The organism is Pseudomonas sp. Leaf127 (genome assembly GCF_001423155.1).
GTDB classification, from domain to species: Bacteria; Pseudomonadota; Gammaproteobacteria; order Pseudomonadales; family Pseudomonadaceae; genus Aquipseudomonas; species Aquipseudomonas ovata.
The window spans coordinates 115,344-220,364 of sequence record NZ_LMOA01000026.1; the positions used below are offsets into that span (position 1 = coordinate 115,344).

Annotated in this window: 95 protein-coding genes, 2 tRNA genes and 1 pseudogene (1 of these 98 cut by a window edge); 50 read left to right on the forward strand and 48 right to left on the reverse strand. The window is 60.9% G+C overall.

Features of this window, described 5'->3' with window-relative positions; genetic code table 11:
• Together ASF84_RS27725 and ASF84_RS27730 are read left to right on the forward strand one after the other, a co-directional pair.
• Positions 1–567 carry the 3' portion of a DUF1963 domain-containing protein gene (locus ASF84_RS27725; RefSeq protein WP_056842108.1) on the forward strand. 987 nt of this gene lie to the left of the window's left edge, so the window shows 567 of its 1,554 coding nt (coding positions 988–1,554); its start codon lies beyond the left edge, outside the window; it ends in the stop codon at positions 565–567.
• A 154-nt stretch (positions 568–721) separates the two neighbouring features.
• Entirely contained in the window at positions 722–1,150 is a 429-nt protein-coding gene (locus ASF84_RS27730; RefSeq protein WP_056842109.1) for a hypothetical protein, read from the forward strand.
• 156 nt (positions 1,151–1,306) lie between these two features.
• Here ASF84_RS27730 and ASF84_RS27735 read toward each other — a convergent pair whose 3' ends face one another.
• A complete protein-coding gene (locus ASF84_RS27735; RefSeq protein ID WP_056842200.1) occupies positions 1,307–1,621 on the reverse strand; it encodes a hypothetical protein in 315 nt (104 codons plus the stop codon).
• Positions 1,622–2,028: 407 nt separating this feature from the next.
• Between ASF84_RS27735 and ASF84_RS27740 the strand changes: the two genes are divergently transcribed.
• Positions 2,029–2,256 (forward strand): hypothetical protein, encoded by a 228-nt coding sequence (locus tag ASF84_RS27740; protein WP_156684419.1) that lies wholly within the window; start codon positions 2,029–2,031, stop codon positions 2,254–2,256.
• Between the two features lie 11 nt (positions 2,257–2,267).
• Here ASF84_RS27740 and ASF84_RS27745 read toward each other — a convergent pair whose 3' ends face one another.
• Positions 2,268–3,305, reverse strand: a complete 1,038-nt coding sequence (locus tag ASF84_RS27745; RefSeq protein WP_056842111.1) for a DUF1963 domain-containing protein — start codon at positions 3,303–3,305, stop codon at positions 2,268–2,270.
• Positions 3,306–3,561: 256 nt separating this feature from the next.
• Here ASF84_RS27745 and ASF84_RS30025 point away from each other — a divergent pair, with 256 nt between their 5' ends.
• Positions 3,562–3,720 carry a helix-turn-helix domain-containing protein gene (locus tag ASF84_RS30025; protein ID WP_330219677.1) on the forward strand — a complete coding sequence of 53 codons (159 nt, stop codon included), beginning with the start codon at positions 3,562–3,564 and terminating at the stop codon, positions 3,718–3,720.
• 534 nt (positions 3,721–4,254) lie between these two features.
• Here ASF84_RS30025 and ASF84_RS27750 read toward each other — a convergent pair.
• The 4 genes and pseudogenes from ASF84_RS27750 to ASF84_RS27760 form a co-directional block, all read right to left on the reverse strand.
• Entirely contained in the window at positions 4,255–6,735 is a 2,481-nt protein-coding gene (locus tag ASF84_RS27750; protein ID WP_056842112.1) for a P-loop NTPase, read from the reverse strand.
• A gap of 469 nt (positions 6,736–7,204) precedes the next feature.
• Positions 7,205–7,579: pseudogene (locus ASF84_RS29880) on the reverse strand (hypothetical protein); the annotation flags it as partial.
• 908 nt (positions 7,580–8,487) lie between these two features.
• On the reverse strand, positions 8,488–9,810 hold the full coding sequence (locus tag ASF84_RS27755) for a tyrosine-type recombinase/integrase (RefSeq protein ID WP_056842113.1): 1,323 nt from the start codon (positions 9,808–9,810) through the stop codon (positions 8,488–8,490).
• Between the two features lie 172 nt (positions 9,811–9,982).
• Positions 9,983–10,058 (reverse strand) — tRNA-Thr (locus ASF84_RS27760).
• Positions 10,059–10,833: 775 nt separating this feature from the next.
• On the opposite strand from ASF84_RS27760, the gene ASF84_RS27765 reads away from it, so the two are divergent.
• Positions 10,834–11,829 (forward strand): J domain-containing protein, encoded by a 996-nt coding sequence (locus tag ASF84_RS27765; protein ID WP_056842114.1) that lies wholly within the window; start codon positions 10,834–10,836, stop codon positions 11,827–11,829.
• 261 nt (positions 11,830–12,090) lie between these two features.
• Here ASF84_RS27765 and ASF84_RS27770 read toward each other — a convergent pair whose 3' ends face one another.
• From ASF84_RS27770 to ASF84_RS27795, 6 genes are all read right to left on the reverse strand, one after another.
• Positions 12,091–13,311: a methyltransferase gene (locus ASF84_RS27770; RefSeq protein ID WP_056842115.1), complete on the reverse strand. Its 1,221-nt coding sequence runs from the start codon at positions 13,309–13,311 to the stop codon at positions 12,091–12,093.
• A gap of 181 nt (positions 13,312–13,492) precedes the next feature.
• On the reverse strand, positions 13,493–15,160 hold the full coding sequence (locus ASF84_RS27775) for an ATP-binding protein (RefSeq protein WP_056842116.1): 1,668 nt from the start codon (positions 15,158–15,160) through the stop codon (positions 13,493–13,495).
• Between the two features lie 76 nt (positions 15,161–15,236).
• Entirely contained in the window at positions 15,237–15,926 is a 690-nt protein-coding gene (locus tag ASF84_RS27780) for an ABC transporter permease (RefSeq protein ID WP_056842117.1), read from the reverse strand.
• Positions 15,923–16,618 (reverse strand): ABC transporter permease, encoded by a 696-nt coding sequence (locus tag ASF84_RS27785; protein WP_056842118.1) that lies wholly within the window; start codon positions 16,616–16,618, stop codon positions 15,923–15,925. The genes ASF84_RS27780 and ASF84_RS27785 overlap by 4 nt, the downstream gene beginning before the upstream one ends.
• Before the next feature lie 72 nt (positions 16,619–16,690).
• The gene (locus ASF84_RS27790) at positions 16,691–17,455 is read right to left on the reverse strand and encodes an ABC transporter substrate-binding protein (protein ID WP_056842119.1); all 765 of its coding nucleotides are present in this window, start codon (positions 17,453–17,455) and stop codon (positions 16,691–16,693) included.
• A gap of 13 nt (positions 17,456–17,468) precedes the next feature.
• Positions 17,469–18,242: an ABC transporter ATP-binding protein gene (locus tag ASF84_RS27795; protein ID WP_056842120.1), complete on the reverse strand. Its 774-nt coding sequence runs from the start codon at positions 18,240–18,242 to the stop codon at positions 17,469–17,471.
• Positions 18,243–18,753: 511 nt separating this feature from the next.
• On the opposite strand from ASF84_RS27795, the gene gabP reads away from it, so the two are divergent.
• Positions 18,754–20,148, forward strand: a complete 1,395-nt coding sequence (gene gabP / locus ASF84_RS27800; protein WP_056842121.1) for a GABA permease — start codon at positions 18,754–18,756, stop codon at positions 20,146–20,148.
• 63 nt (positions 20,149–20,211) lie between these two features.
• On the opposite strand, the gene ASF84_RS27805 is transcribed toward gabP, so the two are convergent.
• The 9 genes from ASF84_RS27805 to ASF84_RS27845 form a co-directional block, all read right to left on the reverse strand.
• On the reverse strand, positions 20,212–20,703 hold the full coding sequence (locus ASF84_RS27805) for a hypothetical protein (RefSeq protein WP_056842122.1): 492 nt from the start codon (positions 20,701–20,703) through the stop codon (positions 20,212–20,214).
• 75 nt (positions 20,704–20,778) lie between these two features.
• The gene (locus tag ASF84_RS27810) at positions 20,779–22,929 is read right to left on the reverse strand and encodes a hypothetical protein (protein ID WP_056842123.1); all 2,151 of its coding nucleotides are present in this window, start codon (positions 22,927–22,929) and stop codon (positions 20,779–20,781) included.
• Between the two features lie 12 nt (positions 22,930–22,941).
• Complete coding sequence (locus ASF84_RS27815) at positions 22,942–23,628, reverse strand: PilW family protein (RefSeq protein ID WP_056842124.1); 687 nt, start codon at positions 23,626–23,628, stop codon at positions 22,942–22,944.
• Positions 23,625–24,044 carry a type IV pilus modification PilV family protein gene (locus ASF84_RS27820; protein WP_056842125.1) on the reverse strand — a complete coding sequence of 140 codons (420 nt, stop codon included), beginning with the start codon at positions 24,042–24,044 and terminating at the stop codon, positions 23,625–23,627. Before ASF84_RS27820 ends, ASF84_RS27815 begins: the two co-directional genes overlap by 4 nt.
• The gene (locus ASF84_RS27825) at positions 24,028–24,498 is read right to left on the reverse strand and encodes a pilus assembly FimT family protein (RefSeq protein ID WP_056842126.1); all 471 of its coding nucleotides are present in this window, start codon (positions 24,496–24,498) and stop codon (positions 24,028–24,030) included. The genes ASF84_RS27820 and ASF84_RS27825 overlap by 17 nt, the downstream gene beginning before the upstream one ends.
• Positions 24,498–24,956: a type IV pilin protein gene (locus ASF84_RS27830; RefSeq protein WP_056842127.1), complete on the reverse strand. Its 459-nt coding sequence runs from the start codon at positions 24,954–24,956 to the stop codon at positions 24,498–24,500. The genes ASF84_RS27825 and ASF84_RS27830 overlap by 1 nt, the downstream gene beginning before the upstream one ends.
• A gap of 425 nt (positions 24,957–25,381) precedes the next feature.
• The gene (gene nhaA, locus ASF84_RS27835) at positions 25,382–26,581 is read right to left on the reverse strand and encodes a Na+/H+ antiporter NhaA (protein ID WP_056842128.1); all 1,200 of its coding nucleotides are present in this window, start codon (positions 26,579–26,581) and stop codon (positions 25,382–25,384) included.
• Between the two features lie 212 nt (positions 26,582–26,793).
• Complete coding sequence (locus ASF84_RS27840; protein ID WP_056842129.1) at positions 26,794–27,201, reverse strand: SMI1/KNR4 family protein; 408 nt, start codon at positions 27,199–27,201, stop codon at positions 26,794–26,796.
• Between the two features lie 35 nt (positions 27,202–27,236).
• Positions 27,237–27,647, reverse strand: coding sequence for an immunity 22 family protein (locus ASF84_RS27845; protein WP_056842130.1), 411 nt, complete (start codon positions 27,645–27,647; stop codon positions 27,237–27,239).
• Between the two features lie 244 nt (positions 27,648–27,891).
• Between ASF84_RS27845 and ASF84_RS27850 the strand changes: the two genes are divergently transcribed.
• From ASF84_RS27850 to ASF84_RS27860, 3 genes are all read left to right on the forward strand, one after another.
• Positions 27,892–28,392 carry a sigma-70 family RNA polymerase sigma factor gene (locus ASF84_RS27850; protein WP_056842201.1) on the forward strand — a complete coding sequence of 167 codons (501 nt, stop codon included), beginning with the start codon at positions 27,892–27,894 and terminating at the stop codon, positions 28,390–28,392.
• Positions 28,389–29,372, forward strand: coding sequence for a FecR family protein (locus ASF84_RS27855; RefSeq protein WP_236709488.1), 984 nt, complete (start codon positions 28,389–28,391; stop codon positions 29,370–29,372). Before ASF84_RS27850 ends, ASF84_RS27855 begins: the two co-directional genes overlap by 4 nt.
• Before the next feature lie 518 nt (positions 29,373–29,890).
• Positions 29,891–32,338, forward strand: a complete 2,448-nt coding sequence (locus ASF84_RS27860) for a TonB-dependent siderophore receptor (protein ID WP_236709489.1) — start codon at positions 29,891–29,893, stop codon at positions 32,336–32,338.
• Positions 32,339–32,386: 48 nt separating this feature from the next.
• Here ASF84_RS27860 and ASF84_RS27865 read toward each other — a convergent pair whose 3' ends face one another.
• The gene (locus tag ASF84_RS27865; protein WP_056842132.1) at positions 32,387–32,827 is read right to left on the reverse strand and encodes a rhodanese-like domain-containing protein; all 441 of its coding nucleotides are present in this window, start codon (positions 32,825–32,827) and stop codon (positions 32,387–32,389) included.
• Positions 32,828–32,925: 98 nt separating this feature from the next.
• Here ASF84_RS27865 and ftrA point away from each other — a divergent pair, with 98 nt between their 5' ends.
• On the forward strand, positions 32,926–33,894 hold the full coding sequence (gene ftrA / locus ASF84_RS27870; RefSeq protein ID WP_056842133.1) for a transcriptional regulator FtrA: 969 nt from the start codon (positions 32,926–32,928) through the stop codon (positions 33,892–33,894).
• Positions 33,895–33,904: 10 nt separating this feature from the next.
• Here ftrA and ASF84_RS27875 read toward each other — a convergent pair whose 3' ends face one another.
• Positions 33,905–34,858 (reverse strand): GGDEF domain-containing protein, encoded by a 954-nt coding sequence (locus ASF84_RS27875; protein ID WP_056842134.1) that lies wholly within the window; start codon positions 34,856–34,858, stop codon positions 33,905–33,907.
• Between the two features lie 272 nt (positions 34,859–35,130).
• On the opposite strand from ASF84_RS27875, the gene ASF84_RS27880 reads away from it, so the two are divergent.
• A complete protein-coding gene (locus tag ASF84_RS27880) occupies positions 35,131–35,970 on the forward strand; it encodes a suppressor of fused domain protein (RefSeq protein ID WP_056842135.1) in 840 nt (279 codons plus the stop codon).
• Positions 35,971–36,084: 114 nt separating this feature from the next.
• On the opposite strand, the gene ASF84_RS27885 is transcribed toward ASF84_RS27880, so the two are convergent.
• The 5 genes from ASF84_RS27885 to ASF84_RS27905 all read right to left on the reverse strand — a co-directional run bounded on the left by ASF84_RS27885 (position 36,085) and on the right by ASF84_RS27905 (position 41,620).
• On the reverse strand, positions 36,085–37,416 hold the full coding sequence (locus ASF84_RS27885) for an MFS transporter (RefSeq protein ID WP_056842136.1): 1,332 nt from the start codon (positions 37,414–37,416) through the stop codon (positions 36,085–36,087).
• 87 nt (positions 37,417–37,503) lie between these two features.
• Entirely contained in the window at positions 37,504–38,433 is a 930-nt protein-coding gene (locus ASF84_RS27890; protein ID WP_056842137.1) for a hydroxymethylglutaryl-CoA lyase, read from the reverse strand.
• Complete coding sequence (locus tag ASF84_RS27895; RefSeq protein WP_056842138.1) at positions 38,430–39,620, reverse strand: CaiB/BaiF CoA transferase family protein; 1,191 nt, start codon at positions 39,618–39,620, stop codon at positions 38,430–38,432. Before ASF84_RS27895 ends, ASF84_RS27890 begins: the two co-directional genes overlap by 4 nt.
• 107 nt (positions 39,621–39,727) lie before the next feature.
• Positions 39,728–40,639 (reverse strand): LysR substrate-binding domain-containing protein, encoded by a 912-nt coding sequence (locus ASF84_RS27900; protein WP_056842139.1) that lies wholly within the window; start codon positions 40,637–40,639, stop codon positions 39,728–39,730.
• 108 nt (positions 40,640–40,747) lie between these two features.
• Positions 40,748–41,620: a CPBP family intramembrane glutamic endopeptidase gene (locus tag ASF84_RS27905; protein WP_056842140.1), complete on the reverse strand. Its 873-nt coding sequence runs from the start codon at positions 41,618–41,620 to the stop codon at positions 40,748–40,750.
• Positions 41,621–41,783: 163 nt separating this feature from the next.
• Between ASF84_RS27905 and ASF84_RS27910 the strand changes: the two genes are divergently transcribed.
• Complete coding sequence (locus tag ASF84_RS27910; protein WP_056842141.1) at positions 41,784–42,089, forward strand: NIPSNAP family protein; 306 nt, start codon at positions 41,784–41,786, stop codon at positions 42,087–42,089.
• A 182-nt stretch (positions 42,090–42,271) separates the two neighbouring features.
• On the opposite strand, the gene ASF84_RS27915 is transcribed toward ASF84_RS27910, so the two are convergent.
• The gene (locus ASF84_RS27915; RefSeq protein WP_056842142.1) at positions 42,272–43,009 is read right to left on the reverse strand and encodes a GntR family transcriptional regulator; all 738 of its coding nucleotides are present in this window, start codon (positions 43,007–43,009) and stop codon (positions 42,272–42,274) included.
• Between the two features lie 191 nt (positions 43,010–43,200).
• On the opposite strand from ASF84_RS27915, the gene ASF84_RS27920 reads away from it, so the two are divergent.
• Both ASF84_RS27920 and ASF84_RS27925 read left to right on the forward strand, forming a co-directional pair.
• On the forward strand, positions 43,201–44,034 hold the full coding sequence (locus ASF84_RS27920; protein WP_056842143.1) for an amidohydrolase family protein: 834 nt from the start codon (positions 43,201–43,203) through the stop codon (positions 44,032–44,034).
• Between the two features lie 30 nt (positions 44,035–44,064).
• A complete protein-coding gene (locus ASF84_RS27925; RefSeq protein WP_056842144.1) occupies positions 44,065–45,369 on the forward strand; it encodes an SLC13 family permease in 1,305 nt (434 codons plus the stop codon).
• A 328-nt stretch (positions 45,370–45,697) separates the two neighbouring features.
• Here ASF84_RS27925 and ASF84_RS27930 read toward each other — a convergent pair whose 3' ends face one another.
• The 7 genes from ASF84_RS27930 to ASF84_RS27960 form a co-directional block, all read right to left on the reverse strand.
• Entirely contained in the window at positions 45,698–46,135 is a 438-nt protein-coding gene (locus ASF84_RS27930; protein WP_056842145.1) for a hypothetical protein, read from the reverse strand.
• Positions 46,132–46,416, reverse strand: coding sequence for a hypothetical protein (locus ASF84_RS27935; protein ID WP_056842146.1), 285 nt, complete (start codon positions 46,414–46,416; stop codon positions 46,132–46,134). The genes ASF84_RS27930 and ASF84_RS27935 overlap by 4 nt, the downstream gene beginning before the upstream one ends.
• A 513-nt stretch (positions 46,417–46,929) precedes the next feature.
• On the reverse strand, positions 46,930–47,229 hold the full coding sequence (locus ASF84_RS27940; protein WP_056842147.1) for a cupin domain-containing protein: 300 nt from the start codon (positions 47,227–47,229) through the stop codon (positions 46,930–46,932).
• A gap of 338 nt (positions 47,230–47,567) precedes the next feature.
• Positions 47,568–47,643: transfer RNA gene (locus ASF84_RS27945), tRNA-Phe, on the reverse strand.
• 101 nt (positions 47,644–47,744) lie between these two features.
• Entirely contained in the window at positions 47,745–48,017 is a 273-nt protein-coding gene (locus tag ASF84_RS27950) for an oxidative damage protection protein (protein WP_056842148.1), read from the reverse strand.
• Positions 48,014–49,081, reverse strand: a complete 1,068-nt coding sequence (gene mutY, locus ASF84_RS27955; RefSeq protein ID WP_056842203.1) for an A/G-specific adenine glycosylase — start codon at positions 49,079–49,081, stop codon at positions 48,014–48,016. The genes ASF84_RS27950 and mutY overlap by 4 nt, the downstream gene beginning before the upstream one ends.
• A gap of 14 nt (positions 49,082–49,095) precedes the next feature.
• Positions 49,096–51,327, reverse strand: coding sequence for an AsmA family protein (locus ASF84_RS27960; RefSeq protein ID WP_056842149.1), 2,232 nt, complete (start codon positions 51,325–51,327; stop codon positions 49,096–49,098).
• A 424-nt stretch (positions 51,328–51,751) separates the two neighbouring features.
• Between ASF84_RS27960 and ASF84_RS27965 the strand changes: the two genes are divergently transcribed.
• A complete protein-coding gene (locus ASF84_RS27965; protein ID WP_056842150.1) occupies positions 51,752–53,413 on the forward strand; it encodes an OFA family MFS transporter in 1,662 nt (553 codons plus the stop codon).
• 156 nt (positions 53,414–53,569) lie between these two features.
• Here the strand turns inward: ASF84_RS27965 and ASF84_RS27970 are convergent, their stop codons facing one another.
• Entirely contained in the window at positions 53,570–54,931 is a 1,362-nt protein-coding gene (locus ASF84_RS27970) for an amino acid permease (RefSeq protein ID WP_056842151.1), read from the reverse strand.
• A gap of 191 nt (positions 54,932–55,122) precedes the next feature.
• Here ASF84_RS27970 and ASF84_RS27975 point away from each other — a divergent pair, with 191 nt between their 5' ends.
• From ASF84_RS27975 to ASF84_RS28015, 9 genes are all read left to right on the forward strand, one after another.
• Entirely contained in the window at positions 55,123–55,614 is a 492-nt protein-coding gene (locus ASF84_RS27975; protein ID WP_236709490.1) for an Lrp/AsnC family transcriptional regulator, read from the forward strand.
• A gap of 192 nt (positions 55,615–55,806) precedes the next feature.
• Positions 55,807–56,430: a YitT family protein gene (locus ASF84_RS27980; protein WP_056842153.1), complete on the forward strand. Its 624-nt coding sequence runs from the start codon at positions 55,807–55,809 to the stop codon at positions 56,428–56,430.
• 27 nt (positions 56,431–56,457) lie between these two features.
• Positions 56,458–57,654: an amino acid aminotransferase gene (locus ASF84_RS27985; RefSeq protein ID WP_056842154.1), complete on the forward strand. Its 1,197-nt coding sequence runs from the start codon at positions 56,458–56,460 to the stop codon at positions 57,652–57,654.
• Between the two features lie 318 nt (positions 57,655–57,972).
• Positions 57,973–58,566, forward strand: coding sequence for an imidazoleglycerol-phosphate dehydratase HisB (gene hisB / locus ASF84_RS27990; protein WP_056842155.1), 594 nt, complete (start codon positions 57,973–57,975; stop codon positions 58,564–58,566).
• Complete coding sequence (hisH, locus tag ASF84_RS27995) at positions 58,566–59,204, forward strand: imidazole glycerol phosphate synthase subunit HisH (RefSeq protein ID WP_056842156.1); 639 nt, start codon at positions 58,566–58,568, stop codon at positions 59,202–59,204. Before hisB ends, hisH begins: the two co-directional genes overlap by 1 nt.
• Positions 59,205–59,209: 5 nt before the next feature.
• Positions 59,210–59,470, forward strand: a complete 261-nt coding sequence (locus ASF84_RS28000) for a DUF2164 domain-containing protein (RefSeq protein ID WP_056842157.1) — start codon at positions 59,210–59,212, stop codon at positions 59,468–59,470.
• Positions 59,471–59,563: 93 nt separating this feature from the next.
• Positions 59,564–60,301 (forward strand): 1-(5-phosphoribosyl)-5-[(5-phosphoribosylamino)methylideneamino]imidazole-4-carboxamide isomerase, encoded by a 738-nt coding sequence (gene hisA / locus ASF84_RS28005; RefSeq protein WP_056842158.1) that lies wholly within the window; start codon positions 59,564–59,566, stop codon positions 60,299–60,301.
• 249 nt (positions 60,302–60,550) lie between these two features.
• Entirely contained in the window at positions 60,551–61,321 is a 771-nt protein-coding gene (gene hisF, locus ASF84_RS28010; protein WP_056842159.1) for an imidazole glycerol phosphate synthase subunit HisF, read from the forward strand.
• Positions 61,322–61,418: 97 nt separating this feature from the next.
• Positions 61,419–62,177, forward strand: a complete 759-nt coding sequence (locus tag ASF84_RS28015; protein ID WP_056842160.1) for a substrate-binding periplasmic protein — start codon at positions 61,419–61,421, stop codon at positions 62,175–62,177.
• A 193-nt stretch (positions 62,178–62,370) separates the two neighbouring features.
• Here the strand turns inward: ASF84_RS28015 and ASF84_RS28020 are convergent, their stop codons facing one another.
• From ASF84_RS28020 to gpmI, 4 genes are all read right to left on the reverse strand, one after another.
• Positions 62,371–63,150 (reverse strand): divergent polysaccharide deacetylase family protein, encoded by a 780-nt coding sequence (locus ASF84_RS28020; protein ID WP_109513889.1) that lies wholly within the window; start codon positions 63,148–63,150, stop codon positions 62,371–62,373.
• Entirely contained in the window at positions 63,150–64,469 is a 1,320-nt protein-coding gene (locus ASF84_RS28025; protein WP_056842161.1) for a S41 family peptidase, read from the reverse strand. The genes ASF84_RS28020 and ASF84_RS28025 overlap by 1 nt, the downstream gene beginning before the upstream one ends.
• A gap of 31 nt (positions 64,470–64,500) precedes the next feature.
• Positions 64,501–65,850: a murein hydrolase activator EnvC family protein gene (locus ASF84_RS28030; RefSeq protein WP_056842162.1), complete on the reverse strand. Its 1,350-nt coding sequence runs from the start codon at positions 65,848–65,850 to the stop codon at positions 64,501–64,503.
• Positions 65,851–66,105: 255 nt separating this feature from the next.
• Positions 66,106–67,638: a 2,3-bisphosphoglycerate-independent phosphoglycerate mutase gene (gpmI, locus tag ASF84_RS28035; RefSeq protein WP_056842163.1), complete on the reverse strand. Its 1,533-nt coding sequence runs from the start codon at positions 67,636–67,638 to the stop codon at positions 66,106–66,108.
• 193 nt (positions 67,639–67,831) lie between these two features.
• On the opposite strand from gpmI, the gene ASF84_RS28040 reads away from it, so the two are divergent.
• The 3 genes from ASF84_RS28040 to secB are packed head-to-tail and all read left to right on the forward strand — an operon-like array spanning position 67,832 to position 69,030.
• Entirely contained in the window at positions 67,832–68,245 is a 414-nt protein-coding gene (locus tag ASF84_RS28040) for a rhodanese-like domain-containing protein (protein ID WP_056842164.1), read from the forward strand.
• A gap of 1 nt (position 68,246) precedes the next feature.
• The gene (gene grxC, locus ASF84_RS28045; protein WP_056842165.1) at positions 68,247–68,501 is read left to right on the forward strand and encodes a glutaredoxin 3; all 255 of its coding nucleotides are present in this window, start codon (positions 68,247–68,249) and stop codon (positions 68,499–68,501) included.
• A gap of 43 nt (positions 68,502–68,544) precedes the next feature.
• Positions 68,545–69,030 carry a protein-export chaperone SecB gene (secB, locus tag ASF84_RS28050; protein WP_056842166.1) on the forward strand — a complete coding sequence of 162 codons (486 nt, stop codon included), beginning with the start codon at positions 68,545–68,547 and terminating at the stop codon, positions 69,028–69,030.
• Between the two features lie 72 nt (positions 69,031–69,102).
• Here the strand turns inward: secB and trmL are convergent, their stop codons facing one another.
• Positions 69,103–69,558: a tRNA (uridine(34)/cytosine(34)/5-carboxymethylaminomethyluridine(34)-2'-O)-methyltransferase TrmL gene (trmL, locus tag ASF84_RS28055; protein ID WP_056842167.1), complete on the reverse strand. Its 456-nt coding sequence runs from the start codon at positions 69,556–69,558 to the stop codon at positions 69,103–69,105.
• On the opposite strand from trmL, the gene ASF84_RS28060 reads away from it, so the two are divergent.
• The 8 genes from ASF84_RS28060 to ASF84_RS28890 all read left to right on the forward strand — a co-directional run bounded on the left by ASF84_RS28060 (position 69,557) and on the right by ASF84_RS28890 (position 77,701).
• Complete coding sequence (locus ASF84_RS28060) at positions 69,557–69,997, forward strand: hypothetical protein (protein ID WP_056842168.1); 441 nt, start codon at positions 69,557–69,559, stop codon at positions 69,995–69,997. The two genes, trmL and ASF84_RS28060, sit on opposite strands and share 2 nt — an antisense overlap.
• A gap of 1,049 nt (positions 69,998–71,046) precedes the next feature.
• Positions 71,047–72,399: an OprD family porin gene (locus tag ASF84_RS28065; RefSeq protein WP_056842169.1), complete on the forward strand. Its 1,353-nt coding sequence runs from the start codon at positions 71,047–71,049 to the stop codon at positions 72,397–72,399.
• Between the two features lie 183 nt (positions 72,400–72,582).
• Complete coding sequence (locus ASF84_RS28070) at positions 72,583–73,221, forward strand: peroxiredoxin (RefSeq protein WP_056842170.1); 639 nt, start codon at positions 72,583–72,585, stop codon at positions 73,219–73,221.
• Positions 73,222–73,593: 372 nt separating this feature from the next.
• Positions 73,594–74,559: a sulfonate ABC transporter substrate-binding protein gene (locus tag ASF84_RS28075; RefSeq protein WP_056842171.1), complete on the forward strand. Its 966-nt coding sequence runs from the start codon at positions 73,594–73,596 to the stop codon at positions 74,557–74,559.
• Positions 74,560–74,602: 43 nt separating this feature from the next.
• Positions 74,603–75,400: an aliphatic sulfonate ABC transporter permease SsuC gene (ssuC, locus tag ASF84_RS28080; protein WP_056842172.1), complete on the forward strand. Its 798-nt coding sequence runs from the start codon at positions 74,603–74,605 to the stop codon at positions 75,398–75,400.
• Positions 75,397–76,212, forward strand: coding sequence for an aliphatic sulfonates ABC transporter ATP-binding protein (gene ssuB, locus ASF84_RS28085; RefSeq protein ID WP_056842173.1), 816 nt, complete (start codon positions 75,397–75,399; stop codon positions 76,210–76,212). The genes ssuC and ssuB overlap by 4 nt, the downstream gene beginning before the upstream one ends.
• A gap of 20 nt (positions 76,213–76,232) precedes the next feature.
• Positions 76,233–76,448, forward strand: a complete 216-nt coding sequence (locus ASF84_RS28090) for a TOBE domain-containing protein (protein ID WP_056842174.1) — start codon at positions 76,233–76,235, stop codon at positions 76,446–76,448.
• A gap of 245 nt (positions 76,449–76,693) precedes the next feature.
• Entirely contained in the window at positions 76,694–77,701 is a 1,008-nt protein-coding gene (locus ASF84_RS28890) for an RHS repeat-associated core domain-containing protein (protein ID WP_236709491.1), read from the forward strand.
• Between the two features lie 40 nt (positions 77,702–77,741).
• Here the strand turns inward: ASF84_RS28890 and ASF84_RS28100 are convergent, their stop codons facing one another.
• Complete coding sequence (locus tag ASF84_RS28100) at positions 77,742–78,374, reverse strand: TetR/AcrR family transcriptional regulator (RefSeq protein ID WP_056842175.1); 633 nt, start codon at positions 78,372–78,374, stop codon at positions 77,742–77,744.
• 528 nt (positions 78,375–78,902) lie between these two features.
• On the opposite strand from ASF84_RS28100, the gene ASF84_RS28895 reads away from it, so the two are divergent.
• Entirely contained in the window at positions 78,903–79,994 is a 1,092-nt protein-coding gene (locus tag ASF84_RS28895) for an RHS repeat-associated core domain-containing protein (protein ID WP_082481887.1), read from the forward strand.
• A gap of 122 nt (positions 79,995–80,116) precedes the next feature.
• Here the strand turns inward: ASF84_RS28895 and ASF84_RS28110 are convergent, their stop codons facing one another.
• A complete protein-coding gene (locus ASF84_RS28110) occupies positions 80,117–81,493 on the reverse strand; it encodes a glutamine synthetase family protein (RefSeq protein ID WP_056842176.1) in 1,377 nt (458 codons plus the stop codon).
• A gap of 601 nt (positions 81,494–82,094) precedes the next feature.
• On the opposite strand from ASF84_RS28110, the gene ASF84_RS28115 reads away from it, so the two are divergent.
• The 9 genes from ASF84_RS28115 (at position 82,095) to ASF84_RS28155 (ending at position 92,678) form a co-directional block, all read left to right on the forward strand.
• Positions 82,095–83,453: a glutamine synthetase family protein gene (locus ASF84_RS28115; protein ID WP_056842177.1), complete on the forward strand. Its 1,359-nt coding sequence runs from the start codon at positions 82,095–82,097 to the stop codon at positions 83,451–83,453.
• Between the two features lie 176 nt (positions 83,454–83,629).
• The gene (locus ASF84_RS28120; RefSeq protein ID WP_056842178.1) at positions 83,630–84,994 is read left to right on the forward strand and encodes an aspartate aminotransferase family protein; all 1,365 of its coding nucleotides are present in this window, start codon (positions 83,630–83,632) and stop codon (positions 84,992–84,994) included.
• A gap of 74 nt (positions 84,995–85,068) precedes the next feature.
• Positions 85,069–86,166 (forward strand): polyamine ABC transporter substrate-binding protein, encoded by a 1,098-nt coding sequence (locus tag ASF84_RS28125; RefSeq protein ID WP_056842179.1) that lies wholly within the window; start codon positions 85,069–85,071, stop codon positions 86,164–86,166.
• Positions 86,167–86,317: 151 nt separating this feature from the next.
• Entirely contained in the window at positions 86,318–87,412 is a 1,095-nt protein-coding gene (locus ASF84_RS28130; RefSeq protein WP_056842180.1) for a polyamine ABC transporter substrate-binding protein, read from the forward strand.
• 107 nt (positions 87,413–87,519) lie between these two features.
• The gene (gene potA, locus ASF84_RS28135; protein WP_056842181.1) at positions 87,520–88,662 is read left to right on the forward strand and encodes a polyamine ABC transporter ATP-binding protein; all 1,143 of its coding nucleotides are present in this window, start codon (positions 87,520–87,522) and stop codon (positions 88,660–88,662) included.
• Entirely contained in the window at positions 88,659–89,579 is a 921-nt protein-coding gene (locus ASF84_RS28140; RefSeq protein WP_056842182.1) for an ABC transporter permease subunit, read from the forward strand. Before potA ends, ASF84_RS28140 begins: the two co-directional genes overlap by 4 nt.
• Positions 89,576–90,436 (forward strand): ABC transporter permease subunit, encoded by an 861-nt coding sequence (locus ASF84_RS28145; RefSeq protein ID WP_056842183.1) that lies wholly within the window; start codon positions 89,576–89,578, stop codon positions 90,434–90,436. Before ASF84_RS28140 ends, ASF84_RS28145 begins: the two co-directional genes overlap by 4 nt.
• A gap of 541 nt (positions 90,437–90,977) precedes the next feature.
• Positions 90,978–91,505 carry a hypothetical protein gene (locus tag ASF84_RS28150; RefSeq protein WP_156684422.1) on the forward strand — a complete coding sequence of 176 codons (528 nt, stop codon included), beginning with the start codon at positions 90,978–90,980 and terminating at the stop codon, positions 91,503–91,505.
• 366 nt (positions 91,506–91,871) lie between these two features.
• Positions 91,872–92,678 (forward strand): hypothetical protein, encoded by an 807-nt coding sequence (locus ASF84_RS28155; protein WP_156684423.1) that lies wholly within the window; start codon positions 91,872–91,874, stop codon positions 92,676–92,678.
• 15 nt (positions 92,679–92,693) lie between these two features.
• On the opposite strand, the gene ASF84_RS28160 is transcribed toward ASF84_RS28155, so the two are convergent.
• Entirely contained in the window at positions 92,694–93,626 is a 933-nt protein-coding gene (locus ASF84_RS28160; protein ID WP_056842186.1) for a LysR family transcriptional regulator, read from the reverse strand.
• Positions 93,627–93,731: 105 nt separating this feature from the next.
• On the opposite strand from ASF84_RS28160, the gene araD1 reads away from it, so the two are divergent.
• Positions 93,732–94,727 carry an AraD1 family protein gene (gene araD1 / locus ASF84_RS28165; protein ID WP_056842205.1) on the forward strand — a complete coding sequence of 332 codons (996 nt, stop codon included), beginning with the start codon at positions 93,732–93,734 and terminating at the stop codon, positions 94,725–94,727.
• Positions 94,728–95,104: 377 nt separating this feature from the next.
• On the opposite strand, the gene ASF84_RS28170 is transcribed toward araD1, so the two are convergent.
• Positions 95,105–95,827, reverse strand: coding sequence for a FadR/GntR family transcriptional regulator (locus tag ASF84_RS28170; RefSeq protein ID WP_056842187.1), 723 nt, complete (start codon positions 95,825–95,827; stop codon positions 95,105–95,107).
• A 115-nt stretch (positions 95,828–95,942) separates the two neighbouring features.
• Positions 95,943–97,682, reverse strand: coding sequence for an IlvD/Edd family dehydratase (locus ASF84_RS28175; protein ID WP_056842188.1), 1,740 nt, complete (start codon positions 97,680–97,682; stop codon positions 95,943–95,945).
• Positions 97,683–97,890: 208 nt separating this feature from the next.
• Here ASF84_RS28175 and ASF84_RS28180 point away from each other — a divergent pair, with 208 nt between their 5' ends.
• From ASF84_RS28180 to dmpG, 3 genes are read left to right on the forward strand one after another with little or no spacing between them, the layout of a single operon-like run.
• Positions 97,891–99,195: an MFS transporter gene (locus ASF84_RS28180; RefSeq protein WP_056842189.1), complete on the forward strand. Its 1,305-nt coding sequence runs from the start codon at positions 97,891–97,893 to the stop codon at positions 99,193–99,195.
• Positions 99,196–99,238: 43 nt separating this feature from the next.
• Positions 99,239–100,189 (forward strand): acetaldehyde dehydrogenase (acetylating), encoded by a 951-nt coding sequence (locus ASF84_RS28185; protein ID WP_056842190.1) that lies wholly within the window; start codon positions 99,239–99,241, stop codon positions 100,187–100,189.
• Between the two features lie 10 nt (positions 100,190–100,199).
• Complete coding sequence (gene dmpG, locus ASF84_RS28190) at positions 100,200–101,243, forward strand: 4-hydroxy-2-oxovalerate aldolase (RefSeq protein WP_056842191.1); 1,044 nt, start codon at positions 100,200–100,202, stop codon at positions 101,241–101,243.
• 114 nt (positions 101,244–101,357) lie between these two features.
• On the opposite strand, the gene ASF84_RS28195 is transcribed toward dmpG, so the two are convergent.
• A complete protein-coding gene (locus tag ASF84_RS28195; RefSeq protein ID WP_056842192.1) occupies positions 101,358–103,751 on the reverse strand; it encodes a penicillin acylase family protein in 2,394 nt (797 codons plus the stop codon).
• Positions 103,752–103,905: 154 nt separating this feature from the next.
• Here ASF84_RS28195 and ASF84_RS28200 point away from each other — a divergent pair, with 154 nt between their 5' ends.
• Positions 103,906–104,865: an alpha/beta hydrolase gene (locus ASF84_RS28200; protein ID WP_056842193.1), complete on the forward strand. Its 960-nt coding sequence runs from the start codon at positions 103,906–103,908 to the stop codon at positions 104,863–104,865.
• Positions 104,866–105,021 lie beyond the last annotated feature (156 nt).

Sequence of the window (105,021 nt, forward strand, 5' to 3'; positions counted from 1 at the left end):
GGCCCGTTGCCGCATGACGAAGGCGACCACGTCGCGGCAACGCTGCGCGACGATGGCACCTTCGGTTTCTCGCACAGCCCTGACCCGGTGTGGGCCTACGGCACGCCCGGCGAAGCGTTTGATGCGCTGTCGGACGAGCGCTGGGCGTGCGTCGCCTCGGCGCGGCTGCGCCCGGTGCTGACACAATCAATCAACGTCGCCGAAGCCCAGAGCCGGATCGAAGACCTGGGCGTCGGGTCCGGGTCAGCACTCGAAGACATCAGCGATGACCTGCGAAGGGCTCCGCTCGGAACACGGTCGAACGCCAGACTGGCGCCGGTCCATCAAATGCTGGGTTACGCCACCTATGCCGGCGGCCAGGACTGCCGCCAGGAAGTGGCCGGCTCGGCGCAGCAGGATGGGCACGCGGACCTGACCGATCCAGAAAGCTGGGTGGTGCTCGTGCACATCAATGCCGATTCCACGACCGGTCGGGTGTTCTGGGACGCACTTGACCTGACCGTCATGGCACCCAGGTCGGACGTGGCTGCGGGGCGGTGGGAGAGGTGCGTTCTGTTGCCTGGTTAGAGTGGCCTCTTTGGCGCAGATCATCTCGGGACGCTTGCGGCATAAAGCAGGTTCTGCAACGCTCGACGGTGGCGATCATTGACGTCCCGAAACCCCAGGCGTGTGGTTCACCGGACAGTAATAGCCTTCGAGACGGCTTTACCAAGGAGAAGTAATGAACAGGTTTTTTCTAGCAGGCGTGTGTCTGGCCCTGAGCACCGGCATCGTGGCGGCCGAGGATCCTCTCGTCCGTGAAGGCACTTACTTCGGCTCGGGCGATGGCGGCGATGTAACGGTCAAACTGAAGGCGGTGGGCGGTGGGGACTACGATGCCTCGATCAGTACGATGATAGAAGGCGGGTGTTCGGGGGGCGTCGATGGGCGGATGACGTTCCACGGCGACACCGGCGTTCTCTCGGTGCCCAACCCTGACTATGACCTCGTGACAAACAACCCGTTGACGCGGCATAAGGCGTGCAAGGTCATTCTGACGTTCAACGATGAAGGATTTCTTCAGGTCGATGAAAAAGAAGGGTGCCTGACGTTCCATGGTAATGCCTGTACGTTTACCGGGGAGTTGGTGCATGAGAGTGCGGTGAACTAAGGGGGTAGGGGGGCTTTGGGATAGACGGTCTGGAGAGCGCGCTGGCCGTTCGAGAGCGTCCAGCGAGTGACCTCATGCCTGGCTGGTTTCGGCACGTCTGCTATCGACTGCACGGTGTTGGTTCTCTGAAGTACGGGCTCTGAAAGCGCCTCTGTTTTACCGCTTGTCTGTACTTAACAACCCAAGCAGTGTCAGCACCGTCGGCCAGAACAGCGTGTTGAGAACGTCATGAACGCTTGCCTGCCAGCGCCAGTATCCGAAGCTTGCTATGTCGTCTCGCCGATCGACCCACTCGCCAGCACACGCAATGATGAACACAACCAGCCAGCCAAGGCAGGGTCTGAATCGTCGAATGCAGATGCTCACTGTTAAATAGAGCGCCATGCCTATGTAGATATGCAAGGCGTCTTTCGATAACCCGGTTGCCGAGACGAGGGCAAGCTTGAGGCCTTGTGCGATTGAGGTATCCATCTCCATTGCTCCGCTGTGCGCCGGTGTCGGGTTTCGCCTTCATTCGAGTGGCGCGACATGCTTCTTTCCGATTCCCCGAGGCATCCGTCTGGACAACGTTACGATGCTCGTCCATCTGCCTGCATTGGAGAGTCTCAAGACGTTCTGGCGCGAGAATACTTATCGATTTTCTTAGGCCGTCCAAGGGATCGCATGGGTGAAGAACCGTTATTCCTGAATGCCTGCGAGTGGGGCTTCGGACCTACCAAGGCTTCTGTCATCAGGACCGTGTGAAAGGTATCGCGACAGGCTCATGGAGTGAACAGGACTAAGCCGAGCATCAGCAGGATTTGATTACTCGAACGCCTGGAATGTATTTAGGCTGCTGGAAACTAACAAACCTGCCTTGTGGGTATGCGGACTACGAGTTGTTTGGCCCGAACTGCAAAACAGGCCCGGAAGACCGCAACTGGCCTGAAGAAACAATTGCCCGGGTGATGCAGGAGAAGACGTTTAATGCCTGGAGTGCCATGGACGCTGATGAGGTCGAGTGCCTGACAGCGGATGAGATGGGTGCGGTCGTTGCCTACTCGAAGCACGAGCAAGCTATTGGTGCGCAGTATTATGGTTTGAAGAATGAGGGCTGGGGCAGGTGAGTAACACCACACTAGGTTTGCTGGTAGACGGCTACAACGCGTTCGAACGCCCGGTCTTGAAGATCCTTGTCACGGATCAGGAAATAGATCGTGCCTTCACCACTGTCCTGCATCCAGCCAGGCACATCGATCTGCAGCAGAAGCAGCCAGTCCTTTGCCTTTTCCATCACCGTGTCCCTGTTCTTAGCCCAGTCTGCACGCGAGAGAGACTGCGTCTTGTAGTCGTTAACAATGACAGCATCGTAACGGGGATCGTCCTGCTCAGGCACTGGCGCGCCGAGGAGTAGACTCACCGGCCCAGCTCCTTGGGAAACGCTGTCATAGGCTTGGCTGAACGCCTGGACGCCGCCGATCATCGTTTGATCATAGATCGTGACCAGCTGACCGGACGCTTGGAATTCGAGGCTGGAAAAGGAGGGCAGCTGCAGCACAGCCTTCAGCGCCATCGGCCGGGCCGGACCGCCATAGGGTGTGCCCGGCAATGGGGCACCGGCCGGACGAGTGTCCGGCTGTATGCCGTATTGCCTGTTCGTGTCGTCGATCATCGTGCGATAGGCAGAAGCGGCGGTGACAAGACTGTCCGGCGTGGAGGTATGCGCAATCGCCTCGGCCGGGCTGCGGTCCCAGATCACCTTGGCCGACTGCATCCCTGTGTCGAAGGGACCTGCAATCAAATCGTAGAAGAACAACAGCCGGCCTGCGTCAGGCAGGGGTTTTGCCACATCACCCAGCCCCGCCGCTTCCGCCAGGCTGATCTGCGCGATGAAGGCATAGGGCAGGCCCGCGGCAAGATGCCGGCCTAAATCCGCGTCGAAAGGCTCGCCCGCTCGTTTAGCAATCTCATCGATATGTTGGGGAACCGGTCGTCGCGGCCACTCGATCACCTTGGGCAAATCCGGCGTACCGCCGATCCGGCTGCCACCAAGCTTGTCGTCACGTTTCTCTGAAAACACGATGGCCGGTCGCAGCGCGGCCGCAACCATCTCGACCCTGTTGGGAGCAAACCGCTCCTCGATCACCTGATGCGCTTGCGGCGGCGTATCGAACATCTCTTACCCCTTTCCATAGGCATTACGGACTAAGGTAAAGATACGGAACAGTGACGGCAAGCGCCGACAAAAGCAGATCTCGATCTCGCAGTCCGCCGTCTGAAGAATCAGACAAAGGAGATCAGTTGATGAATCACTCTGACCCAGAATTTACGAGCGTTTGGGACGCTTTGGAAGATACCCCTGCAGAAGCTGAGAACATGCGCATCCGATCCAGCTTGATGATGGCTATTGCGATTGCATTGAGTCCAATGGGATGTCACAGGCTGAAGCTGCAAAAAATTTTGATGTGATGCAGCCCCGCATTTCTGAACTGCAACGCGGCAAAATCGATCTGTTCAGTGTTGATCGCTTGATCAACATGATGGCTCAGGCGGGTCTTCACGTTGAAGTGCGAGTGGGAAAAGCAGCGTGAATCAGGCGATCTGTTTTTAAGTGGGTCTGGCATCGAAACCCTTCGGCCGCAGCTTCTCCAGGCGTCCAGTGGATTCTCTGCTTAGGTATGCTTGTCTCCTTAAATCCCACCCATCCCCTAGCCCGATCAATCCCCGCCGCCACGAGGTGCAAACAGGAAAACAAAAAAGGCCCACCTTTCGGTGAGCCTTTTCTGGTGTTTCGTATGGTGCGGCACCAAGAGTCGAATGATATCGCAAGGTATTGTTAACTATCAATATTTTTCACAGACGCTCAGGTCTCTATCCCTAAAAATACCTTTATGCTCGGGAGAGACGGTGTGGAGTTAGCATTTGGCTTGTAGTGCCTGATTAAGTTTTGTCCGAAGCGGTCTCGACAGATTCAACGTGTGAGAACGCTTTTCCGCAGTTAAGTAAAATTGTGATATTCAATCAAGTGATATGTGCATCGGCTATATTTCGGCTGGGCTGCGGTGACAGCTATTAGTTGTGTGCAGGCTTATTTTGAAAAGGCCTGCACATATTTCTAGATGGCTTTAGAACTCGTAATCTTCGTACGTTTGCTCTGGCCAAGTCCCTGTAACATAAAATTTCGCAAGACTTTTAACTGTATGCATAACCCTAATATTTTTTGTCAGATTTCTATCTCGCGAAATCTGGTCGTGATACATTTTGGCAACAATCTTAGCCTGATTTTTTCCTTGGAATCGCTCAGCTACTTTCACGTGACCTTCCGATAACGTGATAATCGGGTATTTATCGAAAACTCGGATGTCCGAAGAGTCGAGCCTTTTTAGAATTGTTTCCGCTTCATTGAAGTGGGCCATGGCTATTACTTCGTCTTCTTCAAGGGTCGCGAGGATTATGCGTTGCTGCGCTAAAGCGTGTTCAATTTGTGGCGACTCTGGAAAAGCCTGATTAGCAATTCTTATTTTCTCAAAGGCTTCTTTATTTTTCTTGAAAGATCTAAGAGATAATCCGTACTGAAGTAAAAAAAGACCCTCGTTCTCAAGAAGTTTTTCAAAATGAGCGTAGATTGATAGTACTTTGTCTTCGTCATTTTTAAGTAGCTTTTTAAGTGACTTAGCATTGACGAGCTTTTTGTATATTGCAGCTTCGTTTCTAGATACTTTTGTCACAATAGGGAATTGATATACCGTAAACGCGTTTATGTATGCTTTGATTGTGTCGCGCAGGTATTCGGGGCTTATGTAAAGATTGAACAGCCGTTCGATGTATACACGATGGCGCGTTGTTACATTCCCGTTATGATATTTCAATGTGCCTGTCATATGCTGGCAAAGGCCAAATACATCCCCGGGATATCCCAAGGTAGAAAGCGCACGAGTGAGTGTCGCTTCATTAGCAGGACTTCCCTGAGTGGCAGCTAATCCAGAAAGTACCAGTAAAGCTTTCTCAGCATCAGATTCGATAGCTGCAAAGTCTTTTTTGATTATCTCGTTGTATCCTTCACCAGAAGTGGCCTCCATGAGACCAATTAGCAATTGTTTTTTTGATTTTTTAATTATTTCTATTCGTCGATTTTTAAGACTCATTTTCCCCAGTCGAGTCCAATTGCCATATTGTTGAATTTTATTTAAAATTAAGTCGGCGTCTAGATCTGCAAGGTGGGAGATGTCTACTTGTGCGGTTAGGTAGTCTGCTAAATGTTCTTTTGCGCGAGCATCCCAGATACTAGGGTTTTCAGCGCTGACAAAAATTGCTTTGTTCGATTTTGCTCCGCTAATTATTTCTGCTGTTTTGTGTGCGATATCACTAATGCGTTCGATAAAAAGATAGTATGGAGAATTATTTCGTTTGTCTAACTCTCGAACTAACTCCAGTATGTTATCTTTTTGTTCGTCGACGTAATATACGTTGTTGTCAGAGCCATCAGCAATTTTTAAAGCAATCTGCTTAAGGGCAGTAGTTTTGCCAGCGCCAGCCTGGCCCAATAAAAGGAAAAAACTTAGTGGCGCGGGAGTCTTTTCTTGAAAATATTCTTCAAACGTTTTACGTGTCTTAGTAAGATAAGCTGGGACTGCGTCTGAAATGTCACTCCATGTTGGTTTGAAACCTTTATAAAAGTCTCTTATTGGAGATGTAGCGGTCTGTTGGATCAGAAGTGAAAGGCTAGCCCTGTTGACAGGTACAACGCCAGATAACAAGGAGACATATGATGCGGGTTCATGTGCTCCAGTCCTAAGTTCAGGTCGTCTTGTAAAAAGGATATCTTGACTTGTTGGTGGTGTCTCGAATTCTTGTGCCAGCCAATCAATAAACGCTGTTAGTGTTCCTGGTATATGAGTAATGTTCGATGATTCTAAGCTCTTTGCTTCAAGTGGGCTAAGCTTTGGTACGACTAGGTAGCTTTTAAGTTCGGTGCCAACTGTCTTGAGTTTGTATTTTTGTATTTGATGATTAAAGAGTGGTTCTTTAAGTTTGGTGCCTATGAACAAAAAGGTGTATTTGAAAAAATCTCTCGCAAGCTCTTGGTACCAAAGTGGCTCTAGTGCGGACTCGGTGCCATACTCTTGTGGAGAGAAAATATAACCACCGGTTGGATAATTTATATCGCCATTGATTTTTATGTAGTCAAGAGTTTGGTAAAATTGATCCGTTTCGGTGATTCGATCAAATCGTTGTTTTACATTAAATTTACGATCTGGAAGGCGATTCGCTGCTTTTTCTATGGCGTCATCAATATTCAGGGTATAAATTCTGAAAAAAGGATATTTTACTAGTTCGATATATTCTCGAGAGGGGCGGCAGTGCTTGAAATTAGCCTCGAAAATGTCAATTAATTGAGACCCTAGGGTGCCTTTTGCAGCGCTATATACATCTGATAGGTCTTCATCCGCATAAGGCTCTCCCATAGCCCCGGCTAAGATTTTTGCTAAATCCCATCCCAACGGAACATCGTTGCCGGTACCACTTTTGCAGCCATAAGAAGCACCGGCGCCGAGCAGAAGTACCAGTCGGCCGTTTAGCAAAGCAGTTTTTATGTGGTTATTCATGAAATTCCTTCTCAACTATAGCCTTTTGATGGCGGCACTTTACCACTGGGCTGGATGCGAAACCAACTAATTTTGAAGCTTGGGCTATTCACTCCGATAGCTCTCAAATGCTCTTGAATATAGGCTTCTGCCTATCTGCGGCGGTGGTATAAGGGTTGTGATCCAATTTTTTGCTTAACCAAAGTTAAATTAACTTAATGGGAAAACAATAGTAGTCGAGTGTTGTCGGTGCGCGATCATTAATTTGTTGTTTTAGCAACAACTCCGTGTGTTTCTCTACCACGACCAGCGATGCTGTAAATCCCAGCGTTGCTATTGCAGATTGTATGGAGATAGCCTTATGTATATGCCTCCGTCGGCTAAAAAATGACCCGGATAGCACTCCGCTAAGGAGTAATTCTATGTCGAATGTATTTCTCGCGTGATTTATGGTTTGAGAAATAAAATCAATTTAGATTTTTTCTAAGTCGAGTAAGTTACGGCTGCCTCTTGGCGCGTGCTTCTGTGCGAAGGTTAGTGCTTCTTGAAGATGGCTATCTACCGTAATCCAGCGAGGTGCCGAGGCCCCAGTTCGACCACCTTTGGTGCCTTCATGGATGTTGATCACTCCGAGTTGCTTGCATTTCCGTTGCAGCCGAGAAAGGTCGGCCAAATGGCCTCACGGTAACCGCTGCCCATCCTCCGACGGACATCAGCGCTCAAACTCCTGTCAACGATCACTGTGTGCTTTGACGGTCTAGTAATGAACACCTCCAAACAGATTTTTCAATGCGTGTGGGCCGGCATAACTCAGTTGCCATCCATACCCAAGATTCCGCCCGTCCCGTCTACCTATTAATGTGATGATCAAACTCCTCTCGAAGCCGAAACCCTTAAATCTTCCCCCACGTCATCCCGCCATGGATGTTGAGTGTTGTCAGGGATCAAGGCCCCTGCGACCTGTGAGGGTTGTCCACTAACGCGGGACTTACGGCTCCTTACGACCGAGAGCTTGGGCATCTCATGATCTGGCCTCCTGAACACCGATACCGGTGGGCGGGTGGAGACTGCATTGGCTGACGAGGCCAATGCCGCGAGATCCTGAGTCAGGTGAAGGCAGGGATGCGATGACCGGGGCATGCCTGACTGTCAGTCAGGTGCAGTCCATTCCCTGGGCTGCGGCACCATCATCTGCATCGCTGTTGCTGGTGAATTCGGTGTTTGTCACGCCGATTGTCACGAGGGGGAATGCCGCAAAGCCTTGTACGAGTTGGGCTGCAGCAGCGGTAGGAGCGCCCGTCTCTTTCCGGGAGAAAGAGACGGGCGCAGGTTGGCGCACGGGAATGGCTAAGCGGATAGGTTGCTGCAGGGCAGCTATGAAAGGGGATGAGTTGCCGCAGTGGGCACACTGGTAAAAGTGGGCATCCATCACATCGCTGTGACCGTGCGAGCCGCCGGACGCTTATCGCACTTTGGGAGAACCACCACCGTGTGGCGTAGCCTTAAAGGTTCTGGCTACCTGGGTTGCTGTCGACGACAGCGCTTTGCCCGATCTTTTCTACGCCTGTGGATAATTTGGGTCAAGGCTCGAATTTTCGGGGACTCTGCGGCTGTGGATGAAATTATCCACCGGTGGAAATCGGTGGTTTTCCACAGACAGTTGCATGGGCTTTAGATTTTTAAGTGAGGTCCATCCAAACAGGGCGGCTTTGCAGCCCTGTTTGGATGGACCCGCGTGGACAAGCGGATCACTGAGATATGAAGACCGAGCGCTTACTCGGTTGCGCCACGTTTTGCTTTTAGGCGAGTGACGTTCGCTCCGGTCTGGTTCGCGAATTCGTGCGGAGTGACATGCTCCTGCCGGTTGGCCTCCAGATACCGACTCCACCAGTTCATGATTAGCCTGCGCTCCTCAATGAACTCGGCCTTGTGGATGTAAGCGGCGCGGACGTTGTTGCGCTCTTTGTGGCTCATCTGCCGTTCAATGGCTGTCTCCGACCACAGTCCTGACTCGATCAGTGCGCTGCAGGCCATCGAACGAAACCCATGCCCGCAGATATCGGTTTTGGTGTCGTATCCCATCGTCCGTAGCGCATTGTTCACGGTATTTTCGGACATGGGCTTCCAGGGTTTGGCATCACCTGCGAAGACCAATGCGAATTTACCTGTGAGCGTATGGATTTGTTCGAGTAGCGTCACCGCTTGCGGCGATAAGGGTACAAGATGGATATCCCCTGCCATCTTCGTACCCCTTGTGGAAAAGGGTACTCCCTCCAGCGCTGGCCGAGTGTCTGGGATTTCCCACGTACCGCGCTTGAGGTCGAACTCGCTCCAGCGTGCGAAACGCAGCTCGCTGGATCGTACAAACACATGCAGTGACAGCGTGACCGTCAGCCGTGTAAGTGTCCGGCCTTTGTAAGTGTCGATCCGTTCCTGTAGTTCAGGCAGTCGCGATAAGGGTAGAGCGGGGCGATGTATTACCCGCGGGGCTTTGATCAAGCCTTCGAGGTCGTAAGCGGGGTTGGCGGTGATAAGCCGGAGGCGTTTTGCCTCGCGCATGATGCTCTGCAGGTAGTTTTGTACCCTTAAAGCTACGTCTATCGTTCCGCGCTTCTTGATCGCTTCCAAGGGCTGCATGAGGTCATGGGTGTCGAGGTCGACAATGGCGCGGGCGCCGATCAGCGGGAACACGTGGGTTTTGAGGCGGCTCATCACAGTCTTGGAATGGCCTGGTGCCCACTTGGCCGACATTTCCGTATGCCAGTCGAGCGCAACGCTTTCAAAGGTTCTGCCTTTGATTACGGCTTCCGCCTTGGCTTGGTGCTTGGTCTCTATTGGATCAACGCCATCCGCTAGCATTCGCTTAACTTCCAAGCGCTTGCGGCGCGCATCGGCGAGGCCAATGACAGGGTAGTTGCCGAACGAGGTCAGTCCTTCCCGTCCATCAGGTTTGACGTAACGGAGCCGCCAGCCTTTGCGGCCATTGGGTTGGACTAGGAGATAGAGGCCATCGCCGTCGAAAAGCTTGTAGGCGCGGTCTGTAGGTTTTGCCAAGCGGCAAGCTGCGTCGGAGAGCGGAGCTGTGGTGCGCGACATAAGGGTACTCCCTTTTATCGAAGTGACCTGTATCCCAAACTCTACCCTTAAAACGGTTGGAATCCACCAGTTTCTGACGGAAACCGATGGAACGCCAAAACGAAGAAACCCGCCAAAAGGCGGGTTTTCCGGGGGTTCCAGAGATTTTGAAAGCCTTCTCTGGAACCTTGTATGGTGCCGGCACCAGGAGTCGAACCCGGGACCTACTGATTACAAGTCAGTTGCTCTACCAACTGAGCTATACCGGCAATGGGGGGCGATTATATAGACTCTGGCGCGCTTGTAAAGCCTAGCTTGCTGATTCGGTTGAAGAAAAATTTTCGATGGGCGGTGGGGTGGTTGGCACCCTGATCTGCTCGCGAATACGATGGCACAGACGAAGCCGATGTGCCGATTTGACTGGCCGCATTCGCCAGCAGAGCTGCCTCCCACAGTCCGGTGCCAGGCACACGATCCAAGGCCACATCATCTGTGGGAGGGGGCTCTACCCCGGGCGGCGATCCGACGATGAGGCCAGCAAGGCCGATATATCTGCTGCGCCTGTCCCATAGCCATCGCCGGCAAGCCGCCTCCCACAGTCCGATGCCAGGCCCGAATTCAGGGCGACCTCAATACCTGTGGGAGGCGGCTCTGCTCCGGGCGGCGATCCGACGATGAGGCCAGGACAGCCGACAGACAGGCAGCGCTTGTAAGCCCGTCATTGCTAGACAGTGGCTGCCTCCCACACGTCAGTGTCAGACACAAAATCGGGTGAAAACCGGCTTGACTGATCGGCATTATTCCTGCGGGGCGTGTGTGACGGCTCTGGTGCTATGTTGAGTCTGCAGGCCTCATCGTCGGATCGCTGCCTGGGGCAAAGCCCCTCCCACAAGCACGGTGTCAGGTCCTTGCCGATCGGCCTGAAAATCATTTGCGCCGTACCCTGGGATCCCATTCAGCATAAATCCGCCGGTTTCATTGAAGCTCTGGCGTTTCAGGCCGATACAGTTGCGAGCTGGCAAGTTGCCATGGACCACAGGCGCGATGCAGAAGACCCTGACCCACTACGAGCAGTTGAATGTCGCGCGGGATGCGACGCCCGAGCAGATCAAGCGGGCGTATCGCAAGCTGGCGCAGCAGCTGCATCCTGATCGTAATCCGGCGCCGAATGCGTCGGATTTGATGTGCGAGCTCAATGCCTGCCATGAGGTGCTGCGCAACCCGGCCAAGCGGATCCTGTATGACGCGCAACTGGCCGAGGATGAGCGGCGTGCGCGCGGGTTGGGGTCGCACAACGGTATCCGTCAGGGTGCGGCGATGTATGCGGCGGCGGCCCAGCCGGCGCGGCCTGCACCTTCGGCGGCTCGGCCGCACACGGCCGGCAGGGGCGCAGGGGCCGGCGCTGCTGCGGCCGCCATGCAGATGCCGGGCCGGCCGCGGCACCTGTGGCGTTGGGGCGTGGTGTTCGTGCTGTTTTGTGCAGGCGGTGCCTGGATGGGTTATGAACGCGGTGCGATGCATTCGTATGTGCCGACCGAGGCGCTGCCGGTGGTCGAGCCGGTGGCCGCGCCGAACGTTCCCCATCCCGACCTGACCAATGCGGTGCTGACGCCGACCATCGCCGCGCCTGAATGCGAAGTGCCGCTGCTCGACCCGACGGGGGCGCCGTGGCCGGTGCAGGCCGGTTATCTCAAGGGCTTGCCGATGCGCAAGGACACGGGGTGGTCGCAGATCGTGATCGACAACGTGGGCGGCAAGTCGGCGGTGTACGCCAAGGTCACCGATGCCGTGGGGCGCAATGCCTTTCGGTATGCCTACATTCCGGCCGGCGGGCAGTTCACTTTTGCGCGGATGGACGCCGGTTACTACTTGCTCAAGTACCAGATGCTCGACACCGGCTGCGTGTTTGCCTCAAGCCGGATTCTGCTGGAAGAGACGCCGATGGGCAGCCAGATCAAGTCCAGCGTCTACAAGCTGACCCTGAGCAAGCTGCATGAGCGTGGCGGTTCACCTGCCCGCCTGAAGGCCGATCAGTTCTGACCGCCACCCGTTAAAACGCCCCTGCGCATGCCGCAGGGTGTGGCTGCCCAACAGCCCCGACCAACCAGCACACTCAAAGTCTTATTCACAAGTTCATGCGCGCCCGATGGGTTTCTGACCGATGGCCGAAATCCGGACGGACGCCTGCTCGCCAGCCGGCGGATTACGCGGGGCTTGACTTTATGTGCAGGATTATTCCGCTTCGCGTGCAGGGTATTTTCGACGGTGTTTTCCCCAGGTTCAGGAATTTAATCAACAGAGTTATCCACAGGTTGTGGTGGCCGATTGTCGGGCAATCAGCAGCAGGTTGCGGGGTGTCAGGCTGGCGGGGCAGAAGGTGCCGAGCTGCACCTGATAGCCGCGTGCTTGCAAGTACAGCGCCCGGTCGAGTACCAGCCACAGTTCCAGTGGGCGGCGGAACAGGTTGCGCACCAGTTCCAGGTTGCGTACTTCAGCCAGGCGTTGCCAGCCGGCGGCCTCCAGCGCCGCCCAGTCTTGCTGGCTGGAGGCAGGCAGATTTTTCAGGGCGGCCAGTTCCTTGCAGTAGTCGGCGTAGGGCTTGGCCAGCCAGGCCACTGGCAGCGACGGGGTCGGCAAATAGTCGTCGAGGCCGCGCAGCCGGCGTTGCAGCAGGTCGAAGCCCAGGCGCCGGGCCATGGACTGGTCGCGCTGGCGGCGCACCCGCGCCGGGGCGGTGACGGTCTCGCTCAGCGGCAGGCCCAGGTCGTCGCGGGACAGTTTCAGGGGCGAGGCCTGGCCCTCGGGTGACAAGGCCTGGTAGTGAGCGTGGCGGGTACGGTTGTAGCAGCACGGCGCGATTGCCAGTTGCGGGCAGCCGGCGTCGCTGGCCAGTTGCATCAGTTGCACATGCAGGTCGCCGCAGGCGTGCAGGGCCACCGGGGTATGCCCGGCGTGCAGGCGATGGCGTGTGTCACCGGCCATCACGTCTTGTTGCAGGTGCTCGGCCTGGACCTTGTGCCGCACGCTCAGCGCCTGCCCGGCCTCGATCAGCGCCGGGTCGTATTCCAGGCAGGTCAGGCGCTGGTGAGCATGGGTCAGGCGCCGGCCCAAATGGCCCTTGCCGGCGCACCAGTCGAGCCAGTGGGTGGACGCCGGCGTGAGGTTCAAGTGGCTGGCGAAGGCTTCGATCTGCTGCCATTTGCGCCCCGGTACGTCGACGCTCAGGCGCGGCTCGACCGGTGCCAGCGGCTGGCTGGGCAGTACGTCGATGTGGGCCAGCGCGACGGCCTCGGCGGCCAGCTGTGGGAAAGGCGCGGGGGCTTGCAGGTGCTCGGGGTGATTGTGGGCGGCTTCGGCCTCTTCCAGGGTGCGGCTGCGCAGCCAGCGGGCCAGCTCGGGGTGCAGCGCTTCCCAGGCCAGGTGCCGTTCAGTGAAGGGCTTGGGCCGCCACAGCGCCTGGTGCTCGATCAGGAAGCGGTCGAGGGCGTGGAAGCGGGTGAGCAGGTCGCAAGGGTTGGGCATGGTGGTCAAGGATCTGGCACTGGGAGACTGTGTTTTATGATCGTGCTGAATCTTTATAGGGGCACGGGGCGTAGAGCGGTGTCGGTAGGCCCATAAAATTCCATAACGACCCCATAACTGCCCCATAACTGCCCCATAACACGTGTTTAGCGACCATAACTGACTGTGGTCGCCCCATAACTCAGGCAGGAAGATCAGGATTTACGGTGTAAAAGGCCGCACGTTTTTGCCCATGCTGGACCAGTTGGCAACTGTCTTTAAGGCGTGAGAGCAATTTTTTGGCCTGCTCGTCGCTTAGGCGGCAAAGTTCCTTCACCTCTACACGTTTGATCTTTCCGTGCTGACGCGCGTAGCTCAATACCATCTGTTCGTGTTGAAAGAGCGTGAAACCCGCTTGTCGGGTGTAGGCTGCCTTGTCACCGGACGCCTGGTACAGGCTGGCCGAGAGCATATAGCTACGACTACGAGTTGCACCATGCGCATCAACCAGGCCTGCTTCTGTCAGTGCTTCCAGTGTCCGTTTGGCAGAAGACGAATCACGTTGAATATGCCTGGCCAGTTCATCAGCCGTAACGCGTTTGGCGGATCGAAGTGCGCTTAGCGCGATCAGACTGTCGATCGGAAACGGCGACCCTGTACGACGTTCTTCTTCAAGTACTTTCTGACAAAATGCCAAGTCGGCTGCTGAGGTTGGTAAACGCAATACAACGCTTTGAGCTGTCGTATAGCCATAGTCCGGTGCCGGACGACCAAACTTGAGCAAGCCACGATAGATTTTGTCGACCCCGCGTCCTGAGCGTTCTACCACGCCGATGCGTTTCATTGCGTCGGCGAGGCTCGGATTGCGCGGGCGAGGCTCGGTGACCAATAGATTGTTCAGCGTAACACCGTCGACTAGACCACCTGGATTACTGACCACAAGAGCATCGTCTTCAAGGCGAACATGCACGGCACCGCGCCCATGGTAGTCACGGTGGACCACCGCGTTGGCTACGGCCTCGCGGAAGGCGCCCATATCGACTTTGGGCACCGGCACGCGAAACAGACCGACTTGCAATTCTTCTTCAGGGTTATAGGGACGGAAATTGGTTTCCAGCCAGTCCAGTGCCTTGAGTAGTGGAAAGCGCCGGAACTCATTGAAGTGCACAGCCTGTTGGGCGAGTACCTGAAAGGCAAACTCATGAGTGGGCACCCATTGGCGCAGCGAGGCTTCCCGTCCTACCAGCAGCAGTCCTGTAAGCGTCGGGATGCGAGAGCCGTCGGCTTGACGAGCGGTCAGCAGCAAGGCGCCGTCAAGTGCCTCATCATCCAGCTCAAGCAATACCCGGTCGCCGCCGTATTGCTGGACCGCCTGACGCAGTCGCTCGCGCTCCAGAGGGTCCAGATCGGCCAGTGTTGTACCTGCAACGGGTTTGGCAGAGACATCGAGCAAGCCAAAGCTGGATAGGCGTGTAGTGCGTTCGTGGGGCAGCATGGCCACGCACTCGGGAGTGCCGTCGTATTTGAGGCGACGCCGTAGATAGACACCATTGAGCGTGGCCACTTCTCCCGAAAATTTCGGGACATGTATGCGAGCTACCGACACGCCAGACACTTCAAGTGCCTCCACTCGGACATACAGCGACGGTGAAGTTCGCGCAGCCACCATCGCAGCAAGACCTTCAAGGAACAGATGCTCGTTGTGCAGGCCGGTCGGTGTACCGTTGTCTTCGATCCCCAGCCACAACTCTCCGCCTTCGGTGTTGGCAAGGCAGGTCAGGGCCTCGACGAGTTCGCGATCCGGCAGCTTGGCCCGGTCGCTTTTGAATTCGACGGTAAGAGACTCAGACAACGGCACAAGGTTACTCATGAGCTTGCAGTTCCTGGTAGCGGGGGCACGGGGATCGAAGCCGATTATGACAATACAGGCACGGGCGATATACCTCTTAGCGCCCCTGCGTCATGTCCACCCGCAGCACTTTCTCCAGCAGCTTGAACCCCTGCACCAGCAGAAACGACATCGCCAGGTAGAACATGCCGGCCGCGAAGAAGATCTCCACCGGCAGGTAAGTGCGGGCAATGATGGTGCGGGCCATGCCGGTCAGCTCCAGCAGGGTGATGGTGCTGGCCAGGGCGCTGGCCTTGAGCATCAGGATCACTTCGTTGCTGTAGGCCGGCAGGCCGATGCGCGCGGCACGCGGCAGGATGATGTAGAACAGCGCCTTGTATCTGGACATGCCCAGGGCGCGGGCGGCTTCGATTTCGCCCGGCGGCACGGCCTGGATGGCGCCGCGCAGGATTTCGGCGATGTAGGCGGCGGTGTGCAGGGTCATGGTGATGACCGCGCACCAGAACGGGTTGCGCAGGTAGGGCCACAACACGCTCTCGCGCACGGCTTCGAACTGCGCCATGCCGTAGTAGACCAGGAACAGTTGCACCAGCAGCGGCGTGCCGCGAAAGAAGAAGATGTAGGCGTAGGGCAGGGCGCGCACCGGCAGGTGTTTCGAGGTACGGGCAATGCCCAGCGGGATGGCCAGGATCAGCCCGGCGATGACCGCGATGGCCACCAGCTCCAGGGTCAGGGTCGCGCCCTGGGCCAGGCGGGGCAGCCACTTGATGATCACTTCCCAGTTCATTGGGCGCTCCTCGTGAAGCCGCGAGCGGCGCGCTTTTCCAGCAAGTGAATACCGGTCATGGCGATGATGGTCAGGCCCAGGTACATGAAGGCGGCCACCACGTAGAAGGTGAACGGCTCTTTGGTGACGGTCACGGCGATCTGCGCATGGCGCATGATTTCTTCCAGGCCGATCACCGACACCAGGGCGGTGTCTTTCATCATGACCATGAACAGGTTGCCCAGCCCCGGCAGCGCGATGCGCCACATCTGCGGCATGACCACGCGCACGAAGATGCGCGGGCGCGACAGGCCCAGCGCCAGGCCGGCTTCACGGTGGCCCTTGGGCACGGCGAGGATGGCGCCGCGAAACACTTCGGTGGCGTACGCGCCAAAGCACAGGCCCAGGGCGATGACGCCGGCGGCAAAGGCGCTCAGTTCCAGCTCCGGCATGCCCAGCCACTGGCCGAGGGCATGCATGGCGTTGATAGTGCCGAAGTAGATCAGCAGCACCCAGAGCAGCTCGGGGATGCCGCGCACCAGGGTCGAGTAGGTGCCGCCCAGCCATTGCAGGGCGCGGTTGGACGAGGTCTTGGCCAGTGCGCCGAGCAGACCCAGCACCAGGCCAAGGCTCAGGGCGCACACGGCCAACTGGACGGTCATCAGCGCACCCGCCGCAAGGGCCGGGCCGAATCCGTGGAGTTCGAAGTTCATGGGGCAGGCTTTTTCAGGTTCCCGTAAACGAGCACTGCGCCGACAGCGGCGCAGTGCTCACCCGGAAACAGATCAGAGAATGCTGAACGGGAAGTACTTGTCGTTGATCTTCTTGTAGGTGCCGTCAGCGATGATTTCTTTCAGGGCTACGTTGAGCTTCTCGCGCAGCGGGTCGCCCTTGCGCACGGCGATGCCGACCTTGTCGTTTTCTTCAACCGGATTGCCCTTGAACTCGAAGTCCTTGCCCGCGTCGCTCTTGAGCCACTCGTAGCTGACGTACTTGTCGGCCAGGATCGCATCGGTGCGGCCGGAGGACAGGTCGAGGTAGGCGTTTTCCTGGGTGTCGTAGAGGCTGACGGTGACGTCGTCGCCCAGCTTGTCTTCCATCCAGGTGCTGGCGATGGTCGCGCGCTGGGCGCCGACGGTCTTGCCCTTGATCGAGGCTTTCAGTTCATCAAGGGTATCGGCCTTGAGCTCGGTCTTTTTCGGCGCGATGAACTGCAGCTTGTTGGAGTAGTACGGGTCGGTGAAGTCGACGGCCTGCTTGCGCTCGTCGGTGATCGACAGCGACGACACCAGGAAGTCGAACTTCTTGGCGTTGAGTGCCGGAATGATGCCGTCCCAGTCAGACGTCACGGCCTGGCATTCGGCCTTGAGCCTGGCGCACAAGGCCATTGCGATTTCGTAGTCGAAGCCCACGACCTGGCCGCTGGCGTCCTTGTTGTTGAACGGCGGGTAGGCCGCCTCGATTCCGAATTTCAGGGTTTCAGCGAACGCGTTGCCGGTGATTGCCAAAGTGGCAGCGGCGGCCAGCAGTAACTTCTTGTACGTCTGCATGGGTGTTGCTCCGTTAGCGGTTGCTCGACATGAATTGTTGACACCTTACCGACCGAGGGGCCTCGAAGACTTGCTGTGGCGTGCCCTGTTCTTCGACCTGCCCCTGGTGCAGGAAGACTACTTCACTGGAGACCTGGCGGGCGAAATTCATTTCGTGGGTCACCAGCAGCATGGTGCGGCCTTCTTCGGCCAGGCCGCGGATGACGCTGAGCACTTCCTGGACCATTTCCGGGTCCAGGGCCGAGGTCGGTTCGTCGAACAGGATGACCTTGGGCTGCATGGCCAGTGTGCGGGCAATGGCCGCGCGCTGCTGCTGGCCGCCAGACAGCTGGGTCGGGTAGACGTGGCGCTTGTCGGCGATGCCGACCTTGGCCAGCAGCGCTTCGGCCACCTCGGTGGCTTCGGCCTTGCTCTGGCCGAGCACCCGGCGCGGGGCTTCGATGATGTTGTCGAGCACGCTCATGTGTGGCCAGAGGTTGAAGTTCTGGAACACAAAGCCGATCTCGCTGCGCATGCGGTTGATCTGCTTGTTGTCGGCTGCGACCAGCTCACCGTTCTTGGCAGCCTTCAGGCGCAGCTCTTCACCGCCCACCAGGATCTGGCCCTGATGAGGGTTCTCCAGCAGGTTGATGCAGCGCAGCAGGGTGGATTTGCCGGAGCCGGACGAGCCGAGGATCGAAATCACATCGCCGTCGCGGGCGGTCAGGGAAATGCCTTTGAGTACATCAAGCTTGCCGTAGCGCTTGTGCAGGTTGCGGATTTCCAGGGCGGGCGTGGCCTCAGCCATGTGGGGTCCTCATAGATTTTGTGCGCTCCTGCTTGTTGTTGGCAGCCTTCCTGGCGAGGCCAAGCATAGCGCCAAATGTGCCCGTTGCGACGGCGTGTCGCATCGATGCAGGAAGGTGTCGCGACAGCCAAAACAAGAAGCGGCGCAACAGGCGGCACCATGCACGAAAAAGGCGCGATGTTGCCAGTTTTGACCGGTACAGGGAAGCGCCTTTTGGCAGCAGTAACGTTTCAGCACGCACTGTGGCGGGGCGTTTGTTAGCAAGTGTTTCTTTATGGTGCGTTCGCGCAGAAAAATCCTGGGGTGTTCGGTAACAAATCCTGCACACCCCGTAAAAGATCCTCACCACCTGATCGTTCCAATCCTGCGTCCATGCCTGATGTTCTCTGAGCGACGTCGCATTCAGAACATTTCTGGCGTGGATCTTGCGTAAATAATAAAGAACATAGCCGTTGCATACTTTTTACGATGCGCGGCAGTGGGTACAGCTCGTCTCGCAAAGGTGCTTTAAATGAGCCATTCCGAAAATTTCTCAACGCTCGATCAGGGGCTCAAACCCCGGCACATCACCATGCTGTCGATTGCCGGCGTGATCGGTGCCGGTCTGTTCGTCGGCTCCGGCCACGCCATTGCCGCTGCTGGCCCTGCCGTGCTGCTGGCCTATGCCGCCGCCGGGACCCTGGTGGTGCTGGTGATGCGCATGCTGGCCGAGATGGCCGTGGCCTCGCCTGACACCGGTTCGTTCTCGACCTACGCCGACCGTGCCATCGGGCACTGGGCCGGGTTCACCATCGGTTGGCTGTACTGGTGGTTCTGGGTGCTGGTGATTCCGCTGGAGGCCAACGCCGCCGCCGCGATCCTGCATGCCTGGTGGCCGAACGTGTCGTTCTGGGTGTACTCGCTGGTCATCACGCTGCTGCTGACCGCCACCAACCTGTTCAGCGTCAAGAACTACGGCGAGTTCGAGTTCTGGTTTGCGCTGATCAAGGTCTTGTCCATCGTGGCGTTCGTGGGCCTGGGCCTGGCAGCGATCTTCGGCCTGCTGCCGACCAGCCAGGTCAGTGGCGTCGACCACCTGTTCGCCAACGGCGGCTTCATGCCCAACGGTCTGGGCGCGGTGCTGGCGGCCATTCTGACCACCATGTTCTCGTTCATGGGCACCGAAATCGTCACCATTGCGGCGGCCGAATCGAAAGACCCTGCCAAGCAGATTACCAAGGCCACCAACTCGGTGATCTGGCGCATCTGCCTGTTCTACCTGGTGTCGATCTTCATCGTCGTGGCGCTGGTGCCGTGGAACGACCCGACCCTGGCGGCCGTGGGCTCCTACCAGACCGTGCTGGAGCGCATGGGCATCCCCAACGCCAAGATGATCGTCGATGTCATCGTGCTGATCGCCGTGACCAGCTGCCTGAACTCGGCGCTGTACACCGCCTCGCGCATGCTTTATTCGCTGGGCAAGCGCGGTGACGCACCGGGCGTGGCCAAGCGCACCACCCAGGCCGGTACGCCGTACTGGGCAGTCATGCTGTCGACTGCCGCGGCCTTTCTGACCGTGATCGCCAACTACATTGCCCCTGAGGCGGTGTTCCAGTTCCTGCTGGCCAGCTCCGGCGCCATCGCCCTGCTGGTGTATCTGGTGATCGCCGTCTCGCAACTGCGCATGCGTCGCCAACTGGTGGCCAGCGGCAACCCGCTGACCTTCCGCATGTGGCTGTTCCCGTACCTGACCTGGGCGGTGATCATCTTCATCGTCGGTGTGCTGACCACCATGCTGTTCATGGAAAAACACCGCATGGAAATCGTCGCCACCGCGCTGCTGAGCCTGGGCGTGGTCGCCGCCGGCCTGCTGATTGCCCGTCGTCGCAAGGCGGCCGGCAAAGCCGGGGCACCGGTTCTCAATTGAGTCGCTGCATTCGCGGCCGGGCGGCGAACCGCTTCAGCCGCGAAGCCCCCTGAAAAGACGAACTCAGCGCCCGCGGCGCTGGCTTTCGTTGCGCATCACCAACAGGTCCGTCGCTTTCTGATAGTCGTTCTGGAAGGCATCGGTCTCGATCCATTCCAGCGCGGTGTCTTCGTCTTCGTTGTGGAACAGGGCGCGGTAGGTAATCAGCAGGCCCATCATGAAGTCGGTGGCTTGCTCGCCATCTTCCTCGGACAGCACCATTTCCAGTACCGGGTACTGGATGAACACCGCGCACAGCGCCAGCTGGCTGATGGCTTCGGCGGCGTGCATGGCTTCGAACAGGTCCTCGAAGTCGGCTGGATCAAAGCCGTTCTCGACCAGGTCCTTGAAGTCGAAAGTGCTGAGGTCGATCTTCACGTCATCGAACGGGTTGTCCACCAGCGGCGAGGCGAACAGCGAGTGCACCGGTGTCTGGGGCTTGCGACCGGAGCGGTTCTGCTTGGCCTTGATTTTTGCGCGCTGGGCACGCTTTTGCTGCTTGTCTTGCGAGGCCATGAGGGCTGTCCTTGGGCGGCGGTGGGGTGGGGCGGGTATTGAAACGCAGAGTGCGGAAAAACCCAAGCGCGCAGATCAGAGGGCGCGGACCCAGCTGACCTTGGTGGTGGATGAGCCGGTGCTGGTGCTGCTGCCAGAGGTTGGCGTAGTCGTTCCGACAACACCCTGATCGCGGGTCACTCCCGACACATCAACCACGATACCGCCTGCGCTGATAGTTGTGTTGCTGAATCCGTTGTTGCCGGTCGACAGGCTGCCCCTGATTGTCGTGGTCGCACCCGATGTACTGACCTGGCCGCCCAGTATTGTGTTGCCGTTGATCTCCCAGCCGCTGCTGGAGAGTCCGCCGTCGGCCATGATGCCAATATTACCGATCGGCAGGCCGGTGCGCAGTGCACCGCTGGAGTCTGTCCAGGTGGCCAGTGCCGTGGTGCTTTTGCACAGGTTGCCCGGGTAGAACGCACCGCCACAGGTCTCGCTGGCACCGGAGAAGTTAGGCGCGTACAGCGGCGGGTGGCCGTTACTGGTCAGCGTTACATTGCCAGTACTCAGGATTGTATTGGTGAGTCGAGAGAGTGGCGAGCCGTCGATGCTCATATTGCCTTCAAACCAGAGGACGCCACGCGGAAAGGCATTGATCCCGTTTAGCACCCAGCCCGTACTGGGCGTGGCACTGGCGCCGCAACTGTTGTTGCCATAGTTGCAGCTCATGAACGGGAGTCCGTCGAGTAGCCTCATGTCCGTATTTTTCAGGTTATACGGTCCAGGCGGCACGGCAGTGCCGTTGGCCTTCTTGACGTTCTGGATCCGCAGCATCGGCGTGTTGCCACTGAAATAGAACACATAGTTGGCCTGGTCTTGCAGGCTGGTGACATTCACCGGGCTCACGGTTACGTCGCAGTAAGGCACACCGGGAAGGCCGGGTGATGCGTTGGGTACACCAAAGGTCAGGTTATTGATGGCATTGCCGGTATAAACGCCACCGCTGTTATTGAGCAACACACCACTGATGCGGCTGGCGCTGCTGAAGGTCGGCGTGTTCCACTGCGTTACCGAAAGATTGCCGCCGCCCTGGAACTGGCCGATGTTGGCGGTCAGGATCGAGACATTGCCATGCGCCTTGAGCAGCGAGTAGGTCGCGTTCCAGCCGCCGAAGGTAATGTTGTTGGCCCAGAAGGTGGTGACCGTCGCGTTACTGAATGTCACATCGCCGCCGTACACCGCGCTGAAGGTCGTGCTGATCGTGTCCGGCAGGGTACCGGTGCCGGAAATGCGCTTGGCAGCCCCGGTAACCGTGGTAGTGATCACGTTATTGCTGACGGTGACCTTGGTCAGGTCCAGGGTGTAGACCGTGCCATCGGTCAAGGTGAGCAGCGCGGTGCCTTCGGCGACCGGCGTGATGGTTTTGGCCGTATCGGTATTGAGCACCCCGCCGATCAGCGCCGTGCCGATCTTGCTGCCGCCCGACAGCACGTTGGCGGTAAAGGCACCGGCCTTGATCGAGGCATAGCTGCCGCCACCCTGGGAAATTTCCACCGCCTTGGCGCCGACGGTCAGGTTGTTGGGTGCCGAGCTGGGGCCCATCTTGAAGGTGCCTTCAGTGCGAAGAATGGCGTTATCCGCAATGCCGCCGCCAGACAGGTCAATGCCCCCCTTGGCGCAGCCAGATACACTTGCCCGTGCACCGTTGGAGATTTTCAGGATGCCGGCCACCGCGATATAGGCAAGGTTCGAGCCGCTGACAATAGCCAGCGAGCCACCGGTGTAGTCGAGATTGCCGCTGAAACTCAGAGCGGGATTCAGGGTCGTTGGCGTGAGGGTGGCGGCGCTGCCCAGGGTGTAGACCGCTTGCAGGGTCGAGGTGGCCAGGGTGCTGCTGCCGGTGATGTTGACGGTCACTTGCGTGGTGCCGCTGACGGTTTCCTTGGCAATGACTTTGGCGCTGATACCCGAGCCACTGATGCTCAATGCTCCGACCGTAATACTGGATTCGCTCACGTTTTGCAGATATTGGCGCACCAGCTCCACTCCCTCCCATGCCCGCGACTCGGCCGGCACGCTGGCATGACTGGCCATCTGCTGTTCCTGTGCGCTGCGGATGCCATACATCATGCCCATGGTCGTCGCCGTCAAGGCTACGCCGGTCAGCATCATGAGCAGGGTCGTGGCCATGCCGCGCTGGCGGGTGCGCGAGGCTAAGGGACTGAGCAGGCGGGCGTCGAGCATGGTGAAATCCTGCTAGGTCTTCGGGGCCAGGTTGGTCAGACAGGTTTCGCTGGTGCTTTTCACATACGAGGGCGTGGACGACGTATTGGTCGAGTCCGGCACACTGGTCGCTGCCGTCATGGTCACTTTGACCGGCACGGTACTGAAGGGCGTCACTGCCTTGCCGAAAGGCCAGCAGGCAATCTGGATCGCTTTGAAAAAGTCGGCAGGCTGATTGCTTTCGATCAGCGTCGTCGTGGTCCAGGTCGTGCTGTTCCACTGCGACAGCGCCGTGCAGCTGCTGGCACCTTGCAGACGCATCAGCTTGCCGGCCTGTACCAGCAATCCGGCACAGGTGGCTGTGGCCGTGCTGCCGGTCTTGTAGATCCAGATCAGCGCATTGCCGCTGACCTCGGTGGTATACGGCCAGGCCCGCTCGCCGGTGCGTGAGAGCGTGCCGTTGGTCAGTGCCGCGCCGTACAGGAGCTTGATCGCGGTATCGGGCGTATCGGTGATCCAGAAGCCGGCATTGCGCAGCTCCTGCTGAGCCGTCAACAGGGCGGCCGCAATCTGCCCGTCCTGGCGAGCGTCCTGAATCGACTGCACCGAAATACCCACCATGTTCCTGTACAGCGACAGCATGGCCAGCACGCTGATCAGCGACAGGGTCATGCCTACCATCAAGCTGATCAGGTTAAAGCCGCGCTGGGCGCGTTTCACGTTTCGTCACCGACCCGGATCACTCCGCCGAACAGGCCGCTGTCGCTGCTGCGGGTGGTCAGCACCACTTTGCCCAGCGTGCTGGTCGGGGCGCTGATCGCTACGCCACCAATGGTGACGCTGGCGGCATCGGTGCAGCTGGCTTCCAGGGTGATGGCGGTGGTTTGCATGGGCAGGAGGATTTTGGCCTGGGCCGCATCGGTGGTGCACAACGTCTTGCCATACCGCGCAATCAGATCACGCATCTGGCTGACCGCCAGGTTCTGCACCTTCATGTCGCGCTGGCTGACCGCCGCGCGCGACGAGGCGTAGGTCATGCCCAGGCCGATGATCGACATCAGCACGATGCCGATCAGGGACTCAAGGAGGATATCGCCACGTTGACGCCGTGGGCCTGGCTTAAATGATCTCGACATCGACTGCGCTCTCACTGCCGACCGTCACACTGATAGTGCTCGTGGTACAGGAGGCGCTGCCGTTCACTGGCAGGCCCCGGCTATTGAAGGCAACGCAAGAGATGTCCGTACCGCCTGCCTGAAACGTGGCTGCGCCGGGCAGGGTGGTCTGCCACAGGATATTGCTGGTCGAGGCGCAGTTGATACTGGCCTGGTCCGCCACGCTGTACAGCTTGAGCACCTGCCCTGAACGGCACAGTGCTGCCGCCGGCCAGCTGTTCAGCGCGCCGCCCGGATTGCGCAGGGCCGTGGCCTTGGCGCGGCTGATGCCTTGCTTGAGCAGGCCGGCGGCGTCACGTTGCTGGGCGCTGTCGACCCACGACGCGGTCAGTTGCGCGCCCATCGTCACCAGGAAGCTGAAGATGGCAAGGGTGATCATCAGTTCGATCAGGGTAAAACCACGGTTGCGCTTCATCACAGCCAGCTCGATCCGTAGCCGGTGCAACTGCCCAGCGCCCGCACGTTGTCCTGGGTCAGCGTGATGCTGCAGCCATTGACCTTGCCGCTGGTGCCCAGTGCCTCGACCTTGTAGGTGGTGGCACTCGCGGTCACGATCTTGTACACGAACGAATCGCCCTGGCTGGGTTGCCAGCCGGCAGCGGTGCAGGTGGTGGTGCCGGTGGCGGCCACGCAGCGGGTTTCGGCGGTGGTCGTGGTGGTCGTGGTCGGGTACTTCAGTTGCTTCTGGTAGAAGTTTTCCATGACCAGGCTCAGCGCGACCAGGTCGGACTGCGCGCCCTTGAGCTTGCTCTTGGTCACGTAGCTTTCGTAGGAGGGGAAGGCGATCCCGGCCAGGATACCGACAATCGCAATGGTGACCAGCAATTCGACAAGGGTAAAACCACGAGTTTGGCTGCTGCGCGTAGCACACATATCGAAAACCGCAATGAACAAAAGTATTAATGCGATAGTACTATGCCATCAAACCGTTCGGAACCCGGCGATGAACTTTTAAAGGGTTTTCCGATCGTTGGCGGTTGCCGTGTCAGGGCTTGCTGCGCTTGCCGCCGAGCGTTGTGGGGCGCGGGCAGGGGCGACCGTTCGGTATCGTGATCGCAGCGTGTTGCAATACTATGAAGCCGTGAAAAACAAACTATTGATTCATATCAGTTTTATGCAAGCGTCATGATATACGCCTCATTGACACTCTGGATTGATCAATAAAGGTTTATTGAAACGTTTGATTGAGTGCGCAGCGGTGTAGAGGCGCTGCGTTATAGAGGTCGGCATTGGGCAAAAGACAGTGCGACCCTGGGCGGGTCGCACCTTGAACGGATCGGGCGGGCCGATCAGCCTGGTTATTTCTGACGGGCGGCCTTGAGCAGAACCAGCACGCCGAGAATGGCCGAAATCACAGAGCCCAGCAGCACGCCGACTTTCACTTCATCGACCAAGTGCGCCGAGTTCACGAAGGCCAGGGCACCGATGAACAGGCTCATGGTAAAGCCGATGCCGCACAACAGCGCCACGCCATACAACTGGCTCCAGTTGGCGCCTTCAGGCAGCCTGGCCATGCCGATGCGGATGGCCAGCGCCGAAAAGCCGAATACGCCCAGCTGTTTGCCCAGCACCAGCCCCAGCGCGACGCCCAGCGGTACCGGGTCGACCAGATTGTCAGGCGTGATGCCTGCCAGTGAGACGCCGGCGTTGGCAAAACCGAAGATCGGCACGATGGCAAACGCGACCCAGGGATGCAGCTTGCCTTCCATCTTGAGCAGCGGCGACTGACGCTCGTTTTCCGGGTTGCCCATCGGAATGCACAGGGCCAGGATCACACCGGCCAGCGTGGCATGGATGCCCGATTGCAGCATCAGGAACCACAGCAGCGCACCGGCCAGCAGGTAGGGAATCAGGCTTTTGACGCCAAAGCGGTTCAGCGCCACCAGGGCCACGATCACGCCCAGCGAGGCCAGCAGCATGTTGATCGACAAGTCGCTGGTGTAGAACAGGGCAATGATGATGACCGCGCCCAGGTCATCGAGAATGGCCAGGGCCGACAGAAAGACCTTCAACGACACAGGCACGCGCTTGCCCAGCAGCGACAGCACGCCCAGCGCAAAGGCGATGTCGGTGGCTGCCGGAATGGCCCAGCCGCCCAGCGTTTGTGCATTGCCCCAGTTGACGGCGATGTAGATCAGCGCCGGCATGATCATGCCGCCCAGCGCCGCCAGGCCCGGCAGGGCCCGGTCGCCCCAGCTGGCCAGTTGGCCGACCAGCATTTCACGCTTGATCTCCAGGCCCACCAACAGGAAAAAGATTGCCATCAGGCCGTCATTGATCCAGTGCGAGATCGACAGCCCCGCCACGTAGGTATGCAGGGTCGAGAAGTAGGCAGCCGATAACGGCGAGTTGGCCACGATCAGCGCCGCCAGGGCGGCCGCCATCAGAATCAGGCCGCCAGCCGACTCGGCTGCGAAAAACCGTGAAAGAAAAGCCATGGCAGAAGGCGAGGGGGTGGTGCTTGAGGTTTTGTCGAGGCGTACAGGGTCCAGACTCATAGGCACGAGGGCTCCGCACAAGCGGCCCGACCCGTGCTGAATTTAACCTGCCCTGCCGCATCATGCGGTGACACCCAAGGCCGCATTTTACACAGGCAAGGCCGGGTGGCTAGAGCAAAATGATGGCATTCGGATCAACGTTTGCCGGCTTGCTGCCAGCGCCTCGTTTTTGTGACGCTGCACGGCTGAATTTGTGCGCTGTGGAGGTCGAATCACCCCGCGAGCCGGTCGAGAAACGCTGAGAAGTCATGGGCGACCTCATGGTAGTGCTCGGTGTCCATGATCCATAAGCCGATCTTGCCGTGATCAGGACCGTCCAGCGATAACAGGAAATAATTGCCGCCTTCGTCAAAGGCAAAAGGCATTTTTCCGGCCAGCGCCGGGGCGTCTTCCACAAGTTCTCTGTAGGCCTGCTCCATCGGCACCCGTCCATGCTTGATGGGTACGAAACCGGCCAGCAACAGGTCGTTGCCGTTCAGGGCGTCGTCGATATAGCCGCCATTGGTGGCCAGATAGAAGTCACGGAAGGCCTGTGGAAAACCAACATCGAGGGCCTGCTCAAAACGGTTGATATCCGCCGCTGACAGGCTGGGTGCAGACTCGATCAAGTAGGGCAACATGATGTTTTCCTGTCGGGCTCATGGGGGTACGAGATCTAGTTACCTTCAAACAGACCGATATAAGCCAGGCCGTTATAGCGGGTCTTGAGGGGGCGCGAGATAACGGTGGCGCCATCGCAATACCAGAACAGGGCGTTGGCCTTGTCGATGCCCAGCTCCGTACATTTCGCTTTGACACGATCCTGCTCGCGGGAGTCGACAGGCGCCTGCCGGAGCAGGTCGTCCAGCGTCATCAACGTTTCAGCTCGGGGCACGATGCCGATGAAATCTTCGTCGTACCACCTTATGCCGATGTCCTTGCAGAACCCACACACCCGGTAGGCCGGCTCATCCAGTTCGGCGCTGTAGTCCAGTTCAAAGTAACGCTGGTACTCCGGTTCAGGGGCCAGGTTTGTGCCGATCCAGAGATGGACCTTGTCGTAGCGCGCTATATCGTAGGGGTCCATTGGCAAATCCTTGAGGTGCCGGTCAGTGGCGTGATCAGACAGTGTTTCGGGTGTGAAAATCAGGGCGGCTTTTCTTTTCAGGTAAACCCTGCACCTGGCGTGTCGCAGGCTTCATGACCTTCCCAAGATAAACGTCCTTGACCGTCCATGACCACCGGATTAGTCACACGCCCCGGTTGCAATTGATCCATCGCTTGAACACAATGCGACTTATTATCATTTGCGTACCGCCGGGGCGCGCCTCATGTCTTCTCATCATCAGGGCCTGCAAACGCTCTACATCGATCATCACCGCTGGCTGCACGCCTGGCTACGCAGCCGGTTGGGCAATGCCGCCGACGCGGCGGACCTGGTGCAAGACACCTTCATGCGCCTGCTCAGCCGGCACGAACGGCTGGAATTGAAAGCCCCGCGGGCCTTTCTGCGAACGGTCGCCAAGGGCTTGGTGATCGACCATTGGCGCCGTGAGGAAATCGAGCGCGCGTATCTGGAAGCCCTGGCGCTGCGCCCGGAGCTTGAGTCGCCGTCTCCGGAGTCACGCGAACTGGTGTTCGAACTGCTCGAACGCATTGCGCGCATGCTCGATGGCTTGAAACCCAGGGTCAGGCGCGCGTTTCTATTGGCTCAGTGCGAAGGCATGCCTCATCAGCAGATCGCCGCGCAGATGGGCATTTCGCTGCGCTCCGTAGAGCGTTACGTCGCCGATGGGCTTTATCACTGTTACCAGTTGCGATACGGCGCTTGAACCCGGTTTGCTCCCCGGATCAGCCTTCCCGGCAGATCGTCAGGCAGGCCATCGAGTGGTCATTGCGTTTGCAAGCGCATTCGTCCGATGCCTCTGTGCATGAGCAGTGCGCACGCTGGCGCGCGCAGAACCCCGAGCATGAGTGTGCATGGCAGCGCATCCAGGCGCTCAACAGCGAACTGAGCACCCAGTTCAAGGCGCTGCCTGTTTCGACGGCGGCCTTCGAGGCGCTGGAGCAGGGCACACAACGGCTCAGTCGCCGACGCGCCTTGACGCTGTTGTCCGGTACGGCGGTGCTCGGGGCCGGGGCGTGGCTCGCTCGCGACCTGGGACCGGTGCAGCAGTGGCGCGCCGATTACGCCACCGGGTTCGGGCAACTGGGCCGCTTTCAACTGGCCGATGGTACGCAGTTGCGGCTCAATACCGACAGCGCGGTGGATCAGGATTTCAGCGCCGGGCAGACGCTGATCCGCCTTGTACGCGGCGAGATGCTGGTGACCACGCCTTCGCCGCCTGCCGGGCAGCGGCCGCTGCAGGTGCGCAGCCGCCACGCGCTGTTTGAAACCCTGGGCGGCGGTTTTGTCGTGCGCCAGGATGACGACATGACCCGGCTCAGTGTCAGCACAGGCCAGGTGCTGATCCGGTTGCCCGGTGCCAGCCCGGTCGAGGTTCGCGCCGACCAACAGTATGTGGTCAGCGCCACCCGGGCGACCCTGGTGCCGCAGCCGGAAATGGACGCCGAGGCCTGGCTGGAGAGATTGATCGTGACGCGCGACATGCGCCTCAGGACGTTTCTGGCGGAGGTGGGGCGCTACCGGCGAGGCTTCCTGGGTTGCACGGACGACATCGCCGATTTGCGGTTGTCCGGGGTCTTTCGCCTCGAAGACACGGACAGACTGCTGGCGGTACTGGCGCAAACGCTGCCGGTGCAGGTGAACTACCGCACGCCCTGGTGGGTGACGCTGAGAGGCCAGGTGTGATTTGGAGGACGCGCTGCCCCGGGCGGTCCGGCGACGAGACCAGCAAGGCCCATACACCTGCTGCGCCTGTCCCATCGCCATCGCCGGCAAGCCGCCTCCCACAGTCTGGTGCCAGGCCCGAGATCATGGGCAACATCAATCCTGTGGGAGGCTGCTCTGCAGGCGATGAGGCCAGCAAGCCCAACACACCGGCTGCGCCTGTCACACAGTCATCGCTGCGCCTGACACATAGCCATCGCCAGCAGAGCTGCCTCCCACAGTCCCGGTGCCAGGCCCGATATTCTGGACGACATCAATCCGGTGGGAGGCGGCTTGCAGCGGGCGGCGATCCGACGATGAGGCCAGTAGGGTCATTGGTGTCAGGTCTGGCATTCAGAGGTGTCATCAGGCCTGTGCTGTTGCTGCAATAGGTGCCAGGCCTGATCCTGTTTTTTGGCGGGTTTTCCAGGTTCGGCCGGCTAGGAGAGACCACCTTCTTGATCAACCGCCTCACGGAACCTCCAATGATCCGGCAATTGATGTCTACCCCGATTCGCCTCGCCACGCTGACGACTGCCCTGGGCGTGGCTTTCATGCCTGTACAGGTCCAGGCCCAGGATCCATCGGCGGTAACTGCCAGCGCGCGCAGTTACTCGATCGCGCCGGCGCCGCTGGGCGAGGCGTTGAATCAATTTGCACGACAAGCAGGCATCACCTTGTCCGCCACCCCGGCGCAGACGGCCGGCCTGCAGTCGCCGGGGTTGCAGGGCAGCTATTCAGTCGAGCAGGCCCTGGCAATCCTGCTGGGCACCAGCGCGTTGCAGGCGGTCTCGCCGGATGGCAACAGTTACGTGCTCACCCGTGTGCAAAGCGAGGCCCTGGCCTTGCCGACGACGGACATCCGCGGCTTTGCACTGGGCAATGCACTGGGCAGCGTCGAAGGCTACAACGCCACCCATAGCCAGATCGCGACCAAGACCAGCACCGCCGTGCTGGAAACCTCCCAGTCGGTGTCCGTGGTGACGCGCCAGCAAATGGACGATCAAGGCGCCCAGACCGTCGCCCAGGCCATGCGCTATACCCCGGGCGTGCTGACCAACCCCTATGGCGCCACCCACCGTTACGACTATGTGGCCTTGCGCGGTTTCAACGACGGCTCTGTGGATAACATTTATCTCGATGGCCTCAAGTCCATGGGCGACAGCGGCACCTACAGCACGATGCAGGTGGACCCCTACTTTCTTGAGCGGGTCGATATCCTCAAAGGCCCCTCGTCAGTCCTTTACGGGCGCAGCTCGCCCGGCGGCCTGGTGGCGTTGACCAGCAAGAAACCGCTGTTCACGCCCTATCACCAGATCCAGGCCACCGTCGGCACCCAGGGCCAGCGCGGCCTGGGCTTCGATTTCAGCGGGCCGGTCGATGACGACAAGCGCGTGGCTTATCGCCTGACCGGCCTGGTCGACCGGTCCGACACGCAGTTCGATCATGTCGAAGAAAAACGCTACGCGCTGGCGCCGACCGTCAGCATCGACTTTACCGAAGACACATCGCTGACGTTGCAGGCTTATCTGCAGCGCGACCCCGAAGGCGGCTATCACAGCGGCGTGCCAGCGGATGGCAGCCTGCACAAGCGCAACGGCCGGCGTATTTCCGAGCACTTTTTCGATGGCGAGCCCGGTGTCGACAGTTTCAGTCGTGACCAGCAGGCTTTCAGTTATCAATTCGAACATCGCTTCAACGATGTCTTCACGGCCCGGCAGAATTTCCGCTATCAGGAATCGAGCGTCGAGCTTGATCAGGTCTACGGCTATGGCTGGACGACGCCCACCAGTAATGAGTTGAACCGTTATTACTCCTACGGCGATGAGCGTCTGCATGCGTTCATTATCGACAACATGCTGCAGGCCGACTTCTTCACCGGCACGGCCAGGCATACGTTGCTGTTCGGCGCGGACTATCAGCGGCGCAAGACCGTCGTGGACTGGACCAGCGGTGCAGTGACCCCATTGAACGGCTTCGACCCGGTGTATGGCAGTGCGGCGATCAGTTACTACGACCCCACCCGTTACCTGCGCCGCCTGGAGCAGACAGGCGTCTATGCTCAGGACCTGATCGAGTGGAACCAGTGGCGCTTCTCGCTGGGTGTGCGCCACGACTGGGTCGAGACCTCGGATGAAAACCGCCTGGCCGAGGCCGGCAGACCCGAAGGTACCGAACGCCAGGACAAACGCACCAAGACCACCGGCCGCGCCGGTGTGCTGTACCTGTTCGATAACGGCCTTGCGCCTTACCTGAGCTATTCGGAGTCCTTCAATCCGAACTCGTATTCCGACAGCGCGGGCAATCCGCTGGCGCCTACGGACGGCAAGCAGTGGGAAGCCGGCCTCAAATACCAGCCGCCCGGCACGGACGACCTGTTCACTGCCTCGGTGTTTCGTATCGACCAGGAAAACCTGGCGTCCAAGCTGCCCCAGGAAAACTTCTACCGCCCCATTGGTGCTGTGCGTTCGCAAGGGCTGGAACTTGAAGCGCACCTGCAGTTGAACGATAACTTCAAGCTTCTGGGCAGCTACACCCTGACCGACATCGAGTATTCGAAGTCCATGCCCAGCACCCTCAGCACCCCCGGCAATATCATCGAGAACAAAGGCCATTCGCCGACCCAGGCACCCAGGCACATGGCCTCGCTCTGGGGGGATTACGCGTTCAACAGCGGCGCGCTCGACGGCCTGCGCCTGGGTGCGGGGGTGCGCTACGTAGGGTCCAGCTGGGCCGATGCCGAGAACACCCTGAAAGTGCCGTCCTACACGCTGTATGACGCCTCGGTCGGTTACGACCTGGGCAAGGTGGGGCTCAAGGGCGTGGACGTACGGGTCAACGCCAACAACCTCACGAACGAATCCTACGTGGCCTCGTGCGCCAGCCTGAGCTACTGCTACGTGGGCGAAGAGCGCAACGTGAGTGCGACCCTCAGTTACCAGTTCTGAGCCTTGTAGCCGGTCAGCCAGCGCCCGGCAACGGGCGCTGCGCAGTGTTCAACAGGCGCAAGCGATCGCGGTGTGCGAAGCGGCCTGGGCACCGGTCTCGCTCGTCAGGGCCAGGCCCTCATCGAGCCAGCCGGTCACGCCGCCGATCATCTCCTTGACCGCATAGCCGAGGTGCGCCAGGCGTGCAGCGGCCCGGTGCACGCCATTGCAGTGGGGGCCGGCGCAGTAGACGACAAACAGGCTGTCGGCCGGAAACACCGCCAGGCGCTCAGGCGTGAGGGTGCGGGTCGGCAGGTTGATGGCGCCAGGCACGTGCCCGGCGGCAAAGGCCTCGGGGCTGCGCACATCCACCAGCACATAGTCGACCTGGCCGGCCTGCTGGCTGTAATGCACATCGGAACAATCGGTTTCAAAGCGTAGACGGTCACTGAAATGCGCCAGGGCTTGTGCGGCGGGGGCGGCGGGGGTCTGGCTGATCAGGCTGGGCATGCGGGCATTCCTGGCTGGGGGTGGGGTGGCCCTACTGTAAGCAGGGTGCGCACTGCGCTACAGTGGCGGATTCGACATCAACTGGTAGTTTTCCGCCAATGAGCGACGCCCCCGGTCTGGTGGCCATCCTGGCCTACGATGGTTTATGTACGTTCGAGTTCGGCATCGCCATCGAGATGTTCGCGCTGCCAAGGCCGGAGTTCGATTTTGCCTGGTACCGGCACTGCATCGTCGCCGTTGATCCCGGCGTGATGCGGGCGGTCGGTGGCTTTACCGTGACCGCCGACGCCGGTTACGAGGCGCTCGACCAGGCGCAGACGATCATCATTCCAGGCTGGCGAAACCGCGATGAAGCGCCACCCCAGGCGCTGCTGGACGCGCTGTGCCATGCACACGCCCGCGGAGCGCGGTTGCTGTCGATCTGCTCGGGGGCCTTTGTGCTGGCGGCCACCGGGCTGCTGGATGGCCAGCGCGCCACGACCCATTGGCGCCATGCCGATGAACTGGCGCTGCGCTTTGCAGCGATCGAGGTCGATGCGGCCGTGCTGTATGTCGACAGCGGCCAGTTGATCACGTCGGCGGGGAGTGCGGCCGGCATCGATGCCTGCCTGCACCTGATCGAGCGCGACTTTGGCGCACATATCTCCAACAGCGTCGCCCGGCGCCTGGTGATGGCCCCGCTGCGTTCCGGTGGCCAGGCACAATTCATTCCGGCACCGGTGGCCCGGACGCCGCGCCATGACCTCGCGGCTATCCTGGACTGGGCACGCGAGCACCTGGCCGAGCCGCTGACGGTCCCGCAACTGGCGGCCAGGGCACTGATGAGCGAGCGCACCTTCCTGCGGCGTTTCAGCGAGGCCACCGGCATGACCCCGAAAGGGTGGCTGCAACATGCGCGCCTGGCGCAGGCGCGTTTACTGCTGGAAAGTACGCGGCTGAACACCGAGCAAGTGGCCCAGCGCTGCGGCTTTACGTCCGTGGAGAGCTTTCGGGTGGCCTTTCGCAAGGGCGTCGGACTCGCGCCTTCCCTCTACCGGGACCGCTTCGGCAAGCGACCGCCGCCCTGACTCATGCGCTTTAACGCAGTGCTGCGAGCCCTTCGGGCCTGTAGACATTGACCTGCGCACGCCCCGCCGCCTTGGCCTGGTACAGCGCTTCATCCGCCCGGCGCTTGAGGGTGTGCACGTCCTGCCCGGCTTCGGGATAAAACGCCACGCCGATGGACGACGAGGTCTTGATCTGCAGGCCCTTGATGGCCCAGGGGTGCTGCAACGCTTCACAAAGGCGCTGGGCAATATCCGTGGCCTGATCGCGTCTGGCACAGGCCAGGAAGATGATGAATTCGTCGCCGCCGATACGTCCGAACAAGTCCGCGTCGCGCAAGGCATGCCGTGTCCGGCGGGCGAACGCGACCAGCAGCTCGTCACCCACGGCGTGGCCCAACTGGTCATTGATGCGCTTGAAATTGTCCAGGTCCAGATACAGCAGCGCCGCGCCGGCATCGCGATGGGCGGATGCGTTGAGCGCCGCCAGGCGTTGCGAAATCATGTCCATGATGCCGCGCCGGTTGGGGATGCCGGTCAGCGCATCCACGAAGGCGAGGTGCCGCAGGCGGTTTTCGCTGACCTTGAGCGCCTCTTCGGCCAGCTTGCGCTCGGTGATATTGCGGCTGACGATGACCAGCCGGTGGCGCTTGCCATCGCTGTCGAAACTCGGCGTCTTGATCACTTCCCAGGTGTTGATACGCCCGTCCAGGCCCATGAACGATTTCTCGACCATCGTCGCGTGCCCGTTCTGCCAGGCCAATGTGTCGGTTTCGATGTTGTAGCGAAAACCGTCGGCGTACACCGGCCGGACCATGATCAACTCTCCATCGGTGATGCCGATGTAGTCGAAGCCATCGAGTCCATAGGCTTTGAGCGCCGTCTCGTTGCAAAAGAGCCAGCGCCCCTCACCGTCCTTGACGACGATGAATTCCTGGATCGAGTCCAGCAGGGACTGCAGATCTACAGCATCGGATCGAGTGTTCATGGTCGTACTTCACGGCGAGGTAGTGAGCGGCAATTCGCTGTCGCCTTATCGGCCGGGCCCGGGCTTTGGATAGGCCGCCTGTCTGCGATGGGCGCGGCGAGTGGTAGACCGTTGCCGGTTGTGGAAATTCGAATACAGGTGCAGAGGCCGTCATCGCCCGCGGCTGCCGGCCGTGGCGTGCCTGTCAGCCACGGGTGGCTCAGGAACAAAACAGGCTTTTGCGTTTCATAACCCAGACCCGCAGACCATAGCCAACTCAGCCAGGAACGCCTGTGAATTTCCTCAAGAAGCTTCTCGGTTCATTCAAAAGCCCTTCCAGCCAGCAGGACGCCCAGCCCACAGCGCCACCCCCCGAACACCACGAGCCGGTGACGCCTGGCAATCCGGCGGATGAGGCTGAAGCGGCCAACCAGGCCGCCCGCCACGCCAGCGCCGCGTGTCTGGACCGCCACTGGAACGCGGTCGGCAGCGTCGAGCAGGATGTTCTTTCCTACCTCATCAGCCCGAGCCTTTCGGGTGGCCCTTACTGGCCTTCGACCCGCCAGGCCTACCGCGTGATTCGCCGTGGCAATAGCGTCATCATGGCCACCGACGGCTTGTCAGACCCCTTCGACGATACCGAAGGCATGGGCAATGGTTTCGAGATGGAGTTGTTCGTGGAAACCGCCGATATCCCCGAACATGCCCGTGGCGCCGTGGGCGAAGTCGATCCCTTGAAGCGCAGTTGGGTCTTTGAACTGGTGGAGAACGTGGCCGGGACCGTGGCCGGTGCTGGCGGCATCACCTCCCAGCTTGACCAGCACGGTGTGCTATCGCTGGAAATTCCAGGCTTCAGCCAGTCGCACCACCTGAGTGATCAACTGCCTGCACATTTCGTGACCGATGACGACGCCATCGGCGTCTTGCTGGGCGCGCCTGAACCGGATTTCCCCACGCGCCTTGATGACATGCCCTTATCCCCGGTCAGGTTGGTGCCGGTGGTACTGATCACCGCGTCGGAGCTTGAATACGTGCGCTCAGGCGGACGAGCGGCGCGTGAGGACCTGGTGAGCCGTCTGACGGCGGCGGGCATCGGGCACAGGAGCAGCCTGCATCGCGCCAGTGTTGTCTGATACAGCGTGTGCTCCATGAGTGGCGATGCAGGTCAGCACATGGCTTCAGCGCTTGCGCCTACTCGCCAGCAGGGTGGGGGGCGCGAGTGGCGGAAGTCGTGACAGCCGTGAAGGTCATTTTTTATCGCGTGTCCTCAGGCGTTCAGGCAGGCCCCACATCAAAAGTGCCGCGGCAAGCAGGCTGGTAAAGCCAATAAGGTAAAGCGCCGGCGTTGTGCTGCCCGTGATGTCTTTTATAAACCCCACCATGACGGGGCTGACAATGCCGCCCATTTGTCCAATCGTATTGATTAACGCGATGCCGCCGGCAGCCCCTGCCCCCGCGCCCGCCAGCAGCTTGGGGGGCAGCGCCCAGAATGCCGGTATCGAGGCGATGATGCCTGTGCCCATGAGCGCCAGCGAGACGATCAGAAAGACTGTGTGATTGGCGAAGATGCCGGCACTGACAAATCCGATGGCACCGACAATGACCAGCCCACATACAAACTTGCGCCGCTCGCCTGTTGCATCCGACAAACGCCCAATGACAAGCATGCTTATGGCCCCGCAGACATAGGGTACGGCGGTCAGCAGGCCAATGAGCGTCGGGCTTTCAGTACCTGCGCTTCGGATCAGTTGTGGCGCCCAGAAATTGAGCCCATAGGACGCCACCTGGATAAGGAAATAGATAAGCGCCAACATCGCGAAGCCGGGTAACTTCAAGGCCGACAGTAACGAGCCGTGTGGCTGGTTAGGCTCATGGCTGGCAATGCGAGAGGCCAGGTAGGTTCGCTCATCCGGGCTGAGCCAATGAGCATCTTTAATCTGATCTTTCAGGGTGAAAAAGACGACCAGGCCCAAGCCAACACAAGGAATACCGCCCAGCAGAAATAGCCAGTGCCAACCCCGCATCTCGAGCAGGCCATCCATATGCCCCAGCACTAAACCAGAGACGGGTGCCCCTATCAGCCCCGCGAACGCTGAGGCCAGAAACAACGTTGAGGTAATTCGACCACGGTAATTCTGCGGGAACCATAACGTCAGGTAGTACAGCACCCCAGGCGCAAAGCCGGCTTCCATTGCACCGATGAGAAAGCGCAGGACATAGAACTGCCAGTCTGCCGTAACGAACACCATCAACGCCGTCGCGACCCCCCACGACATCATGATGCGGGCAATCCAGCGACGTGCGCCCACTTTGTAAAGCATCATGTTGCTTGGGACTTCGAACAGCACATAGCCCACCACAAACAAGCCCGCCCCCAATCCATAGGCGGTATTGCTTAACCCCAGGTCAGCCTGAAGTTGAAATTTGGCGAAGCTGATATTGATGCGGTCAAAAAATGCGAAGAGATAACAGATCATGATCAATGGCATGAGGCGCCATGCCACTTTCGAGATCAGTTTTTTCTCATCGATTGATGTGGCAGCGATGCCGTCATCCGCAGTAGAAACAGAAACAGACATGGTCGTTCTCCAACTGAGCCCCTTCAGGAGCCGCTTTTGTTTTTGTTGTCTGGTTGGCGACAGAAATCGCCGGATAGAACACTGGATTCAGTGCGACGGTCGTGGATGCAGGTCGCAGTTTCGTCCTGCTTTTACAACTTGCCCGGGCATGTCATGCCCCAGCAATAGCGGCAAGGTGCGCGACAGGGCCAATAAATGCGGGAGGTCGATGCCTGTAGGGATTCCCATCTCGGTGCACAGATTTACCAGGTCTTCCGTGCATATGTTTCCGGATGCGCCCGGCGCAAAAGGGCACCCGCCCAGGCCGCCGAGCGACGCGTCGAAACGTCGAGCCCCGGCTTCATAGGCCGCCAATACATTGCTCAGGCCCAAGCCACGGGTGTTGTGAAAGTGCAGCGTAAGCGCTGTCGTCGGTACCCGATCCAGAATGCGCTGCACCAGGTCATAGACCTGACGTGGATTTGCCATGCCGGTTGTATCCGCCAACGTAACGCCCTGCACACCGAGTTCCAGGTAAGCGTCGACCAATCGCATGACGACGTCTTCTTCGATGCGGCCTTCGAATGGGCAGCCGAATGTTGTGGCTACAGTGCCGTTCAGAAGAACGGTGCTACCGCGAACCAGCGATACCACTTCACCAAAGGCGGTCAGCGATTGCTCTCGCGTCATGCGCATATTGGCCTGGTTGTGACTCTGGCTGGCCGACAACACCAGATTCAGCTCGTCCGCATTGGCCTGTATCGCGCGCTGGGCACCTTTCAGGTTGGGTATGAGCGCAACGTAAATCACTCCGGCATGGCGCTGGATTCCCTGGAAGACCTCTTCGCCGTCGCGCAAGGCTGGAATGGCCTTGGGCGACACAAATGACCCGGCTTCAATGCGGCTGAAACCGCATGACGACAACTGATTGATCAGGTTGATCTTATCGGCTGTTTCAACCCAGACAGGCTCAATTTGCAGACCGTCGCGAGGAGAGACTTCTTGAACGATGAGGCGCTGCGAATAGTCGGTAATCATTGCACCACGCCCTCGTCTTTCAAGCGCGCAATGGCATCTTCAGTCAGGCCCAGATCGGCCAGAACCGCCTGGGTATGTTGCCCCAGGCCTGGCCCTTGCCAGTTCACGCTGCCTGGTGTTTCTGACATTTTGGGAACAATGCCTGGCATCTTGACGCGGGCACCGCCTGGCAGATCGGCATCCAGAATCATGTCCCGGGCAAGATAGTGTGGGTCGGCAACGATATCGGCTACGGAATAGATGCGCCCGGCAGGCACTTCGGCCTTTTCCAGGGTGTCGAGGACGACATCGATCGTATGCCTTGCGCTCCAGTGGCTGATCGCTTCATCGAGTACGTTGCATTGCAGGGCCCGACCATCATTGTGCGCAAAAGCAGGATCCTCCCCCAAGTCCGCCCGGCCAATTGCAGCCATGAGACGTTTGAAAATAGGATCGCTGTTGCCAGCAATCACAACGTAACCGCCATCGGAGGTGGGGTAGGTATTGGAGGGCGCGATGCCCGGTAGCGCGCCGCCGCTACGCTCACGCACATGGCCAAGCATGTCGTACTCCGGCACGAGGCTTTCCATCACGTTGAAGACGCTTTCTGCCAGCGATACATCTACAACCTGCCCTTCACCTTGTCCCGTCTTGACCCGCAAGAGCGACATCAGTGCGCCGATGACCGCATGCATGGACGCCAGGGAGTCTCCGAGGCTTACTCCCACGCGTGCCGGTGGCGTGCCAGGCGTCCCCGTCGTGTACCGGATACCGCCCATCGCCTCGCCAATGGCGCCGAAACCAGGGCGGTCACGATAAGGGCCCGACTGGCCATAACCCGAGATCCGCACCAATGTCAGCTTTGGGTTCAGCGCGTGAAGAACATCCCAGCCAATACCCAGTTTCTCGAGTGCACCCGGCCGCAGGTTTTCAATCAGCACATCAGCGCTCTGCGCCAGTTGCTTGACGATGGCGATGCCTTCAGGCGACTTGAGGTTCAAGGCCAGGGATTTTTTGTTGCGCGATTGCAGGTACCACCAAAGAGAAGTGCCTTCGTGCAACTTTCGCCATTTACGAAGAGGATCTCCCTGCCCCAGCGTTTCGATCTTGATCACCTCGGCACCAAACTCCGCCAGTATGCGAGCCGCAAACGGGGCCGCGATAAGGGTGCCGATTTCGATTACGCGAATACCGCTCAGAGCCGTCATGGCACGTCCTCTTGTTTCTTGGAATTTGAGCCAAGACTAGAGGACGGGTGCTTGTGCAATCCAACGGTGATTTGGAAAGGGGCGTTCGCGTTTCGCGAACGAGTGATTCAAGGCCGGGGTTGCTGCAGATGGTCAAATAATAACCGGCTCACCGGCGACAAGGACTCGCGCTCGCGCACCAATAACATCAGGGTCCGCTCAGACCATTCATCGCTGAGGTGTACGGCCGTCAGCCCCAGACCTCGCCCAAACAACTCGAATGCCTTGAGCGGCAGAATACCGATGCCCATGTTGGCTTGAACCATACGGCACACGGCATCGAACCCCGGGACATGAATACGCAGCCGCAGGGGTTCGCCCAAGGCCTTGGCCGCTGTATGGATACGGTTATTGATGGAGCTGGCAGCGTGCAGGCCTATCTGGTCGTATGGCAATGTCTCGAGGAAAGCGACTTCACCGCAGTGTGCCAGCGGATGATCATTGCGCATGGCAACGATCAGCCGGTCGCAGCGATAGGGCACAGACAAGAGCCCATGCGCATCGCTATCCATCGAGCAGATACCCACGTCGGCCACACCGTCGATGATGCCCTGGACCACGCCGTCACTGGGTCGCTCTTCCAGATCAACCTTCACGTGTGAATGATTCAAGACGAAATCGTGCAGGTCTTCCGGTAAAAACTGGATGATCGCCGAGAGGTTGGCAAGCATGCGAACGTAGCCGCGCAGGCCCTGCAAATGCTCGCCAACCTCGATGCCCACCTTTTCGACCTCTGTCAGCATGCGACGGGCATGATGCAGGAGGGTTTCGCCCGCGGCTGTCAGCGTCATTCCCTTCGCCGTGCGCGAAAACAAGGGAATGCCCAAAACAGCCTCAAGCTCCACTAACCGCTTACTGGCAGCTGAAACCGCGATGGCTTCCCTTAACGCCGCACGCGTCAATGTGCCTTCTTCATGGACCGCCACGAACAACTGCAGAGTGACCAGATCCAGGCGCCGGATAAGCTGTTTGTGAAGCATGAGGCGTTTCCAGGGATGGAGAAAAAACCAGCTTAACCCAGCGCAACCGATGGGTGCGCGCGCCGGTTTGTTCAGCGCATTCAATGTTTCGCAAGACGTAGAAAAGGATCACTCTCTTTTCAGGTTCCTAGGGTCTGTTGCCGTTTCAGCACGAGCCGCGTTGCCGGGCCCAATCTCGCCAGGCGGTGTTGGGCACGCAACCCGAAGGGCCGGGCCTGTTTTGCCGCGAGACTGCGTTACTCGCCACTCATCTGGAATGACCAGACTTCGCGGCGCCTGCCTTGCCAACAGCAGCCCCCGCACCATGCCCAGGGCGAGCACCGAACTGTGCAGCAGCAAGGGCGCCAGCAGGCCTGCGCTGCGTATCCGGGCGTGCGCCAGGATGACCGCGATCAGGCTGAACAGCAGTAAGCCTGTCCAATGCGGCTGATGCTGGTACGCGAAAAGGTAAAGGACGCTGGTCGCCAGGATCGCCACATACCGCCAGACGCGTTGCTCAACGGGGAACAGGCGGATCAGAAAGTGCCGGTACAGCAACTCCTCGGTCAGAGGGAGAACGGTGAGCAACAGGGTAAGCACCAGCACCCTCTGCGCCATCGAAGCCTTCAAGCCAGGCGTCGCCACCAACGGTTCGGGCCCATACCCAAGCGCAAGGTCCAGGCCGGTGCAAACCAAGACACTGACCACCAGCCAGGGAAAACACCGCTTGAACGTTGCGGCCACGTCATGGCCCATGACGGCACGCACGCCACCGCTATGGCGACGCTCGAATACGGCTACGGCCAGCAGCACGGTGGCCTGGACACTGCCGATCATCAAGAGCTGTAGCCCGGTCCAGCCACTGGCCCCAACGATCCTCATCAGCACTGCTTGAGTCGCCAAGCCTGAAGCGATCGCCAGCAAGAGCATCGCAAGACGACGCCGCCAGGAATAGGCGTCTATGCAGGCGGCGGATTGCCCGCCAGGTGCTTCGTTCTTCACGCCCTGTTTCCTTGAACGATGGAGAGGGTGGGCATGTTACTGAACCGTGCCACAGGGTTCACTGACTTTGCAGCGCTTCAGGCCGGCCCTTGTCTCGCAACAGCCGGCTGGCGTATACAAGGCGGCACATTTTTACTGTGCCCCAACCCAAAGGACGGACCCCGTGATTACCTGCCACCTCAAATACGTCATCGACCCCTACCAACTGCCGGCCTTCGAACGCTACGCGCGTCAATGGATCGGCCTGGTGAGGCGCTTTGGCGGCCAGCACCACGGCTACCTCATGCCCTCGGAAGGCGCCAACAACATTTCCTATTGCTCGTTCAGCTTTGCCAGCCTGGCCGATTACGAACGCTATCGGCAGGACGCGGCGCAAGACCCTGAATGCATGCGGCTGATGGACGAGGCCAACGAGCTGAAGTTCATTGTGAGCTACGAGCGCAGCTTCATGCGGCCTGTGTTCGAGTGAAACCCGGTACGGCATCAAGCCTGTAGGCGCGCGGGGGCGGCCATCTGTCTTGCCGGCGACCGGCTGCGTCAGCAGTCGTAAATTTTCAGCGTTTCCGAAATTTTTCGAGCGCTAGCGCACTCGGTCGCCGGCAAGCGGGCTCCTACAGGTCTGGTTGCAGCCTGACATGACCCTTTTGAACCTCAGGAAATCTCGATCTGGTAACGGAACCCGCCGGCCGCGGCGCGGGACAGGCGGTATTCCAGGGGGGATCGGTCATAGCCCAACGCCGTGCGCTCGATGGTGACCACCGGTGCACCGACCTCGATCGACAGGGTCTCGGCCATGGCCTTGTCGGCCGCGCCGACGGTAAGGGTTTCTTTGGCTGAGGCGATGCATTGTCCGCACTGCTTTTCATAGAGTGGATAGAGCAATTCACCGAAGCTCGCCGAGTCGATTTCCATCAAGGCCCCGAAGCGGCTGGCGCAGAGCCAGATTTGCTCGTGAAACAACACGCGGCCTTCGACCATGCGCAGGCGTTCCATGTACACGACCTGCTCACCCTCGCTCAGCGCCAACGCATCGGCCACCGCCTTCGACGGGGCCTGCAAGGCTTTGCTGAGGATACGGCTGGTGGGGATTTCACGTCCGCCGCCGGCATTCACCTGGCGAAAGAAACGCGCCAGCGAAGTCTCGAAGTTCGGACGGCGCACAAAGGTGCCACGGCCCTGGCTGCGCAGCAGCAGCCCTTCATTGACCAGCGTATCCACGGCCTTGCGCACCGTGCCGATGGCCACGCCGTAATGCCGGGTCAGCTCCGCCTCCGTGGGAATAGGGGCGTCAGGGGTCCATTCGCGGGCCGCGATCTTGGCCAGCATTTCTTCTCTGAGGCGCTGATACAGCGGCAGCCGCTCGTCGTATCCCAAGGTTGATGTGTTCATTTCTTGATCAGTCCTTATCCGATGCCGATGCACTTTATCACTGCGGCATTGATTGACAGATATCGAGCACTAAAGATATGGTCATACATTCATCTATATGAATCTGCGCAACCCTACAATTTAGTTCGTTTCCCGGCCTGCTCGCTGTTGGCAAGCCTCGTCACGACCACAACAAATCACGGTTTCTGCTTATGACGCTTTCCCTGTCGCCCTGCCTGCAAGGCGTGGACACGCACGCGCACATCTTCCGCCAGGATTTGCCGATGGTGCCTGGCCGCCGCTATAGCCCTCACTACGATGCGTTGGTCGAGGACTACCTCAAGCACCTTGATCGCCATGGCCTGGCGTACGGCGTGCTGATCCAGCCGAGTTTCCTCGGCACCGATAACCACTACCTGCTTGCGGCGCTAAGGCGTTATCCACAGCGGCTGCGAGCCGTGGCCGTGGTCGAGGCCGACGTCAGCGAGGCGCAACTGGACGAGTTGGCCGAGGCCGGCGTGGTGGGCATTCGGCTCAACCTGATCGGCAAGGCCCTGGCCGACTACACGGGCCCTGCCTGGACCGGCCTGTTCGAGCGCCTGGCCCGGCGCGGCTGGCAGGTCGAGATTCAGCGCGGCATCGACGACGTGGCACTGATCGTGCCGGACATCCTCGCGTGTGGCGTCGAGGTGGTGATCGATCATTTTGGCCTGCCCACGGCGGGCATCGAGCCTGAAAAGCCCAACCACAAGGCCTTTCTCGGGTTACTGGCCGACGAGCGCGTCTGGCTCAAGCTCTCGGCGCCTTACCGCAGCCAGTCGAACCTTGAGCAGGCCCGGCAGGTTCTGGCGCAGGTGCGCGAGTCGAGCGGCGGCATCGCGCGATTGCTCTGGGGCAGCGACTGGCCCAACACCCAGTTCGAAGACCAGACCGACTACGAGCGTCAGGTCGCTTTCATCGAAGCGCTGCTACCGGACCCGAACGAACGCACCCGGATACTGCTGACTAACCCGGCGAAGCTGTTCGGCTTCGACGTTTCGCGCTAAACGACCCATAACAACAATAGGACATTCCTTATGATGAGCCTGCTCGTCGTGGCGGCAATCGTGGTTGCCGTCGCCCTTGGCTACAAGACCAGGATCAACATCGGTCTTTTCGCCATCGCCTTCGCTTACCTGATCGGCTGTTTCGGAATGGGGCTGAGCCCTTCCGAAATCATCGGCATGTGGCCGCTGAAGATCTTCTTCATCATCTTTGCGGTGTGCCTTTTCTATAGCTTCGCCACGGTCAATGGCACCCTGGAAAAGCTGGCCGAGCATTTGATCTACCGCTGCCGAAGCATGCCCCAGTTGCTTCCCTTCGCGGTGTTCTTTACCGCCACGCTGATTGCGGCAATGGGCGCTGGCTACTACACAGTGCTGGCCTTCATGGCGCCGATCACCCTGTTGCTGTGCCAGCGCACAGGCATGAGCCTGATCACCGGCAGCATGGCGGTGAACTATGGCGCCTTGAGCGGCGCCAACTTCGTCTCCAGCCAGAGCGGCATTATCTTTCGAGGCCTGATGGTCAACGCCGGCATCCCCGAGAACGACGCCTTCATCAATGCGACCGCCATCTTCCTCAGTACCCTGGTGATTCCACTGCTGGTGATTTCCGTGCTGGTGTTTCTGACCGGGCAGGGCAAGGCGCTGAAGGCGTCTGCCTACGTAGCCACCGAGGCGACACCGCTGAACCGCGAACAGAAAATCACGCTGTGGCTGACGCTGACGATGATGGTCATTGTCCTGGCGGCACCTATCGCCCAGATCGCTTTCCCGGATAACACGACGGTACGCTTTCTCAATTCCAAAATGGACATCGGCCTGATCGCCAGCGTGTTTTCCGTCATTGCGCTGCTGCTCAAGCTGGGTGACGAACGCAAGGTCATGGCCTCGGTGCCCTGGGCGACGTTGATCATGATCTGTGGCGTAGGCATGCTCATCTCGGTGGCCATCAAGGCCGGGACCATTAATCTGCTGGCCTCGTGGATGGGCAGCAGCATCTCGCCGGTCATGGTGCCGATTGTCTTTGGCATCGTGGCGGCGTGCATGTCGCTGTTCTCCAGCACCCTGGGCGTGGTCACGCCGGCACTGTTCCCGATGGTGCCGCCGATTGCCGCCGCCATCGGGCTGGACCCCATGGTGCTGTTCGTGGCCATCGTGGTCGGCGCGCAGTCGACGTCCATCTCGCCATTTTCATCGGGTGGCAGCCTGATACTGGGCTGCTGCCCGACCGATCAGAGCCGTGCCTCGTTGTTCCCGCAGTTGCTCTTGCGCGCCGCACCGCTGGGGTTTGCGGCGGCACTGATATTCAATGCGGCTTTTACCTTTGCCTTGTTTTAAAAAGGCCAGGCCGGCACGCAGCGTCTGTAAGTCCGCTGCTGCCGCAAGGCTGCCTCTCTCAGGCAAAGATTAAGTTACTGATTTTATTGAGTTTAAAAAACCTGTGGGAGGCGGCTTGCCGGCGATTGAGCGCGAAGCGCTCACAGACATCTGCGAAACGCTGCAAATCTACGACTGCTGCGCAGCCGGTCGCCGGCAAGCGGGCTCCCACAGTATCGTGCCAGGCCCGAAATCCAGGGCGACACCAAACCTGTGGGAGGCTGCTCGGCTGCGGGCGGCGATCCGATGGTGAGGCCGGTAGGGGCGACGCCTATGCCGTGTCTGTCAGTCAGCCCTCGCCAGCAGAGCACTGCATCTGTTCACGTATCTCCTGTGCCGTCCGCCCTCGGGTCTCTACCTTCGAGCCCTGCACCTGCAACCGGGTAATTTCCTCCTCGGTCAGTCCCAACTCACGCAAGCCCTCCAGCCATTGCTGAAAGCGCCTGGGCGCGGTCTGCCGGGCGTTGGGCCCCTTGGCCCGCAAACACGCCTCACACCTGTCCTCCGGGTGCGGCCTGGCGGCCCAGGTGCCCGGCCGCCGGTATTCATAGCGGCCACACTCGCAACGGCACAGCCACAGCGTGCCTTTGCCCGAGCGGCTGGCGCGATACCAGGCAATGGCCGTCATCTTGCCGCGTTGCCTGCCGGTGTAGTCCGTGGCCTGCGCCGGACGCGGTGAGAGGCTGGGCAGCGTGTCGAAACCCGGGTGCGCGTTGGAAGAATTCATACGCGCCTCCATTGGCGGGCAATGCCGATCAGCGCTCGACCGATCTGGCCGTTGTTGATCGTATGGCCATGCACGAAGTCGTCGGCCGAGGCGAGTGCGCGGGCCTGCACCGTGGCGTCGGCGCTGGCGATCAAGGCGCTTGCAAGCTCGGCCTCGGCGGCCGTCAGGAAGGGGCCGAGCAATGGCCCGGTTACCTTGGGGTGATGGACGAAGAACAGCTCGGTGGCTTTTTTCGGGCAAGCCGATCCCGTTGGCGCTGAAGCGCCGTTTTTATTGTTCATGAGGTTTTCCGCTGGCCCTGCGGCCTGGAATGCAGCACATCATCGCGGTCACCAGGAGGGTGAGGCGATCCCGTTGTGTCAGGGGGTGATCTGGCTACGCCGGGGCGGTATGGGCCAGGCGTGGGTTCAGGGTGCGGCTTATGGATGCGATTTGCTTGAGAAAGAACAGCATTGAGATTGCTCCTTGGGTAGTGGAGCTGCCACGGTTCGCCGTCAAACGAATGAGGGTGGCAGCTGTGCGCAGGTTGACGGACCGGTACCCAAGGACTCCGGCAGACCAAAAGGTCTCCCACGCACGGCCGCCATAAACATGCGGGCATAAAAAAACGCCAACAATCGATATGGTAGCGCTTGTGCGCCTCAGGTAGTTCGGGCCGTCAAACCCGGTCACTGGATTTACAGCGACAGTCGAACGATAGCTGCGAGAGGACATGTGTGCAACCGGAAGCGCGCTGATACAGCGCTTTCGTACAGCACGCATCGGACCGCCGTAGGAGCGGCTGGATGACGCTGTCATTGTGCGTCGACCAGAAACAGCGTCCCGTAGCTTCCCTTGAGCACTCTGTGCTGTTTTCCGGCGGGGACGACATGAAAATCCCCTGCGCGCATGACTATCACTTCTCCTTCGACTTCAAGGCTCATTTGCCCGTCGATGAGTAGAAGCGCCTCATCAAATTCATTGTGGGTTTCATAGGGAATGCCATTCGCATCCATTCGGATAACTTTAAGATTGGCGCCTCCGGTCGTGCCAAGAATGCGCGATCGCCATGCGTCTGGCAGCAAAGCCGCTTCCTCGACCAGATTCCTTGCCATATTTCCTGCTTATTGTTTATGAGGTGGCTTATAAGTTCGGCCTGAGTCTATACGGCCAGAACAGGCAGCTTAGAGGAAGCGCCTGAAGTCTGCATAAGATCCATAAGGCATAACCATAGGCGGACACGTGTGCCTGGGGAGTGGTCGGGTCGCGCCGCCGGGTCTCACTGAATGTGCAGCGACAGGCAAGCCATAGCGGCGAGCGGTGGTCCGGCATCCCGGCAAGCGCGCTCCAGCGGTCCGGAGCGGCTGGATAAAAATTCCAGGCAACAAAAAACCCGCACTGGGCGGGTTTTCTGTTTGTTCAGATGCTGCATGCACCATCTGAATCTTAATGATGGTGCCCAGAGACGGAATCGAACCGCCGACACGGGGATTTTCAATCCCCTGCTCTACCGACTGAGCTATCTGGGCAACGGGGCGCATTAAACGTCTTTTTCGGCAGGTCGTCAAACTTTTTTTTGAAAAAAATCTGAATCTTTACCGCAGCTTACGTCCGGCACCCCGAAAACCCTTTATTTCTCGGGGGCGACGTAGCCTTCGGCCTGGGCGTATTCCTCGCCGGAGAAGTACTTGTCCATCTCGGCCTGGAGGAATTTGCGGTCCTCGGCGTTCATCATGTTCAGGCGGCGTTCGTTGATCAGCAGGGTCTGGTGCTTCTGCCAGTCGGCCCAGGCTTTCTGCGAAACGTGGTGGTAGATGTCTTCGCCCTTGGCGCCGGGGTAGGGCGGGCGCTCCAGGGCGGGGAGTTCTTCTTTGTACTTGCGGCACATAACGGTACGGGTCATGACAACTCTCCTGCGTTCAATACGTCGGCTGCGTGTTTGAGCAGCTTCTTCACCGGGGCGGCAAGGCCCAGGCGCGGTGGGGTGGCGAGGTTATACCAAAGCCAGTCGGCCTCGGCCACGCAGGCGGCCTGGGGCTGCACCCGGACCAGCCAGGGCTCGATGCTGAGCTGGAAGTGGCTGAAGGTGTGCAGCACGCCCGGCAGCGCCTGGTGGCTGCCCAGCGCCAGCGCGTGCTGGTCGGCCAGGTGTTGCAGGTCGTCGAAGGCGTCCAGCTCCGGCAGGCTCCACAGGCCGCCCCACAATCCGGTGGACGGGCGGCGGTACAGCAGAATCTCGCCCTGGGCGTTGGCCAGCAGTGGCATCAGCGTGCGTTTCTGCGGAATGGTCTTGCGCGGCTTGGGGATCGGGTAGCGCGTCTCCAGGCCCAGCAAGTGCGCTTCACAGCTGCGCTCCAGCGGGCACAGCAGGCAGCTGGGCTTGCTGCGGGTGCACAGGGTGGCGCCCAGGTCCATCATCGCCTGGGTGTAGTGGTTGGCCCGTGCATGGGGGGTGAAGTGCTCGGCCACAGCCCACAGCTGGCGCGCCACGGCCGGCTCGCCGGGGTAGCCTTCCTGGGCCACGTAGCGGGCCAGCACGCGCTTGACGTTGCCGTCCAGGATCGGCGCCCGGATGCCCATGCTGATGCTGGCGATGGCGCCGGCGGTGGACAGGCCGATGCCGGGCAGTTCGGTCAGTTGCTCGACACTGCGCGGAAATTCCCCGCCGTGCTCGGCCATGACGATCTTCGCGGTCTTTTGCAGGTTGCGGGCGCGGGTGTAGTAGCCCAGGCCCGTCCACAAGTGCAGCACTTCGTCTTCGGGGGCTTCGGCCAGCGCCTGCACGTCGGGCAGGGCGGTCATGAAGCGGTCGAAATAGTTGAGCACTGTGCTGACCTGGGTCTGCTGCAGCATGATTTCCGAGACCCAGACCCGGTATGGGTTGATGTCTTGCTGCCAGGGCAGGTCGTGACGGCCATGCACGTCGAACCAATCCAGCACCGCCTGGGAAAACTGCTCAGGCGGCAGTGCGTGTACGGCATTCATCGATTGAACAGCCCTTTGAGTGCGTCTTTGAGTTCCGGGCTGACCTTGTCGCCCAGTTTTTCGTCGATCTTTTCACCGAGCTTGTCGCGGGCTTCGTCGCCCAGCAGCTTGGCGGCGATCTGCGTCAGGCCTTCTTTTTCGACGCGACAGGCCTTGGCGCCCAGTTCCAGCGGGCCACGGCAGCGCATCGGCCACTCCAGGCCCACGTAGCGTTCGTTGACCTGGCAGGCCGGGTCCGGCATCTCGCCCTTGTCGCCTTCGATGACGATGCCCACGCGGTAGTCCATGCCCAGCACGCGCAGGTCGACATCGCCGCGACCGTTGACCGTCAGGCCGGGAATGCGCGCCTTGAGGTCCGGGTTGCTGGCCACGCCGTTGCGGATCGCCAGGCTGCCGGTCAGTTGCTGGAAGGGGGTGTCCTTGCCGCGCGGCTCGCCGGTTAGCGGCTTGCGGTTGAGAAAGGCAATGCCCTGGCACAGTTGCTGTTCCAGGTTGGCGTTGACCAGCACGCCGTTGGCCAGAGAGAAGGTGGCCGTACCGTCGAGGCTGTCGATCAGGGCTTTCTGGCTGTTGCCCTGGCCGGCCAGGTCGGCGGTCAGGGTCAATTGGCCACGCACCGGCGGGGTCTGGCCCTGGCTTTCCAGCACGCGCTCGACCGGCACCTTGATCACGCGGGTCTGCACGCTCAGTGCCGGGGTGTCCTGGCGGGCGTCGAGGTTGCCCTGGGTTTCGAAGTGGCCGTTGTAGAGGTCGCCGCTCAGGCTGTCGAGGCGGATCACGCCATTGGCGGCCTGGGTCTTGAGCAGGGCGTTGTTGATCGGCAACTGGTTGATGGTCAGCTTGCCGAAGCTCAGGTCGGCTTGCACGTCCAGCTTGCGCAGGCGCTCCAGCGGCAGCAGTTTGTCGCTGCTCCAGGCGGCTTTGCTCGGCTGCTCGGGCAGTGGCGTGGTGCCGGCCCCGGCCACGGCGGCGGCTTCGCTGCCTTGCACTTCGGCCTGGCGCGCGGCCTTGGTGCCTTTGGTGGTTTCGCTTTCGGCCGGGCGATAACGATCGGCGTTGAAGGTGTCGGCCTTCAGTTGCAGGCGCAGGGCCTGGCGGGCGAAGTCGTCGACGGCGATGCGCCCGGTGAAGGTGCTGTCGTCGAGCTTGAGGTTGAGCTCATCGAGCACCAGGCTGTTGGGCGTGCCGCTCAGGCGGGTGGCCATCTCGATCTTGCCCAGGGCGCCTTCGCCCATGGCCGGCAGCGGCTGGCCGATACCGTCGAGGAAGGTGCGCAGGTCGAACTGGGCGATCGAAAGGCCGCCGCTGATCTGCGCGGTCTTGTCCAGGTCACGGGCGCGCAGTTCACCCAGGGCACGCAGCTGGTTGACCGACACCTTCAGGCTGTTCCATTCGGCGATGTTGGCGGTCAGGTCGGCCAGCAGTTGGCCCTGGGCCACGAAGGTGACGCTCTTGCCTTGCAGCGGTTCGCCGGCCAGTTCGCCGGACAGGCGCATGTCTTCGAACTGGTAGCGCTTGAGTACCCGGTCCAGGCGCAGGTTGCCGACCAGTTCGGTGCGGGCGCGCACCACTGGCTGGTTAGTGTTGAGAAAGGCGGTGAGCTTGAGGGCGATGTCGGCGCCTTCGCGCACCGGGCCGGTGCTCAGCTGGATGCTCTCGGCGGTGTAGGTCTTGCCGGTGGTCTCGTCGCTGTACTGCACCCGGGCGTTGTTCACCGTCAGGCTGTCAATGTCCAGCTTGAGCGGGCGCGAGGGTTTTTCCGGCTCGGTCGGCGCAGGTGCCGTGCCGTCAGCGGGCCGGGCGGGGGCTTGTGCGGTGCCGTTGGCCGGCTTGCCGATGTCTTCCCAGTTGCCGTGGCCGCTCTTGTCGCGCAGCAGGATCAGGTTCAGGCCTTCGACGCGGACATCGCTCATCTGCACTTCACGGCGCAGCAGCGGCAAGACGCGCACCGACAGGCCGAGCATGGTCAGGTCGGCGAATGGCTGGTCCGGCGCGGCCAGGGTCGCGACCTGGGCGTCATGCAGTTCCAGGCCCAGCCAGGGAAACAGACTCCAGCCGATATCGCCGTTGAGGGTCAGTTCGATATTGGCCTTGTCGCGGGCCAACTGGCGGATTTCGTCTTTGTAGTCGTTGGGATCAAACAGATGGGTCAAGGCAAAGCCGAGAGCCACGATGATCAGCAACAACCCGAGGACGAACAGCCCCAGAATTTTGCCGAACGCTTTCATGGGCGGGGTCCTTGTGGTCGATCAGTTGAAAGTAACGGGTGAGTATACCGATCTCACCGTGCTGGCGGGCGTGGTGGCCTTGCGGCCGTGCACGCGCCGACGAGCGCGGCCAGGGCGCAGCGATAACCTCTGGCCTGTTACTGCCTTGTTAGTGGACTAAGCGCATGACCATTCGCCAACTAAGGTTTATTGATCTTGTCTATTAAGCGATAGATGAAGTGTATTGATTGTCTATGAAAAATATGTAACAAGGCAATGTAATGGCGTCGGCAAGTGTTAATCTTGCGCACCGCCGAGTCAGGTGCGGCTTTTTGCCACATCGTTGTAAGCCCTTGAATAACAAGTAAAGTTTCCACCACAGGGAAGAACTAAGGGTTTTTCGGCGTCATCTCCTGCGAGCATTCCTTACATTGGGGTCATTACAATGAGTACAAGCACAGCGTCGGGCGCCAACAGCGCTCCACCTGCGTTCTTGTCCAAAGAGCGCATCATTGCCAAGCCCGGCTTCAATCGTTGGCTGGTTCCACCGGCCGCCCTGGCCATTCACTTGTGCATCGGCATGGCCTATGGCTTTTCGGTGTTCTGGCTGCCGCTGTCCAAGGCCATCGGCATCTCCTCACCGGTCGCCTGTTCGCCCGACATGGGCTTTTTCGCCCAGATGTTTGCCTCGACCTGCGACTGGCAGATTTCGATGCTGGGCTGGATCTACACCCTGTTCTTCATCTTCCTGGGCTGCTCGGCGGCCATCTGGGGTGGCTGGCTGGAGCATGCCGGCCCGCGCAAGGCCGGTGTTGTCTCGGCGCTGTGCTGGTGCGGTGGCCTGCTGATCTCCGCGTTGGGCATCCATACCCACCAGATCTGGCTGATGTGGCTGGGCTCCGGCGTAATCGGCGGTATCGGCCTGGGCCTGGGTTATATCTCGCCGGTGTCGACCCTGATCAAATGGTTTCCGGACAAGCGCGGCATGGCCACCGGCATGGCGATCATGGGCTTTGGCGGCGGTGCGATGGTCGGTGCGCCACTGGCCACCGCACTGATGAACCACTTCGCCACGGCCGAAAGCGTCGGCGTATGGCAGAGCTTCGCGGTGATGGCGGCGATCTACTTCGTGTTCATGATGGGCGGCGCCCTGGGCTACCGCGTGCCGCCGACCGGCTGGAAGCCGGAAGGCTGGACCGCGCCGGCCAAGAAAGCCGGCAACCAGATGATCACTGACCGCCATGTGCACGTCAGCGTGGCCTGGAAAACCCCGCAGTTCCGCCTGGTGTGGCTGGTGCTGTGCCTGAACGTGTCGGCCGGTATCGGCATCCTCGGCATGGCCTCGCCACTGCTGCAGGAAGTGTTCGCCGGCAAGCTGCTGGGCAACGGCCTGACGTTCAGCGAGCTGAACGCCGACCAGCTCAAGGCCATCGCGGCCATTGCCGCCGGCTTTACCGGCCTGTTGAGCCTGTTCAACATCGGCGGGCGGTTCTTCTGGGCGTCGTGCTCGGACTACATCGGGCGCAAGGCCACGTACTTTGTGTTCTTTGCCCTGGGCTTTGTGCTCTACGCTTCGGTGCCGACCCTGAGCCACATCGGCAGCATTGCCCTGTTCGTGGCGGCGTTCTGCGTGGTGCTGTCGATGTACGGCGGCGGTTTTGCCACCGTGCCAGCCTACCTGGCCGACCTGTTCGGCACCCAGATGGTCGGTGCGATCCATGGTCGCCTGCTGACTGCCTGGGCTGCCGCTGGCGTGCTGGGCCCGGTGCTGGTCAACTATTTGCGCGAATACCAGCTCAGCCACGGCGTGGCGCGGGCCGATGCCTATGACATCACCCTGTACATCCTGGCGGGCCTGCTGGTGCTGGGCTTTATCTGCAACCTGCTGATCCGCCCGGTGGCCGACAAGTACTTCATGACCGACGCGGAGCTGGCCGCCGAGCGCGCCATCAGCCACGACAAGAGCACCGGTACCACTGCCGTGCTGGAGTGGAAAGCCGCACCGGGCAGCGCGCCGCTGGTGATTGCCGCCTGGCTGGCAGTGGGTATCCCGCTGGCGTGGGGTGTGTGGGTGACCTTGCAGAAGACGGCGGTGTTGTTCAACTGAGCCAGCCCCTGCATCACCGTAGGAGCGACCATCGGTCGCGAAAGGGCCGGCATGAACAAAGCGTTGATGCCGGCCTGTCGACAGTCTTCGCGACCGCTGGTCGCTCCTGCGTTCGTATGGCGGTCCCTATGGGATCGCGGTACAGCCCCATGAAAATCAGAGAATCCTGTCGATATTGATCTTGATCCGGTAAGCCACGGTCAGTGCCGCCAGCCAGATCGGCATGGCGATCACCGAGCTGCTGATGCCCGGCGTCAGGTACATGATCACCAGGATCCCCAGCAGAAAGGCCAGGCAGAGGTAGTTGGTCAGCGGGTAGCCCCAGCTCGGAAAACGCGTCACCTGGCCGTCCCGGCGCTTGATGGCGCGGAATTTCAGGTGGGTGAGGGTGATCAGCACCCAGTTGATCACCAGCGAGGCCACCACCAGCGCCATCAGCAGCTTGAAGGCTTCACCTGGCATCAGGTAGTTGACCAGCACGCACAGGCCGGTGGCCGTGGCCGAGACCAGCAGGGCGTTGATCGGCACGCCGCGGGCGTTGACCTTGAGCATGGCCCTGGGCGCGTTGCCCTGGGCGGCCAGGCCGAACATCATGCGGCTGTTGCTGTACACGCAGCTGTTGTAGACCGACAGCGCGGCGGTCAGCACCACGACGTTGAGCAGGGTGGCGACGATGTTGCTGTCCAGGTCATGGAAGATCAGCACGAACGGGCTGCCGCCGCTGACCACGTTCTGCCACGGGTACAGGCTCAGCAGCACGGCCAGGGCGCCCACGTAGAAGATCAGGATGCGGTAGATCACCTGGTTGGTGGCCTTGGGGATGCTGCGCTCGGGGTCCTGGGCCTCGGCGGCGGTGATGCCGATCAGCTCCAGGCCGCCGAACGAGAACATGATGAAGGCCATGGCCATCAGCAGGCCCTTGATGCCGTTCGGGAAGAAGCCGCCATGCTGCCAGAGGTTGGCCACCGAGGCTTGCGGGCCGCCGGTGCCGCTGGCCAGCAACCAGCTACCGAAGGCGATCATGCTGATGATCGCCAGCACCTTGATGATCGAGAACCAGAACTCCATCTCGCCGAAGATCTTCACGCTGGTCAGGTTGATCAGGTTGATGATCACGAAGAACACCGCCGCCGACACCCAGGTCGGTACGTCCGGCCACCAGTACTGCACGTACAGGCCCACGGCGGTCAGTTCGGCCATGCCCACCAGCACGTACAGCACCCAGTAGTTCCAGCCGGACATGAAGCCGGCCTGTGGGCCCCAGTAGCGGTTGGCGAAGTGGCTGAAGGTGCCGGCCACCGGCTCCTCGACCGCCATTTCGCCCAGTTGGCGCATGATGAAAAAGGCGATCAGGCCGGCCACCGCATAGCCCAGGATCACCGAAGGACCGGCCATCATGACGGTGTGCGCGACGCCCAGAAACAGACCGGTGCCGATGGCGCCGCCCAGGGCGATCAACTGGATGTGCCTGTTCTTCAAGCCGCGCTTGAGCGGTTCAGGCTTTGCAAGTTGGGTCATTGGAGTCCCCGTAGGTAAAAGACGGATCGGCCCGGTAATCAAGGTCCGGGCTCTTTGATGAAGTGGATATAGCAAGGCAGGTGCCCGTTTTCAGGGGCGTGATTCTGCACGTTGCGCCGGCTCACGGATAGATCAATTAAGCTGATAGGCTTCGCGGCCTGGATCCCTATCAAGCGTGGGCGAACGTCTCAATGAAAATGAATGAAATCGACGACTTCGATCTGAAAATCCTGACGCTGTTGCAAGCCAATGGCCGGCTGACCAACCAGGAACTCAGTGACCTGGTCGGGCTGTCAGCCTCGCAATGTTCACGGCGGCGCATTGGCCTTGAGCACAATCACCTGATTCTCGGCTACCACGCCCGTATCGCGCCCCAGGCCATGGGCCGCGAGGTGCTGGCGATGATCGAGGTGCGCCTGATCAGCCATCGCACCGAGCACCGCGAGCGCTTCCAGTCGCTGGTGGCGACCCTGCATTCGATCATCGACGCCTACAAGACCACCGGTGATGCCGACTACACGCTCAAGGTGGCAGTGGCCAACCTGGACAGCCTGAACCGCTTGATGGAGCTGATCACTGCCAGCGACAGCGTGGCGCATATCAAGACGGCGGTGGTGCTGGAGCGCTTGAAAGAAAACAGCGTTGTGATCGTCGCTGAAGAGGCACCTGCTGCACTGTCTTGAGGCATAAGGCGGATTTGTGTACGTAAATAATGCATCTATATTCATCTTGTCGTTTATTTCGCGCATATATAAACATCTATTCGCGAGCAATGATCTTATTGAGTAATATCGACGCTCATTGTGTGAGTGTCGTGCGACTCAGGGATCGAAGACGCAAACGCCCACGGTTTTCGATCCCCTCCGAGCAGCACCATGACTTCGACCGTTACCTGCGATAAACGCCTGGCCACCCGGCACTCGACCCAGGAAGACATCTTTGCAGTGGTCATTGCCACGGCGATGATTTCCTTTGCTGTCCTGCTGCTGCGCCAGGCCGGCGTCATGACCGGCGGCACCGCCGGCATCGCGCTGTTTCTGCATTACAGCTACGCCGTGCCGTTTGGTGCGGCATTCTTTGCGCTCAACCTGCCGTTCTATTACCTGGCGCTGCGGCGCATGGGCGCGGCCTTCACGCTCAAGACCTTTTGCGCGGTAGGGTTGGTGGCGTTCTTCTCCGATTTCCATCCCCGTTTCATCCATATCGACCAGTTGCAGCCGCTGTATGCCGCCCTGGTGGGCAACGCGCTGCTGGGCGTGGGATTCCTGATGCTGTTCCGCCACAAGGCCAGTCTGGGTGGTGTTAACATCCTGGCCTTGTATATTCAGGACCGGTACGGCTTCAAGGCCGGCTGGTCGCAGATGGTGGTCGACCTGTGCGTGCTGGTCGCCTCGCTGAGCTTTATCAGCGCGCCGGTGCTGGCGTTCTCGGTGCTGGGTGCGGTATTGCTGAACTTCATCATTGCGCAAAACCACAGGGCCGACCGTTACTCGGCCTGATTCATCCAACTTCAGGAGTTTGTCCGCATGCTTGCCCACGTGGAGTCGTACGCCGGTGACCCGATCCTTTCGCTGATGGAAACCTTTGGCAAGGATCCGCGCACCGACAAGGTCAATCTGAGCATTGGTCTTTACTATGACGCCCAGGGCCGCATCCCGCGCCTGGACACCGCCGTGCAGGCCCAGCATGAGCTGGAGGCCGGCGAGCAGGGCGCCTGCGTGTACCTGCCGATGGAAGGCCTGGCGCCGTATCGCCTGGCGGTGCAAAACCTGCTGTTCGGCGCCGGGCACCCTTTGCTTGAAGCGCGCCGCGTGGCAACCATCCAGACCGTGGGCGGTTCCGGCGCACTGAAAGTGGGGGCGGACTTTCTCAAGTACGCCTTCCCGGACTCGCAGGTCTGGGTCAGTGACCCCACCTGGGAAAACCACATCGCGCTGTTCAGCGGCGCGGGCTTCAAGGTCAACACCTACCCGTACTTCGACAAGCGCACCGGTGGTGTGGACGTCGAGGCCATGCTCGCCACCCTGCAGGGCCTGCCGGCACGCAGCATCGTGCTGCTGCACCCGTGCTGCCACAACCCGACCGGTGCCGACCTGAGCACCCAGGAATGGGACCGGGTCATCGAGGTGGTCAAGCGCAACGAGCTGATCGCCTTCATGGACATCGCCTACCAGGGCTTTGGCTACGGCATGGAGCAGGACGCCTACGCGATTCGTGCCATGGCCGAGGCTGGCGTCACCACGCTGGTCAGCAACTCGTTCTCGAAAATCTTCTCGCTGTACGGCGAGCGCGTCGGCGGCCTGTCGATCGTGTGTGAAGACGCCGAACTGGCCGAGCGCGTGTTGGGCCAGCTCAAGGCCACGGTACGCCGCAACTACTCCAGCCCACCGGTGCACGGTGCGCAGATCGTGGCCCGGGTGCTCAATACGCCGGTGCTGCGCGAACAGTGGCTGGCTGAAGTCGAAGCCATGCGCACGCGCATCATCGAAATGCGCCAGCGCCTGGTGACGGTGCTGGCCGAGAAGGTGCCGCAGCACGATTTCAGCTTCATCACCCGCCAGCACGGCATGTTCAGCTACACCGGCCTGACCGCCGAGCAGGTCGAGGAACTCAAGGACACGCACGGCGTGTACCTGATCCGCAGCGGCCGCATGTGCCTGGCAGGCCTGAACGACAGCAACGTCGACCGCGTCGCCGACGCCATTGCCAGCCTGTTCAAGTAAGCGCTGCCCTGCGGGAGGCGTGCTCCCTCCGTAGGAGCGACCAACGGTCGCGAATGCAGGCCTTCAGGCGCTGAAGGGGCTGGATGTGCCGGCCCTTTCGCGACCGTTGGTCGCTCCCGCAAGATGTATGGCGGCGTGCTGAATACGGGTTCGGCCCACCCTCCGGCCCTCCCGCTAAGGTCATTGATCTTCTGTAAATCCCTCCGCTCGGCGGGCCGGTCGCCATCAAATCGCCTTCCTGTCGTCTCTTGGCTTCATGCCGGGCGCTTCTGGGCCTATAATGGCCGCCTTTTTCGCTACTGATTTGCGGAGCTGGTGATGGCCGAACGTAAGGCATCCGTCGAGCGCAATACTCTGGAAACCCAGATCAAGGTCTCGATCAACCTGGATGGCACCGGAAAGGCCCGATTCGATATCGGTGTTCCCTTCCTTGAGCACATGCTTGACCAGATCGCCCGGCACGGGCTGATCGACCTGGACATCGAGTGCAAGGGCGACCTGGCCATCGACGACCACCACACCGTGGAGGACGTCGGGATCACGCTGGGCCAGGCTTTCAGCCAGGCCATCGGCGACAAGAAAGGCATCCGTCGCTACGGCCATTCCTATGTGCCACTCGATGAAGCCCTGTCGCGCGTGGTCATCGACTTCTCGGGCCGTCCGGGCCTGCAGATGCATGTGCCGTACACCCGTGCGGTGGTCGGTCGTTTCGACGTCGACCTGTTCCAGGAATTCTTCCAGGGCTTCGTCAACCACGCCTTGGTCAGCCTGCACATCGACAACCTGCGCGGCACCAACACGCACCACCAGATCGAGACCGTCTTCAAGGCGTTCGGTCGCGCGCTGCGCATGGCCGTCGAGCTCGACGAGCGCATGGCCGGGCAGATGCCGTCGACCAAGGGTGTGCTCTGATGCAGACAGTAGCCGTCATCGACTACGGCATGGGCAACCTGCACTCGGTCGCCAAGGCACTTGAGCACGTCGGCGCCGGCAAGGTGATCATCACCAGCGACGCCAAGGTGATTCGCGAAGCCGACCGCGTGGTGTTCCCCGGTGTCGGCGCGATCCGCGACTGCATGGCCGAGATCCGCCGCCTGGGCTTTGACACGCTGGTGCACGAGGTGAGCAAGGACCGTCCGTTCCTGGGCATCTGCGTCGGCATGCAGGCCTTGCTCGAGCGCAGCGAAGAAAACGACGGTGTCGACTGCATCGACCTGTTCCCCGGCCAGGTGAAGTTCTTCGGCAAGGACCTGCATGAAGACGGCGAGCACCTCAAGGTGCCGCACATGGGCTGGAACCAGGTCACCCAGGCCGTCGACCACCCGCTGTGGCACGACATCCCGGACCAGGCGCGCTTCTACTTCGTGCACAGCTACTACATTGCCGCCGGCAACCCGCGCCAGGTCGTGGGTCGCGGGCACTATGGCGTCGACTTCGCCGCTGCGCTGGCCGAAGGTTCGCGCTTTGCCGTGCAGTTCCACCCCGAGAAAAGCCATACCCACGGCCTGCAACTGTTGCAGAACTTCGTGGCCTGGGACGGGCGCTGGTAAGCCGCATGAGCCGAGCCAAGTCCCGCGCGCCCACCCTGAAGCTGACCCCCGAACAGGAGCAGGACGCGATCCACACGCTCAAGCGCCTGTTCGCCGAGCGTTTCGAACTGGAGCTGGGCTCGTTCGAGGTGGCCGAGGTGCTGGAACTGTTCGGCCGCGAGATCGCACCGCATTACTACAATCGAGCCCTGTTCGATGCCCAGCAGTTGCTCAAGGAACGCTTCGAAATGATCGAAAGCGACCTGTGGGCGCTGGAAAAAGATTAAGAGAGCGCACGACGACCCGTAGGAGCGGCTTGGGCCGCGAGCGGTGGCGTCTGTTTCGCGGCTCAAGCCGCTCCTACGAATCAAGGAAAAACAATGCTGATCATTCCTGCAATCGACCTCAAAGACGGTGCGTGCGTGCGCTTGCGCCAGGGCCGCATGGAAGACTCCACGGTGTTTTCCGATGACCCGGTCAGCATGGCCGCCAAGTGGGTCGAGGGTGGCTGCCGCCGCCTGCACCTGGTCGACCTGAACGGCGCCTTTGAAGGCCAGCCGGTCAACGGTGAGGTGGTCACGGCCATTGCCAGGCGCTATCCGCACCTGCCGATCCAGATCGGCGGCGGCATTCGTTCGCTGGAAACCATCGAGCACTACGTCAAGGCCGGTGTCAGCTACGTCATCATCGGCACCAAGGCGGTCAAGGAACCCGAGTTCGTGGCCGAGGCCTGCCGGGCGTTTCCGGGCAAGGTGATTGTCGGCCTGGACGCCAAGGACGGTTTCGTCGCCACCGACGGCTGGGCCGAGATCAGCACAGTGCAGGTCATCGACCTGGCCAAGCGTTTCGAGGCCGATGGTGTCTCGGCGATCGTCTACACCGACATCGCCAAGGACGGCATGATGCAGGGTTGCAACGTGCCGTTCACCGCCGCGCTGGCGCAGGCCACGCGCATTCCGGTGATCGCCTCCGGTGGCATCCATAACCTGGGTGACATCAAGACCCTGCTGGACGCCAGGGCGCCAGGCATCATCGGCGCGATCACCGGCCGTGCGATCTACGAAGGCACCCTGGACGTCGCCGAGGCCCAGGCCTTTTGCGATAACTACACGCGCTAACAACGCTCGCTAACAGGTAGGAGCGCGCTTGCCCGCGACCGAGTGCGTAGCGCTCGCAAAAGTCTCGGAAACGCCACAATTTTACGACTGCTAACGCAGCCGGTCGCGGTGGTCCGGCATACCGGCAAGCGCGCTCCCACAACCGGAGGCTGCGTTAGCAGTCGTAAATTTTCAGCGGCCACACAAATTTTGCGAGCGCTGCGCACTCGGTCGCGGGCAAGCGCGCTCCTACAACCGGAGATTGACCCCATGGCTTTGGCCAAACGCATCATCCCTTGCCTGGACGTCGACAACGGCCGTGTGGTCAAGGGCGTCAAGTTCGAGAACATCCGCGATGCCGGCGACCCGGTGGAAATCGCCCGGCGCTATAACGAGCAGGGCGCGGACGAAATCACCTTCCTGGACATCACCGCCAGCGTCGATGGCCGCGACACCACGCTGCACACCGTCGAGCGCATGGCCAGCCAGGTGTTCATCCCGCTGACCGTGGGCGGTGGCGTGCGCACCGTGCAGGACATCCGCAACCTGCTCAATGCCGGCGCCGACAAGGTGTCGATCAACACCGCCGCGGTGTTCACGCCCGAGTTCGTTGGCGAGGCTGCCTCGCGTTTCGGCTCGCAGTGCATCGTGGTGGCCATCGACGCCAAGAAGGTCTCCGGCCCCGGTGAACCTCCGCGCTGGGAGATCTTCACCCACGGCGGTCGCAAGCCGACCGGGCTGGATGCCGTGGAGTGGGCGAAAAAGATGGAAGGCCTGGGCGCCGGTGAAATCCTGCTGACCAGCATGGACCAGGACGGCATGAAGAACGGCTTCGACCTGGGCGTGACCCGCGCCATCAGCGATGCGCTGGGCATTCCGGTGATCGCCTCGGGCGGCGTCGGCAACCTGGAACACCTGGCGGCCGGTGTGCTCGAAGGCCATGCCAGCGCCGTGCTGGCGGCCAGCATCTTCCACTTCGGCGAATACACCGTGCCCGAAGCCAAGGCCTACATGGCCCAGCGTGGCATCGTGGTGCGCTGAGCCGACTGGCTGCCGGGGCGGGCAAACGTTCGTCCCGGTAGACAGGGTCGTGGCTTCGCGGCACTCTGCATCGATCGTCATGTTCGAGTCCCGGAATATGCTCAAGGGTCTTTTGCTTGTCCTGCTGGGTCTGGTTCCTTTGCTCAGCGCCGTGGCGCGCGGCGGTGAGGGAGGCGTGCGCAAGATCGTCCTGCTGACCGAGAACTACCCGCCGTACAACATGGCGATCGACGGTCGCAACTTCGCCCAGGGCAGTAACCTCGATGGCATCTCGGTGCAGATCATGCGCGAGACGTTCAAGCGCGCCGGGGTCGAGTACAACCTGACGCTGCGCTTTCCGTGGGAGCGGGTCTACAAGCTGGCTCTGGAAAATCCGGGCTACGCGGTGTTCTCCACGGTGCGCACGCCCGAGCGCGAGCCGTTGTTCAAGTGGGTCGGGCCGATTGCTCCGGTGCAATGGGTGCTGCTGGCGCGGGCCGACAGCCCGATCGTGGCGCTTACCGACCTTGAGCAGGCCAAGAGCTACCGCGTAGGCGCCTACAAGGGCGACGCGGTGGCCGAGCACTTGCTGCGCCAGGGCTTTGATCCGGTGCTGATGCTGCGCGACCAGGACAATCCGCGCCGGCTGGTCAACGGTCAGCTCGACCTGTGGGCGACCGCCGACCCGGTCGGCCGCTGGCTGGCGCGCCAGGACGGCATCACCGGACTCAAGACCGTGCTGCGCTTCAACAAGGCCGAGCTGTACCTGGCGCTGAACAAGGACACCCCGCAACCCTTGGTGGACCGCTTGCAAAAAGCCCTGGACCAGATGCGCGCCGAAGGCCTGATCGAACAGATCATGGACAAGTACTTGTAGGGCGCGCGATACCGATCAATCCGGACTGACACGCGGTGGTGGGAGGGGGCTCTGCCGGAATGCCGGACCCCCTTGATTGAGCGTGAAGCGCTCGCAGAAATCCATGACGCGCTGCAAATTTACGACTGCTGGCGCAGCCGGTCGCCGCTGAAGCCGCTCCTAGGAGGTGGCTGCGTGACCGCGACAGGCTGTGTCAGCGGTACACGCCGTCCTTGCCGTGCCCGGCCATGGCCTTGTTGCCGCGCAGGCTGATCATGTGGCTCAGCTCGATCCATTCCACGCCCTGGGCCTTGAGCCTGGGCAACTCGCGTTCCAGCACCTCCAGGGTGACCGGATAGGGGTGGCCGATGACCACGGCACTGCCTTGTTCACGCGCCAGGCGGATGGCCGTGTGCAGTTGCCGGGTGATGGCCTCGGCGGTGCGCTCATCATCGAGAAATACATCCCGCGACAGGCTGGCCAGTCCGATCTTCTGTGCCTCGGCGGCAGCCACGGTACGGGCGCTGGTACGGCTGTCGACGAAAAACAGATGGCGACGCTGCAGCTCGGCCATCAGCCAGGCCATCGCGCCTGTCTCGGCGGTCATGCGACTGCCCATGTGGTTATTGACGCCGGCAGCGAACGGCACCTTGAGCAGCGCGGCGTCCAGGCGGCCTTGCAGCTCGGTGGTCGGCAGACCGGGGTGCCAGGCGTAGGGGCCGGTGGCCGGATCCATCGGCATGTGCAGGATCACCGTCTTGCCGGCCTTGTGCGCCTGCCGGGCAAACTCGGTGGCGTGCGGGGTGTCAGGCATGATTGCCAGGGTCACCGGCCCCGGCAGGGCCAGCGTGCGGCTGTCCCTGGCCGGGTTCTGCCCCAGGTCGTCGATGATCACGCTCAGGTAGGCGCGCGCCGGTGGCTGGCCGGCGGCGCTGAACGTCAGGCTGGCCAGCAGCAATGCCAGCGCCAGCCGCAGTCGAGGGAAACCGCGCATCAGTTGCCGCGGGTGATACTCAGGCCCTTGAGCAGGCTGAGGGCCTGATTGAGCTGGTAATCCTCATCCTGCGGCCGTGCCTTGCCAGGGGTGCTCTTGACCGTCGGCTTGTCGGCGCCGCCGTTGCCATTGCCCAGGTGACCGAGCAGGTCGGCTTCGCGGTAATTCTCGCCATCGGCCTCGCTGGTGAGCTTGGCGCGACGCACCACGATGTCCGGGTTGATGCCCTGCGCCTGGATCGAGCGGCCGTTGGGCGTGTAGTACAGCGCGGTGGTGATCTTCAGGGCGCGGTCGTTGTTCAGTGGCAATACGGTCTGCACCGAGCCTTTGCCGAACGTGTCGGTGCCCATGAGGATGCCGCGCTTCTGGTCTTGCAGGGCGCCGGCGACGATTTCCGAGGCCGAGGCGCTGCCGCCGTTGATCAGCACGGCCAGGGGCACGCCCTCGCTGGCGTCGGCCGGGTCGGCATAGAAGCGCAGCTCGGAGTTGGCGATGCGGCCCTTGGTGTAGACGATCATGCCCTTGGTCAGGAAGTGGTCGGCCACGGCCACCGCCGCCTGCAATACGCCGCCCGGGTTGTTGCGCAGGTCAAGGATGACACCGCTGAGCTTCTTGTTGCCGTTGTCCTTGCGCAGCTTGGCCAGCGCCTTGCCGACCTCGTCGCCGGTCTTGACCTGGAACTGGGTGATGCGGATATAGCCATAGCCGCTTTCAAGCAGCTGTGCCTTGACGCTCTTGACCTGGATGATGGCCCGCGCCAGGGTCACATCGAACGGAGTGCCGCCGTCGCGCACCAGGGTCAGGGTGATTTTCTCCCCGATCTTGCCGCGCATCTTGTCGACCGCTTCCTGCATGGTCTGGCCCTGGGTCGGCGCGCCGTTGATCTTGACGATCAGGTCACCGGCCTCGATGCCGGCCTTGGACGCCGGGGTGTCGTCGATGGGCGAGACCACCTTGACGAAACCGTCCTCGACGCCCACTTCGATGCCCAGGCCGCCGAATTCACCGCTGGTGCTTTCCTGCAGTTCCTGGAAGTCTTCCGGGCCCAGGTAGGCCGAGTGCGGGTCAAGGTTGCTGAGCATGCCCTTGATGGCATTCTCCAGCAGGGTCTTGTCGTCGACCGGCTCGACATAGGCGGCCTTGACCCGGTCCAGCACTTCGGCAAAGGTGCGCAGCTCGTCCAGTGGCAATGGCGCCTTGGCATTGGCGGGGGCGACTGCCGGGGCTGGCGCGATTTTCTCGGCGGCCAGGGCCAGCGGTGCGCCGACCACAAGGGCAACCGCCAGGGCCAGCGAGGTAAGGCGGGACAGATGCTGCATGCTGACAAGCTCCTGAAGAAGGTGGTGCCGCTTACCCTTGAGTGCGGCACCATTGGGCCGGGTCGCTGGGGCGACCCTGCTGACGTATGGCGAAATACAGCGCTGCTGCTTCCTGGCCGCCACTGTTGCCGGCCGTGGCAATGGGTTCACCGGCCTTGACGATGTCGCCGGCCTCCTTGAGCAGGCTCTGGTTGTGCCCGTACAGGGTCAGGTAACCGTTGCCATGATCGAGAATGACCAGAAGTCCGGAGCCGCGCAACCAGTCGGCGAACACCACCCGACCGCCATGCACGGCCCGCACCTGGCTGCCGGCAGAGGCACTGATCATCACCCCGTCCCAGCGTGAGCGCTCATCGTCGCCGCGAGCTTCGCCAAAGCGTGCCAGCAGTCGACCATTGATGGGCCACGGAAGTTTACCCCGGGCCTCTGCAAACGCGCCGCCATAGGTGGCACCGCTGTTGGATACGGCAGGGCCGAGGGGTTGGACCGGACGCGGCGGGACGGGTTCAGCGTCGCTTCGGCTGTTGCGTTCTTCGCGTTCGTTGCGCGCCAGGGCTTCGCGCTGGCGTTGCTGTTCACGTTCACGGGCGCGCTGGGCCTCGGCTTCAGCCTCACGGGCCGCGATCAGCGCTTTCTGCCGCGCCTCCTCGGCTTCACGGGCCTGGCGTGCGAGGGTTTCCTCGATGGTCTTGAGCACCGTGTTCAGCTCGGCCTGGTCCTGCTGGCGGGCCTGCAGTTTCTGATCGCCGGCCTTGTAGTCCTGATTGATCTTCGCCAGTACCTTCTGGCGCTCTTCGCGTACCTTGCCCAGTTCCTGGCCACGGCTTTCAAGGTCGCTTTTCTGCACCAGCAATTGCGCCTGCTGCAGGTCAATGTCCTTCTCGACCCCGGCCAGCTGGTGCAGGGTTTCGTTGAACCGCTGCAACTGCAGCAGGCGGGCCTTGCTCAGGTAATCGTAGTAGGCGAGGGTGCGGGCGAATTTTTCCGGATGCTGCTGGTTGAGCAGCAGCTTGATGTATTCCTGGCGCCCACCCTGGTAGGCGGCGCGGGCCTGGATGGCGATCAGGCGTTGCTGCTCGACCTTTGATTCACCCAGTTTTTTCTTTTCATGGTCGAGCCTCTGGAGCTCGACTTCGGTCTTTTTTAGTTCGTGTTGCAGGACCTCGACCTGCTTTTCCAGCTTGCCCATTTCGGTTTCGGTGGCACGCAGGTCCTTCTGGACACCGCTCTTTTCGGCCTGCAGCTTGTTGAGCACCTTTTGCAGCTCAGCAACGTCCTGACGGGCGGCGTCTATCTGTTTTTGGGTCTGGGCCCGTTCATCCTCGGCAAACGCCGGGTTGAGCAGGCAGACCAGAACAAGGGCGATCAAGGCGCGAAACATGGGGATAAGCAATACCGGGCAAGGTGAAAAAAGCGACGGGCCTAGTATGCCCGTCATATCAAGCAAAACAAATGTTCAGCGTCGCCTGACGCAGTAGGAGCGCGCTCTGCCCGCGACCGGCTGCGTTAGCAGTCGTAAATTTTCAGCGTTTCCGAGATCTTGCGAGCGCTACGCACTCGGTCGCGGGCAAGCGCGCTCCTACAAGGCGTGAATTTGATAGCCAATAAATCAGTAAGTTACTTGTGCTTGTGACCCTTACTCAGCCACCAGAATCGAGTGCCCGCTCATTTCCTCGGGCTTTTCCATGCCCAGCAGGTGCAGCAGGGTCGGGGCCACGTCGGCCAGCACGCCACCTTCACGCACTTTCAGCGGCTTGTTGCCGAAATAGACGAACGGCACCGGTTCCGAGGTGTGAGCGGTGTGGGCCTGCCCGGTGTGGTCGTCGGTCATCTGCTCGACGTTACCGTGGTCGGCAGTGATCAGCGCTTCGCCGCCGACCTTCTCCAGTGCAGCGGTAATGCGGCCCAGGCATTCGTCCAGGCATTCCACGGCCTTGACCGCCGCCGCCATTACGCCGCTGTGGCCGACCATGTCGCCGTTGGCGTAGTTGACCACGATCACGTCATAACGCTGGTGCTCAATGGCGTCGACGATCTTGTCGGTGACTTCCGGTGCGCTCATTTCCGGCTGCAGGTCGTAGGTGGCGACCTTTGGCGACGGGATCAGGATGCGTTCTTCGCCCGGGAACGGCTCTTCACGGCCACCGGAGAAGAAGAAGGTCACGTGGGCGTATTTTTCGGTCTCGGCAATGCGCAGCTGGGTCTTGCCGTTATCGGCCAGGTACTGGCCCAGCACGTTTTTCAGGCTGCCCGGCGCAAACGCCGAAGGCGCGTTGATGCTGGCCGCATACTGGGTCAGCATCACGTAGTTGACCTTCGGCTGGCGGGCGCGCGGGAATTCATTGAAATCGTTCTCGACGAACACCCGGCTCAGTTCACGGGCGCGGTCGGCGCGGAAGTTCATGAACACCACTGCGTCACCGTCTTCGACACGAACCGACTCGCCGATGGCGGTGGGTTTGACGAATTCGTCGCTCTCGTCGCGCGCATAGGCGGCCTGCAGGCCGGCCACGGCGCTGTCGACGTGATACTCGGCCTGGCCGTCGACGATCAGGTTGTAGGCGGCTGACACACGGTCCCAGCGGTTGTCGCGGTCCATGGCGAAGAAGCGCCCGATGATCGTGGCGGTGCGGCCCTTGCCCAGACGGGCGAAGGCGGCGTCGAGCAATTCCAGTGACGATTGCGCGCTGCGCGGTGGGGTGTCGCGGCCATCGAGGAAGGCATGCAGGTAGATCTTGTCGGCGCCCCGCTTGACCGCCAGTTCGGCCATGGCCACCAGGTGGTCCTGGTGGCTGTGCACGCCGCCGTCGGACAGCAGGCCCATGATGTGCACGGCCTTGCCGGCGCCGACTGCCTTGTCGACCGCGGCGCAGATAGTCGGGTTCTCGAAGAACTCGCCGTCGCGGATGGCCTTGGTCACGCGGGTGAAATCCTGATACACCACGCGGCCTGCGCCCAGGTTCATGTGGCCGACTTCCGAGTTGCCCATCTGCCCGTCCGGCAGGCCGACGTCCATCCCGGAGCCCGAGATCAGGCCGTGGGGTTTGGTGGCGTAGAGGCGCTCCATGACTGGCATGCGGGCCGCCATGATGGCGTTGCCTTCAGGGTTCTCGCTGTGGCCGAAGCCGTCGAGAATGATCAGAACCAGTGGTTTTGCAGTGGCAGTCATGGGAACCCTCGTTTGCGGGGCACATGAGCCGGATGACGTGACCCGGTTTCATGCGGCCTGCTTGGCAAAATGGGAAGTAGCAAAAGGATAGGCATTTTAGGTGTAAGTTCCCGGCGCGTCACGCCGGGTAGACTTTGGCCGACCTTGGGTGCTGTGTATACTGGCCGGCATTTTAACGCCCTGGAAACTGGACATGGTTGCTCACCTGCTTGAATTCGTCACCCACCACTACCTGATCACGGGCGCTTTCGTGATTCTGCTGGCCTTGCTGATCGCTTACGAGATGAGCAAGGGCGCCCGTGGCGTCAGCACCGGCGAGCTGACCGCGCTGGTCAACAGCGACCAGGGCGTGGTCATCGACCTGCGCTCGACCAAGGATTTCGCCGCCGGCCACATCGTTGGCGCACTCAATTATCCACAGGACAAGATCCTGACCCGCACCGCCGACCTGCAAAAGCACAAGGACAAGACCCTGATTCTGGTCGATGCCCACGGCCAGCATGCCGGCAGCACCGCCGGTGAACTGATCAAGGCCGGCTTCAAGGCGGCCAAGCTGTCGGGCGGCATTTCCAGCTGGCGCGGCGATAACCTCCCATTGGTGAAGTGATATGACCCACGTTCTCGTTTATTCCAGTGACTATTGCCCGTATTGCATTCGTGCCAAGCAGTTGCTCGAACGCAAGAACGTCGCCTTCGAAGAAGTCCGCGTCGACGGCAAGCCTCAACTGCGCGCCGAAATGGCCCAGAAGGCCGGGCGCACGTCGGTTCCGCAGATCTGGATCGGCGCCACTCATGTGGGCGGCTGTGACGACCTGTTCGCCCTGGAGCGCGCCGGCAAGCTCGATGCAATGCTTCTAGGCTGATTCACATTCCTGTTAAGTCCCTATTATCGAGAAGGATCCGAGCATGACCGAACAAACCACCAACGGCGCCGTTGCCAACGAAGAAAACGCACCGCAGTTCAGCCTGCAGCGTATCTATGTTCGCGACCTGTCGTTCGAAGCCCCGAAAAGCCCGGCCATCTTCCGCCAGGAGTGGACCCCTTCGGTCAGCCTGGACCTGAACACCCGCCAGAAAGAACTCGAAAACGATTTCTACGAAGTCGTGCTGACCCTGTCGGTGACCGTCAACAACGGCGACGAAGTGGCCTTCATCGTTGAGGTCCAGCAGGCCGGCATCTTCCTGATCAAGGGCCTGGACCCTTCGTCGATGAGCCACACCCTGGGCGCGTTCTGCCCGAACATCCTGTTCCCATATGCGCGCGAGACCATCGACAGCCTGGTGGTGCGTGGTTCGTTCCCGGCGCTGATGCTGGCCCCGGTGAACTTCGATGCCCTGTATGCGCAAGAGCTGCAGCGTCTGCAGCAGTCCGGCGACGCGCCATCGGCCTGAGTCGATTCGCTTGCCAGAAAAAGCGCCTCGACGGGCGCTTTTTTTGTGGGTGGTCGTCAACCGGCGCGGTGCTCAGGCAAAACCCTGCTGGCGCCAGGCTTCGTAGACGGCCACGGCCACTGTGTTGGACAGGTTCAGGCTGCGGCAGCCTTCGCGCATCGGCAGGCGCAGGCGGTGCCCGGTGGCAAAGGTGTCGAGCAGCTCGCCCGGCAGGCCACGGCTTTCCGGGCCGAAGATAAAGGCATCGCCGGGCTGGAAACTGACGTCGTGGAAGGGCTGCGAGCCCTTGGTGGTGAAGGCGAACAACCGCGGGTGGCCGATCTTTTCCAGACAGCTGGGCAAGTCGGCGTGAGTTTGCAGCGTGGCATACTCGTGGTAGTCGAGCCCGGCACGGCGCAGCCGCTTGTCATCCAGCTCGAAACCCAGCGGCTCGATCAAATGCAGGGTGCAGCCACTGTTGGCGCACAGCCTGATGACATTGCCGGTATTCGGCGGAATTTCTGGTTGAAAAAGGATGACGTGAAACATGCACGGCTCCGAACAAAAGGACGGGATGCATTCTACTCCCGAAGAAGACCCCAGGCCGAAGTTCTGGCCGCGTGTGCTGGGCTCGATCGCGATTGTCGGCTTTTCCGTGGGCATGATGATCGGCCGGGTGCAGCAATCGGACCCGGCCGAACTGCAACAGATCGAAGAACTGCCCACCGGCCTGGCACTGTGGTTCGACGAAGAACCCAAGGTAGAGGGTGAGACGGTCGAAGGTGCCATCGTGTTGCGCCTGGACGCCACCGGGCAACCGTGGAACGGTCAGTTGCGCGCCGACGGCAAGGTGACTCGCTGGACGTTGCAACGCGCTGAGAAAGGATTGGTGCTGACGCTGCTGGCGGCCCGTCCACTGCACGGCGACTGGAACGCTGCCGAGGTGGACGGGCGCTGGAGGCTGGAAGTCAGCCTCCGTGAGCAATAAAAGAGGGGAATCCCCGGCCTGCCTGTACCAAGGCCCCCAAAACTGGTAGGTGCAAGAGGTATTGCAGGTGGCGTGCCAGGTTTGGATTTTTTTGTAATCGGATGGCGAAAAATCCTGCAGGGCCTTTGAAACGGGGGCTTACCCCATCTGCCTGAATCGGGCTGGCGATATAAACGCTCAGGTTCGGCCAGGCTCACTCCGGTTTCTGCACCTCGATAGCGCACGGATCCCGTGCCTGCACCCAAGGTGAGGCACTGTGCTATTTGTAGGAGCGCGCTTGCCGGAATGCCGGACCACCGCGACCGGCTGCGTTAGCAGTCGTAAAATTGCGGCGTTTCGTAGATTTTGAATGTGTTCACAACTGTAAATTTGTTGCGTTTCGCAGATTTTTGCGAGCGCTGCGCACTCGGTCGCGGTGGTCCGGCATTCCGGCAAGCGCGCTCCTACCGGGCGAACGGCGACAGGGTCATGACCTGTTTGTTCAATCACACTCCAGTCGCACCCCTGCCTTGTAAGCCTCATAAACAGGCTCAGGAGACATCCGAAAGCCGATTCACTGTTTTTCTTGCGGGTCGACAACACCGCCTGTCCTCCAGGTGGTGGCAATTGTCACAATTGCTGCTAAGCACGCTGAACGTCACGTTTTACAAGGGTTTTCCGGTGTGTGAGGGTCAGCCACCAGACCATGTAATGTAGGAAAAAAGACGTGATCCTGCAGTCCGTTATCCCTGGACTAAACTATCTGACGAACGGTCCTGAAATATTTTTTAGGCATTAGCGTTTCAGGTGGATACACTCCTTGGCGATCCGATGCATACCCGGTTTTGTATATAGCCATTGAATCTAAAGAGCGTGAAAATCGTTGCTTTTTGATTCGTGCTTTTTCCACTACCGTGCAGCGGGCCGAAGCAACGCGGTCTAGTCAATTAGTCGTGAGACGTCCGGTACACGATTGACCTCAAGGTCAACACTGGCGTTAATCGCGCGACCATGCCTTCGAGGAGTCGGAGCCATGGCCTACAAAAATTAGATTCACGAGGAGCGAAGTAATGAAAAAGTCTACCCTGGCCCTGGCCGTAGCATTCGGCGTCATGGCTCAGCAGGCCGGCGCTGCCGGTTTCATCGAAGACAGCAAGGCGTCCGTGAGTTCCCGGACCCTGTTCTTCAACAACGATTTTCGTGAAGGCACCAACCACACTCACCGCGAGACGGCCACTGGCCTGAAGTTCGACTACACCTCGGGCTACACCCAGGGTACCGTCGGCTTCGGTCTGGACGCTCAAGCCCTGGTGGGCATCCACCTGGACGGCGGCCGTGGCTACCGTTCGGCTGCCACCAACGGCGGCGTGACGCCTAGCGACACCGACGGTTCGGCTGTCAACGAGTGGAGCCGTGCCGGCGCCAATGCCAAGGCCCGTATCTCCAAGACCGAGCTGAAAATCGGTAACGCCCTGGCCCCGAACCTGCCGATTCTGGTTTCCAACGACGGTCGCCTGCTGCCTCAGGCGTTCGAAGGCGGCATTGTGACCTCCAAGGAACTGGACGGCGTGACCTTCACTGCCGGTCAGCTGACCCAGAGCATCGGTCGTGCTTCGTCCAACTGGACTGACCTGTCCGTAGGCGGCGCCTCCAAAGGCAGCGACGAATTCCGTTTCGCCGGCGCTGACTGGAAAGTAACCAAAGACCTGACCCTGCAGTACTACTTCGCCAACCTGGAAGACTTCTACAAGCAGCACTTCCTGGGCCTGGTGCATGTGTACCCGATCGCCGAGAACCAGTCGTTCAAGACCGACCTGCGTTACTTCAACAGCAGCTCCGACGGCAAGAACAGCAGCGGCACTTCCGGCTACCTGTTCAACAACAACAACGGTTATGCCAAGACCCCGGGTGAAGTCGACAACAGCACCTGGTCGGCCATGTTCACCTACTCGCTGGGTGGCCATGCGGTCATGGTCGGTCACCAGCAAGTGGGCGACGACGGCGGTTTCGTTTCGCTGAACCAGGGCTCCATCGCCGACGGCCGTGGCCGTGCAGAAGGCAACGGTGGCGGCAGCTTCTACCTGTTCACCGACTCGATGATCAACCAGTTCACCCGCGCCGGCGAGAACACCACCTTCGGTCAGTACTCGTTCGACTTCGCCAAGGCTGGCGTTCCAGGCCTGAAAGCCGCGATCGCCTACCTGCATGCCGAAGACATCAAGGGCACTGGCGCCACTGCCGGTCGCGAATTCTCCGAGTGGGAACGTGACATGCGCGTTGACTACGTCATCCAGAGCGGTCCGCTCAAGGGCTTCGGCACCACCCTGCGTCACGGCACCTACCGTGGCGACGCGGCCCTGGCCAGCTCGACCAACACCGACCAGACCCGTCTGATCTTCAACTACACCTACAACTTCATGTAAGTGTGTTGAACGGTGCATAAAAGAACCCCGCCCTGGTGCGGGGTTCTTTTTGCCCATAATTTGATATTCATTAAAGCTATATATAAATCGATATTTATTCTTTTTAAGTTTCAACAGATCGGTGCACAGTGCACTCCTATCTGAACGCACCCGAACGCCCACCTGCTGACAAGGAGCTACACCATGACACTGCGACTTGGCGATATCGCCCCTGACTTCGAACAGGACTCCAGTGAAGGCCGTATTCGTTTTCACGAGTGGCTGGGCGACAGTTGGGGTGTACTGTTTTCTCACCCGGCAGACTTTACCCCGGTGTGCACCACCGAACTGGGTTTTACCGCCAGACTCAAGGATGAATTCGCCAGGCGCGGCGTCAAGGCCATCGCCTTGTCGGTGGACCCGGTCGACTCTCATGTGAAGTGGATCGACGACATCAACACCACCCAAAACACGATCGTGAATTTCCCGATCCTGGCCGACGCCGACCGCAAGGTCTCGGACCTGTACGACCTGATCCACCCCAATGCCAGCGACACCCTGACCGTGCGCTCGCTGTTCGTGATCGACCCGAACAAGAAGGTGCGCCTGACCATCACCTACCCGGCCAGCACGGGGCGCAACTTCAACGAAATCCTGCGGGTCATCGACTCGCTGCAACTGACCGACAACCACAAGGTGGCCACCCCGGCCAACTGGGTGGACGGTGACGACGTCGTCATCGTGCCGTCGATCAAGGACGAGGAAGAAATCAAGCAGCGCTTCCCCAAAGGCTACACGGCCGTCACGCCCTACCTGCGCCTGACGCCACAGCCGAATCGCTGATACCTGCACATCCCTGAGTGGGGTTTTTCGGGCCGATCTGATCGGCCCTTTTTTATGCGTGGCCGAAACACCCAGCCCTTGCTCCTGTAGCACCAGGGCTGCCATCTGTCTTGCCGGCTACCGGACATGGACCACCGCCATCGCGGGCAAGCCCCTCCCACAAGTGTGATCGGTACCAGCTCCACCACGGACCTGTGGGAGGCGGCTTGCCGGCGATCGGCTTCAGCACGAATGGCTTGAAACCACTTGTCTCCAGCCGGTTTTGTTTTATATGCATTTAAAGAATAACCAAATGAAAAAATAAGATTTATAGATATAAAAAAGCCCTGTTACTGTCTCTCCACTTTCACTTACTCAGCAACGGAGAGCGCCATGCGCACCACCCTTTTGCGTCGAAGCCTGGCCGCTCTTGTGGCGACCGCCCTGAGCCTCGGCGTTCTGACCCAGGCCCAGGCCGAAGACCTGCGCATCGGTTACCAGAAGTACGGCACCCTGGTGCTGCTCAAGGCCAAGGGCTCGCTGGAGAAGCGCCTGGCCGAGCAGGGCGTCAAGGTGCAGTGGACCGAATTTCCGGGTGGTCCGCAGTTGCTGGAAGGCCTCAACGTCGGCTCCATCGACTTTGGCGTGACCGGCGAGACCCCGCCGGTGTTTGCCCAGGCCGCCGGCGCCGACCTGCTGTACGTGGCCTACGAGCCGCCGGCACCGACCAGCGAAGCGATCCTGGTGCCCAAGGATTCACCGATCACCTCGGTCAAGGACCTCAAGGGCAAGAAGGTCGTGCTCAACAAGGGCTCCAACGTGCACTACCTGCTGGTCAAGGCCCTGGAAGATGCCGGCCTGAAATACAGCGACATCCAGACCGTATTCCTGCCACCGGCCGATGCCCGCGCTGCCTTCGAGCGCGGCAGCGTCGACGCCTGGGTCATCTGGGACCCGTACCAGGCCGCCGCCGAACAACAGTTGCAGGCCCGTACGCTGCGCAACGGCACCGGTATCGTCGACAACCACCAGTTCTACCTGGCCACCAAGCCTTATGCACAGAAGAACCCGAAGGTCATCGAAGCGCTGGTCGAGGAAGTGCGTGCGGTAGGGGAGTGGTCGCAGGCCAACCCTGACGAAGTCACCAAGCAGGTCGCCCCGCTGCTGGGCCTGCCAGCCGACATCACCCTGACCTCGGTCAAGCGCCAGGGCTACGGCGCGCACTTCATCACCCCACAGGTGGTCGAGGCGCAACAGAAAATCGCCGACACCTTCCACCAGCTCAAGCTGATCCCCAAGCCGTTGAGCATCAAGGATGTGATCTGGACCCCACCCGCTGCCGTGGCCACCGCCCAGTGACCTGCCCACACCTGATCAACAGGCCGTTCGAGGAGACAACTCCATGAGCCTCAGTGCTTCACAACGTATTCTGCACAGGCTGGCGCCGTGGGCGCTGCCGGTGCTGCTGCTGGCAGTCTGGCAGCTCTCGGTCAGCGCCGGCTGGCTGTCCACCCGTATCCTGCCAGCGCCCAGCGCCGTAATCGAAGCCGGTGTCAATCTGGTCAGCAGCGGTGAGATCTGGACCCACCTGGCCATCAGCGGCTGGCGTGCCGGGGTCGGCTTTGCCATCGGCGGCGGCATCGGCCTGGCGCTGGGCTTCATCACCGGCCTGACCCGCTGGGGCGAACGCCTGCTGGACAGCTCGGTGCAGATGATCCGCAACGTGCCGCACCTGGCGCTGATCCCGCTGGTGATCCTGTGGTTCGGCATCGACGAGACCGCCAAGGTGTTCCTGGTGGCGCTGGGCACGCTGTTCCCGATCTACCTCAACACTTATCACGGCATTCGCAACATCGATCCTGCGCTGGTCGAGATGTCACGCAGCTACGGCCTGTCGGGCTTCGGCCTGTTCCGCCATGTGATCCTGCCCGGCGCCATGCCGTCGATCCTGGTCGGGGTGCGCTTCGCCCTGGGCTTCATGTGGCTGACCCTGATCGTGGCCGAAACCATCTCGGCCAGCTCCGGCATCGGCTACCTGGCCATGAATGCCCGGGAATTCCTGCAAACCGATGTAGTAGTACTGGCCATCGTGTTGTACGCCGTGCTCGGCAAACTGGCCGATGTGGCCGCCCGGGGTCTGGAGCGTGTGTGCCTGCGCTGGCACCCGGCTTACCAGGTGCATAAAGGCGGTGCCGCATGAGCAGTCTGAAGCAGCCACAACCGGCCCACCTGTTGCGCGGCATTCCGCTGTCGGCGCACCGAATCAAAAAGGCCTTTGGCGAGCGCGAAGTGCTAAAGGACATCGACCTGCACATCCCGGCCGGCCAGTTCGTCGCCGTAGTGGGCCGCAGCGGTTGCGGCAAGAGCACCTTGCTGCGCCTGCTGGCCGGGCTCGACAAGCCCACCGCCGGCGACCTGCGCGCCGGCTCCGGGCAATTGTCTGACGCACGTGACGACACCCGCCTGATGTTCCAGGAGGCACGCCTGCTGCCCTGGAAGAAGATCATCGACAACGTCGGCCTCGGCCTGTCCGGCGACTGGCGCCCGCAAGCGCTTGAAGCCCTGGAAGCGGTCGGCCTGGCCGAGCGCGCCAATGAATGGCCGGCGGCCTTGTCCGGTGGCCAGAAGCAGCGCGTGGCCCTGGCCCGCGCCCTGATCCACAAGCCGCGCCTGCTGCTGCTCGACGAGCCGCTGGGTGCGCTGGACGCCCTGACCCGCATCGAGATGCAGCAACTGATCGAAAGCCTGTGGCGTAAGCATGGCTTCACCGTGCTGCTGGTCACCCATGATGTCAGCGAGGCCGTGGCCGTGGCTGACCGGGTGATCCTGATCGAAGAGGGCCGCATCGGCCTGGACCTGCTGGTCGACCTGCCGCGCCCACGCGCACGCGGTTCGCACCGCCTGGCGGCACTGGAAACCGAAGTCCTCAACCGCGTGCTGGCCCTGCCAGGCTCGCCCCCGGAACCCGAACCCGTTTCACCCTTGCCTACGCAACTGCGTTGGGCCAACTAATCGCACTGGAGAAAGACCCCATGACTATCAAGGCCATCAACGTTCGCAACCAGTTCAAAGGCACCATCAAGGAAATCGTCCTGGGCGACGTACTGTCGGAAATCGACGTGCAGACCGCCTCGGGCATCGTCACCTCCGTTATCACCACCCGCTCGGTCAAGGAGCTGGAACTGGGCGTGGGCAGCGAAGTGATTGCGTTCGTGAAATCCACCGAGGTTTCCATCGCCAAGCTGTAATTGCGCGCAATACCCGACCCCGGACGGTGCAAGCCCTCCGGGGTTTTTCGTTGTGTTGCGATCACGCAGCCGGCAACGAACCGCTACCAGGCCCGGCCCCGATCCCTGTGGGAGGCTGCTCTGCAGGCGATAAGGCCAGTACCGTCAATGCACCTTGAACAGCCTGAATAAAGCGCGCAGGCACCGCCACCCTGTCATTTCTGCTAGCTGCCCAACGCCCCTGCAATGCCTGACCATGACTGCAAATGCTTCTGGCAGATAAAGGCAAGGCCATGATCGCGCAACCCAGGCTCCTGTGCCGCTACCACTACGACCCGCTCGACCGCATCGCCGGCCTTGCCACCACAAGCGATGCCGAAACCCGGCTGTTCTACCAGAAGAGCCGCCTGGCCACGCAAATCCAGGCCGGGATGCAACATTCGATTCTGCAGGTCGATGATCATCTGCTGGCGCAGACCAGCCATTCCGGCAAGGCCGCCGAAATCGCCTTGCTGGCAGCTGATGGGTTGCGCTCGGTGGTGCATGTCGTTGGCAGCGGGCAGCATCAGGCGCAGGCGTACACCGCCTATGGCTATCAAGCGCCTACCAGTGGCCTGCACAGCCTGTTGGGGTTTGCAGGGGAGCGGCCGGATCCGGTGACCGGGCATTATCTGTTGGGCAATGGGTATCGGGCGTTCAATCCGGTGTTGATGCGGTTTAACAGCCCGGACAGGTTGAGTCCGTTTGGGGAGGGTGGGGTGAATGCGTATGTGTATTGTCAGGGGGATCCTGTGAGCTTCAAGGACCCGACAGGTCACATCCGTATCGCTTCGACCAGCTTTTTATTTCGAGGCGTTAAAGTAGGTCCGCTCACGGTTCGCTTGAAAAGATTGAAAAATACAATGCCTGTTTCACGGGATGTTGTATCTTCTGGAAATGCAACGGTGTCAATTATCAAGCCCTCTCAGCAGAGTCTGACTGCCTTGCCCTCCAGGTTGGTCAGGCCTGTTGATAAAAGGCTGAGTGTGCCGGCGTATAAAAAATATTTTTTAACGCGTGATGAAAGGAATGCTTATGAGCAATTAATCAGTGAGCGTGATGAATTGAGATCGTTTGGTGTGCAACATCGCGAGGCAGTGCCTACCGAACATTCTATTCGCTTGCCGGAGTTAGAACAGAAAGTGGACGCTATCTATTCTTCAGTAGGCTTTATACGCAGGAACAGTCTTTCTGACATAAATCCTGAGCAGGCGTTAAAGGCACTTAGGGACTAACGGGTGCTCGGTATGTATCCCCTTGTCTACATGGCAATCATCAAGGCATGCGCAGGGGAAGATAAGTTGGCAGATAAAGTCCTAGATACGCATCCACCACCCGCATCCCTTCCTCCGCCATGCGCGGCGTAATCTCGCCCTGCAAGTGCACCGAGCGCGCATACACCCGGTCACCCAGCTCCATCGCCAGGGCAAACACATCTACGTCCTCGGGTAACTGCGGCAAATGAAAGTGCCGGTCGAATACCGCCTGCATCAGCTGACCCAACTCCGTATCGTGCTGGCGGTCGGCCTGGTTGACCTCGGCCAGGCCATGTTGCGCCAGGATCAATTGGCGGGCGGCGGCGTCGTGGTTGTAGATGTCGAGCATGCGCTGTTCCAGTACCCGCGAAAGGTCGCGCCAGCTGTGCAGGCTTTCGTGGTCTACAGGCGCCTGCAACGTGGCGCGAAAGGCCGCATGCACATCGCCGGTCAACGCTTCGAGCAGCGCCGGGACGCTGGCGAAGAAGTGGTACACCGACGACGGCGGAATCTGCACGCGCTCGGCGACGCTGTAGATCGACAGGCTGTCCACACCCTCGGTGACCAGCAGGGTACGGGCGGCATCGAGAATCGCGTCGATGCGCGCCTGGCTGGTGGCACGGGGTTTACGGGGTGTGGCGGGGCGGGTCATGGCGCAGGGCTCTCGGGGCGGGCAGGGTGCCATTGTACAGCGCGGTCCGGGTGGGGTGGGCTTGATGTAGGAGCGCGCTTGCCCGCGACCGGCTGCGTTAGCAGTCGTAAAATTGTGGCGTTTCCGAGATTTTTGCGAGCGCTGCGCACTCGGTCGCGGGCAAGCGCGCTCCTACGCCGGTCGGGTTTCGGCCGGTGAGCGGGTCGCCCGCTTCATAAGCGGTGGCCATAGCGCATTCAACACAAGGAAATCGAAGCGAATTGACGGGCTGACACACTGCCGTAGATAACCGGGCTCTCACACCCTCACCACTGAATAGCCAGTGGCAGGACGCCGCCTGGTTATCCGATCCGGCAGGCGCAAGCGGTCGGGATTTTCTCGAAAATTTCACGCAAAGATAGGGAGTCCCCCGTCAGAAGGGTCACATTCCGTGTAGCCGGTCCATGATCCGAACTATCAGATTTGCTAACTAGGCAAGGGGGTTCATCGTCAGGAGGATAAGAACTTGACCTCTGTCAGGACCCTGCCATGAAACCCGCACCTTCAGCGTGGCTATGCCGCTATCACTACGACCCGCTTGACCGGCTGGCGGGCACCGTCACAAATAATCAGCAAGACGTGATGTGCTTTTACAAGAAGAGCCGCCTGGCCACGGAGATCAATGGCGCCCTTCAGCGCACGGTCGTGGAGGCCGGCGATCAGGCACTGGCCCAGCAACGTATGCTGGGCAAGGTAACCGAAACGGATTTGCTGGCAACCGATCAACAGCGCTCGATATTAAGGCGCGTGCAGCCCAGCGGCATCGAATCGCTGGGTTATGCCGCTTACGGCTCTCAGCCGGCGCAAAGCGGCCTGGACAGCGTGTTGGGCTTTACAGGTGAGCGACGTGATTCGGTGACGGGGCATTATTTGCTGGGCAATGGGTATCGCGCGTTCAACCCGGTGTTGATGCGGTTCAACAGTCCGGACAGCTTGAGTCCGTTCGGGGAGGGTGGGTTGAATGCGTATGTCTATTGTCAGGGAGACCCTGTGAGTTACCTCGACCCTACCGGGCATGTAAGACTTCGCGTGATACTGGGTGGACGCCGATTGTCGAATGTCGCCACATCGCCAGCTTCAGTACCGAGTCTTGCAGTGACAAGGCCCTCAGTCATCCAGTACGCAGGAAGAACGTCCTCGCGAGTTGAAGAGACAGTGGCTTCAGGGGGGGGCGCCTCTTCGACGGCAAGCAACTCCAGAGGTGCCATACCCGCAGGCTCTGTACCGATAGAGAGCTTTACGCCCGAAAAGATCAACGCTGGATTGGGGCAGGATATCAAGTTTTATAGAGGGCATGAGTTGGAGCGGGTGAGTGATGGTCAATACAAAGCGCACATGATGGAGAACACGAAGGCGATCATGTCTTTTGCGCGTCGTTACAATGCCGGACAGATAGATAGCCGTTTTTATCTAACCACCAGAATCAAGTATGCGACGTATGTGCTCAAGCGACTGGAGGGGCGATATAAGCGCTTTATAGGGGACGTTGGTTTAAGAACGAGGCGTAAGCATGTTAATAACGATTTGGCCGCATTTCGTGGTGACTTGCAGGCTTTAGAAAACAGTTCTGTGAGACGCTGATGATGAAACGTCAAGAGGGACGCCCGCCTGGGCGACCGGAGCGTATAAATTAACGGCGAGCAAGGCTTGAGCCCTACAGGCAGCATCGTCAGCCCTTAAAGACTGACGATGCCTTCCCAACCTTAAACCGTATGCAAATACCAGTTGTACTCAAGGTCCGAGATCGAGTGCTCGAATTCCTCCAGTTCACTTTCCTTGCACGCCACGAAGATATCGATGTACTTCGGGTCGATGTACTTCGCCATCACTTCACTGTCATCCAGCGTGCGCAGCGCGTCGCGCAGGTTGTTCGGCAGGCTCTGTTCGAATTGCTCGTACGAGTTGCCTTCTACCGGTGCCACCGGCTCGATCTTGTTGGTCAGGCCGTGGTGCACGCCGGCCAGGACCGAGGCCATGACCAGGTACGGGTTGGCGTCGGCGCCGGCCACGCGGTGTTCGATGCGCACCGAGTCGGCGGTGCCGGTCGGGACGCGCACGGCCACGGTGCGGTTGTCCAGGCCCCAGGTCGGTGAGTTGGGCACGTAGAACTGTGCGCCGAAGCGGCGGTACGAGTTGACGTTCGGGCACAGGAACGCCATCTGTGCCGGCAGGGTCTCGAGCACACCGCCGACTGCGTGACGCAATGCGGCGTTCTGCTCGGGATCCTCACTGGTGAAGATGTTCTTGCCATCGCGGTCCAGGATCGAGATGTGAACATGCAACCCGTTGCCGGCCTGGCCGGGGTAGGGCTTGGCCATGAAGGTGGTGTCCATCTCATGGTCGTAGGCGATGTTCTTGATCAGGCGCTTGAGCAGCACGGCGTAGTCGCAGGCCTTGAGCGGGTCGGCCACGTGATGCAGGTTGACTTCGAATTGCGCAGGGGCACTTTCCTTGACGATGGCGTCGGCCGGAATGCCTTGTTCCTTGGCGCCTTCGAGGATGTCCTGCAGGCAGTCGACGTATTCGTCCAGGTCGTCGATCAGGTAGACCTGGGTCGAGTGCGGACGCTTGCCCGAGATCGGCGAACGCGGCGGCTGCGGACGGCCGTTCACGTTTTCCTGGTCGATCAGGTAGAACTCGAGTTCGAAGGCTGCGCAGATGGTCAGGCCCATTTCGTCGAAACGGCTGACGACCTGGCGCAACACTTCACGCGGGTCGGCGAAGAACGGCTCGCCTTCGAGTTCGTGCATGGTCATCAGCAACTGCGCGGTGGGGCGCTTCTGCCAGGGCTCATTGCACAGGGTATTGGGGATGGGATAACAGATGCGGTCGGCGTCGCCGATATCCAGGCCAAGGCCGGTACTTTCGACGGTCGAGCCATTGATATCCAGGGCAAACAGGGAAGCCGGGAGGTTGATGCCTTTCTCGTAAACCTTATGCAGGCTGGTGCGTTCGATTCGCTTGCCACGCACCACGCCATTCATATCTGCAATCAGAAGGTCGACGTAGAGAACCTCAGGATGTTCCTTAAGGAACGCGTTCGCTTCGTTGAGCTGAACGGCACGCGGGGGTACCGACATGATGCAACACCTTTGTTGTTAAAAATATCAATCATCGAGCTTTGCGAAGATCAGTCAATCCGAAAGCCATGATGAAGTCAATAGAGCCATTTATTGCCCTGAAATGGCCCCTCTGTGCCGAACGTGCTGCTTAACGGCGCATCCGCGAGCCGTTAGTGTGACGGATTTCGCACGATGAAAGAGGACCGTGTTCAAGACTTTCTGCAAAGTTGTGAAATAAATTGAACAGCGCTAAGCTCCGACCCAACCCATCACAGCAAAAACAAAAGGGGGTCTGGATGTCATCGATCGACAGCGACGTGCGCTGCATACCGACGGCTTTTAATGGCGCATTCGTACCGGCGTCCATTGCACCCTATCACTATAGTGGCGCGTCCAGCACCTTGCCTTTGACGGCAACACGCTTGCAGCACCTGTGCCTGACGACACTTTTAACGTGTCGTGACCGGTTTATTTACCCTGCGTTCATCAAAACAGCACCTGCCAGGCGCATTCTGCGCGGCCGGGTGTTGCGATCTTTCTGCGCGCCTTGCACTGTGACAGCTCCCTGTCGCAAAAAAATGCCTGATGGCCATCAGGACACAGCAAACCTGAGGTATTTATGAGTAGCAACCTCGACCAGCTCACCGATTGGTTGAAAGAACACAAGATCACCGAAGTCGAATGCATGATGTCCGACCTGACCGGTATCACGCGCGGCAAGATCTCCCCCACCAACAAGTTCATCGCCGAAAAAGGCATGCGCCTGCCCGAGAGCGTGTTGCTGCAGACCGTGACCGGGGACTACGTCGAAGACGAGATCTACTACGAGCTGCTGGACCCGGCCGACATCGACATGATCTGCCGCCCGGACGCCAATGCCGTGTACCTGGTGCCGTGGGCCATCGAGCCGACCGCGCAGGTGATCCACGACACTTACGACAAGCAGGGCAACCCCATCGAGCTGTCGCCACGCAACGTGCTCAAGAAGGTGCTCAAGCTCTATGCCGACCAGGGCTGGCAGCCGATCGTGGCGCCGGAAATGGAGTTCTACCTGACCAAGCGCAGTGACGACCCTGACTACCCGCTGCAGCCGCCGGTCGGCCGCTCGGGGCGCCCGGAAACCGGCCGCCAGTCGTTTTCCATCGAGGCCGCCAACGAGTTCGACCCGCTGTTCGAAGACGTCTACGACTGGTGCGAACTGCAGAACCTGGACCTGGACACGCTGATCCACGAAGACGGTACGGCGCAGATGGAAATCAACTTCCGTCACGGCGATGCCTTGTCGCTGGCCGACCAGATCGTGGTGTTCAAGCGCACCATGCGCGAGGCGGCGCTCAAGCACAACGTGGCGGCGACCTTCATGGCCAAGCCCATGACCGGCGAGCCGGGCAGCGCCATGCACCTGCACCAGAGCATCGTCGACATCAACACCGGCAAGAACATCTTCTCCAATGAAGACGGGACCATGAGCCTGCTGTTCCTGCAGCACGTCGGTGGCTTGCAGAAGTTCATTCCCGAGCTGCTGCCGCTGTTCGCGCCCAACGTCAACTCGTTCCGCCGCTTCCTGCCGGACACCTCGGCCCCGGTCAACGTCGAATGGGGCGAAGAAAACCGCACCGTCGGCCTGCGCGTACCGGATGCCGGCCCGCAGAACCGCCGCGTCGAAAACCGCCTGCCGGGCGCCGATGCCAACCCGTACCTGGCCATTGCCGCCAGCCTGCTGTGTGGCTTCATCGGCATGGTCGAGGGCATCAACCCCAGCGCGCCGGTCCAGGGCCGCGCCTACGAGCGCCGTAACCTGCGCCTGCCGCTGACCATCGAGGATGCGCTGGAACGTCTGGAAAACAGCAAGACCATCGAGAAATACCTGGGCAAGAAATTCATCGTCGGCTACGTCGCGGTCAAGCGCGCCGAGCACGAGAATTTCAAGCGCGTGATCAGTTCGTGGGAGCGCGAGTTCCTGCTGTTCTCGGTCTGACGCTGCACCGGGCCTTGTAGGAGCGCGCTCTGCCCGCGACCGAGTGCGTAGCGCTCGCAAAATTGAGGAAACGCTGAAAATTTACGACTGCTAACGCAGCCGGTCGCGGGCAGAGCGCGCTCCTACAGCGCATCAATCCCGACTATGTATAAACAACCCGGCAATGGAGTGTCTTCATGACCGCCAAGAACCCGCAAACCCTTCACTGGCAGGGGCTGAGCGACCAGCACCACCTGGCGCCCTTCAGTGATTACAAGCAACTGAAGGAAAAAGGCCCGCGCATCATCACCCGTGCCGACGGTGTGTACCTGTGGGACAGCGAAGGCAAGCAGATTCTCGACGGCATGGCCGGGCTGTGGTGCGTGGCCGTCGGCTACGGCCGCGAAGAACTGGTCGAGGCCGCCAGCCGGCAGATGCGCGAGTTGCCGTATTACAACCTGTTCTTCCAGACCGCTCACCCGCCGGCGCTGGAGCTGGCCCAGGCCATCGGCCAGATCGCCCCTGAAGGCATGCATCACGTGTTCTTCACCGGCTCCGGCTCCGAGGGCAATGACACCATGCTGCGGATGGTGCGCCATTATTGGGCAATCAAGGGGCAGCCGAACAAGAAGACCATCATCAGTCGCCTCAACGGTTACCACGGCTCCACCGTGGCCGGTGCCAGCCTGGGCGGCATGACCTACATGCACGAGCAGGGCGACCTGCCGATCCCGGGCGTGGCGCACATTGCCCAGCCGTACTGGTTCGGCGAGGGCGGTGACATGACTCCCGATGAATTCGGGATCTGGGCCGCCGACCAGTTGGAAGCCAGGATCCAGGAACTGGGCGTCGAAAATGTTGGTGCGTTCATTGCCGAGCCGATCCAGGGCGCCGGCGGGGTGATCGTGCCACCCGACACTTACTGGCCGCGCATCAAGGAAATCCTCGCCCGCCACGACATCCTGTTCGTGGCCGACGAAGTGATCTGTGGCTTCGGCCGTACCGGGGAATGGTTCGGCAGCGACTACTACGGCTTGAAGCCGGACATGATGACCATCGCCAAGGGGCTGACCTCGGGCTATGTGCCCATGGGCGGGCTGGTGGTGCGTGACGAAGTGGTCGCCGTGCTCAACGAAGGTGGCGATTTCAACCACGGTTTCACCTATTCCGGGCACCCGGTGGCGGCTGCCGTGGGGCTGGAGAACATCCGTATCCTGCGCGAAGAAGGCATCGTCGAACGAGTCCGTACACAAACGGCACCGTATTTGCAGCAACGCCTGCGGGAACTGAGTGATCACCCGCTGGTGGGCGAGGTCCGCGGGGTCGGCCTGCTGGGCGCCATCGAACTGGTGCGCGACAAGGCCACCCGCGAGCGCTACACCGGCCAGTCGGCCGGCATGGTCTGCCGAACCTTCTGCTTCGACAATGGCCTGATCATGCGGGCCGTGGGTGACACCATGATCATTGCGCCGCCTTTGGTGATCAGTCTGGCGCAGATCGACGAGTTGATCGACAAGGCCCGCAAGTGCCTGGACCTGACGCTCGAGACGCTGAATCACTGAGCCGGCTTGAAAGCCGTGCCAGTAAATTGCCAGACTACCGACGCTGCCACTAACGACAATTCTGGAGCTGTAGCATGAAAACATTCGGCAAGACCCTTCTCGCGCTGTCCATGGCGGGCCTGATGACCGCTCACGCGCACGCCGCTGACAACGTGCTGCACGTCTACAACTGGTCCGATTACATTGCTCCGGACACCATTGCCAAGTTCGAGAAAGAGTCGGGCATCAAGGTCGTCTACGACGTCTTCGACAGCAACGAGACCCTTGAGGCCAAGCTGCTGGCGGGCAAGTCCGGCTATGACGTGGTCGTGCCGAGCAACAACTTCCTGGCCAAGCAGATCAAGGCCGGTGTCTATCAGGAGCTGGATCGCTCGAAGCTGCCGAACTGGAAAAACCTCGACCCCGACCTGCTCAAGGCCGTGGGCGATGCCAGCGACAAGGGCAACAAGTTCGCGTTCCCGTACATGTGGGGCACCATCGGCATCGGCTATAACCCCGAGAAGGTCAAAGCTGCGCTGGGCGTCGACAAGATCGATTCGTGGGACGTGGTGCTCAAGCCGGAGAACATCGCCAAGCTCAAGAGCTGCGGCGTGAGCTTCCTGGACTCGCCGACCGAGATGATTCCGGTGGCGCTGCACTACCTGGGCTACCCGACCGCCAGCGAGGACAAGAAGCAACTGGCCGAAGCCGAAGCACTGTGGCTGAAAATCCGCCCTTCGATTGCCTACTTCCACTCTTCCAAGTACATCTCGGACCTGGCCAACGGCAACATCTGCGTGGCCATCGGCTACTCGGGTGACCTGGAGCAGGCCAAGGAACGCGCCAAGGAAGCCGGTGACAAGGTCAAGCTGTCCTACGCCATCCCTAAAGAAGGCGCTGGCAGCTTCTATGACATGGTCGCCATTCCCAAGGATGCCGAAAACCTGGAGGCGGCCTATAAGTTCATGAACTTCCTGCTGCAGCCGGAAATCATGGCCGAGATCACCAACGAAGTGCGCTTCCCGAATGGCAACAAGGCCGCCACGCCGCTGGTCGACAAGGACATCTCGGGCGACCCGAGCATCTATCCACCGGCCGATGTGGTTGCCAAGCTGTATGCGATTTCCGATCTGCCGGCCGCGACCCAGCGCCTGCTGACCCGCAGCTGGACCAAGATCAAATCCGGTAAATAAACTGTCACAATTAGTGTAGAAGCTGCGTGGCCTGCCGGCCGCGCAGCGCTTTCAAGCTCAATGCACAAGAAGGTCAGTCGCGTACTGTTTCTTCTGATGCCGACCGGCATCCGTCTCAAGCGGCAGGACCATTTCAAAAAGGACTGATGCCTTGTCTATCTCCACGCTGTTCAAAGTCTTGCTGGCCGGTACCGGGCTGACCCTGGCGGTCAGTGCCCAGGCCGAGTCCACGGTGCACGTCTATAACTGGTCCGACTATATCGGCGAGACCACCCTGGCCGACTTCCAGACCAAGACCGGTATCAAGCCGGTCTACGATGTCTTCGATTCCAACGACACGCTCGAAGCCAAATTGCTGGCCGGGCGCAGCGGTTACGACGTGGTCGTACCCAGCAACCATTTCCTGGGCAAGCAGATCAAGGCTGGGGCGTTCCAGAAACTCGACAAGTCGCTGCTGACCCATTACCAGAACCTTGATCCGGCCCTGCTCAAGCGCCTGGAGAAGAACGATCCGGGCAACCAGTACGCCGTGCCGTACCTGTGGGGCACCAACGGCATCGGCTACAACGTCGACAAGGTCAAGGCCGTGCTCGGTGTCGACACCATCGACTCCTGGGCGGTGCTGTTCGAGCCCGAGAACATCAAGAAGCTCTCTGGCTGTGGCGTGGCCCTGCTCGACTCGGGCGACGAAATGATTCCGGCCATGCTCAATTACCTGGGGCTGGACCCCAACAGCACCAAGGAAGCTGATTACAAGAAGGCCGAGGCCAAGCTGCTGGAAATCCGTCCCTACGTGACCTATTTCCACTCCTCCAAGTACATCGGTGACCTGGCCAACGGCGACATTTGCGTGGCAGCAGGCTTCTCCGGTGACGTGTTCCAGGCGCGTGACCGTGCCGCCGAAGCCGGCAAGGGCGTCAAGATTGCCTACAGCATTCCCAAAGAGGGCGCGAACCTGTGGTTCGACATGCTCGCGGTGCCCGCCGATGCCAAGAACGTCAAGCAGGCCCATGCGTTCATCGACTACCTGCTGGACCCGGCGGTCATCGCCCAGGTCAGCGACCAGGTGGGCTATGCCAACCCGAACCCCAAGGCCGGCGAACTGATGCAGGCCTCGATCCGCGACAACCCTGAGGTCTACCCGCCGCAGGCCGTGCTGGACCGGTTGTTCGTCAACAGCGAGCTGCCGGCCAAGGTGCAACGCCTGATGACCCGCAGCTGGACCCGGGTCAAGTCGGGCAAGTAGAAAACCAATGTCATGGGGTGTCACCTGCTAAAGCGGCCTTGGCCGCCAGGCGTGGCGCTCCATTCCCGGCTAAAGCCGGTCTTACATAATTGTTGGGAGTTTCACCCATGGCAGTTGCCTCCGGCGCCTTCAAGAAATCCCTCGAAAGCGGCAAGAAGCCCAAAGAGGTTCTGCTCAAGGTCGACAGGGTCACCAAGAAGTTCGACGAGACCGTGGCGGTGGACGACGTGTCCCTGCAAATCAACAAGGGTGAAATCTTTGCCCTGCTGGGCGGTTCCGGCTCGGGCAAGTCCACGCTGCTGCGCATGCTGGCCGGCTTCGAACGGCCCACCGAGGGGCGTATCTACCTCGATGGTGTCGACATCACCGACCTGCCGCCCTACGAACGGCCGATCAACATGATGTTCCAGTCCTATGCGTTGTTCCCGCACATGACCGTGGCCGACAACATCGCCTTCGGCCTCAAGCAGGATAAGCTGGGCAAGGCCGAGATCGACGAGCGCGTGGCCGAGATGCTCAAGCTGGTGCACATGACCCAGTACGCCAAGCGCAAGCCGCACCAGCTTTCCGGCGGTCAGCGCCAGCGCGTGGCGCTGGCCCGTTCGCTGGCCAAGAAGCCCAAGCTGTTGCTGCTCGACGAGCCGATGGGCGCACTGGACAAGAAACTGCGCTCGCAGATGCAGCTGGAGCTGGTTGAGATCATCGAGCGGGTCGGCGTGACCTGCGTGATGGTGACCCACGACCAGGAAGAGGCCATGACCATGGCCGAGCGCATCGCCATCATGCACCTGGGCTGGATCGCGCAGATCGGCAGCCCGATCGACATCTACGAAACCCCCACCAGCCGCCTGGTGTGCGAGTTCATCGGCAACGTCAACCTGTTCGACGGCGAAGTGGTCGAGGACATGGAAGGCTATGCCCTGATCCAGAGCCCCGAGCTGGAGCGGCCGATCTACGTCGGTCACGGCGTCAGCACCTCGGTCGAAGACAAGAGCATCACCTACGCCCTGCGCCCGGAAAAGCTGCTGATCACCACCGAGCCGCCGACCGTGGAATACAACTGGTCGCGGGGCAAGGTGCACGACATCGCCTACCTGGGCGGCCACTCGGTGTTCCACATCGAACTGCCCGGCGGCAAGCGCGTGCAGTCGTTCGTGGCCAACGCCGAGCGCCAGGGCGCGCGTCCCACCTGGGGCGATGAAGTGTACGTGTGGTGGGAAGACGACAGCGGCGTGGTACTGCGCTCATGAAAATACGCAAGCTCAAGCGCACCCTGGGGCGCATCACCCCCAACGGGCGGCAACTGGTCATCGGTGCGCCGTTCCTGTGGCTGTTCCTGTTCTTCGCCTTGCCGTTCCTGATCGTGCTCAAGATCAGCTTCGCCGAAGCCGACGTGGCGATCCCGCCGTACACCGAAGTCTTCAGCTACGCCGAAGAAAAGCTGCAACTGATCTTCAACTTCGGCAACTACACGTTGCTGGCGGGCGACGAGCTGTACCTGGCGGCCTACCTGGGCTCGTTGAAGGTCGCGTTCTTCAGCACCCTGTTGTGCCTGGTGATCGGCTACCCGATGGCCTACGCCATCGCCAATGCCCGCAAGGACATCCAGACCGTCTTGCTGCTGCTGATCATGATGCCGACCTGGACCGCGATCCTGATCCGCGTCTATGCCTGGATGGGCATCCTGGGCAACAACGGCCTGCTCAATGAAGCACTGCTGTGGCTGGGGCTGATCGACACGCCGCTGCAGATTCTCAACACCAACGTGGCGGTCTACATCGGCGTGGTCTACTCGTACCTGCCGTTCATGATCCTGCCGCTGTACGCCAACCTGGTCAAACACGACCAGAGCCTGCTGGAAGCGGCGTCCGACCTGGGCTCGAGCACCTTCAACAGCTTCTGGAAAATCACCGTGCCCCTGTCGAAAAACGGCATCATCGCCGGCTGCATGCTGGTGTTCATCCCGGTGGTGGGCGAATTCGTCATCCCCGAACTGCTCGGCGGTCCGGAAACGCTGATGATCGGCAAGGTGCTGTGGCAGGAATTCTTCAATAACCGCGACTGGCCGGTGGCTTCGGCACTGGCGGTCATCATGCTGCTGGTGCTGATCGTGCCCATCATCCTGTTCAACCGCAGTCAGGCCAAAGAACTGGAGGGCAAGGCATGAGAGGGTTCAAGTTCTCCAACCTGATGCTGGTGGTGGGCCTGCTGTTCATCTACCTGCCGATGCTGATCCTGGTGATCTACTCGTTCAACGACTCGCGCCTGGTGACGGTGTGGGGCGGCTGGTCGATCAAGTGGTATGTGGGCCTGCTGGATAACACGCAATTGATGGGCTCGGTGATGCGCTCGCTGGAGGTGGCGTTCTACACCGCCATCGCCGCCGTGGCGCTGGGCACCATGGCCGCCTTCGTACTGACCCGCATCTCGCGTTTCAAGGGCCGTACCGCCTTTGGCGGGCTGGTCACCGCGCCGCTGGTCATGCCCGAGGTGATCACCGGCCTGTCGCTGTTGCTGCTGTTCGTGGCCATGGCGCAACTGATCGGCTGGCCGGCCGAACGCGGCCTGCTGACCATCTGGATCGCCCACACCACCTTCTGCACCGCCTACGTGGCGGTGGTGGTGTCGGCGCGCCTGCGCGAACTGGACCTGTCGATCGAAGAGGCCGCCATGGACCTGGGCGCCCGGCCCTGGAAAGTGTTCTTCCTGATCACCATCCCGATGATCGCACCGTCGCTGGCCGCCGGCGGCATGATGTCCTTCGCCCTGTCGCTGGACGACCTGGTGCTGGCCAGCTTTGTCTCCGGCCCCGGCTCGACCACCTTGCCGATGGAGGTGTTCTCCGCGGTGCGCCTGGGGGTCAAACCCGAGATCAACGCCGTGGCCAGCCTGATTCTGCTGGCGGTGTCGCTGGCCACTTTCCTGGTCTGGTACTTCACCCGCCAGGCCGAAGAACGGCGCAAGAAGGCGATCCAGCAAGCCATTGACGAGGGCGCCAACTGGCAACAGCCGACCAAGGCCTGAAACCTGACAGCTCCTGCGGGACCCCCCCGTAGGAGCGCGCTCTGCCCGCGACCGAGTGCGCTAGCGCTCGCAAAATCTCGGAAACGCTGAAAATTTACGACCGTAAATCTGCGAAACGCTGAAAATTTACGACTGCTGACGCAGCCGGTCGCGGTGGTCCGGCATACCGGCAGAGCGCGCTCCTACAGCGCCAGATGCCGATTCCGGGCATTGCCGTAATCCTGTAGGACCCTTCCGATTTACCCGTAAGCCCTGAATTCTCCGCTTTCCGCTTGCTAGGCTGCGTCGCCTCACCCCGAGGAACGCTCGATGGCCGACCCCACCCGCACCAACACATTCACATCCGACTTCAGAGGCGAGCCCACGCCGATGCCGCAACTGCTGGAGCGCGGCCTTGTGCTGCGATTGGCGCAAAGACAGCTGGAGTGGGAGGTGTGGCCTGTATGGTTATAGTCGTTGGTGCCTTTGCATGGGGAGGAACAACCTATGGTGGCGATGGGGGCGAGCATCTAGGTGAGGTGATTTACGAAAGCGACTTGCTGTGATGGAGGTCGAGCGCTGGATGGAGGTGCTCAAGCGTATTTTTGTGCTGGGGCCATTTTTATTGGTTTTTTTGAACGGTATGGTCATCAAGTGCCTGGGTGGAAAACAACTGAGGAAGTTGCTGGAGGCGCTCAAGGCGAGCCCGGCATTCACATCGGCGTATTCAAGAGGCATTGACCACTTGGGTTTTCTGTCTCGTGCCGGGCTGTTGCTTTCAATCGGTTATGCAATGGCCAGGGCACAGCGAATGATTGCCAAGGGCAGGCTTGATGAGGGAGAGATCAAGGCATTTCCAGGTTATCTAAAGTCGCTGGCATTCATGAGTCTCTTTGGGTGTGGATTAAATGGTCTCTGGTTGATTGTCTGGATCGCCAGGCTACCGCTGGATAAACCTTTACTGGCCTCCAAGGTTTTCGATGAGGTCGTCAGCCTGTCGTTTTTTGTGCATGCCGCGCCCTTTAGTATTAACGCTGAGCAAGCCATGAACGGCCTCTTCACAGGGCTGTACCCCCAGACTCCTCTCTAAACGAAAACCTGTGAAACTGTTTTCTCAGGGTTCGCACAACCTGTGGGAGGCAGCAACTGTCTGGCAATGACGGGTTTACAAGCGCTGCCTATCTGTCGGCTGTCCTGGCCTCATCGTCGGATCGTCGCCCGCTGCAGAGCAGCCTTCCACAGGTTTGATGTGACCCTGAATTTCGGGCCTGACACCGGACTGTGGGAGGCGGCTTGCCGGCCTCATCGTCGGATCCACGCCGGAGCAAAGCCCCCTCCCACAAGACAGCGTTGCGTGTGCGGTTGCTGTTATGGGTGTTGCGGCATTTGTGGGAACGCTTTCCGGAGGCTGGCTAGGTGAGCTTGGGGGAGAGCTGCTCTATGAAAGTGAATGGTTATGAACGATCACCTATTCTGGTTTTTCGCGTGGTGTGTGGTTTTTTATACTGCGCCCATCGCGATGATCATGACCCATATTGTTCTGGGTGCGTATGTCCGCCGTTTTTTTTTGGCTGCCATGCTGGAGGCGTTGAAAAACAGTCTTCTGTTTTCTTCTCGCCATGCTCGGGGACTGGATGATCAGGGCTCGCTGTACCGCAACCTGTTACTGCTCGACATGGGCATTGCGCTTTTTTTTTCCAGGGTCAATATCCATTCTGGTGTTCTGGATGCTGAAGACCTGGCCAGGTTTCCCCGTCGCTTTCGAATAATGGCGGTCATCAACGCAGGTTGTTTTTATGGTGCCATGCTTGCCATGTTGATCGTTTTTCCAGCGATGAAATGGGAGCGCTTTGCCAGGACCGGCCAGGTTTTTGATGTGAATGCAGCGTTTCAAATCTTGCTCTATGGCAGCCCGGTCATCGCTTTATCGATCACCTGGGGATTGACGGTCTACGCCGTCCATTACCACCTGCCTACCATGCTGGATGCGATCAAGCGCGGCCCTTTATCCAGACTCAGCCAGGCGATGGCGATAGGAGAAGGACAAGCCTCTTGGCGCAGCATGCTGTTCATCAGACTCAGCAGGGCGGTGGTTTTCAAACGCAGCAAGAAAAACGATGCCATTCACGACGTATTTGACCTTGATGCATTGCCAGTCAGTTTCAAGCGCCTGGCGGTGGCCAGTCTGCTCTGCCTGTACGTGGGTATAAGCGGGCTGGTCATTGCTGGCCTGGTGTATGCGCTGAGCGACACTGCCGTATGACCGAATCCATAGCGGCTAATACGGATCACCCACCCCCACCTGCAACGCCTCCATCAACAACCTTGCCGGTGCCGACAGCGGGCTGTTATGCCGGCTGACCAGCGAGAACGGTTCGCTGCGTGATTGCAGCGCCAGCGCCAGGGGTGCGATGCCCATGCCGCGGGCACTCTCGGCGACCGCTTGCGGCAATACGGCCACGCGCTGCGGGTCCTGCTGCAGCAGGGTCAGGGTGGCGAAGGTCGAGGCGGTCTCGATGGCAAAACGCGGAAAATCCAGCCCGGCCTGGCTGAATTCTCGCTCCAGCACCCGGCGCATGGGCATGTTGGTCGGGTAGACGATCCAGTCATGGCCTTCAAGGTCGGCCAGTGTCAGGCGTGACGCGCTGGCCAGCGGGTGCCGGGTGTTGGCCACGACCCGCAAGGCTTCCGCTGCCAGGGGCAGGCAATCGTAGGCGTCGGGGCGCTGGCTGACGCTGGTGCGGCAGATGGCCAGGTCGAGCCGGCCCTGGTCGATCAGGCCCAGCAGCCGGGCACTGGTGTCCTCGACGATTTCCACCGACAACTCCGGCTGGGTCTGGCGCAGGCGGGCCAGACTGTCGACCAGCAAGGGCACGGCGCCCATCACCGTGCCCACGGCAATGCGCCCGCCCTGGCCTTGCAGGATGCCGAGCATTTCTTCGCGCAGGTGCGCCATGTCGCTGTGGATCAGCCGTGCATAGCGAATCACGCAGCGTCCCAGGTCGTTGGGCTCAAGGCCCTGGCTGGTGCGGGTGAACAGCCGGGTGCCGAACGCCGATTCGATTTCATTGAGTGCCTGGGTCGCGCCCGGCTGGGTGATCGACACCTGTTCGGCGGCCTTGTGCAGCGAGCCGTGGTCGTCCAGCGCGATCAACAGGCGCAGCTGTTTGAGGCGCAAGCGGGAAATCAGCGAGGAGAGCGGTGCAACCATGGGGATAAGCGCCCGTTATCACGTCATCAATGGTCGTCATTAGGCAGGCCATCGGTGGATTCGTAAAGTGTTGGCCATCTCATCCATAACAAGAAGGCCATGACCATGCGATTGATCCAGTACCAGACCGCGACCGGCGAGCGCCGCGTCGGACTTGTCGAAGGCGAGCAGGTGCACACCGTGCTTGCCACCAGCAGCACCCGCGAGCTGGCGCTGGCCGCCATCAGTGCCGGCCACGGCCTGCAGGACGAAGTGCTCAAGCGCGGCAGCGAAGCCGGCCCGCTGTACCGTGAACTGCTCGAAGGCGGCCTGGTGCTGGCGCCGCTGGACCATGAAGACCCGGCCCATTGCCTGGTCAGCGGCACCGGCCTGACCCACCTGGGCAGCGCCGACACCCGTGACAAGATGCACCAGAAAAAGGACCAGGATGAAGCGACCCTGACCGACACGGCGCGCATGTTTCGCTGGGGCGTGGAGGGCGGCAAGCCGGGGACCGGGCAGGTGGGCGCGCAGCCGGAGTGGTTCTACAAGGGCGACGGCAGCATCGTGCTGCGCCCCGGCGCCGACTTTCCATTGCCTACCTTTGCCGAGGACGTCGGTGAGGAGCCCGAGTTGGTCGGCCTGTATGTGATCGGTCCGGACAGCAAGCCGTACCGTCTTGGCTATGCGCTGGGCAACGAGCTGTCTGACCATGTGCTGGAGCGGCGCAGCTACCTGTACCTGGCCCATTCCAAGCTGCGGTTCTGTGCCTATGGCCCGGAATTGCGCATCGGCGCGCTGCCCGCGAATCTGGTCGGCACCAGCCGCATTCATCGCAACGGCGAAGTGCTGTGGGAAAAGGAGTTTCTCAGCGGCGAACAGAACATGTGCCACAGCCTGGAAAATCTTGAATACCACCACTTCAAGTACCGCCAGTTCCTGCGCCCCGGGGATGTGCACGTGCACTTTTTCGGCACTGCCACGCTGTCGTTCGCCGACGCAATCAAGCCGCAGCCAGGCGACACCTTCGAAATCGAGATCCCGGAATTCGGCGCCGCGCTTCGCACCGGCATCGTGCAGGACGACGAGCCGTTGGCGCCGGGGGGGATTGTCGGGCTTTGAGTCACAAGCGCGTAGACGCCACGCCAAGGCGCAGGACTGCTTGGAACGCTGTAGGAGCGCGCTTGCCCGCGACCGAGTGCGCCAGCGCTCGCAAAATCTACGAAACGCCACAAATTTACGGGCCTAAATCTACGAAACGCCACAAATTTACGGGCTTAAATCTATGAAACGCTGAAATTTACGGCCTTAAATCTACGAAACGCCACAAATTTACGGGCTTAAATCTATGAAACGCTGAAATTTACGGCCTTAAATCTACGAAACGCCACAAATTTACGAGCTTAAATCTATGAAACGCCACAAATTTACGAGCTTAAATCTACGAAACGCCACAAATTTACGACTGCTAACGCAGCCGGTCGCGGGCAAGCGCGCTCCTACAGCGGTGTCAGGACATTCATGACGGTATCGAGTGCCGTGCGGGTGTCGTCGAGCTGCACCAGCGAGGCGTAGCGGGCGGCCAGGGCGTCGCGGTTCTTGATCGCGGTCAGGATCGCCTGGTGGCGCGGCAGGCTCAGTTGCTGGGTGTTGGGGCGCAGGTTGGTCAGGTTGATCGACTCACGCAGCGGCAGCGACAGCATGTTGCACATGTAGGCCAGCAGGTCGTTATGGGTGGCGTCGGCAATGGCGCGGTGAAAGTCGAGGTCGGGCTGGAGCATTTCTTCCCGGGTCTTGGCCGCTTCCATGCGCTGGTAGGCGGCTTCGATCACGGCAATGTCGGCGTCGGTCGCGGTGCTGGCGGCCAGCGCGGCAATCTCCGGTTCCAGGATGCGTCGCACCCCGGCCAGGGTGTTGAAAAACTCGCTGTGTGGCGTGGATTGCATCAGCCAGAACAGCACGTCCGGGTCGAGCAGGTGCCACTCCACCCGGGGCCGGACCACGGTGCCGACCCGTGGCCGTGAATAGACCAGCCCCTTGGCCGTCAGTACCCGCGTGGCTTCGCGCAAGACCGGGCGGCTGACCTTGTACTCCTCGCACAGCGTGGCTTCCGGTGGCAGCTTTTCTTCAGGCTTGAAGCGGCCGGAAACGATGTGCATGCCCAGTTCCTGAACGATCTGGGCGTGCATGCTTTTGCGTGGCTTGGGAGTCTGGTAATCCATAAAGACGCAGGGGCTCTGGCGAAATGCGCTGCATCATAACATCCCTCCCACCTGGGTCCGGGCTGAGGGGGGCGCGGCAATACAGCGGCTGGCGGTCCTGCCCGGTGGACGTGGGTCAATGTGAATGACGCGGCACCTCCGAGCCACGGCAGCCCACCAGAAAATCGAAGTCGCAGCCTTCATCGGCCTGCAGCACATGGTCGACGTACAGCCGGCTGTAGCCGCTGGAGAAGATTTTGGCCGAGGTGTCGGGCTTGAGGTCGAGCAGGCGGCCTTGCAGTTCTTCGTCGCTGATGTCCAGATGCAGGCGGCCGGCCAGGCAATCGAGTTCGATGAAGTCACCGTTGTGCACTGCCGCCAGCGGGCCACCGGCCGCCGCTTCCGGGGCCACGTGCAACACCACCGTGCCGTAGGCGGTGCCGCTCATGCGCGCGTCGGAAATGCGTACCATGTCGGTCACGCCTTTGGCCAGCACCTTGGGCGGCAGGCCCATGTTGCCGACCTCGGCCATGCCCGGGTAGCCCTTGGGGCCGGCGTTCTTGAGCACCAGCACGCAGGTTTCGTCGACGTCCAGGTCCGGGTCGGCGATGCGCGCCTTGTAATCGTCGAAGTTCTCGAACACCACGGCGCGGCCGCGATGCTGCATCAGCGCCGGCGTGGCGGCCGACGGCTTGACCACCGCGCCGCGTGGCGCCAGGTTGCCGCGCAGGATGCACAGGCCGCCGTCGGGCACCAGCGGGTTGTCGATCGGGCGGATCACTTCGTCGTTGTACTGCGGTGAGGCCTGGCAGTTCTGCCAGAGGCTCTTGCCATTGGCGGTCAGTGCGTCGGGGTTGGGCAGCAGGCCGTTTTCACCCAGGCGGCGGATCACTGCCGGCAGGCCACCGGCATAGTAGAACTCTTCCATCAGAAAGCGCCCGGACGGCTGCAGGTCGACCAGGGTCGGCGTGCCGCGCCCGACACGGGTCCAGTCTTCCAGGTCCAGCTCGACGCCGATGCGCCCGGCAATGGCCTTGAGGTGGATCACCGCGTTGGTCGAGCCACCAATGGCGGCATTGACCTTGATGGCGTTCTCGAACGCGGCCTTGGTGAGGATCTTCGACAGGCGCAGGTCTTCGCGGACCATGTCGACGATGCGCATGCCCGACAGGTGTGCCAGCACATAGCGGCGCGAGTCGACCGCCGGGATGGCGGCGTTGTGCGGCAGCGAGGTGCCCAGGGCTTCGGCCATGCAGGCCATGGTCGAGGCGGTGCCCATGGTGTTGCAGGTGCCGGCCGAGCGCGACATGCCGGCTTCGGCCGACAGAAACTCGTCGAGGCTGATCTGCCCGCCTTTATAGGCTTCATGCATTTGCCAGACCACGGTGCCGGAGCCGATGTCCTTGCCGTTGTGCTTGCCGTTGAGCATCGGCCCGCCGGTGACCACGATGGCCGGTACGTCGCAACTGGCAGCGCCCATCAGCAGGGCTGGCGTGGTCTTGTCGCACCCGGTGAGCAGCACCACGGCATCTACCGGATTGCCGCGAATGGCTTCCTCGACGTCCATGCTCGCTAGGTTGCGGGTCAGCATGGCCGTGGGGCGCAGGTTGGATTCGCCGCTGGAGAACACCGGGAACTCCACCGGGAAGCCGCCAGCCTCCAGCACGCCTTTCTTCACATGTTCGGCGATCTTGCGGAAATGCGCGTTGCAGGGGGTCAGTTCCGACCAGGTGTTGCAGATGCCGATGATCGGCTTGCCCTGGAATTCATGGTCCGGGATGCCCTGGTTCTTCATCCAGCTGCGGTACATGAAGCCGTTCTTGTCGGCCGTACCGAACCATTGGGCGGAGCGCAGTGGGGTCTTCTTGTCGGTCATGATCAGGCAACTCTTATTGTATGACTATTTGAATGCTGTGCCTGAAACATACACCAGATGAGGGGCATTTCAAAGGGTTGCGGGTTAAATAGTATTACTATATTGTCCGGATCAATGAGTCGATCCGGCTTTTCCGGCCTGTGCGCCGGTGATTAGTCAGATTAATCAGGACTAACGAATCCATAACAAAAACAATTGGAGAACACCTATGAATCCGGAAGCTCGGATCATTCGCAGGCTCACGCTCAGGTTGATTCCGTTCCTGATCCTGCTGTACCTGGTCGCATTCATCGACCGCTCCGCCGTCGGCTTTGCCAAATTGCACATGAACGCCGACCTGGGCCTGAGCGACATGGCCTATGGCTTCGGTGCCGGGTTGTTCTTCATTGGCTATTTCATCTTCGAGGTGCCCAGCAACCTGTTGCTGGAGCGGTTCGGCGCGCGGCGCTGGTTTGCCCGCATCCTGATCACCTGGGGGCTGATTACCGTCGGCATGGCCTTCGTGCAGGGCGCCTACAGCTTCTATGTGATGCGCTTTCTGCTGGGAGCGGCCGAGGCCGGCTTCTTCCCGGGCGTGCTGTATTACATCACCCGCTGGTTCCCGGTGCGCAATCGCGGCAAGGTGCTGGGCTTCTTCATTCTCTCGCAGCCCATTGCGCTGATGGTCACCGGGCCCCTGGCCGGCTGGCTGCTGGGCATGAACGGCATCTTTGGCCTGGCCGGCTGGCAGTGGCTGTTCATCGTCATCGGGGTGCCGGCGGTGCTGTTGGCCTGGCCGACCCTGAAGATTCTGCCCGACACGCCCAAGGATGCCCGCTGGCTGGCCGAGGCCGACCGTCAGTGGCTGCTGGGCGAGCTGGAGAAAGACCGCGCCGAGTACGGCCAGACCGACCACACCAACCCGCTGCGCGCCCTGGCTGATCGCCGCGTGCTGATCCTGGCGCTGCTGTACCTGCCCAGCACCCTGAGCACCTACGGCCTGAGCCTGTGGCTGCCGACCCTGGTGCACCAGTTCGGCGGCAGCGACCTGACCACCGGTTTCATCTCGTCGATTCCCTATATCTTCGGCGTGCTGGGCCTGCTGTTGGTGCCGCGCAGCTCTGACCGTCTCAATGACCGCTATGGGCACCTCACCGTGCTGTACATCCTCGGCGCCACCGGCCTGTTCCTCAGTGCCTGGCTGAGCATTCCTGTCTGGCAACTGGCGGCCTTGTGCCTGACGGCCTTCAGCCTGTTCTCGGTGACGGCGATCTTCTGGGTGTTGCCGGGGCGCTTCCTGTCTGGTGCCAGTGCGGCCGCGGGCATTGCCCTGATCAACTCGTTCGGCAACCTGGGCGGCTACATTGGCCCGTTCGGCATCGGTGCGCTCAAGGAATACACCGGCACGCTGTCGTCGGGGCTGTATTTCCTGTCGGCGGTGATGCTCAGCGGGGTGGTGCTGACCTGGATCGTCTACACCCAGCTGGAAAAGAAATCCCAGGCCCGCGCCGCCGCGCTCGGACAGACTTCCTGACCCTTGAGGCGCGCAGGGATGCCCGCCGTTACGGAGCACATGCATGACCCTTGAAACCACCAAGAAGCTCAAAGTCGCGATTGTCGGCTCGGGCAATATCGGCACTGACCTGATGATCAAGGTGCTGCGCAACGCCCGGCACCTGGAAATGGGCGCGATGGTCGGCATCGACCCGGCCTCCGACGGCCTGGCCCGCGCCGCCCGGCTGGGCGTGGCGGTGACCCATGAAGGCGTCGAAGGCCTGACGCGCCTGCCGGTGTTCGACGAGATCGATTTTGTCTTCGATGCCACCTCGGCCGGCGCCCATGTGCACAACGACGCCTTGCTGCGGGCGATCAAGCCGGGCATCCGCCTGATCGACCTGACCCCGGCGGCCATCGGGCCCTATTGCGTGCCGGTGGCCAACCTGGAGCAGAACCTGGACCGGTTGAACGTCAACATGGTGACCTGTGGCGGCCAGGCGACCATTCCGATCGTCGCGGCGGTGTCGCGCATTGCCAAGGTGCACTACGCCGAAATCGTCGCCTCGATTGCCAGCAAGTCCGCCGGCCCCGGCACCCGCGCCAACATCGACGAGTTCACCGAAACCACCTCCCGGGCCATCGAGGCCATCGGTGGCGCCGGCAAGGGCAAGGCCATCATTGTCATGAACCCGGCCGAGCCGCCGCCGATGATGCGCGACACCGTGTTCGTGTTGTCCGAGGCCGCCGACCAGGCGCTGATCGAGGCCTCCATCGAAGAGATGGTTGCTGCCGTGCACGCCTATGTGCCGGGCTATCGGCTCAAGCAGCGTGTGCAGTTCGAGGTCATCCCGGCAGAGGCGCCGTTGAATATCCCCGGGCTGGGCCGGTTCTGCGGGCTCAAGACCTCGGTGTTTCTCGAAGTCGAAGGCGCCGCACACTACCTGCCGGCCTACGCCGGCAACCTCGACATCATGACCAGCGCCGCGCTGGCCACCGCCGAGCGGATGGCCCAGTCGATGCTGAACGCCTGAGGAACCCGCGATGACCTTTGATCCGACCAGAAAGCTGTATATCTCCGACGTGACGCTGCGCGACGGCAGCCATGCGGTGCGCCACCAGTATTCGATCCAGAACGTGCAGGACATCGCCCGGGCGCTGGACCGTGCCCGCGTCGACAGCATTGAAGTGGCCCACGGCGACGGCTTGCAGGGCTCCAGTTTCAACTACGGGTTTGCCGCCCATTCGGACCTTGAGTGGATCGAGGCGGTGGCCGATGTCATCAGCCATGCGCGCATCACCACCTTGCTGCTGCCGGGCATCGGCACCGTGCATGACCTCAAGGCGGCCTACAACGCCGGTGCTCGCGTGGTGCGGGTGGCGACCCATTGCACCGAGGCCGATGTCTCCCGGCAGCACATCGAGTGTGCCCGCGAGCTGGGCATGGACACGGTGGGTTTTCTGATGATGAGCCACATGCTGGCGCCCGAGGCGTTGGCCGGGCAGGCGCGGTTGATGGAAAGCTATGGCGCCACATGCGTGTACATGGCCGACTCGGGCGGGGCGATGAGCATGCAGGATGTGCGCGAGCGCTTTCGGGCGTTCAAGGCGGTGCTCAAGCCGGACACCGAAACCGGCATGCACGCCCACCATAACCTGTCGCTGGGAGTGGCCAATTCGATCGTGGCGGTGGAGGAGGGCTGCGACCGCATCGACGCCAGCCTCGCCGGCATGGGCGCCGGCGCCGGCAATGCACCGCTGGAGGTGTTCATCGCCGCCGCCGACCGCCTGGGCTGGAACCACGGCACGGACCTCTACACCCTGATGGACGCCGCCGACGATATCGTGCGCCCGTTGCAGGACCGCCCGGTGCGTGTCGACCGCGAGTCCCTGGCGCTGGGCTATGCCGGGGTGTATTCGAGTTTCCTGCGCCACGCCGAAGCGGCCGCAGCACGTTATGGCCTCAAGACTGTGGATATCCTGGTCGAGCTGGGCAAGCGGCGCATGGTGGGCGGCCAGGAAGACATGATCGTAGACGTGGCGCTTGACCTCCGTAGGAGCGCGCTTGCCCGCGACCGAGTGCGCTAGCGCTCGCAAAATTGTGGCGTTTCGAAGATTCTGCGGATGTATTCGCAGTCGTAAATTTGTGGCGTTTCATCAATTTTGCGACCGCTACGCGCTCGGTCGCGGGCAAGCGCGCTCCTACGGCAGCAGTCGCAACTCCCCCTGGCTGTGCGCCGCCACGTCTGCTTCGCTCAGGTGCTGCGGTCTGTACTCGCCACGCATGTACGCTTCGGCCTGGTCGGCATAGTGCGTATCGAACGGCACGCCGCTCTGGCCCACCGGGCTGATGCCCAGGGCGTGGGCCGGGTCGGCAAAGTCGATCAGGCGCCGGGTCGAGGGACCGTAGTTCACCGGCCACGGCGCAGGGCTCAGGCGTGACGACTGGTTGTTGGGCACTTCATGCGTGCCCGGCGCCGGGAAGGGGCCGACGTTGAGCAGCCGGTCCAGCGGCTTTTGCGCCCCCAGCGGGTGGGCGTGGGTCAGCGTATGGACCTTGCCCCACTGCCATTGCCTGGGGTCCGGGCCGTACACGGCCGTGAGGTGGTTGATGCTGGCGCGCCAGGCTGCGCGTACGGTATCGGTGCGGGTTTCGGTCAGCGGTGAGCCGCGATTGTCCCACCACGGCGAGTCGGCTTCGGCGGCCAGGCGCGGCAGGGCCGAATCAAACGCCCGGGTCGACAGCAACGTATCGAACAGAGCGTCGCCCAGCTCATCGCGGAACGTCTTGTCTGCCAGGTCATACAAGAACTGGTTGAACAACGTGGCCGGGACCGAGTCCAGCGTGTAATCACCCGACCAGTCGGCCATTTTCTCGACCCACTGCTGTTCGCCATGGTCGCTGACCACCTGGCGCAGCACCGGCAGCAAGGGCTTGAGGATGCTGCGTGCGTAGTCGGTGCGGGTGCCCAGTTGCAGGGCCTGGCTCGATGCCAGATCCCATTTGATGGCCGGGTCGCGCAATTGCTGATCAAGCTGCTGGCCGCGCTCGGGCGGGTTGTAGTAGCCCGGAATCTCGATACCTGCTGGCGACAAGGGCTGGACGTTGGCCGACAGGATATAGCCGCGCGCCGGGTTTTCTTCCTGCGGGTTGGCGCTGAACGGGTAAAAGCCCGGCTTGTCGGCCTGGCCGGTGCTGCCATCGAGCAGGAAGGCCGGGTTGACCCCGGCCGGGCGCACGGGCAACTGGCCGGTGGCCCACCAGCCGATGTCACCGGCGGTGTTGGCCCAGACGATGTTCAGCCCTGGCGCCTGGATCTTCTCGGCGGCGCTGCGCATCTTGCCCAGGGTGTCGGCGCGGTTGGCTTCATAGAAGCCGTCGAGCAGCGGGTTGTCGGTTTCCAGAAACGCCCACCACATGGCCACCGGCGTGCTGCCGGCATTTCGACCCAGGACGTCGTTGACGATCGGCCCATGGGGCGAGCGGCGCAGGGTCAGGCCGACGGGCGCCTGGCCCTTGACCGCGATCTGCTGTTCGCTGCGGGTCATGTCCACCCAGCGACCCTGATACCAGACCTGCTCGGGGTTGTCGGGGTTGGTTTTCTCCACGATCAGGTCCAGGTCGTCGTTCTGGAACATGGTCAGGCTCCAGCCGAAATCCAGGTTATGGCCGAGAAAGGCAAACGGATTGAGCGGCTGGTAATGGCCGTACAGCTCGAAACCCGGCGCCGACAGGTGCGCCTCGTACCACACCGCCGGCACCGAGAAGCGAATGTGCGGGTCGCCTGCCAGCAAGGGTTTGCCACTGCGGGTGCGGCTGCCGGCAATGGCCCAGGCATTGCTGCCTTCGAACTGCGGCAGGCCGGCGTCCTGCAAGGCCTGATGGCTCAACTGCGCCAGGGCGCCCAGGCCCTGCCAGTCGGCCTGGCTCAGGGTCGGGCGGGCGTCGAGCAGGCCATCCGGGTGCCAGCCCAGGTCGAACACCTTGAGGTAGTCGGCGCCCAGTTCGTCGCGCACATAGGTCAGCAACGGCTCGGTGCGAAAGGCAGCGGCAAAGCTGTAGGCCAGGTAGCCACCGATGCTCAGGGTGTCTTCGGCGGTGAAGGGGCGTGGCGTAATGCCCAGCAGGTCGAACTCCAGCGGGCGAGGGTGGCTGTCCTGATACTGGTTGATGCCGTCCAGATAGTGCTGCAACGCCTGCCAACTGGGCGTGTTGCGATCCTGGCGGGCGACATAGGCGTCGGCGTGCTCGCCAATGCGCAGGCTGCGAAACAGTTTGTCGGTGTCGATCAGTCTGGGGCCCAGCACCTCGGCCAGCTCGCCGCGCGCCAGGCGGCGGAGCATTTCCATCTGGAACAGACGGTCCTGCGCCTGTACATAGCCCAGCGCCCGGTACAGGTCGGCCTGGTCTTGCGCCCGGATGTGCGGCACGCCGCGTTCGTCGTAGCGCACGCTGACCGGTGCCTGCAGCCCCTTTAGCGCTTGCTCGCCCTGACGCACCGGTTGCTTGCTGTGCACATACCAGGCCGCCCCGGCGGCGAGCAGGGCCAGGAGGACGCCGAGGGTCATGGCGACAATGCGAAGACGGCGTTTCATCCGGTATCTCGGTGAGGGCATGGCAACCGCGCAGGCTACAGGCTTGCTTGCAGGCTGTGTAGAGGCTGGCCGGTTTGTGACGCAGTGGCTTGCCAGCGCCTTGCAGACAGCCGAAGATCGAGGCTGTGTTTTACCTGATCCTTGTGGATGCCTGATGTCCGACACTTTCAACTACGAGCACCTGCGCGCCAGCCTGGTGCCGCTGCACGCCAGCGACGTGCTGTCGCCCGATGGCCAGGCCTACCAGCGTTTCTACAGCCTGGGCGCCCTGGGTGGCGAAAACGTTGTACGCAGCTGGCTGGGGCGCCTGGACGTGGCCGGCTACGAGATCGTCGGCCAGGTCTGGCGGCCCGAGCGACCGGTGGCCACGCTGATCCTGATGCACGGCTTCTACGACCACATGGGCCTGTACCGGCATGTGGTCGAGTGGGCGCTGGCACAGCATTTCGCCGTAATCTCTTGCGACCTGCCGGGGCACGGGCTATCCAGCGGCAGCCGCGCCAGCATTGGCGACTTCGCCGAGTACCAGACCGTCTTGCAGCGCCTGTTGGTCGAAGCCGAGGCGCTGGGTCTGCCGCAGCCCTGGCATCTGTGCGGGCAGAGCACCGGCGGGGCGATCGTGGTCGACCATGTGCTGCATCGCGGCGCCGACAGCCCGGCCCAGGGCCAGGTGATCCTGCTGTCACCGCTGGTGCGTCCGCGTGCCTGGGGCTGGTCCAAGGCCAGCTATTACCTGCTGCGCCCGTTCGTCAGCGGCATCAACCGGCGCTTTACCGAAAACTCCAACGCGCCGGCCTTCCTGCCCTTCCTGCTGGCCGATCCGCTGCAACCCAAGCGCCTGCCCACCGCCTGGGTCGGTGCCCTGGCGCGCTGGATCGTGCACATCGAAAACGCCCCGCGCAGCCCGCGCACGCCGTTGATCGTGCAGGGCGAGTCGGACATGACCGTCGACTGGAGCCACAACCTGGGCGTGCTCAACGAAAAATTCAGCCAGCCGCAGATCCTGATGCTGCGCGAGGCCCGGCACCACCTGGCCAATGAAGTGCCGGAACTGCGCGCACGGTATTTCGAGTTCCTGAACGGACGTATACAGAATCCGAAGCTGCGCTTGTAGGAGCGCGCTCTGCCCGCGACCGGCTGCGTTAGCAGTCGTAAAATTGTGGCGTTTCGTGATCGTGTCCCAGGAAGTGGTGTAACTCATCATGGCTCTGGCCACTGAGTTTGCCGTTTAGTTGATCACGGCCGACAGCTTGGCCTGCGGATTATCGCT

Excerpts from the sequence above, each read along its gene's own strand:
- ASF84_RS27755 (WP_056842113.1), bottom strand. The coding sequence starts at position 9,810 with ATGTCGCGCACCACAGCTCCGCTCTCCGACGCAGCTTGCCGCTTGGCA.
- ASF84_RS28000 (WP_056842157.1), top strand. The coding sequence starts at position 59,210 with ATGAGCCGAGCCAAGTCCCGCGCGCCCACCCTGAAGCTGACCCCCGAA.
- ASF84_RS30025 (WP_330219677.1), top strand. The coding sequence starts at position 3,562 with ATGTCACAGGCTGAAGCTGCAAAAAATTTTGATGTGATGCAGCCCCGC.
- ASF84_RS28115 (WP_056842177.1), top strand. The coding sequence starts at position 82,095 with ATGAGTAGCAACCTCGACCAGCTCACCGATTGGTTGAAAGAACACAAG.
- ASF84_RS27950 (WP_056842148.1), bottom strand. The coding sequence starts at position 48,017 with ATGACCCGTACCGTTATGTGCCGCAAGTACAAAGAAGAACTCCCCGCC.
- ASF84_RS27900 (WP_056842139.1), bottom strand. The coding sequence starts at position 40,639 with ATGCTTCACAAACAGCTTATCCGGCGCCTGGATCTGGTCACTCTGCAG.
- ASF84_RS28100 (WP_056842175.1), bottom strand. The coding sequence starts at position 78,374 with ATGACCCGCCCCGCCACACCCCGTAAACCCCGTGCCACCAGCCAGGCG.
- ASF84_RS27940 (WP_056842147.1), bottom strand. The coding sequence starts at position 47,229 with ATGGCAAGGAATCTGGTCGAGGAAGCGGCTTTGCTGCCAGACGCATGG.
- ASF84_RS28140 (WP_056842182.1), top strand. The coding sequence starts at position 88,659 with ATGAAAATACGCAAGCTCAAGCGCACCCTGGGGCGCATCACCCCCAAC.
- dmpG (WP_056842191.1), top strand. The coding sequence starts at position 100,200 with ATGACCTTTGATCCGACCAGAAAGCTGTATATCTCCGACGTGACGCTG.
- ASF84_RS27840 (WP_056842129.1), bottom strand. The coding sequence starts at position 27,201 with ATGTTGCCCTACTTGATCGAGTCTGCACCCAGCCTGTCAGCGGCGGAT.
- ASF84_RS28070 (WP_056842170.1), top strand. The coding sequence starts at position 72,583 with ATGACACTGCGACTTGGCGATATCGCCCCTGACTTCGAACAGGACTCC.
- ASF84_RS27850 (WP_056842201.1), top strand. The coding sequence starts at position 27,892 with ATGTCTTCTCATCATCAGGGCCTGCAAACGCTCTACATCGATCATCAC.
- ftrA (WP_056842133.1), top strand. The coding sequence starts at position 32,926 with ATGAGCGACGCCCCCGGTCTGGTGGCCATCCTGGCCTACGATGGTTTA.
- ASF84_RS27825 (WP_056842126.1), bottom strand. The coding sequence starts at position 24,498 with ATGAAGCGCAACCGTGGTTTTACCCTGATCGAACTGATGATCACCCTT.
- ASF84_RS27885 (WP_056842136.1), bottom strand. The coding sequence starts at position 37,416 with ATGTCTGTTTCTGTTTCTACTGCGGATGACGGCATCGCTGCCACATCA.
- ASF84_RS28015 (WP_056842160.1), top strand. The coding sequence starts at position 61,419 with ATGCTCAAGGGTCTTTTGCTTGTCCTGCTGGGTCTGGTTCCTTTGCTC.
- ASF84_RS28195 (WP_056842192.1), bottom strand. The coding sequence starts at position 103,751 with ATGAAACGCCGTCTTCGCATTGTCGCCATGACCCTCGGCGTCCTCCTG.
- ASF84_RS27795 (WP_056842120.1), bottom strand. The coding sequence starts at position 18,242 with ATGGCTGAGGCCACGCCCGCCCTGGAAATCCGCAACCTGCACAAGCGC.
- ASF84_RS27965 (WP_056842150.1), top strand. The coding sequence starts at position 51,752 with ATGAGTACAAGCACAGCGTCGGGCGCCAACAGCGCTCCACCTGCGTTC.
- ASF84_RS27890 (WP_056842137.1), bottom strand. The coding sequence starts at position 38,433 with ATGATTACCGACTATTCGCAGCGCCTCATCGTTCAAGAAGTCTCTCCT.
- ASF84_RS27925 (WP_056842144.1), top strand. The coding sequence starts at position 44,065 with ATGATGAGCCTGCTCGTCGTGGCGGCAATCGTGGTTGCCGTCGCCCTT.
- ASF84_RS27920 (WP_056842143.1), top strand. The coding sequence starts at position 43,201 with ATGACGCTTTCCCTGTCGCCCTGCCTGCAAGGCGTGGACACGCACGCG.
- potA (WP_056842181.1), top strand. The coding sequence starts at position 87,520 with ATGGCAGTTGCCTCCGGCGCCTTCAAGAAATCCCTCGAAAGCGGCAAG.
- ASF84_RS28180 (WP_056842189.1), top strand. The coding sequence starts at position 97,891 with ATGAATCCGGAAGCTCGGATCATTCGCAGGCTCACGCTCAGGTTGATT.
- ASF84_RS28125 (WP_056842179.1), top strand. The coding sequence starts at position 85,069 with ATGAAAACATTCGGCAAGACCCTTCTCGCGCTGTCCATGGCGGGCCTG.
- ASF84_RS27750 (WP_056842112.1), bottom strand. The coding sequence starts at position 6,735 with ATGAATAACCACATAAAAACTGCTTTGCTAAACGGCCGACTGGTACTT.
- ASF84_RS27810 (WP_056842123.1), bottom strand. The coding sequence starts at position 22,929 with ATGCTCGACGCCCGCCTGCTCAGTCCCTTAGCCTCGCGCACCCGCCAG.
- hisA (WP_056842158.1), top strand. The coding sequence starts at position 59,564 with ATGCTGATCATTCCTGCAATCGACCTCAAAGACGGTGCGTGCGTGCGC.
- ASF84_RS28030 (WP_056842162.1), bottom strand. The coding sequence starts at position 65,850 with ATGTTTCGCGCCTTGATCGCCCTTGTTCTGGTCTGCCTGCTCAACCCG.
- ASF84_RS27860 (WP_236709489.1), top strand. The coding sequence starts at position 29,891 with ATGTCTACCCCGATTCGCCTCGCCACGCTGACGACTGCCCTGGGCGTG.
- ASF84_RS28145 (WP_056842183.1), top strand. The coding sequence starts at position 89,576 with ATGAGAGGGTTCAAGTTCTCCAACCTGATGCTGGTGGTGGGCCTGCTG.
- ASF84_RS27935 (WP_056842146.1), bottom strand. The coding sequence starts at position 46,416 with ATGAACAATAAAAACGGCGCTTCAGCGCCAACGGGATCGGCTTGCCCG.
- ASF84_RS27930 (WP_056842145.1), bottom strand. The coding sequence starts at position 46,135 with ATGAATTCTTCCAACGCGCACCCGGGTTTCGACACGCTGCCCAGCCTC.
- ASF84_RS27970 (WP_056842151.1), bottom strand. The coding sequence starts at position 54,931 with ATGACCCAACTTGCAAAGCCTGAACCGCTCAAGCGCGGCTTGAAGAAC.
- ASF84_RS27780 (WP_056842117.1), bottom strand. The coding sequence starts at position 15,926 with ATGAACTGGGAAGTGATCATCAAGTGGCTGCCCCGCCTGGCCCAGGGC.
- ASF84_RS28895 (WP_082481887.1), top strand. The coding sequence starts at position 78,903 with ATGAAACCCGCACCTTCAGCGTGGCTATGCCGCTATCACTACGACCCG.
- ASF84_RS28075 (WP_056842171.1), top strand. The coding sequence starts at position 73,594 with ATGCGCACCACCCTTTTGCGTCGAAGCCTGGCCGCTCTTGTGGCGACC.
- ASF84_RS27765 (WP_056842114.1), top strand. The coding sequence starts at position 10,834 with ATGCAGAAGACCCTGACCCACTACGAGCAGTTGAATGTCGCGCGGGAT.
- ASF84_RS27980 (WP_056842153.1), top strand. The coding sequence starts at position 55,807 with ATGACTTCGACCGTTACCTGCGATAAACGCCTGGCCACCCGGCACTCG.
- ASF84_RS27775 (WP_056842116.1), bottom strand. The coding sequence starts at position 15,160 with ATGAGTAACCTTGTGCCGTTGTCTGAGTCTCTTACCGTCGAATTCAAA.
- ASF84_RS27845 (WP_056842130.1), bottom strand. The coding sequence starts at position 27,647 with ATGGACCCCTACGATATAGCGCGCTACGACAAGGTCCATCTCTGGATC.
- ASF84_RS28120 (WP_056842178.1), top strand. The coding sequence starts at position 83,630 with ATGACCGCCAAGAACCCGCAAACCCTTCACTGGCAGGGGCTGAGCGAC.
- hisF (WP_056842159.1), top strand. The coding sequence starts at position 60,551 with ATGGCTTTGGCCAAACGCATCATCCCTTGCCTGGACGTCGACAACGGC.
- ASF84_RS27785 (WP_056842118.1), bottom strand. The coding sequence starts at position 16,618 with ATGAACTTCGAACTCCACGGATTCGGCCCGGCCCTTGCGGCGGGTGCG.
- hisH (WP_056842156.1), top strand. The coding sequence starts at position 58,566 with ATGCAGACAGTAGCCGTCATCGACTACGGCATGGGCAACCTGCACTCG.
- ASF84_RS28090 (WP_056842174.1), top strand. The coding sequence starts at position 76,233 with ATGACTATCAAGGCCATCAACGTTCGCAACCAGTTCAAAGGCACCATC.
- ASF84_RS28200 (WP_056842193.1), top strand. The coding sequence starts at position 103,906 with ATGTCCGACACTTTCAACTACGAGCACCTGCGCGCCAGCCTGGTGCCG.
- ASF84_RS27830 (WP_056842127.1), bottom strand. The coding sequence starts at position 24,956 with ATGTGTGCTACGCGCAGCAGCCAAACTCGTGGTTTTACCCTTGTCGAA.
- trmL (WP_056842167.1), bottom strand. The coding sequence starts at position 69,558 with ATGTTTCACGTCATCCTTTTTCAACCAGAAATTCCGCCGAATACCGGC.
- ASF84_RS27875 (WP_056842134.1), bottom strand. The coding sequence starts at position 34,858 with ATGAACACTCGATCCGATGCTGTAGATCTGCAGTCCCTGCTGGACTCG.
- ASF84_RS28155 (WP_156684423.1), top strand. The coding sequence starts at position 91,872 with ATGAACGATCACCTATTCTGGTTTTTCGCGTGGTGTGTGGTTTTTTAT.
- ASF84_RS28160 (WP_056842186.1), bottom strand. The coding sequence starts at position 93,626 with ATGGTTGCACCGCTCTCCTCGCTGATTTCCCGCTTGCGCCTCAAACAG.
- ASF84_RS27820 (WP_056842125.1), bottom strand. The coding sequence starts at position 24,044 with ATGTCGAGATCATTTAAGCCAGGCCCACGGCGTCAACGTGGCGATATC.
- ASF84_RS28025 (WP_056842161.1), bottom strand. The coding sequence starts at position 64,469 with ATGCAGCATCTGTCCCGCCTTACCTCGCTGGCCCTGGCGGTTGCCCTT.
- grxC (WP_056842165.1), top strand. The coding sequence starts at position 68,247 with ATGACCCACGTTCTCGTTTATTCCAGTGACTATTGCCCGTATTGCATT.
- ASF84_RS28170 (WP_056842187.1), bottom strand. The coding sequence starts at position 95,827 with ATGGATTACCAGACTCCCAAGCCACGCAAAAGCATGCACGCCCAGATC.
- ASF84_RS28060 (WP_056842168.1), top strand. The coding sequence starts at position 69,557 with ATGCACGGCTCCGAACAAAAGGACGGGATGCATTCTACTCCCGAAGAA.
- ASF84_RS27915 (WP_056842142.1), bottom strand. The coding sequence starts at position 43,009 with ATGAACACATCAACCTTGGGATACGACGAGCGGCTGCCGCTGTATCAG.
- secB (WP_056842166.1), top strand. The coding sequence starts at position 68,545 with ATGACCGAACAAACCACCAACGGCGCCGTTGCCAACGAAGAAAACGCA.
- ssuB (WP_056842173.1), top strand. The coding sequence starts at position 75,397 with ATGAGCAGTCTGAAGCAGCCACAACCGGCCCACCTGTTGCGCGGCATT.
- ASF84_RS28185 (WP_056842190.1), top strand. The coding sequence starts at position 99,239 with ATGACCCTTGAAACCACCAAGAAGCTCAAAGTCGCGATTGTCGGCTCG.
- ASF84_RS28065 (WP_056842169.1), top strand. The coding sequence starts at position 71,047 with ATGAAAAAGTCTACCCTGGCCCTGGCCGTAGCATTCGGCGTCATGGCT.
- ASF84_RS28040 (WP_056842164.1), top strand. The coding sequence starts at position 67,832 with ATGGTTGCTCACCTGCTTGAATTCGTCACCCACCACTACCTGATCACG.
- ASF84_RS27865 (WP_056842132.1), bottom strand. The coding sequence starts at position 32,827 with ATGCCCAGCCTGATCAGCCAGACCCCCGCCGCCCCCGCCGCACAAGCC.
- gabP (WP_056842121.1), top strand. The coding sequence starts at position 18,754 with ATGAGCCATTCCGAAAATTTCTCAACGCTCGATCAGGGGCTCAAACCC.
- ASF84_RS28890 (WP_236709491.1), top strand. The coding sequence starts at position 76,694 with ATGCTTCTGGCAGATAAAGGCAAGGCCATGATCGCGCAACCCAGGCTC.
- araD1 (WP_056842205.1), top strand. The coding sequence starts at position 93,732 with ATGCGATTGATCCAGTACCAGACCGCGACCGGCGAGCGCCGCGTCGGA.
- ASF84_RS27895 (WP_056842138.1), bottom strand. The coding sequence starts at position 39,620 with ATGACGGCTCTGAGCGGTATTCGCGTAATCGAAATCGGCACCCTTATC.
- ASF84_RS27985 (WP_056842154.1), top strand. The coding sequence starts at position 56,458 with ATGCTTGCCCACGTGGAGTCGTACGCCGGTGACCCGATCCTTTCGCTG.
- ASF84_RS27975 (WP_236709490.1), top strand. The coding sequence starts at position 55,123 with ATGAAAATGAATGAAATCGACGACTTCGATCTGAAAATCCTGACGCTG.
- ASF84_RS28110 (WP_056842176.1), bottom strand. The coding sequence starts at position 81,493 with ATGTCGGTACCCCCGCGTGCCGTTCAGCTCAACGAAGCGAACGCGTTC.
- ASF84_RS27770 (WP_056842115.1), bottom strand. The coding sequence starts at position 13,311 with ATGCCCAACCCTTGCGACCTGCTCACCCGCTTCCACGCCCTCGACCGC.
- ASF84_RS27960 (WP_056842149.1), bottom strand. The coding sequence starts at position 51,327 with ATGAAAGCGTTCGGCAAAATTCTGGGGCTGTTCGTCCTCGGGTTGTTG.
- gpmI (WP_056842163.1), bottom strand. The coding sequence starts at position 67,638 with ATGACTGCCACTGCAAAACCACTGGTTCTGATCATTCTCGACGGCTTC.
- ASF84_RS28175 (WP_056842188.1), bottom strand. The coding sequence starts at position 97,682 with ATGACCGACAAGAAGACCCCACTGCGCTCCGCCCAATGGTTCGGTACG.
- hisB (WP_056842155.1), top strand. The coding sequence starts at position 57,973 with ATGGCCGAACGTAAGGCATCCGTCGAGCGCAATACTCTGGAAACCCAG.
- ASF84_RS27735 (WP_056842200.1), bottom strand. The coding sequence starts at position 1,621 with ATGGATACCTCAATCGCACAAGGCCTCAAGCTTGCCCTCGTCTCGGCA.
- ASF84_RS27805 (WP_056842122.1), bottom strand. The coding sequence starts at position 20,703 with ATGGCCTCGCAAGACAAGCAGCAAAAGCGTGCCCAGCGCGCAAAAATC.
- ASF84_RS27745 (WP_056842111.1), bottom strand. The coding sequence starts at position 3,305 with ATGTTCGATACGCCGCCGCAAGCGCATCAGGTGATCGAGGAGCGGTTT.
- ASF84_RS27730 (WP_056842109.1), top strand. The coding sequence starts at position 722 with ATGAACAGGTTTTTTCTAGCAGGCGTGTGTCTGGCCCTGAGCACCGGC.
- ASF84_RS27790 (WP_056842119.1), bottom strand. The coding sequence starts at position 17,455 with ATGCAGACGTACAAGAAGTTACTGCTGGCCGCCGCTGCCACTTTGGCA.
- ASF84_RS28020 (WP_109513889.1), bottom strand. The coding sequence starts at position 63,150 with ATGCGCGGTTTCCCTCGACTGCGGCTGGCGCTGGCATTGCTGCTGGCC.
- nhaA (WP_056842128.1), bottom strand. The coding sequence starts at position 26,581 with ATGAGTCTGGACCCTGTACGCCTCGACAAAACCTCAAGCACCACCCCC.
- ssuC (WP_056842172.1), top strand. The coding sequence starts at position 74,603 with ATGAGCCTCAGTGCTTCACAACGTATTCTGCACAGGCTGGCGCCGTGG.